Source organism: Stenotrophomonas maltophilia group sp. Smal32, assembly GCF_030237085.1.
GTDB lineage: Bacteria > Pseudomonadota > Gammaproteobacteria > Xanthomonadales > Xanthomonadaceae > Stenotrophomonas > Stenotrophomonas maltophilia_Q.
Genome location: NZ_JASJSI010000002.1, coordinates 1 through 103416 on the forward strand (window position 1 = coordinate 1; position 103416 = coordinate 103416).

General features: G+C 66.8%; 90 protein-coding genes, 1 other RNA gene, 2 pseudogenes and 2 riboswitches. Of the genes and pseudogenes, 64 read left to right on the top strand and 29 right to left on the bottom strand.

What is annotated here, in order from left to right:
• The first annotated feature begins 372 nt into the window (after positions 1-372).
• From QRO91_RS00485 to pncB, 3 genes are all read left to right on the top strand, one after another.
• Positions 373-1224 (top strand): glycosyltransferase family 2 protein, encoded by an 852-nt coding sequence (locus tag QRO91_RS00485; protein ID WP_197619719.1) that lies wholly within the window; start codon positions 373-375, stop codon positions 1222-1224.
• The gene (locus QRO91_RS00490; RefSeq protein WP_049429476.1) at positions 1221-2060 is read left to right on the top strand and encodes a glycosyltransferase family 2 protein; all 840 of its coding nucleotides are present in this window, start codon (positions 1221-1223) and stop codon (positions 2058-2060) included. The genes QRO91_RS00485 and QRO91_RS00490 overlap by 4 nt, the downstream gene beginning before the upstream one ends.
• 176 nt (positions 2061-2236) lie before the next feature.
• Complete coding sequence (gene pncB, locus QRO91_RS00495; RefSeq protein ID WP_049429477.1) at positions 2237-3418, top strand: nicotinate phosphoribosyltransferase; 1182 nt, start codon at positions 2237-2239, stop codon at positions 3416-3418.
• 22 nt (positions 3419-3440) lie between these two features.
• Here the strand turns inward: pncB and QRO91_RS00500 are convergent, their stop codons facing one another.
• Complete coding sequence (locus tag QRO91_RS00500) at positions 3441-3806, bottom strand: hypothetical protein (protein WP_197632459.1); 366 nt, start codon at positions 3804-3806, stop codon at positions 3441-3443.
• A 457-nt stretch (positions 3807-4263) separates the two neighbouring features.
• Between QRO91_RS00500 and QRO91_RS00505 the strand changes: the two genes are divergently transcribed.
• From QRO91_RS00505 to bcsZ, 13 genes are all read left to right on the top strand, one after another.
• Complete coding sequence (locus QRO91_RS00505; protein ID WP_033834853.1) at positions 4264-4803, top strand: fimbrial protein; 540 nt, start codon at positions 4264-4266, stop codon at positions 4801-4803.
• Between the two features lie 85 nt (positions 4804-4888).
• Positions 4889-5617, top strand: a complete 729-nt coding sequence (locus QRO91_RS00510) for a molecular chaperone (RefSeq protein ID WP_049429478.1) — start codon at positions 4889-4891, stop codon at positions 5615-5617.
• A 92-nt stretch (positions 5618-5709) separates the two neighbouring features.
• Positions 5710-8274: a fimbria/pilus outer membrane usher protein gene (locus QRO91_RS00515; RefSeq protein ID WP_197632462.1), complete on the top strand. Its 2565-nt coding sequence runs from the start codon at positions 5710-5712 to the stop codon at positions 8272-8274.
• Entirely contained in the window at positions 8265-9302 is a 1038-nt protein-coding gene (locus tag QRO91_RS00520; RefSeq protein WP_049429480.1) for a fimbrial protein, read from the top strand. Before QRO91_RS00515 ends, QRO91_RS00520 begins: the two co-directional genes overlap by 10 nt.
• Before the next feature lie 213 nt (positions 9303-9515).
• Entirely contained in the window at positions 9516-11054 is a 1539-nt protein-coding gene (locus QRO91_RS00525) for a BcsE family c-di-GMP-binding protein (RefSeq protein WP_049429481.1), read from the top strand.
• Complete coding sequence (bcsF, locus tag QRO91_RS00530) at positions 11051-11230, top strand: cellulose biosynthesis protein BcsF (RefSeq protein ID WP_049429482.1); 180 nt, start codon at positions 11051-11053, stop codon at positions 11228-11230. Before QRO91_RS00525 ends, bcsF begins: the two co-directional genes overlap by 4 nt.
• The gene (bcsG, locus tag QRO91_RS00535) at positions 11227-12858 is read left to right on the top strand and encodes a cellulose biosynthesis protein BcsG (protein WP_285310188.1); all 1632 of its coding nucleotides are present in this window, start codon (positions 11227-11229) and stop codon (positions 12856-12858) included. The genes bcsF and bcsG overlap by 4 nt, the downstream gene beginning before the upstream one ends.
• On the top strand, positions 12858-13037 hold the full coding sequence (gene bcsR / locus QRO91_RS00540; protein WP_049402398.1) for a cellulose biosynthesis protein BcsR: 180 nt from the start codon (positions 12858-12860) through the stop codon (positions 13035-13037). Before bcsG ends, bcsR begins: the two co-directional genes overlap by 1 nt.
• Complete coding sequence (gene bcsQ, locus QRO91_RS00545; RefSeq protein ID WP_197632458.1) at positions 13034-13789, top strand: cellulose biosynthesis protein BcsQ; 756 nt, start codon at positions 13034-13036, stop codon at positions 13787-13789. The genes bcsR and bcsQ overlap by 4 nt, the downstream gene beginning before the upstream one ends.
• Positions 13789-16413 (top strand): UDP-forming cellulose synthase catalytic subunit, encoded by a 2625-nt coding sequence (gene bcsA, locus QRO91_RS00550; protein WP_197619727.1) that lies wholly within the window; start codon positions 13789-13791, stop codon positions 16411-16413. The genes bcsQ and bcsA overlap by 1 nt, the downstream gene beginning before the upstream one ends.
• On the top strand, positions 16410-18773 hold the full coding sequence (gene bcsB / locus QRO91_RS00555; RefSeq protein WP_197650618.1) for a cellulose biosynthesis cyclic di-GMP-binding regulatory protein BcsB: 2364 nt from the start codon (positions 16410-16412) through the stop codon (positions 18771-18773). The genes bcsA and bcsB overlap by 4 nt, the downstream gene beginning before the upstream one ends.
• Positions 18773-22354 (top strand): cellulose synthase complex outer membrane protein BcsC, encoded by a 3582-nt coding sequence (bcsC, locus tag QRO91_RS00560; protein ID WP_197619729.1) that lies wholly within the window; start codon positions 18773-18775, stop codon positions 22352-22354. Before bcsB ends, bcsC begins: the two co-directional genes overlap by 1 nt.
• Positions 22338-23471 (top strand): cellulose synthase complex periplasmic endoglucanase BcsZ, encoded by a 1134-nt coding sequence (bcsZ, locus tag QRO91_RS00565; RefSeq protein WP_049429487.1) that lies wholly within the window; start codon positions 22338-22340, stop codon positions 23469-23471. Before bcsC ends, bcsZ begins: the two co-directional genes overlap by 17 nt.
• A 60-nt stretch (positions 23472-23531) precedes the next feature.
• Here bcsZ and QRO91_RS00570 read toward each other — a convergent pair whose 3' ends face one another.
• The 3 genes from QRO91_RS00570 to ettA form a co-directional block, all read right to left on the bottom strand.
• Positions 23532-24848 carry an NCS2 family permease gene (locus tag QRO91_RS00570; RefSeq protein WP_049429488.1) on the bottom strand — a complete coding sequence of 439 codons (1317 nt, stop codon included), beginning with the start codon at positions 24846-24848 and terminating at the stop codon, positions 23532-23534.
• Positions 24849-24912: 64 nt separating this feature from the next.
• Positions 24913-25602, bottom strand: a complete 690-nt coding sequence (locus QRO91_RS00575; RefSeq protein WP_049429489.1) for an outer membrane protein — start codon at positions 25600-25602, stop codon at positions 24913-24915.
• A 235-nt stretch (positions 25603-25837) separates the two neighbouring features.
• Positions 25838-27502 (bottom strand): energy-dependent translational throttle protein EttA, encoded by a 1665-nt coding sequence (ettA, locus tag QRO91_RS00580; RefSeq protein WP_005408049.1) that lies wholly within the window; start codon positions 27500-27502, stop codon positions 25838-25840.
• 253 nt (positions 27503-27755) lie between these two features.
• On the opposite strand from ettA, the gene QRO91_RS00585 reads away from it, so the two are divergent.
• From QRO91_RS00585 to ribD, 6 genes are all read left to right on the top strand, one after another.
• The gene (locus tag QRO91_RS00585) at positions 27756-28244 is read left to right on the top strand and encodes an RcnB family protein (protein ID WP_049429490.1); all 489 of its coding nucleotides are present in this window, start codon (positions 27756-27758) and stop codon (positions 28242-28244) included.
• A 187-nt stretch (positions 28245-28431) separates the two neighbouring features.
• Complete coding sequence (gene glyA, locus QRO91_RS00590) at positions 28432-29685, top strand: serine hydroxymethyltransferase (protein WP_049429491.1); 1254 nt, start codon at positions 28432-28434, stop codon at positions 29683-29685.
• 189 nt (positions 29686-29874) lie between these two features.
• Positions 29875-30303 carry a hypothetical protein gene (locus QRO91_RS00595; protein ID WP_049429492.1) on the top strand — a complete coding sequence of 143 codons (429 nt, stop codon included), beginning with the start codon at positions 29875-29877 and terminating at the stop codon, positions 30301-30303.
• 110 nt (positions 30304-30413) lie between these two features.
• Positions 30414-30845: a hypothetical protein gene (locus tag QRO91_RS00600; RefSeq protein ID WP_049429493.1), complete on the top strand. Its 432-nt coding sequence runs from the start codon at positions 30414-30416 to the stop codon at positions 30843-30845.
• 158 nt (positions 30846-31003) lie between these two features.
• Positions 31004-31525 (top strand): transcriptional regulator NrdR, encoded by a 522-nt coding sequence (gene nrdR / locus QRO91_RS00605; RefSeq protein WP_004143350.1) that lies wholly within the window; start codon positions 31004-31006, stop codon positions 31523-31525.
• A gap of 118 nt (positions 31526-31643) precedes the next feature.
• Positions 31644-32729 carry a bifunctional diaminohydroxyphosphoribosylaminopyrimidine deaminase/5-amino-6-(5-phosphoribosylamino)uracil reductase RibD gene (gene ribD, locus QRO91_RS00610; RefSeq protein WP_197650619.1) on the top strand — a complete coding sequence of 362 codons (1086 nt, stop codon included), beginning with the start codon at positions 31644-31646 and terminating at the stop codon, positions 32727-32729.
• A gap of 170 nt (positions 32730-32899) precedes the next feature.
• On the opposite strand, the gene QRO91_RS00615 is transcribed toward ribD, so the two are convergent.
• The 4 genes from QRO91_RS00615 to QRO91_RS00630 all read right to left on the bottom strand — a co-directional run bounded on the left by QRO91_RS00615 (position 32900) and on the right by QRO91_RS00630 (position 36671).
• Positions 32900-33808 (bottom strand): hypothetical protein, encoded by a 909-nt coding sequence (locus tag QRO91_RS00615; protein ID WP_049429495.1) that lies wholly within the window; start codon positions 33806-33808, stop codon positions 32900-32902.
• Positions 33809-33816: 8 nt separating this feature from the next.
• Positions 33817-34833 carry a hypothetical protein gene (locus tag QRO91_RS00620; RefSeq protein WP_152906582.1) on the bottom strand — a complete coding sequence of 339 codons (1017 nt, stop codon included), beginning with the start codon at positions 34831-34833 and terminating at the stop codon, positions 33817-33819.
• A 179-nt stretch (positions 34834-35012) separates the two neighbouring features.
• Positions 35013-35897, bottom strand: coding sequence for a hypothetical protein (locus QRO91_RS00625; protein WP_049429497.1), 885 nt, complete (start codon positions 35895-35897; stop codon positions 35013-35015).
• A 153-nt stretch (positions 35898-36050) separates the two neighbouring features.
• A complete protein-coding gene (locus tag QRO91_RS00630) occupies positions 36051-36671 on the bottom strand; it encodes an outer membrane beta-barrel protein (protein WP_049429498.1) in 621 nt (206 codons plus the stop codon).
• A gap of 187 nt (positions 36672-36858) precedes the next feature.
• A riboswitch (FMN riboswitch) is annotated at positions 36859-37004 on the top strand.
• Positions 37005-37078: 74 nt separating this feature from the next.
• Between QRO91_RS00630 and QRO91_RS00635 the strand changes: the two genes are divergently transcribed.
• The 5 genes from QRO91_RS00635 (at position 37079) to thiL (ending at position 41245) form a co-directional block, all read left to right on the top strand.
• Positions 37079-37681, top strand: coding sequence for a riboflavin synthase (locus tag QRO91_RS00635; RefSeq protein ID WP_049429509.1), 603 nt, complete (start codon positions 37079-37081; stop codon positions 37679-37681).
• A complete protein-coding gene (gene ribB / locus QRO91_RS00640; protein ID WP_049429499.1) occupies positions 37678-38778 on the top strand; it encodes a 3,4-dihydroxy-2-butanone-4-phosphate synthase in 1101 nt (366 codons plus the stop codon). The genes QRO91_RS00635 and ribB overlap by 4 nt, the downstream gene beginning before the upstream one ends.
• Before the next feature lie 193 nt (positions 38779-38971).
• Entirely contained in the window at positions 38972-39439 is a 468-nt protein-coding gene (gene ribH / locus QRO91_RS00645) for a 6,7-dimethyl-8-ribityllumazine synthase (protein WP_010481977.1), read from the top strand.
• Complete coding sequence (nusB, locus tag QRO91_RS00650) at positions 39436-39915, top strand: transcription antitermination factor NusB (protein WP_049429500.1); 480 nt, start codon at positions 39436-39438, stop codon at positions 39913-39915. The genes ribH and nusB overlap by 4 nt, the downstream gene beginning before the upstream one ends.
• 367 nt (positions 39916-40282) lie before the next feature.
• On the top strand, positions 40283-41245 hold the full coding sequence (gene thiL / locus QRO91_RS00655) for a thiamine-phosphate kinase (protein ID WP_049429501.1): 963 nt from the start codon (positions 40283-40285) through the stop codon (positions 41243-41245).
• 200 nt (positions 41246-41445) lie between these two features.
• Here thiL and QRO91_RS00660 read toward each other — a convergent pair whose 3' ends face one another.
• The 4 genes from QRO91_RS00660 to QRO91_RS00675 form a co-directional block, all read right to left on the bottom strand.
• Entirely contained in the window at positions 41446-41817 is a 372-nt protein-coding gene (locus QRO91_RS00660; protein WP_049429502.1) for a DUF805 domain-containing protein, read from the bottom strand.
• A gap of 101 nt (positions 41818-41918) precedes the next feature.
• Complete coding sequence (locus tag QRO91_RS00665) at positions 41919-42887, bottom strand: fimbrial protein (protein WP_238378673.1); 969 nt, start codon at positions 42885-42887, stop codon at positions 41919-41921.
• Positions 42884-43606 (bottom strand): molecular chaperone, encoded by a 723-nt coding sequence (locus tag QRO91_RS00670; RefSeq protein ID WP_197619733.1) that lies wholly within the window; start codon positions 43604-43606, stop codon positions 42884-42886. The genes QRO91_RS00665 and QRO91_RS00670 overlap by 4 nt, the downstream gene beginning before the upstream one ends.
• Before the next feature lie 62 nt (positions 43607-43668).
• A complete protein-coding gene (locus QRO91_RS00675; RefSeq protein ID WP_049429503.1) occupies positions 43669-44181 on the bottom strand; it encodes a fimbrial protein in 513 nt (170 codons plus the stop codon).
• A gap of 367 nt (positions 44182-44548) precedes the next feature.
• Here QRO91_RS00675 and QRO91_RS00680 point away from each other — a divergent pair, with 367 nt between their 5' ends.
• The 7 genes and pseudogenes from QRO91_RS00680 (at position 44549) to QRO91_RS00715 (ending at position 52009) form a co-directional block, all read left to right on the top strand.
• The gene (locus QRO91_RS00680; protein ID WP_308306956.1) at positions 44549-47026 is read left to right on the top strand and encodes a fimbria/pilus outer membrane usher protein; all 2478 of its coding nucleotides are present in this window, start codon (positions 44549-44551) and stop codon (positions 47024-47026) included.
• Positions 47027-47067: 41 nt separating this feature from the next.
• Positions 47068-47577: a fimbrial protein gene (locus QRO91_RS00685; RefSeq protein WP_049429504.1), complete on the top strand. Its 510-nt coding sequence runs from the start codon at positions 47068-47070 to the stop codon at positions 47575-47577.
• Positions 47578-47767: 190 nt separating this feature from the next.
• Complete coding sequence (locus tag QRO91_RS00690; protein WP_049429505.1) at positions 47768-48190, top strand: autotransporter outer membrane beta-barrel domain-containing protein; 423 nt, start codon at positions 47768-47770, stop codon at positions 48188-48190.
• Between the two features lie 81 nt (positions 48191-48271).
• Complete coding sequence (locus QRO91_RS00695) at positions 48272-48568, top strand: autotransporter outer membrane beta-barrel domain-containing protein (RefSeq protein ID WP_049429506.1); 297 nt, start codon at positions 48272-48274, stop codon at positions 48566-48568.
• 190 nt (positions 48569-48758) lie between these two features.
• Complete coding sequence (locus tag QRO91_RS00700; protein WP_238378674.1) at positions 48759-49889, top strand: fimbrial protein; 1131 nt, start codon at positions 48759-48761, stop codon at positions 49887-49889.
• A 160-nt stretch (positions 49890-50049) separates the two neighbouring features.
• A pseudogene (locus QRO91_RS22475) lies at positions 50050-51151 on the top strand (acyltransferase family protein).
• Between the two features lie 171 nt (positions 51152-51322).
• Positions 51323-52009, top strand: a complete 687-nt coding sequence (locus tag QRO91_RS00715) for an SGNH hydrolase domain-containing protein (protein ID WP_238378675.1) — start codon at positions 51323-51325, stop codon at positions 52007-52009.
• A gap of 48 nt (positions 52010-52057) precedes the next feature.
• Here QRO91_RS00715 and QRO91_RS00720 read toward each other — a convergent pair whose 3' ends face one another.
• Positions 52058-53074, bottom strand: a complete 1017-nt coding sequence (locus QRO91_RS00720) for an IS30 family transposase (RefSeq protein WP_197650621.1) — start codon at positions 53072-53074, stop codon at positions 52058-52060.
• Between QRO91_RS00720 and QRO91_RS00725 the strand changes: the two genes are divergently transcribed.
• The 3 genes from QRO91_RS00725 to QRO91_RS00735 all read left to right on the top strand — a co-directional run bounded on the left by QRO91_RS00725 (position 53054) and on the right by QRO91_RS00735 (position 55398).
• Positions 53054-53662 carry a fimbria/pilus outer membrane usher protein gene (locus QRO91_RS00725; RefSeq protein ID WP_238378676.1) on the top strand — a complete coding sequence of 203 codons (609 nt, stop codon included), beginning with the start codon at positions 53054-53056 and terminating at the stop codon, positions 53660-53662. The two genes, QRO91_RS00720 and QRO91_RS00725, sit on opposite strands and share 21 nt — an antisense overlap.
• Positions 53663-53747: 85 nt before the next feature.
• Positions 53748-54212, top strand: a complete 465-nt coding sequence (locus QRO91_RS00730) for a fimbrial protein (protein WP_100443766.1) — start codon at positions 53748-53750, stop codon at positions 54210-54212.
• A 250-nt stretch (positions 54213-54462) separates the two neighbouring features.
• On the top strand, positions 54463-55398 hold the full coding sequence (locus tag QRO91_RS00735) for a fimbrial protein (protein WP_197650622.1): 936 nt from the start codon (positions 54463-54465) through the stop codon (positions 55396-55398).
• Between the two features lie 164 nt (positions 55399-55562).
• Here QRO91_RS00735 and QRO91_RS00740 read toward each other — a convergent pair whose 3' ends face one another.
• The 5 genes from QRO91_RS00740 to QRO91_RS00760 form a co-directional block, all read right to left on the bottom strand.
• Complete coding sequence (locus tag QRO91_RS00740; protein WP_049428915.1) at positions 55563-55976, bottom strand: hypothetical protein; 414 nt, start codon at positions 55974-55976, stop codon at positions 55563-55565.
• Positions 55977-56617: 641 nt separating this feature from the next.
• Positions 56618-58003: an FAD-binding oxidoreductase gene (locus QRO91_RS00745; RefSeq protein ID WP_049428914.1), complete on the bottom strand. Its 1386-nt coding sequence runs from the start codon at positions 58001-58003 to the stop codon at positions 56618-56620.
• Positions 58000-58608: a metal-dependent hydrolase gene (locus QRO91_RS00750; protein WP_049428913.1), complete on the bottom strand. Its 609-nt coding sequence runs from the start codon at positions 58606-58608 to the stop codon at positions 58000-58002. Before QRO91_RS00750 ends, QRO91_RS00745 begins: the two co-directional genes overlap by 4 nt.
• 110 nt (positions 58609-58718) lie before the next feature.
• Positions 58719-59087, bottom strand: coding sequence for a YraN family protein (locus tag QRO91_RS00755; RefSeq protein ID WP_180848833.1), 369 nt, complete (start codon positions 59085-59087; stop codon positions 58719-58721).
• Positions 59077-60798 carry a penicillin-binding protein activator gene (locus QRO91_RS00760; RefSeq protein ID WP_197619745.1) on the bottom strand — a complete coding sequence of 574 codons (1722 nt, stop codon included), beginning with the start codon at positions 60796-60798 and terminating at the stop codon, positions 59077-59079. The genes QRO91_RS00755 and QRO91_RS00760 overlap by 11 nt, the downstream gene beginning before the upstream one ends.
• 81 nt (positions 60799-60879) lie before the next feature.
• Between QRO91_RS00760 and rsmI the strand changes: the two genes are divergently transcribed.
• Positions 60880-61698, top strand: a complete 819-nt coding sequence (gene rsmI, locus QRO91_RS00765) for a 16S rRNA (cytidine(1402)-2'-O)-methyltransferase (RefSeq protein WP_005408070.1) — start codon at positions 60880-60882, stop codon at positions 61696-61698.
• A gap of 123 nt (positions 61699-61821) precedes the next feature.
• Here the strand turns inward: rsmI and QRO91_RS00770 are convergent, their stop codons facing one another.
• Positions 61822-62691: a nucleotidyl transferase AbiEii/AbiGii toxin family protein gene (locus QRO91_RS00770; RefSeq protein ID WP_285310190.1), complete on the bottom strand. Its 870-nt coding sequence runs from the start codon at positions 62689-62691 to the stop codon at positions 61822-61824.
• Complete coding sequence (locus QRO91_RS00775; protein WP_049428909.1) at positions 62688-63290, bottom strand: type IV toxin-antitoxin system AbiEi family antitoxin domain-containing protein; 603 nt, start codon at positions 63288-63290, stop codon at positions 62688-62690. The genes QRO91_RS00770 and QRO91_RS00775 overlap by 4 nt, the downstream gene beginning before the upstream one ends.
• On the opposite strand from QRO91_RS00775, the gene QRO91_RS00780 reads away from it, so the two are divergent.
• On the top strand, positions 63289-63447 hold the full coding sequence (locus tag QRO91_RS00780) for a hypothetical protein (protein ID WP_157804763.1): 159 nt from the start codon (positions 63289-63291) through the stop codon (positions 63445-63447). The two genes, QRO91_RS00775 and QRO91_RS00780, sit on opposite strands and share 2 nt — an antisense overlap.
• Before the next feature lie 13 nt (positions 63448-63460).
• Positions 63461-63812, top strand: an RNA gene (gene rnpB, locus QRO91_RS00785) — RNase P RNA component class A.
• 89 nt (positions 63813-63901) lie between these two features.
• Here rnpB and QRO91_RS00790 read toward each other — a convergent pair.
• Together QRO91_RS00790 and QRO91_RS00795 are read right to left on the bottom strand one after the other, a co-directional pair.
• Complete coding sequence (locus tag QRO91_RS00790; RefSeq protein ID WP_197619747.1) at positions 63902-64381, bottom strand: DM13 domain-containing protein; 480 nt, start codon at positions 64379-64381, stop codon at positions 63902-63904.
• Between the two features lie 101 nt (positions 64382-64482).
• Positions 64483-65259, bottom strand: a complete 777-nt coding sequence (locus QRO91_RS00795) for an NRDE family protein (RefSeq protein ID WP_049428922.1) — start codon at positions 65257-65259, stop codon at positions 64483-64485.
• Between the two features lie 323 nt (positions 65260-65582).
• Between QRO91_RS00795 and mraZ the strand changes: the two genes are divergently transcribed.
• The 15 genes and pseudogenes from mraZ (at position 65583) to lpxC (ending at position 82426) form a co-directional block, all read left to right on the top strand.
• The gene (mraZ, locus tag QRO91_RS00800) at positions 65583-66029 is read left to right on the top strand and encodes a division/cell wall cluster transcriptional repressor MraZ (RefSeq protein ID WP_004143635.1); all 447 of its coding nucleotides are present in this window, start codon (positions 65583-65585) and stop codon (positions 66027-66029) included.
• 14 nt (positions 66030-66043) lie between these two features.
• On the top strand, positions 66044-67027 hold the full coding sequence (gene rsmH, locus QRO91_RS00805; RefSeq protein WP_197619749.1) for a 16S rRNA (cytosine(1402)-N(4))-methyltransferase RsmH: 984 nt from the start codon (positions 66044-66046) through the stop codon (positions 67025-67027).
• On the top strand, positions 67024-67287 hold the full coding sequence (gene ftsL / locus QRO91_RS00810) for a cell division protein FtsL (RefSeq protein ID WP_005408074.1): 264 nt from the start codon (positions 67024-67026) through the stop codon (positions 67285-67287). The genes rsmH and ftsL overlap by 4 nt, the downstream gene beginning before the upstream one ends.
• On the top strand, positions 67284-69128 hold the full coding sequence (locus QRO91_RS00815; protein WP_049428907.1) for a penicillin-binding protein 2: 1845 nt from the start codon (positions 67284-67286) through the stop codon (positions 69126-69128). Before ftsL ends, QRO91_RS00815 begins: the two co-directional genes overlap by 4 nt.
• Positions 69125-70633, top strand: coding sequence for a UDP-N-acetylmuramoyl-L-alanyl-D-glutamate--2,6-diaminopimelate ligase (locus QRO91_RS00820; protein WP_049428906.1), 1509 nt, complete (start codon positions 69125-69127; stop codon positions 70631-70633). The genes QRO91_RS00815 and QRO91_RS00820 overlap by 4 nt, the downstream gene beginning before the upstream one ends.
• On the top strand, positions 70630-72024 hold the full coding sequence (gene murF / locus QRO91_RS00825) for a UDP-N-acetylmuramoyl-tripeptide--D-alanyl-D-alanine ligase (RefSeq protein WP_049428905.1): 1395 nt from the start codon (positions 70630-70632) through the stop codon (positions 72022-72024). The genes QRO91_RS00820 and murF overlap by 4 nt, the downstream gene beginning before the upstream one ends.
• Complete coding sequence (gene mraY, locus QRO91_RS00830; RefSeq protein ID WP_049428904.1) at positions 72014-73099, top strand: phospho-N-acetylmuramoyl-pentapeptide-transferase; 1086 nt, start codon at positions 72014-72016, stop codon at positions 73097-73099. The genes murF and mraY overlap by 11 nt, the downstream gene beginning before the upstream one ends.
• Position 73100: 1 nt before the next feature.
• Entirely contained in the window at positions 73101-74420 is a 1320-nt protein-coding gene (gene ftsW / locus QRO91_RS00835) for a putative lipid II flippase FtsW (protein WP_106549217.1), read from the top strand.
• Positions 74417-75502 (top strand): undecaprenyldiphospho-muramoylpentapeptide beta-N-acetylglucosaminyltransferase, encoded by a 1086-nt coding sequence (murG, locus tag QRO91_RS00840; protein ID WP_197650689.1) that lies wholly within the window; start codon positions 74417-74419, stop codon positions 75500-75502. The genes ftsW and murG overlap by 4 nt, the downstream gene beginning before the upstream one ends.
• Before the next feature lie 40 nt (positions 75503-75542).
• Positions 75543-76979, top strand: coding sequence for a UDP-N-acetylmuramate--L-alanine ligase (murC, locus tag QRO91_RS00845; RefSeq protein ID WP_049428901.1), 1437 nt, complete (start codon positions 75543-75545; stop codon positions 76977-76979).
• Positions 76976-77938 (top strand): D-alanine--D-alanine ligase, encoded by a 963-nt coding sequence (locus tag QRO91_RS00850; protein ID WP_049428900.1) that lies wholly within the window; start codon positions 76976-76978, stop codon positions 77936-77938. The genes murC and QRO91_RS00850 overlap by 4 nt, the downstream gene beginning before the upstream one ends.
• Positions 77935-78612 (top strand): annotated as a pseudogene (locus tag QRO91_RS00855) (cell division protein FtsQ/DivIB); the annotation flags it as partial. The gene QRO91_RS00850 and the pseudogene QRO91_RS00855, both read left to right, overlap by 4 nt.
• A 68-nt stretch (positions 78613-78680) precedes the next feature.
• A complete protein-coding gene (gene ftsA, locus QRO91_RS00860; RefSeq protein WP_005408083.1) occupies positions 78681-79916 on the top strand; it encodes a cell division protein FtsA in 1236 nt (411 codons plus the stop codon).
• Between the two features lie 170 nt (positions 79917-80086).
• Positions 80087-81322: a cell division protein FtsZ gene (ftsZ, locus tag QRO91_RS00865; RefSeq protein ID WP_049428898.1), complete on the top strand. Its 1236-nt coding sequence runs from the start codon at positions 80087-80089 to the stop codon at positions 81320-81322.
• Between the two features lie 192 nt (positions 81323-81514).
• Complete coding sequence (lpxC, locus tag QRO91_RS00870) at positions 81515-82426, top strand: UDP-3-O-acyl-N-acetylglucosamine deacetylase (RefSeq protein ID WP_004143722.1); 912 nt, start codon at positions 81515-81517, stop codon at positions 82424-82426.
• 282 nt (positions 82427-82708) lie between these two features.
• Here the strand turns inward: lpxC and QRO91_RS00875 are convergent, their stop codons facing one another.
• The gene (locus QRO91_RS00875) at positions 82709-83158 is read right to left on the bottom strand and encodes a DUF721 domain-containing protein (protein WP_197619757.1); all 450 of its coding nucleotides are present in this window, start codon (positions 83156-83158) and stop codon (positions 82709-82711) included.
• A gap of 12 nt (positions 83159-83170) precedes the next feature.
• On the opposite strand from QRO91_RS00875, the gene QRO91_RS00880 reads away from it, so the two are divergent.
• From QRO91_RS00880 to QRO91_RS00890, 3 genes are all read left to right on the top strand, one after another.
• Positions 83171-84127 (top strand): M23 family metallopeptidase, encoded by a 957-nt coding sequence (locus QRO91_RS00880; RefSeq protein ID WP_049428897.1) that lies wholly within the window; start codon positions 83171-83173, stop codon positions 84125-84127.
• A 250-nt stretch (positions 84128-84377) separates the two neighbouring features.
• Positions 84378-87110: a preprotein translocase subunit SecA gene (gene secA, locus QRO91_RS00885; protein WP_049428896.1), complete on the top strand. Its 2733-nt coding sequence runs from the start codon at positions 84378-84380 to the stop codon at positions 87108-87110.
• Positions 87111-87211: 101 nt separating this feature from the next.
• Positions 87212-88168, top strand: coding sequence for a Nudix family hydrolase (locus QRO91_RS00890; RefSeq protein WP_049428895.1), 957 nt, complete (start codon positions 87212-87214; stop codon positions 88166-88168).
• Positions 88169-88271: 103 nt separating this feature from the next.
• Here the strand turns inward: QRO91_RS00890 and QRO91_RS00895 are convergent, their stop codons facing one another.
• Together QRO91_RS00895 and metF are read right to left on the bottom strand one after the other, a co-directional pair.
• Positions 88272-88856 (bottom strand): DUF4124 domain-containing protein, encoded by a 585-nt coding sequence (locus QRO91_RS00895; protein ID WP_049428894.1) that lies wholly within the window; start codon positions 88854-88856, stop codon positions 88272-88274.
• 40 nt (positions 88857-88896) lie between these two features.
• Entirely contained in the window at positions 88897-89724 is an 828-nt protein-coding gene (gene metF / locus QRO91_RS00900) for a methylenetetrahydrofolate reductase [NAD(P)H] (RefSeq protein WP_049428893.1), read from the bottom strand.
• A 203-nt stretch (positions 89725-89927) separates the two neighbouring features.
• On the opposite strand from metF, the gene QRO91_RS00905 reads away from it, so the two are divergent.
• From QRO91_RS00905 to QRO91_RS00915, 3 genes are read left to right on the top strand one after another with little or no spacing between them, the layout of a single operon-like run.
• Entirely contained in the window at positions 89928-90854 is a 927-nt protein-coding gene (locus QRO91_RS00905; RefSeq protein ID WP_049428892.1) for an alpha/beta fold hydrolase, read from the top strand.
• 24 nt (positions 90855-90878) lie between these two features.
• Entirely contained in the window at positions 90879-91925 is a 1047-nt protein-coding gene (locus QRO91_RS00910; protein ID WP_049428921.1) for a sensor histidine kinase, read from the top strand.
• Positions 91922-92653 (top strand): LytTR family DNA-binding domain-containing protein, encoded by a 732-nt coding sequence (locus tag QRO91_RS00915; RefSeq protein ID WP_049428891.1) that lies wholly within the window; start codon positions 91922-91924, stop codon positions 92651-92653. Before QRO91_RS00910 ends, QRO91_RS00915 begins: the two co-directional genes overlap by 4 nt.
• A gap of 6 nt (positions 92654-92659) precedes the next feature.
• Here the strand turns inward: QRO91_RS00915 and QRO91_RS00920 are convergent, their stop codons facing one another.
• Complete coding sequence (locus QRO91_RS00920; RefSeq protein WP_197619764.1) at positions 92660-94177, bottom strand: amidohydrolase family protein; 1518 nt, start codon at positions 94175-94177, stop codon at positions 92660-92662.
• Positions 94178-94313: 136 nt separating this feature from the next.
• On the opposite strand from QRO91_RS00920, the gene QRO91_RS00925 reads away from it, so the two are divergent.
• Positions 94314-94871 carry a DUF3228 family protein gene (locus QRO91_RS00925; protein WP_100443767.1) on the top strand — a complete coding sequence of 186 codons (558 nt, stop codon included), beginning with the start codon at positions 94314-94316 and terminating at the stop codon, positions 94869-94871.
• Between the two features lie 58 nt (positions 94872-94929).
• On the opposite strand, the gene QRO91_RS00930 is transcribed toward QRO91_RS00925, so the two are convergent.
• From QRO91_RS00930 to ahcY, 3 genes are all read right to left on the bottom strand, one after another.
• On the bottom strand, positions 94930-95421 hold the full coding sequence (locus QRO91_RS00930; RefSeq protein ID WP_197619765.1) for a hypothetical protein: 492 nt from the start codon (positions 95419-95421) through the stop codon (positions 94930-94932).
• Positions 95421-95894, bottom strand: a complete 474-nt coding sequence (gene ybaK / locus QRO91_RS00935) for a Cys-tRNA(Pro) deacylase (RefSeq protein WP_049428887.1) — start codon at positions 95892-95894, stop codon at positions 95421-95423. The genes QRO91_RS00930 and ybaK overlap by 1 nt, the downstream gene beginning before the upstream one ends.
• A 173-nt stretch (positions 95895-96067) precedes the next feature.
• Positions 96068-97513 (bottom strand): adenosylhomocysteinase, encoded by a 1446-nt coding sequence (ahcY, locus tag QRO91_RS00940; RefSeq protein WP_197632428.1) that lies wholly within the window; start codon positions 97511-97513, stop codon positions 96068-96070.
• Positions 97514-97549: 36 nt separating this feature from the next.
• Positions 97550-97633: riboswitch (S-adenosyl-L-homocysteine riboswitch) on the bottom strand.
• A 120-nt stretch (positions 97634-97753) separates the two neighbouring features.
• On the opposite strand from ahcY, the gene QRO91_RS00945 reads away from it, so the two are divergent.
• Complete coding sequence (locus tag QRO91_RS00945; RefSeq protein ID WP_285310191.1) at positions 97754-100270, top strand: prolyl oligopeptidase family serine peptidase; 2517 nt, start codon at positions 97754-97756, stop codon at positions 100268-100270.
• Positions 100271-100507: 237 nt separating this feature from the next.
• Positions 100508-103219 carry a phosphoenolpyruvate carboxylase gene (gene ppc, locus QRO91_RS00950; RefSeq protein WP_197650695.1) on the top strand — a complete coding sequence of 904 codons (2712 nt, stop codon included), beginning with the start codon at positions 100508-100510 and terminating at the stop codon, positions 103217-103219.
• The last annotated feature ends 197 nt before the right edge of the window (positions 103220-103416 follow it).

The following is a 103416-nucleotide window of genomic DNA, read 5'->3' on the forward strand; positions in this document are numbered from 1 at the left end:
ATACTAAGAGGCCGTATTTTGTATTATTTTGATATTTTTAAATAAATAAATTCTGCTCAGAAGACTGATTATAAAAAAAAAAAAACACACCACCCCCCCAGACCACAACCGCGCACCAAAAATTCGGGGGGGGGGGGGGGGGGGGGGGGGGGGGGGCCGGGGGGGGGGGGGGGGGCCCCCCCCCCCCCCCCCGCGGCCCCCCCGCCCCCCCCCCCCCCCCCCCCCCCCCCCCACCCCGCCAACTCCAAGGAACCCAGCTTCTGCTTCGGCTGTTGCTGTTGCTCCGACCCCGGCCTGAAGCGGGTGCCGGGTGCAACCCGGCCGATACCCTCCCAGTGCTAGGCTGTGGCCACCGACAACCACGGAGGCGGGATGGGGGCGATCGTGTTGTTGCCGCTGTGCGTGGACGATGCCGCGCTCGACCGCTGCCTGGCTGCACTGGATGCCGGCACCGCGCCGGGCACCGCGGTCTGGTTGGCCGACGATGCGCAGACCGGTCCGCGTGCGCAGGCGGTGGTGGAACACTGGTTGGCGCATACGCCACTGCAGGCCGAATACACCCGCCGCGCGCGGCCGCTGGGGGAAGTGGCGCATCTGGACGAGATGCTGCGCGCCTGCGATGGCATGGACGTGGTCGTGCTGGCCCCGGACAGTGTGCCGGCACCCGGTTGGCTGCAGCAGCTGCAGGATACCTTTGCCCGCGACGCCGCGATCGCCACTGCAACCCCGTGGTGCAACGCGGGTGAAACTGCGGCCTGGCCGCGCTTGGGCGAGATCAATCCCGAGCCCGATGACGCAGAACTGCTGGCTCACGTCTGTAGCGGGCTGCCGACGCTGCACCCGGAACTGCCATCGGCGGTCACCCATGCGGTGCTGGTGCGTGGCAATGCACGCCGTCGCGCCGGTGGCCTGGATGTGGACAGCTACGCCGGCTGGAACGCGGCCCTGGTCGACCTCAGCCTGCGCATGGCCGGCCTGGGCTGGCGCAACGTGCTGTGCGAGACCGCCTTTGTCAGCCGGGCTGGCGAGGCGGTCAGCCGTGATGGCGACCTTGAGGCGCTGGCTGCGCGTTGGCCCGGCTGGGTGCCGCGCCTGGCCGATTTCCTGATGCACGATCCATTGCACGGGCTGCGCGCCGACCTGCAGCAGCGCATGCGGCAGGCGATAATGCCCAGGGAGCAGGGCGACCTGTTCGTTCCTTCCGCACCGGAGCCCCCCGTTTGAATGCTGCCATCGCCGCCATCGTCGTCACCTACCAGAGTGGCAGCACCATCGATGCCTGCCTCTCGCGCCTGCGCCAGGCGCAGGACGTGGCCGAGATCCGGGTGATCGACAACGGCTCGCTGGATGGCACGCTGGATATCGTGCAACGGCACGCCAGCCACGACCCCCGCGTGCGTTTTGTCGGCAATCCGGACAACCCTGGCTTCGCCGCTGCCAACAACCAGGGGGTGGCCGATTCGCACAGCCCGTGGCTGGCCTTCATCAACCCGGACCTGATGGTGGAGCCCGATACCCTGGCCGAGCTGCGCAGCCGTGCCGAAGGGTTGGGTGATTGCCTGCTGGGTGTCGAGCAGCTGGACGAGCATGGCCATGCCGACGAGGCGGTGCGCCGTCGTGATCCGGATTTTCTGTTGATGCTGCGTTCGCCGGGTAGAGGCTCGAAGCTGGCGGTTCCGCGCGACCCCCAGCAGCCGCTGCAGCGGGTGCCGGCACTGTCCGGTGCGCTGCTGATGATGCCGCGTGCGCTGTTCGACCGCATCGGTGGCTGGGACGCTGGCTACCGCCTGCACGCCGAAGACCTGGACCTGTGCCGGCGCGCACGTGAGGCTGGCGCGGTGGTGGCGATCGCCAACGACCTGCAGGTCACCCATGTGCGTGGTGTCTCCAGCCGCTCACGACCGTTCTTCGTTGAATGGCACAAGCACAAGGGCCTGTGGCGCTATTTCCAGAAGTTCGAAGCGAAGCAGCGTTCGCTGCCGGTGCGGGTGGCGGTGTGGTGCGCGATCTGGGCCCACGCTGTGATGCTGGTGCCGCGCCTGTTGCGCCGGTCCCTGTAGAGCCGAGCCCACGCTCGGCCACACGAGATCCGTCGGTAGATCCACGCCATGCGTGGATGGGGTGCCCGATCGGTAGCGCCGAGCCCGCGCTCGGCTGCATGGATAGGGGCATCCATGCAGGGTGTGGATCCACGGGCGGCGCCCCGGTTCACCCGTCCGGGCGCATAATCCGCCCCATGCCTATCATCCAGTCCCTGCTCGACACCGACCTGTACAAGTTCACCATGATGCAGGCGGTGCTCCACCAGCACCCCGGCGCGCAGGTGCAGTACCGGTTCAAGTGCCGCACCCCCGGCATCGACCTGGCCCGTTACATCGACCAGATCGACGAAGAGATCAACCACCTGTGCAGCCTGCGCTTCAGTGACGCGGAACTGGACTACATGCGTGGCCTGCGCTTCGTGAAGCCGGACTTCGCCGATTTCCTCGGTCTGTTCCACCTGGACCGCAAGTACATCCAGTTGCGTGCCTCGAAAACCGTGCCCGGCGAGATCGAACTGGACATCACCGGCCCGTGGCTGCACACCATCCTGTTCGAAGTGCCGCTGCTGGCGATCATCAACGAAGTCTGGTTCCGCAATACCACCACGGCTGACTTCGCCGAAGGCGAGCGCCGCCTGCAGGCCAAGGCCGCGCTGCTGCGCGATACCCCCGGTTTCGAACAGTGTCGCATCGCCGACTACGGCAGCCGCCGGCGTTACTCGCGCGACTGGCATGCGCGCCTGCTGCCGCTGCTGCGCGATGCGCTGGGCCCGCAGCTGGTGGGCACCAGCAACGTGCACTTCGCCCGCCTCTACGGCATGACCCCGCACGGCACGATGGCGCACGAGTACCTGCAGGCGTTCCAGGCGCTGGGCCCGCGGCTGCGTGATTCGCAGGTGGCGGCACTCGAGTCGTGGGCGCGCGAGTACCGCGGCGACCTGGGGATCGCGCTGTCCGACGTGGTCGGCCTGGACGCGTTCCTGCGCGATTTCGACATGTACTTCTGCAAGCTGTTCGACGGTGTCCGCCATGACTCCGGCGATCCGTTCGACTGGGGCGACCGCATGCTGGCGCACTTCCAGCAGCGCCGGGTCGACCCGCGCAGCAAGGTACTGGTGTTCAGCGATGGGCTCGACATCGCCAAGGTCATGCGCCTGTACGACTACTTCCGTGGTCGCTGCCAGGTCGCGTTCGGCGTCGGCACCCACCTGACCAATGATCTGGGTCCGACGCCGCTCAACATCGTCATCAAGATGGTCCGCTGCAACGGCCAGCCGGTGGCCAAGCTCAGCGATTCGCCGGGCAAGAGCATGTGCGACGACCCGGGTTACCTGGCTTACCTGCGCCAGGTCTTCGAGCTGCCGCAGCCGGCGTAACCGCGCCGGCCTTCAGTGCTGCTTACAGGTAGTCGACAACGACCAGGTAGGCGCCCTGCAGCGGCTGCTGCTTCGAGGCCTGCACGCTGTAGCGCTCTGAGAAGGCGATATCGCCGGCGCGCATCGCGCTGGCCGACACCGACAGCTTCTGCCCCTGGCGCTTGCCATCGCGCAGCGTTGCGGCCTGGCCATCGGCCAGCGCCTTCACAGCCACCGTCGAGCCCTTGGCCGACGGCGGGCAGGCCGCCAGGCTCAGCTCGCCCTGGGACAGGTTGGTCGTGCAGCCCGGTTCGACGATGCGGCCGCTGAAGCGGATGCTGCCGCTGCTGGCCTGGGCCACGGCACTGATGGACATCAGGGCCACGCACAGCAGAAGGGAGGTTCTCATGACACGTTCTCTGGTTCGGTGTGTCCTAGTTAGCGACAGCTTCGATCAGCCTTTAATAGGACGATTCCGAATCTGCTAGGCCCATCACCAAGAAAGAGTGATGCGCATCAAAGAAGCCGATTTCCACCTGAAAAAGGCCTGTTTCCGTGCATGCCGAACGCGCCACCTGAAGCGTCATCCAAGGTCGTTTCCGACCTGATCCGGCGACCGTCAAATCCCCGCACCTTTGAGGTCATCATTTCGCCTAGCACGTCACATTTGCAGCGTCAATGAATTGACGTTCAGAAAAATAATGAGACTTTCATCACACTTGTGCATATACTTGCGTCACGGATTCAGGGGAACGTATGTCCGAATCCGGCCACAGGTGAGACGCAAGGATGGGTCTTGTTCGCCCGGCAGTGCTCCTTGCTTCCTCCTCTACTTCCATCTCTTCAGTAGGGTTAGGTAAAAGCGAATGCACAAGATCAACCTCATCGCCGCTCTGATGCTGGCCGCCGCTCCGCTGGCCGCCAACGCCGCCGACGGCACCATCACCTTCACCGGCAAGGTGACCGACAAGACCTGCACCATCTCGACCCCGGGCGGCAAGGACTTCGCCGTCAACCTGCCGACCGTGTCGAAGAACACGCTGGCCGCCGCCGGCAACGTTGCGGGCCGTACCCCGTTCGCGATCAACCTGACCAAGTGCAGCGCCGGCAACGTCGCTACCTACTTCGAGCCGGGTTCGACCGTTGACTTCAACACCGGCCGCCTGCTGAACCAGGCCTCGGCCAACGCTGCCACCAACGTGCAGCTGCAGCTGCTGGGCTCGAACAACCAGGTCCTGCCGATCAAGGCTGCAGGTGCTGGCCAGGCCCAGACCAACTCGCAGTGGGTCACCGTCGGCACCGACGGCTCGGCCGACCTGAACTACTACGCCGAGTACTACGCCACTGCCGCCGCCACCCCGGGCGACGTCACCAGCAGCGTCAAGTACACGATCATCTACAACTGATCGCAGCCGTACCCGCATTGGCCGGCGTACGCGCCGGCCAGTGCCTCGCGGCCTCTGGCCCCATACCTCGAGCGTAGTACTTCCGATGAAAGCATTCTTTCCCCGGGCGCTGCTGCTGGCAGCGTTCACGCTGCCCTTCTGCCAGGACGCACTGGCCGGCGTGGTGGTCAATGGCACGCGGGTGATCTATCCGGCGCAGGCGCGCGAAGTCACCGTGCAGGTCGACAACGTCGGCGACTCGCCCGCCCTGGTCCAGGCCTGGATCGACAGTGGCGACGCCAACCAGACCGCCGATACCAGCGACGCCCCGTTCGTACTGACGCCGCCGATCGCGCGCGTTGAACCGGGCCGCAGCCAAGCGCTGCGCGTGATCTTCTCCGGCGCGCAGCTGCCGACCGATCGCGAGTCTGTGTTCTGGCTCAACGTGCTGGACGTTCCGCCGTCGCCGGACAACGCCGACAGTGGCGACCAGAACTACCTGCAGGTTGCGTTCCGTTCGCGCCTGAAGCTTTTCTACCGGCCGCAGGGCCTGAAGGGCGTCGCCAACGACGCGCCGGCAGCGCTGCGCTGGACGCTCGCCGGCGATCGCCTGCGGGTGGAAAACCCGAGCCCCTTCCACGTCACCCTGGCTGAAGTGCACGCCGTGACCGGCGGCACCGAAAAGGCCGTCGAGGACAAGGGCGCAATGGTTGCACCGAAGCAGAGCCTGGAGTTTGCCGCACCGGCGGGCACCAGCCAGGTCCGCTTCATCACCATCAACGACTACGGCGGCCGGGTGGAACACACGATCCGCCTCGGCAGCACCGGGGGCTGAACGCGCCGCGCTGGCCCACGGCCCGCGCATCCCGCCACCGCCGCCGTGCGGCGAACTGAAGGAATGTCAGTGTGATCGGAAACAGATTGACATTGTCGATCCATCAGGCGCTTTGCCTGCTGGTTGCTGGCGTGGCCTGCCCAGGATGGGCGCTGGCTGCTCCGGCCAATCTCGGCGAACAGGCGCTGATGGCGCAGAGTGGTGCGGCCAATGCGCGTGCCCCGGAGTCGGCCCAGTTCAACTCCAGCTTCCTGTCTGGCCAGGCCAAGCAGGTCGATCTGGCGGCCTTCAGCAACGGCAACCCGATGGTGGCCGGCAACTACCGTGTCGACGTCTATGTCAACGGAGCCTGGCAGGGCCGCCGCGACCTGCAGTTCAAGGCCGATGCGCAGGGCCGCGTAGACGCCTGCCTGCCGCTGCCGATGCTGGAAGAAATGGGCGTGGACAGCGAGGCTGTGCTGCTGCAGCAGGACCCGTCCGTGCCGACCGACACGACCAGCTGCGTGCCGGTGCAGCAGCGCATGGCCAATGCCTATGGCATCTATGACAGTGGCAACCTGCGCTACGACCTCAGCATCCCGCAGGTGTTCCTGCGCCGCGAGGCGCGCGGCTACGTCAATCCGTCGCTGTGGGACCGCGGCATCAATGCCGGCTTCGTCGGCTACAGCTTCAATGCCATCGACAGCGACAGCCGCGTCGAAGGCGGCCAGCGCAACCGCAGTGCCTACCTGGGCCTCAACGCTGGCCTCAACCTGGGCGGCTGGCAGTTCCGCCACGATTCGAACCTGACCTGGTCCGAGGGCGACGGCCGTCATTGGCAGAGCATCGCGACCTACGCCCAGCGCGGCATCCCGCAGGTGCGCGGCATGCTCACCATCGGTGAGGCCTACACCACCGGCGAGCTGTTCGACTCGATCGGTTACCGCGGTGCCAGCCTGGCCAGCGACGACCGCATGCTGCCCGATTCGCTGCGCGGTTACGCGCCGGTCGTGCGCGGCATCGCCGAGACCAACGCGCGCATCGAAGTACGCCAGAACCAGCAGCTGATCTATTCCTCGACCGTATCGCCGGGCAGCTTTGTCATCGATGACCTGTACCCGACCGGCTACGGCGGCGACCTGGAAGTGAGCGTGATAGAGGCCGATGGCCGTCGCCGCGAGTTCAAGGTGCCGTTCGGTTCGGTGCCGCAGATGCTGCGCGAAGGCGTGTCGCGTTACTCGCTGACCGCCGGCCAGGTGCGCAACAAGCTGCTGGCCGATGAGCCGTGGCTGGTGCAGGGCACCTACCAGCGTGGTATCGGCAACCAGCTGACCCTGTACGGCGGCAGCGCACTGAGTGACGGCTACCTGTCGCTGCTGTACGGCGTTGGCCTGTCCACGCCGGTCGGCGCGTTCGCCGCCGACGTCACCCATGCGCGTACCTCGTTCGATCACTACGGCAACCACACCGGTGCCAGCGTGCGCCTGAGCTACAGCAACATGATCGGCGAGACCGGGACCAACCTGACCCTGGCCGCCTACCGCTATTCGACTGAAGGCTTCTACAGCCTGCAGGACGCACTGTACGGTCGTGATTCGGACAAGCGTGGCATCGATCCGACCACCCGCGGCCGCCAGCGCAGCCAGTTCCAGGTGACGCTGAACCAGCCGCTGGGTCGTCGCGGCGGCGCGCTCTACCTGACCGGTTCGGTGCGCGACTTCTACGATCGCCCCGGCACCTCCAAGCAGTACCAGGTCGGCTACAACAACGCCTGGCGCTCAGTGAACTATGGCTTCTCTGCGCTGCGTACCGAAGAGGGCGTTCTGGGCCGTTCCGATACCCAGTACCTGCTGTCGATGAGCGTGCCGCTGGGCCGTGGTACCCACCCGGTATCGTTCAGCGCCGACCTCGGCGTGCGCGATCGCGGTGGCTACGACAACAGCCGCGTCGGCATCACCGGTTCGGCCGGCGTCGACAACAACTTCAGCTATGGCGCCGCCCTGTCCGACTCGCGCGAGGGTGGCACCACCGCGGTCGGCAACGTCGAGTACCGCAGCCGCTATTCCGCATTGAACGCCACCTACAGCCACTCGCGTGATTTCCGCCAGGCCTCGGTCGGTGCCAACGGCAGCGTGGTCGTGCATCCAGGCGGCTTCACCTTCACCCCGCAGCGTGGCGACACCATGGTGCTGGTGGAAGCGCCGGGCGCACGCGATGCCATCGTCAGCAACGCCCCGGGCCTGCGTGTCGATGGCCGCGGCTACGCGGTGGTCCCGTACGTGTCGCCGTACCGCCTCAACACCGTCACCCTCGACCCGCAGGGCATGGCCCACGACGTCGAACTGGAGAGCACCAGCCAGGCGATCGCACCGTTCGCCGGTGCCATCAGCTACCTGCGCTTTGATACCCGCAAGGGCAACGCGCTGCTGATCCAGGTACGCAACCCCGATGGCCGCAGCATGCCGTTCGGTGCACAGGTCAAGGACGAGCAGGGCCAGCCGGTGGGCATGGTCAGCCAGGGCGGCCGCCTGTACGTGCGCAGTGAAAAGAACCAGGGCCGCCTGCTGGTGGAGTGGGGCGCGGGCGCCGATCAGCGCTGCACCGTCGATTACCAGGTTCCGGCGGACGCCGATGCGTCCAAGACCGGCTTCATCCCGCTGGAGGCAGCATGCCGATGATTTCTTCCCGTGGCCGCAAGGTGCTGGCTGCAATGGCGCTGCTGGGCGGTGTTCTGTTGGCGCAGCAGGCCAGCGCAGCCTGCCGCATCCAGATCAATGGTTTCGTTGCGCAGGACGTGCAGATGGACATGGGGCAGATCGTGATCCTGCCCAGCACCCCGGTGGGTGGCGTGATCAAGGAAATCAGCGTGCCGATCAACCAGCAGAACAGCGTCGCCCGCTGCGACTATTGGTATGGCGGCAGCTCGACCGGCGAGTATGTCAATGCCCCGCAGAAGCGGCCAGTGGCCGGCTTTGCCAACGTCTACGAGACCGGTGTTGCTGGCGTAGGTATTCGACTGTTCCGCGACTCCGGCGCGATCCAGACCTACTACCCGCATTCCATCAACTTCGGTGCCAACTCCACCATCTCGCTGATCGGTGGCCAGTTCCGCATCCAGCTGATCAAGACCGCCACGCAGACCGGTTCGGGGGTGATCGCACCCAATGGCCGCTTCACCACCTATTACTTCGATGGTGATGGTCCCAGCCGCCCGGTACTGACCTCGACCTTCAGGGGCTCGGGCACCACCGTGGTCAGCCCGACCTGCGAAGTGCAGGCCGGCAGCCGCAACATCGCGGTCGATTTCGGCAGCGTGGCCAACACCACCTTCACCGGCGTCGGCTCGCGCGCGGTCGACCGTGACTTCGAGATCCGCCTGAACTGCCAGGGCAGCAACGTGGCCGCATACCAGAGCAAGATCGGCATCCGCCTGGATGCCGATCAGGACAGCTCGAACATGCCCGGCGTGCTGAAGCTGAGCGCAGCCACCAACAGCGCTACCCGCATCGGCATCCAGATGGTCCAGCGCGACGGCAGCAGCGAGCGCGAAGTGCGCTTCGGCCAGACCATCAGTGTCGGCACCACCACCACCGGTACCAGTGTCATGAGCCTGCCGCTGCGGGCCCGCTATGTGCAGACCCAGGCCGGCACCGTCGGTGCCGGCACCGCCAACGGGCAGGCGACGTTCACGATCCAGTACGAGTAGTACGCGCTTTCCATTGCTGAGTTTCGAGCCTCACGTCGCCCGTTCCGCGGGCGGCGTTGACTGCGTCTTGATCCCGCAAACGTGAAGATCAGGGCTATCATTGCCGTACAGAAACATGAATGTGATGTACGTCATGAAAGTGACCTCCTTTTCACCGCAGCGCCTCCACTGCCGGGCTTTCCGCCCGGTTGAGGGGCAATGAAAGGATCCGGCGTGCCTGCGACCCACCTTGCCATTGCCGGATTGCCCGCCGAGTTCGTCGAGATGCGCAGCGGAGGCCTGTACTGGGTGGTGGCCGCCGGCAGCGCGCCGACGGACCTGCTCGGTGCCGGCGTGCTGGCCACGGCCGAGGCACTGGATGAAGCCGTGCTGGTCACGCTGGGGCGGGGGGCCGAATCGATGCTGGCGCTGCTGGCTGCCGACCAGGGGCCGGCCCGCCTGCGGCTGTTCCAGCGTTCGCACCATGGCATGCAGCAGGCGCTGCGCGGGCTGACCGGCGATCTGCCGCGCACCGCCTCGGCGCGCACCCGGCTCAGCCTGGTGCAGTTTCCGGTGGCGGCGCTGGACGGCTGGGATGATGCCCGGCTGGCGCGCTGGTGCCAGCAGCTGCAGGAATGTGCCGTGCAGGCGCAGCAGGTGCTGCTGTTGCTGTGCCACGGCGAAGTGGCGACCCTGGCCCCGCGCCTGTTGGCATTGAACCGGATCTGCGCCGGTGTGGCCCAGCTGCATCCGCATCGTGGTGCCCTGCAGCTGCTGCTGCATTACTGGTCCAACAGCCATGGCGTGGTGGCCCAGCGATCGTTCGGCGTCGAGCAGGAAAGCTGCGGGCTGCGCCACCTGGCCGAGGCCGGTGCCGCCGAGACTGGGATCGATGCGACCAGTGGCAGCGACCGCGATGTCTTCCTGGCCCAGGCCGAAGTGCTGGAAGGTGCGCCGCCGTTGTCGGCGGCCTGGCGCCTGTATGACGGCTGGGCCGGATTGCTGCCGGCCGCGCTGCAGGCGCGCGAGGCCACCGTGGTGCTGGCCATCGACGAGAATGCCAAGGTGGATGCACTGGCCCGCCTGCTGCACCGCCTGCGCCGAGAACGTGGCAATGCGCTGAAGCTGGTGGTGCGCGAGCTGCAGCCCTGCCTGCGCTACGCCGATGAGCGGCTGCTGATGCAGTGCGGTTGCAGCCTGGTGGTGCCGTCAGCGACGCCCTTGCCGCGACTGCTGACCCTGCTGGAAACCGTGCAGCGGCAGCGTTGGCAGGGCCAGCTGGCTGAGGATCCGGAGCCGTTGATCCGTGCGCATCGGCCACCATCGGTGAGTGGCCTGGTCAACGCCGCACGCTTCCGCCAGATCGCAGGTGATCGCATCGACCAGGACGGTAGTGCGGTGGAAAGCGCCGTGCTGGCGCTGCAGCCGGTGGCCGGCCTGCGTGCCGAGCAGACCCTGCAGCAGCTGCGCATCCGCCGCCAGGGCGATCTGGCCTGTGTCTACCGCGGGCAGGTGCGCCTGTTCCTGTTTGGTTGCCGGCGTGATGCGGTCGAGCAGGCCCTGGGCAATCTGTTCCGCCTGCCCTGGCGCGAGCTGTTCGATGGCTACCAGCGCCTGGCCGAATATGACATTGCAGCGATGAATGCCCACGGCAGTGATCCTGAGGCCGAGGTGCTGCCCGAAGCACCTGCGGCCCTGCCGGCTGTGGCCCCGGCGCTCGAGGCGCCTGTTTTCACCGCCCCGAAGCCGCTGCGGCTGGGAGATCGCGCATGACCACCGACCAGCAACTCTGGACCCTGATCGTCGCCTGCGCGCTGGTGATGATTCCCTTCGGAGCCATGCTCGGCACGCTGTGGCGCGGGCTGCGCCGCCGTGCCGCACGCTGGCTGCCACCCCGCCATCTGCGCCGCGCCGGTGTACGCCAGCGTGCGCCGCGGAGGGCTGCATGAGTCCGCAGATGGCACCCGCATCTCCCTTCGCCTGGGCCGACCTGCGTGGCTGGAACCTGTACTTCCTGTCCAAGGTGGTACTGGCCTGGATGGGCGCGCTGGATCTGAAGATCCTGCCCAACCTGCTGTTCCTGGGCGCGCTGCTGATTCCGCTGCGCTGGCGCTGGGCACGCATCGCGCGCACCGTCGTCGCGGTACCGGTGGGCGTCGCGCTGTACTACCAGGACACCTGGTGGCCGCCGTTCCGGCGCCTGCTGGTGCAGCCGGGCGTGCTGGACTTCTCGGCCGACTATTGGCTTGAACTGGCCCAGCGCTTCATCAACTGGCAGATGGTGGCGGTACTGGTGATGCTGGTGCTGGCCTACGTGCTGCTCAAGCCGTGGCTGCGCATCACTACCCTGAGCGTGCTGGGCATGCTTGGCCTGGCCGTGATGGCGATACCGATGCCGGCGGGCTGGAACTGGGGGCAGGGTACCGCCACCGCAGCCACCGCCAGCACCGGAGGCACCTCAGGTGGCGGCCTGCCGCCGGCCAACAACGAGACGCTCAATGCATGGCTGGCCAGCTTCTACCAGCAGCAGGCCAGCCTCAAGACCAGCTTCCCCGCGCCGGGCAGCGGCGCGCCGTTCGACGTCATCATCCTCAACATCTGCTCGCTGGCATGGAGCGATCTGGATGAAGTGGGGCTGCGCCAGAACAACCTGCTCGACCACATGGACGTGGTGTTCGACGACTTCAACTCGGCAACCGCCTACAGCGGCCCAGCAGCGATCCGCCTGCTGCGCGCCAGTTGTGGCCAGACCTCGCACACCGCGCTGTTCGATCCGGTGCCGGCCGAGTGCCAGCTGTTCTCGGACCTGCAGCATCTAGGCTTCCAGAGCGAGCTGGCGATGAACCATGACGGTCACTTCGACGACTTCATCGGTGAACTGCACCAGTACGGTGGGCTGCAGGCGCAGCCGATGGACATCAGCGCGTTTCCTAAAGCGCTGGTGGCGTTCGACAAGTCACCGCTGCGCCGCGATGGTGATGTGCTGATGGCGTGGTGGAAACAGCGGCTGGCCGGGACCAGCCAGCAGGTGGCGCTGTTCTACAACACGATCTCGCTGCACGATGGCAACCGCATCGTCGGCGCCGATGGCCGTTCGAATGCCGCCGACTACAAGGCACGTGCGGAAATGGTGCTGGGTGACATGGCCGGTTTCGTCGATGCGGTGGAGAAGAGTGGCCGCCGCGCGATGATCGTGGTGGTGCCTGAGCATGGCGCGGCCCTGCATGGCGACCGCATGCAGATTCCGGGCATGCGTGAGATTCCCAGTCCATCGATCACCCACGTGCCGGTGGGCGTGAAGCTGATCGGCATGGGCGCGCCGGCGGCCGGCGGCCCACGTCATGTGCCCGAACCGAGCAGCTACCTGGCGGTGTCCGAGCTGGTGTCGCGTGTGTACGCGCTCAATGCCCAGTCGCCGCCGAGCGAGCGCAACTGGGACAGCCTGCTGAAGGGGTTGCCGCAGACACCGTCGGTATCGGAGAACGAAGGCGCCAAGGTCATCGAGTACGCCGGCAAGCCCTGGCTGCAGCTGCAGGGCAGCCAGACCTGGAGCCCCTACCCGGAGGAGGCGCGCTGATGCCTGCCGACATTCTTGCCGTGCCGGTCACACTGTCCGTGGAAGAGGATGACATCGACCTGCTGCGCCGCAGCCTGGACATGCCGGGCTTGCCCTACGTGGACTTCTCGGCCCAGCAGGAACGTGCACGGGCGCTGGCGCGCTGGCCGTTGCTGGCCGAACTGGAGCCGCGCCGATGAGCACCGTGTTGTCGCTGCAGGGCATCCATGGCGGAACCGGCGTCACTACGGTGCTTGCCGCGCTGGGCCAGGGCCTGCACGCCCAGGGGCAGCGTGTGCTGCTGGTCGAATGCAGCCCGGACCAGATGCTCGGCCTGCACCTGGGCCTGCCTGCCGACGTGGACAACGGTTGGGCGCGCGCGCAGCTGGACGGTACGGATTGGCGTGATGCCGCCTACGCCGTCGCAGCAGGACTCGCGGTGCTGCCCTACGGTCGTGTCGACGCCGGGGCCGCGATGCACATCGAACAGCAGCTGCAGCAGGCACCGGCCACCTGGGCCGAACGCATTCCGCTGCTGGAGGCCCAGTTCGACTGGATCCTGTTCGACCTGCCGCAGCGCCTGCCGGCGCACGCTGCGGCCATCAACCAGCACGCGCGCTGCACGCTGCCGCTGCGCCTGGCCTGTGTCGATCCGGTCAGCCATGTGTTCCTGCAACGACAGCCGGATGACACTCGCCTGCTGCTGGCCAACCGCTATGACCCGGTCATTCCGGTGCAGCGCGACCTGATGCAGCTGTGGCTGCACGCGCACGGGGCGCGGCTGGTGCCGCAGCCGCTGCACGAGGATGCGCGGGTGCCGTCCGCATTGGCCAGCAAGCAGCCACTGGGCCGCTATGCGACCGATTCGCTGGCTGCTGCCGATGTGGATGGCTTGGTGCTGTGGTGCCTGGCGGAGGCCGCACGGCGCCAGGCCGCGGCGGGAGGACGCTGATGGGTGCCCGCGTCTATTACCTGGACTGGGGACGCCTGCGTGAGCGGGTGCATGCGTCCTGGCCGACGCGGGCAATGCTGTGGCTGCTGCAATGCGTGGGCTGGGCGTTCCTGCGCCTGGAAGGGCCGGCGTGGCAGGCACAGGCCCCGCGCCTGCGCAACGCCTTCCCGCAGATCCAGGGCGACCGTCGCTGGCGCCCGGGCGATCCGTTGCGGTTACTGATCCAGGCCATGTGGCTGTCGGTGGTGCGGTTGGTACCGCAGCCTTCGCTGAGGCGGCAGCGGTTGGCCCAGGCCCGGCGCGAACGCATTGCCGAACTGCGTGGCGCGGCCGGTCGCGGCCGCCTGCGCTATCTGCGCGCCATGCGCGATGCGCCCAGTGAATTCTGGAACAGCCGCGTGGCGGCCTGGTTCGGCCGGAAGGTGGGCAGCCTGTCGCCACGTTCGCGGCACCTGCTGACCCTGCTGGTCGGGTTGGCCACGCTGGGGCTGGCGGCGCTGTGCATCACCCAGCCGTTCACCTATCTCGCACAGTTCGTGTTCGTTGCACTGCTGTGGGCCATCGCGCTGCTGGTGCGGCGCATGCAGGGGCGCTATGCGACGCTGGTGCTGGTGGTGCTGTCGATCACCGTGTCCTGCCGTTACCTGTGGTGGCGCTACACCGCCACGCTGAACTGGAACAGCACCTTCGACCTGGTCTGTGGCGTGGTGCTGCTGGCGGCGGAAACCTATTCGTGGCTGGTGCTGATGCTGGGCTACGTGCAGGTGGCCTGGCCGCTGCGTCGCCGTCCGGCGCCGTTGCCGGCCGATATCCGCCAGTGGCCGACGGTGGATGTGCTGATTCCCACCTACAACGAAGACCTGGCGCTGGTGAGGCACACCGTGTACGCAGCAATGGGCCTGGACTGGCCGGCCGACAAGCTGCGCATCCATATCCTCGATGATGGCAAGCGCGAAGAATTCCGCGCATTCGCCGAGCGTGCCGGGGTCAACTACATCACCCGCGCCGACAACCGCCATGCCAAGGCCGGCAATCTCAACCATGCGTTGACCCTGATCGATGGTGAGCTGGTGGCCATCTTCGACAGCGATCACCTGCCGGTGCGTTCGTTCCTGCAGATCACCTGCGGTTGGTTCCTGCGCGACCCGAAACTGGCGCTGGTGCAGACCCCGCACCACTTCTTCTCGGCCGATCCGTTCGAACGCAACCTGCAGGTGTTCCGCAGCGACCCCAACGAAGGCGAGCTGTTCTACGGTCTGGTGCAGGACGGCAACGACCTATGGAACGCGGCGTTCTTCTGCGGCTCCTGCGCGGTACTGCGGCGCGAGGCCATCGATGCCATCGGCGGGTTTGCCACCGAGACCGTCACCGAAGATGCGCACACCGCGCTGCGCCTGCATCGCAACGGCTGGAACTCGGCCTACCTGCGCATTCCGCAGGCGGCCGGCCTGGCCACCGACAGCCTCGGCGCGCACGTCAACCAGCGCATCCGCTGGGCACGCGGCATGGTGCAGATCTTCCGCATCGACAACCCGCTGCTGGGCAAGGGCCTGAGCTTGTTCCAGCGCTTCTGCTACGCCAACGCGATGCTGCATTTCCTGGCCGGCATTCCGCGCCTGGTGTTCCTCACCGCGCCGCTGGCGTTCCTGCTGCTGCACGTCTACATCATCTACGCACCGGCACTGGCCATCCTGCTGTTCGTGGTGCCGCACATGGCCCACGCCAGCCTTACCAACGCGCGAATCCAGGGCAAGTACCGGCGACCGTTCTGGGGTGAGGTGTACGAGACCGTGCTGGCCTGGTACATCGCACGGCCCACCACCGTGGCGCTGTTCAGCCCGGGCCGTGGCAAGTTCAACGTCACCGACAAGGGCGGTACCCAGGCCGGTGATCGTTTCGACTGGCGCGTAGCGCAGCCCTACCTGGTGCTGGCGCTGCTGAACGTGCTGGGCCTGTGCTTTGCCGTGTGGCGCTTCATGCATGGGCCGCTCGACGAACGCGGCACGGTGGTCGTCAGTTCGCTGTGGGTGCTGTACAACCTGCTGATCATCGGTGGGGCGCTGGCGGTGGCCGCTGAAGTGCAGCAGGTGCGGCGCACGCATCGCGTCACCACCCACCTGCCGATGGCGCTGCAGGTACCCGATGGCCGCCGCCTGCGCGGCGTGCTTCAGGATTACTCCAACGATGGCGTGGGCGTCGAGCTCGGCGAAGACGCACAACTGGCCGAAGGCCAGCGCGTGCAGGTGCTGCTGGGGCGCGGCCGCCGCGAGTTCGCGTTCCCGGCGCGCGTGCAGCGCACGGTCGGCCAGCGACTGGGCCTGCTGCTGCTGTTCGAGAACGAACGCCAGCGCGTCGAGTTCGCCCAGTGCACCTTCGCCCGCGCCGATGCCTGGCTCGACTGGCACGCCGGTTACCAACCCAAGAGCCTGCCGCGCAGCCTGTGGAGCGTGCTGGTCCTGGGCTGGCGTGGCTATCGGCGGATGGGTGATTTCGCACCGTTCGACCTTGACCGCCCGGCACACTGGAACCGTCGCCTGCTGCGATGGCTGGCCAGTTTTGCTCCGCAACGTCCGCTTCCTTCCCACCCGGCTGACCCAGCCGCTGATCCAGGGCTTCGTCCATGACCCTTCCGTCCTCTCTGCGTTGGCTGCTGCTGCCCCTGCTGGCCCTGCCCGTGGCGTCAGGCAACAGCGCGCCTGCCCCGGCATCGGCCACTCCTCCCACCACGGCGCCTGCCGCGCCACCGATGCCGAGCGTGCCGGCCGCACCCGCCACCACGCCTGCCGCCGGTACCGAGCCCGCGCTGGCGCAGACCTGGGCGGGCAGCGCCTGGCCCTGGCAGCGGCAGAACACCTTCGCGCAGCTGGGGCGTCGCCAGGACACGCTGCTGTCGGGGGTGCGCAATGCCACCACCTTCGAGTTCCAGGTGCGCCGTGACCGCCTGGTCCGCGATGCGGAACTGGATCTGAGCTTCACGCCTTCACCATCGCTGCTCCCGACCCTGTCGCACCTGCGGGTCTACCTCAACGACGCGATGATGGGCGTGGTGCCGATCAGCAACGACCAGCTCGGCCGCCCGGTGCAGGCCAAGCTGCCGCTGGACGCACGCCTGATCGCCGATTTCAACCAGGTCCGCCTGGAGTTCGTCGGTCACTACACCGACATCTGCGAAGAGCCGACGCACAGCTCGCTGTGGGTCAACCTGTCCAGCAACAGCACGCTGCGCCTGGGTGGCCAGCCACTGGCGATGCAGGACGACCTGGCCAACTTCCCGCTGCCGTTCTTCGACCCGCGCGATACCGCACGCCTGGAACTGCCGGTGGTGTTCGCCGCCGCACCGAGCCTGGCGCAGCAGCGCGCGGCGGCGGTGATGTCCTCGTACTTCGGCAGCCTGTCCGGCTGGTGGCGCCAGGCGCGTTTCCCGGTCAGCTTCGGTGCGCTGCCGGACAAGGGCCACGCGGTGGTGCTGGCGGTCAACGGCAGGTTCCCGCCGGTGATCGCCAACCATGCCCCAGTGAAGGGCCCGATGATCGAACTGATGTCGCTGCCGGAGGATCCGCAGCGCAAGCTGCTGCTGGTGCTGGGCCGCAACGATGAGGATCTGCAGAAGGCGGTGGCCGCGATGGCGGCCGGCAACGTGCTGTTCCGCGGCCGTCAGGTCAGCGTCGACGAGATCAAGCCGCTGGCCCCGCGCAAGCCGTACGACGCACCGAACTGGGTGCGTACCGACCGCGCCGTGCGCCTGGCCGAACTACTCGACTATCCGCAGCAGCTGCACGCCAACGGCGTGTCGCCGCAGCCGATCACGGTCAACCTCAACCTGCCGCCGGACCTGTTCATCTGGCGCAACCAGGGCATTCCGCTGAACCTGCGCTACCGCTACACGCCGCCGTTCGGCAGCGATGAGTCGCGGCTGGGCGTTGCAATCAACGACCAGTTCATCTCCAGCTTCCCGCTGGTGCGCCGCAACGGCAAGCAGGGCCTGGAGGAAATCCGCCTGCCGGTGCTGGCCGGCGATGCCGGTGCCGATGACGGGCGCCTGTTGATTCCGGCGCTCAAGCTGGGCGACCGCAACCAGCTGCGCTTTGATTTCAACTTCGCCAGCGTGATGGGAAGTGCACAGCGCGATCATTGCCAGACCGTGCTGCCGCCCAACCTGCAGGCAGCCATCGAGGAAGACTCGACCATCGACTTCTCCGGGTTCCATCACTACATGGGCCTGCCGGACCTGTCCGCGTTCGCACTCAGCGGTTTCCCCTTCACCCGCATGGCCGATCTGTCCGAGACGGTCGTGCTGGTGCCGCCCGGCGCCAGCGAAGCACAGGTCAGCCTGCTGTTGAACCTGATCGGTGGGCTGGGCGTGCAGAGCGGCTACCCGGCCTATGGCCTGCGCCTGTCCGATGACTGGAAGCAGGCCAGCGCGCTGGATGCGGACCTGCTGATGCTGGGCGCCCTGCCTGCCGAATTGCGCGGCAGCCAGCAGCTGTCGCTGCTGATCGACGACCAGCGCGCACGTCTGCTCAACGGCCAGTCGCCGTCGCCGCAGCAGGCGATGGAACAGGCGCGCCGTGGCAGCCGCGATGGCGACCCGGCGGTGACCGAAGTGGCAGTGAGCGCGCAGGCGCCGTTCGCCGCGATCATCGGCATGCAGTCGCCGAGGCATGCGCAGCGCAGCATCGTTTCGCTGGCCGCCAGCAACGCCGCCGACTACGGCCTGCTCGACGATGCACTCAGCGATACCGGCAAGCGCGAAGCCATCGCCGGTTCGGTGGCGATCCTGCGTACCTCGGGCATCCACAGCCAGTTCGTCGGCGATCACTACTACGTCGGCGCGCTGCCGTGGTGGCTGCTGCTGTGGTACCACCTGGCCGACCACCCGGCACTGCTGGCGGTGCTGGCCACGCTGGTGGTGCTGATGGTCGCCTTCCTGTTGTGGCGCACGCTGCGCTGGGTTGCGGCCAAGCGCCTGGACCCGGGGCACTGATGGCACGCACTCGGCATCCGCTGGTCACCGCTTCCGGCCTGGTCCTGTTGGGACTGGCCGGTGCCGGGCCATGCGCGGCGCAGACCTTGTCCGATACACCGGGCGGAACCGTCGCCGAGCAGCGCCAGTGGTTGCTGCAGCAGGTGCGCATCGGTGAGGCCACCGGTCGCCAGAGCCTGATCGAAGACGCGCTGGCGCGGCTGCGCATGCTGGCACCGGATGATCGCGGCACGCTGGTGGCGATCCTGGAAGTGCAGTTGTCGCAGCAGAAGCTGCAGGATGCCGAGGCGACCCTGAAGCGCCTGCGCGAGATCGGCGCGGGTACCCGTGAACTGGCCGCCGGCGAACGCCTCTGGCAGGCCTACCGTGGTGACCTGCAGCAGGACCTGCAGCAGGCGCGTCTGTTCGCTGCCGGTGGTCGCAGCGCCGAAGCGCTGGCGATCTACCGGCGCCTGTTCAACGATGACCCGCCCGGCCTGCAGCTGGGCCTGGAGTACTGGCGCCTGCGCGGCGCCCAGGCGGATGGGCGTACACAGGCGATCCGTGCGCTGAGCGAACTGGACCGCAGCTATCCGGGCAATGTGCCGTTGCTGCAGGCGCTGTCGCAGATGCTGTTCGCGGCCGGCCGCGATGCCGAGGCGCTGGCCGCGCTGCAGCGCATGGGGCGCAATCCGGAAGCGCGCGGCATGGCGGCGGACGCCGAGTGGGCCTACCTGAAGGATCAGCCGGCCGATGACCGCAGCGTACGCAGGCTGCAGGACTTCATCACCCGCAACCCGACGTTCGCCGACATCGCGTTGGTGCGCGAGCGCTACACCGACCAGCACAAGCGGGTCAGCGACCCGGCGTGGCGCGCCGGTCTGCGTGGCCAGCAGTTGCTCGATGCAGGCCGCAATGAAGAGGCCGAGCGCGCCTTCCTGCAGGCCCTGCGCGGTTATCCTCGCGAGCCCGACCTGCTGGGGGGGCTGGGCATGGCGCTGATGCGCCAGGGCCGCCGCGAGCAGGCCATCAACTATTTCCAGCGTGCGGTGCAGGCCACCCCGGCCGGTGACAGCAACGACAAGTGGCGTGACCTGATCGCCAGCACCCGCTACTGGCTGCAGCTGGACCAGGCCGACGCGGCGCTGGCGGCCGGCCGGCTGGACGAAGCCGAGCGCCTGTATGCGCAGGCGCGTCGCCAGCAGCCCCGCGACGTCAATGCTGCACTGGGCCTGGTCGACGTGGCCGTGGCCCGTGGTGATGACGCCGCGGCCGAACGCCAGTTGCAGGTTGCCCGGCGGATGGCCCCCAACGATGCCAACGTGATCCGCAAGCTGGTGCAGCTGTACGGCCGCACCGATCCTCAACGGCTGGAAGCCTTCATCAACGCATTGCCCGCTGCCCAGCGCAGGTTGTATGCCGAAGACCTGCGCCAGCTGCAGATCAGTCGCTTGCGTGAGCGTCGCGAGCAGGCGCTGGCTGCCGGGGATGCAGGCACTGCGATCACGCTGGGACAGCAGCTGCGCGGCGAACTGCCGGGCGATGCATGGCTGGCCTATGCGCTGGGCAACGAGCTGCGCGCCGCCGGCCGGCAGGACGAAGCCGACGCGGTGGTGGCCGACATGGCCACGCACAACGACAGTGCCGAAGCGCGCTACGCGCAGGCGCTCTATCTGTCGGGATCCGATCGGCTGCCGCAGGCGCTGGCGGTGCTCGATGCGCTGCCGCAGGCGCAGTGGGACGATGACATCCGCGCGCTGTCGGCGCGCCTGCAGCGGCAGCAGCTGGTCGATCATCTGTGGGATCTGCGTGCGCAGGGCAGGGAGGCCGAAGCCATCGCGCTGCTGCAGCAGCAACCGCCCAGCACCGACAACGATCTGCTGATGGCCGAATGGGCGCGCCTGCGCGGCGACCACGCGCAGGCGCTGCACTACTACCAGCGCGTGCTTGCTGCACAGCCGGGCAACGTGGATGCGCAGCTGGGCCAGGTACAGGCCTGGATCGGCACCGGCGATCTGGCCAGCGCACGCCGCCAGATGCACGACGCACCGCCAGCAGTGGACGATGCCGAGATCGGCCAGCAGCGCCAGCTCGCCACGATCTGGACCGACCTGCGCGAGGACACGAAGGCGCTGGCGATCCTGCGCGCGCTGCTGGCGCGCAAGACCGGGCCCGACGCACAATCCTGGCGTGATGCGGCACGGCTGGTGCGCCGCGATGATCCACAGCAGGCGCTGGACATGTATGCGCAGGCGATGGCCGACAACGGCCTGTTGGCCCCCAGCCAGGCCGCGCCGCGCGACAACCGCGCGCTGACCCTGGCCAGCCGCGAGACGGCCGGCGATGACTGGTTGCGGCGCAGCCTGCGCAGCGACGTGGAGACCCTGTACCAGCAGGAGAATCCCACCCTGACGGTGATGCAGGACACCGGGCGCCGTAGCGACGGAACCCCGGGTATTTCGCGGCTGTCGCGCGATACCCGCATCGCGCATCTCGACGCGCCGTTCGCCGGTGGCCTGGGCTGGGCGCGCATCGAGCAGGTGAGCTTCGATGCCGGCCGCTTCCAGACCGACGGGAACGGGGCCTACGACGAGGATTTCGGTAGCTGCGACCTGGATCTGCTGCAGGCTGACAACAGCCGCCTGCGCGCACCGGGTTGCACCCGTTTCGTGCACCAGCGGCGCACCTCCGGCGCCGGCTTCGCCGTGGGCTGGCGCACCCTGGATGACCGCTGGAACTTCGATATCGGCCACACCCCGTCCAACTACGTGGTCGGCAACTGGCTTGGCGGTATCACCCTCAATGGTGACCTCGGGCGCTTCGGCTGGGGCGCCACGGTGTCGCGGCGGCCAATGACCAATTCGCTGCTGTCGCAGGCCGGTGCGGTTGATCCGCGCAGTGGCATCAGCTGGGGCGGCGTCACCGCCAACGGCGTGACCTTCAGCCTCGGCTACGACCAGGGTGGCCGCGATGGCGTGTGGTCGAACTGGAGCTGGCATCGGCTGACCGGCCACAACGTGGCCGACAATACCCGTGCACGCGCGATGGTGGGCTGGTACCACAAGCTGATCCAGCGCCCCGACATGCGGCTGGATGTGGGCACCACCGCGATGTACTGGCGCTACCAGAAGGACCTGGGCGGTTACTCGCTGGGCCAGGGCGGCTACTACAGCCCGCAGCGCTATGCGTCGCTGAGCCTGCCGGTCAGCTTCGCCTGGCGCAACGACGTGTGGTCGCTGCGCCTGGATGGCTCGGTAAGTGTGTCCAGTGCGCGTACCTCGTCGATCAGCCGTTTCCCCGACCAGGCATTGATCGAGCGCGTGATTGCACAGCTCGAGCCGCAGTATGGCCCCCTGCAGCTGGACGAGGCCGGCCTGTACACCGGCGACAGCAGCAGCACCGGCACCGGCTACCGCCTGTATGGTGCGGTCGAGCGCCGCCTGGGCGACCACTTCGTGCTGGGTGCCGCCGGCACGCTGCAGCGCAGCCGCGATTTCTCGCCGAATTCGTTCCAGCTCTACCTGCGCTACACCTTCGAACCGTGGCAGGGAAACCTGCCATTGCCCGTATCGCCACTGGTGCCGTATGGCGAATTCCGCTGACCTGCGGCGACGTCGCCTGCTGCAGGCGGCCGCCACGCTGCCGCTGCTTGGCTGGTGCAGTGCGCAGGCCGCGCCCGCACCGCGCTGGCCGGCGTGGCAGGTACTGCTCGACAGCAGCCTGAGCCGCGACGGACGCATGATCGATCGCAGCCAGGACGATCAGCGCAGTACCTCCGAAGGCCAGTCCTATGCCTTGTTCTTCGCCCTGGTCGACAACGACCAGGCGCTGTTCGACCGCATCCTGGGCTGGACCCAGGACAACCTCGCCGAAGGCGACATGGGCAAGCGCCTGCCGGCCTGGCTGTGGGGACGCGATGACGCCGGAGCGTGGCGGGTACTGGATGACAACCCGGCCTCGGACTCCGATCTCTGGCTGGCCTATGCGCTGCTGGAAGGCGCGCGGCTGTGGCGCCGTCCCGCGCTGAACGCCATCGCCGAGGGCATGCTCGCCCAGGTGCGGGCACGCGAGATCGTGGACCTGCCCGGGCTCGGCCCGATGCTGTTGCCGGGCCCACAGGGATTCGTCGAAGGGGACGCCACGCGTGTCAACCCCAGTTATCTGCCACTGCCGCTGCTGCGCCGCTTTGCGGTGGAGGATCGCGGTGGGCCGTGGCAGGCACTGGCGCGCAACAGCGTGCAGCTGTTGCAGCAGAGCAGCCCGCACGGGTTCGCACCGGACTGGGCGGCGTGGAAAGGCGATCGCTTCGTCGTCGATCCGGTGCGCGGTGCGGTCGGCGGCTACGATGCGATCCGCTGCTACACCTGGGCAGGCATGACCGCGCCGCGCGATCCGTTGTTCCGCACGCAGCTGGCGGCCCTGTCCGGGCCGCTGCAGCGCCTGCGCAGTGGTGCGCCGATGTGGGAAAAGATCGACACCCGCAGTGGCCAGGGGCAGGGCGAAGGCAACTACGGATTCCGTGCGGCCCTGCTACCGTATCTGATCGCGCAGGGCGACACGGAGCACGCGCAGTCGCTGCGGGCCAGCCTGCCCAGCGCCGAACAGCAGCGTGCTGATGCACCGGCCTATTACTCGCAGATGCTGGCCCTGTTCGGCTTGGGCTGGGCTGAAGGACGCTGGCGTTTCGCCGCCGACGGCCGCCTGCAGCCGCGCTGGTAGCTGCAGTGCTGCGGGGTCGGATCCCATTGCATCGCAATGGGCTCTGACCCCACTCAACGGTCATTCCAGCGCGTAGCGCAGGGTGAACAGCACCGCCACCAGCCACACCGCCGGATGCACTTCGCGCCAGCGCCCGGTGCCGGCCTTCAGCGCGGCATAGGCGATGAAGCCGAACGCCAGGCCGTTGGCAATCGAGTAGGTGAACGGCATCGCCAGCGCACACAGGGCCGCCGGCACCGATTCGGTCAGGTCGCTCCAGTCCACTTCCACCAGCTCGCGCAGCATCAGGCCGGCGACGAACAGCAGCGCCGGTGCGGTGGCATAGCTGGGCACCATCGCTGCCAGCGGCGAGAACAGCAGTGCCGCCAGGAACAGGGCCGACACCACCAAAGCGGTCAGGCCGGTGCGGCCGCCCACCTGCACGCCAGAGGCGCTTTCAGCGAAGGCGGTGGTGCTGCTGGTGCCAAGCAGCGAGCCTGCAACAATCGCGGTGCTGTCGGCCAGCAGCGCGCGGCCGAAACGCTTCTGCGCGCCCGGCAGCTTCAGCAGGCCGGCACGGCCGACCACGCCATACAGCGTGCCGGTGGCATCGAACACTTCCACCAGCACGAACACCAGCACCACCTGCAGCAGCACGGCGATCGGTGCGCCGCCGTCATGGTGCAGCAGGCCCGGCAGGTCCAGCTGCAGGAAGGTCGGGGCCAGGCTCGGCGGCAGCGAAACCAGGCCCTGGTACTGCACGTCGCCCAGCGCCCAGCCCGCGCCGGTCACGGCCAGGATGCCGATCAGGATCGCACCACGGATGCGCCGTGCTTCCAGTACCGCGATCAGCAGGAAGCCGGCCAGCGCCAGCAGCGGCGGCGCCGTGTTCAACGGACCCAGCGCCACCAGCGTGTCTTCATTGCCGACGATCACGCCGGACTTCTGCAGCGCGATGATCGCCAGGAACAGGCCGATACCGGCCACGATGGCCGAGCGCAGCGATGAGGGAATGCCCGACACCAGCCATGCGCGCACACCGGTCAGCGACAGCACCAGGAACACCAGGCCGGAAATGAACACCGCACCGAGCGCCTGCTGCCAGGGCAGGCCGGCGGCGCCGACCACGGTGAAGGCGAAGAACGCGTTCAGGCCCATGCCCGGCGCCATGCCCACCGGGAAGTTGGCGGCCAGCGCCATTACCGCCGAACCCAGCGCGGCGGCCAGGCAGGTGGCCACGAACACCGCGCCGGCATCCATGCCGGTGGTGCCGAGGATCTCGGGGTTCACGAAGACGATGTAGGACATCGTCAGGAAGGTGGTGACACCGGCCAGCAGTTCGGTGCGCACGGTGGTGCCGTGCTGCTGCAGCTGGAACAGGCGCTCGAACAGGGACATCGCAGATCTCTCATGCCTGCACACCCTGCCGCCCCTGGGGACCTGCGGGTACGTCGCCAGGCGGTTAGAAGTGGTAGTTCAACTTCAGCGTAACGCTGCTGTAGTCGGTATGGAAGCTGCGACGGGCCGCAGCCGGGTAGTTGGGATCTTCCAGGGTCACCGGGCTGGAACCCAGGTGGGTGTAGCGGTACTCGGCACCGGCCGAGAGGCGGTCGTTGAAGCGGTACAGCACGCCTGCCGTGGCGTGGGCGCCGGTGGACACGTGCGAGGCGCGGGTCTCGAATTCGGCCACGCGGCAGCCGTTGGTGGCCTCCACTAGCGACTTGTCGCAGCCCAGTGTGAATTCCTGCCGGGCCACCGTCACGCCGGCACCGACGTAGGGCAGCCAGCGGCCCATCGCGCGGCCCAGCGTCACATCAACGGCGCCTGCGCGGGTCACTGCATCCTTGCCGTGGTACGGGCTGTACTGGTGCTGCTCGCGGTCCTTCCAGTCGCGCGCGACGTTGCCGAAGGACAGCGAACCTTCCAGGCCCACCACGATGTTGTTGTCGAACTGCCAGCGGCGGCCGCCCTGCACGCCGCCGGTGAAGCCGCGGATGCTCTTCTCCGATGCGTTGGCGTTGCTGCGGTCCTTGCTGTGGCCTTCGCCGTGCGACGCCTGCACGCCGAAGTAGTAGCCTTCCCAGTCGGTGGTTGCGGCCGTGGCGGTGCCCGACAGCAGCAGGGCTGCCGTGGTGATGATCAGTGTTTTCATTGCGGTTTCCTGCGTTGGGGGATGAAGCGGGCGCGTAGGAAAACCGATGTGGGCGAGTGAATACATACAACGAATTGCAAAGCGAGACTGCGACAGGGTTTCACGCCTGTTTGGGCTCGGACGTTCATCAGCGGTTGAATTCCGACCGGCGAAAACACCTTGAAAAACTGGCGACAGGAAGGCCTGAAAGACGAAAGGCCGCGCGAGCGCGGCCTTTCGTTTCCTGCGGTGCGGCTTACTTCAGCGCCTTGAAGCGCAGGCGCTTCGGCGCCGCGTCGTCGCCCATGCGGCGGCGCTTGTCTTCTTCGTACTCGCGGTAGTTGCCCTGGAAGAACTCCACGTGCGAGTCGCCTTCGAACGCCAGGATGTGGGTCGCGATGCGATCCAGGAACCAGCGGTCATGCGAAATGACGAAGGTGTTGCCCGGGAACTCCAGCAGCGCATCTTCCAGCGCACGCAGCGTTTCGATGTCCAGGTCGTTGGACGGTTCGTCGAGCAGCAGCACGTTGCCACCCTGCAGCAGGGTCTTGGCCATGTGCAGGCGGCCACGCTCACCACCGGACAGCGAACCGACCATCTTCTGCTGGTCCTGGCCCTTGAAGTTGAAGCGGCCGATGTAGGCGCGCGACTGGATCTCGATGCCGTTGATGTTGAGGATGTCCAGGCCGCCGGCGATTTCCTGGAAGACGTTGTGGTTGCCTTCCAGCGCGTCGCGGCTCTGGTCCACGTAGGACAGCTTCACGGTCGGGCCGACCACGATCTCGCCGGTATCCGGCTTTTCCTGGCCGGTGATCATCTTGAACAGGGTCGACTTACCGGCACCGTTCGGGCCGATGATGCCGACGATGGCGCCGGCCGGCACCAGGAAGCTCAGGTTGTCGAACAGCAGGCGGTCGCCGAACTTCTTGGAGACGTTCTTGAACTCCATCACCGCATTGCCCAGGCGCTCGCCCGGCGGGATGAAGATTTCATTGGTCTCGTTGCGCTTCTGGTAATCGACCGACTGCAGCTCTTCCAGGCGGGCCAGACGGGCCTTGCCCTTGGTGCGGCCGCCCTTGGCGTTCTGGCGCGACCACTCCAGTTCCTTCTGGATCGCCTTCTGGCGAGCCTTTTCCTGGTTGTCTTCCTGCTTCAGGCGCTCGTCCTTCTGGGTCAGCCAGTCGGTGTAGTTGCCCTTCCACGGAATGCCGCGGCCGCGGTCCAGTTCCAGGATCCACTCGGCGGCGTTGTCCAGGAAGTAGCGGTCATGGGTAACGGCCACCACGGTGCCGGTGTAGCGCGCCAGGAACTGCTCCAGCCATTCCACCGACTCGGCGTCGAGGTGGTTGGTCGGTTCGTCCAGCAGCAGCATGTCCGGCTTCTGCAGCAGCAGGCGGCACAGCGCCACGCGGCGCTTCTCACCACCGGACAGCTTGCCGACGATGGCATCCCACGGCGGCAGGCGCAGCGCATCGGCCGCCACGTCCAGCTGGTTTTCCAGGGTGTGCGCATCGCCGGCGGCCAGGATCGCCTCCAGGCGCTCCTGTTCCTTGGCCAGCGCGTCGAAGTCGGCGCCTTCCTCGGCGTAGGCGGCGTACACCGCTTCCAGCGCGGCCTGGGCCTGCAGCACTTCGCCCACGCCTTCCTCCACCGCTTCACGCACGGTCTTGGTCGGGTCCAGCTCCGGTTCCTGCGCCAGGTAGCCGACCTTGATGCCCGGCTGCGGGCGGGCTTCGCCCTCGAAATCGGTGTCCACGCCGGCCATGATCTTCAGCACGGTGGACTTGCCGGCGCCGTTCAGGCCCAGCAGGCCGATCTTCGCGCCCGGGAAGAAGGACAGCGAGATGTCCTTGATGATCTGCCGCTTGGGCGGGACCACCTTGGACACGCGGTTCATGGTGTAGATGTATTGCGAGGACATGCGGTCTCCGTAGGCGCGGCCCTGCGCCCGGTCCGTCACGGGAAGATCCCGTTGCGGCAGTGGGCACAGACTGAAATGGAATACCGCCAATTATAGCCGGAACCGGTTCCGGGCCGCGCCCGGGTGGCGCCGTCGGGCTGGCTATCGCCTGAATACTCCGTCACAGTCCCGCAGCGGGAAGCGTTTCCAGCCGGAAACGGTTCAGATCGGGTGGGCAATATGGGCTCACCACCCACCCGAGCAGAGGTCTGACATGCGCATAAATCGAGTAATGGCCGGCGCCGTGGCCTCTGTGCTGGCGCTGGGCGCCGTGGCCCCGGCCTTCGCCGACAATGACCATCGCGGTCGCGACCATGACCGCCGCGAGTGGCGGGAGGATCGCCGTGAGTGGCGCCAGGACCGCCGTGACTGGGAGCGCGACCGCCGCGAGGCCCGGCGCGACTACCGCCAGGATCGCCGCGAGTGGCACCGCGACCATGACCGCTACTACCGCCCGGCGCCGCCGCGCGTGGTCTATCGTCCGGCACCGCCGCCGCCGCGCTATGGCGGCTACGGCTGGCGGGTCGGTTCCCCCTACCGCGACTACTACCGTGGCCCGGTCTACGTGGTGAACGACTACCCGCGCTACCACCTGCGACGCCCGCCGTACGGGCATCACTGGATCCGCGACGACCGCGGCAACATGCTGCTGGTGGCCATCGCCACCGGCGTGATCGCCCAGTACGTGCTCAGCGGGCGCTGAGGATCGCGGCCGGGGTCGGATCCCTTTCCAACGGAAAGGGCTCTGAGCCCACACCATCAATCGAAACCATACGGGGCCGGATTCCTTCGGGGATGCCGGCCCCGTCTGTTTCGGCCCCAGCAGGCCGGTGCGGGGCTACAATCGAGGGCTGAGTCGTATCCCCTTTCCCTGCCTGCTGGAGTACCCGATGTTCCCGCGTGACGTCCGCATCGAATCCTACGATCCCGAACTGGCCAAGGCCATCGCCGCTGAGACCCAGCGCCAGGAAGACCACGTCGAGCTGATCGCCAGCGAGAACTACACCAGCCCGGCGGTGATGGAAGCGCAGGGCAGCCAGCTGACCAACAAGTACGCTGAAGGCTACCCGGGCAAGCGCTACTACGGCGGCTGCGAATACGTGGACATCGCCGAGCAGCTGGCGATTGACCGCCTCAAGCAGCTGTTCGGCGCCGATTACGCCAACGTGCAGCCGCACAGCGGTTCGCAGGCCAACCAGGCCGTGTACTTCGCGCTGCTGCAGCCGGGTGACACCATCCTCGGCATGAGCCTGGCCCACGGCGGCCACCTCACCCACGGTGCCAAGGTGAATGCCTCGGGCAAGCTGTTCAACGCCGTGCAGTACGGCGTGAACGACCAGGGCCTGATCGACTACGACGAAGTCGAGCGCCTGGCCCTGGAGCACAAGCCGAAGATGGTCGTGGCTGGTTTCTCGGCCTACTCGCAGGTGATCGACTGGGCGCGCTTCCGCGCCATCGCCGACAAGGTCGGTGCCTACCTGTTCGTGGACATGGCGCACGTCGCCGGCCTGGTCGCCGCCGGCGTCTACCCGAGCCCGCTGGAACACGCGCACGTGGTCACCTCGACCACCCACAAGACCCTGCGCGGCCCGCGCGGCGGCATCATCGTCGCCAAGGGCGCCGACGAAGACCTGGTCAAGAAGCTGCAGTCGATCGTGTTCCCGGGCATCCAGGGCGGTCCGCTGATGCACGTCATCGCCGGCAAGGCCGTGGCCTTCAAGGAAGCACTGGAACCGGGCTTCAAGGCCTACCAGCAGCAGGTAGTGAAGAACGCCCAGGCGATGGCCAACACGCTCATCGCGCGCGGCTACAAGATCGTCTCCGGTGGCACCCAGAACCACCTGATGCTGGTCGACATGATCGGCAAGGACGTGTCCGGCAAGGATGCGGAAGCTGCACTGGGCAAGGCGCACATCACCGTCAACAAGAACTCGGTGCCGAACGACCCGCGTTCGCCGTTCGTGACCTCGGGCCTGCGCTTGGGCACCCCGGCGGTGACCACCCGCGGCTACGTGGAACAGGACTGCGTGGACCTGGCCAACTGGATCGCCGATGTGCTCGACGCACCGACCGATGAAGCCGTCATCGCCCGCGTGCGCGACGCCGTCAGCGCGCAGTGCCGCAAGTACCCGGTCTACGGCTGATCGAAGCAGGGGTCAGAGCCCTTTCCATGCGGAAAGGGATCCGACCCCGCAACCCGGATCGACGCAGGGGTCGGATCCCTTCCCGCAGGGAAGGGCTCTGACCCCAGTATCCGATTGATACTTTTTCAGAATAATCGTATGGCTTAGCTGACGGCGGGGTCTCAGGCTCGTGTAATCGCCTCAAGGGTCATGACCATGCGCCATCCACCTGCCAAGCAGTCGATTCTTCTTGCTCTACACTTTTGGCTGTTGTCCGTTCCCCTGGTTCTTTTCAGTTTTTATTTCGCATTCTTGATGACCTGGGGAGCTCTTCTTCGTGGCAGTGTTGTATTTCTGTCAATGATTGCGCTGTGGGCCCTGCTCTCGTTGCTTGCCCTGTCTTTCATTTACAGGCTGATCAATGCGTGGCATGAGCGCGGCACCGCCGGGCTACGGGAAAACTCGGAGCCGCTGAGTGCGATGGGGTTGATATGCGCCATGCAGGCCGGGTGTGCCATGTACATAGTGGTTGGACCGTTTGGCATGCTGTTTCTGCCTGTGTCCATAGCCTTGGGCGCCCCGTGGTTGACCCTTGTCTGCCACCTCCGATGGCTGACAAAGAAGGAGGTGGTGGAGTAAATGGCAGTCTGCGCGGGAACTTGCTCGCAGTCCGCTTCGCAGGCATGGTTGAGGCGTCAGGAGCCACAGCAGCCACGAAGCCCTTGACGTCAGCAAGGAGAGTCGAGCCTATGGATGAGCAGCAGCACAAACGATGGATGGGGATAGCAGGCCTGCTGGTGGGCCTGCCCACTGCGGCGGCAGGAGGCACCGTGGCGGTGCTGGGCCTGATAGCCGTCATGGACGGCAAGTATCTGTCCGGCAACGAGCCCGCGGTGATCGCGCTGTGGTCGTTGGCCGGGCTTCTCGGTCTGTTGTCATGGATGTGGCTGACCGGGCTCTTCCTGTGGCGCGGCCGCGATGGCCTGCGCCAATCCCCGCTTGTCGCATGGATTGGGCTGCTGCTGGGGACCTTCGCCGCGCTGGGCGTGGTCGCCGCCACGCTGTATTTCACCTTCAAGCATGGTGAGATAACGACGCTGGCCTTCTTTGGGCTTGGCCCGCCGTTGCTGGTGATGGCGGGGCACCTGGCGTGGCTGCGCTGGGGACGGTCTGCCCCCTGATGTCGGCAAGGCGGGCTGAGCCTCCCGCCACGCGCGCGCTGGGCGCGCTGCGCAGGCACTTCTGCGCAGACAGCATTTGCTGCTGAACGCCTTCTCAGGTACCTTTGCGACGCTGCCATGACCGTGGCAATTAGGTTGCCCCCTGAGCCAGGCGTTCCATGCATTGCCCCTTCTGCCAACATGCCGATACCCGGGTCATCGACTCGCGCGTCTCTGAAGACGGCGCGACGATCCGCCGTCGGCGTGAATGCGAAGCCTGCGGCGAGCGCTTCAGCACCATGGAAACGGTTGAACTGAAGCTGCCGGCCATCGTCAAGAGCGATGGCACCCGCGAAGCGTTCGACCAGCGCAAGGTGCGGGCGGGTTTCGACCGCGCGCTGCAGAAGCGTGCGGTGGCCGAAGACAAGATCGAAGCGGCGGTACGCGCGGTGGTTCACCAGCTGCGTATCAGCGGCGAGCGCGAAGTGCCTTCGATCAAGGTTGGCGAGTTCGTGATGAATGAACTGCGCAAGCTCGATCACGTGGGCTACGTGCGGTTTGCGTCGGTGTACCGCAGCTTCGAGGACGTAGCTGATTTCCGCGAGGAGATCGAGAAGCTGGAACGTGACCTGCCGTCCAGTACCGAACAGCTGCAGCTGCTGGGCGACGTGATTGCCCTGACCAAGAAGAAGAAGGGCTGACCGCTTCTGCCTTGGTGGGTGCCAACCTTGGTTGGCACAATGGCCTTTGCTCTGGTGGGTGCCAACCTTGGTTGGCACTGATGGCGTGGATCTACACCGTCAGCGTTACCATGGTGGCATGAGCACCTCGTTCTCCGTCCTCGACCACCTGCACATGGCCAACGCACTGCGCCTGGCCGAGCGTGCCGCCTACACCACCCGCCCCAATCCGATGGTCGGCTGCGTGATCGCCCATGGCGAACGCGTGGTCGGGCAGGGCTGGCACCAACGCGCGGGTGGCCCGCACGCCGAAGTGTTCGCGCTGCGCGAGGCCGGCATCGAGGCCCGCGGTGCCACCGCCTACGTCACCCTGGAGCCCTGCGCACACTACGGGCGCACGCCGCCGTGCGCGCTGGCGTTGATCGAGGCCGGCGTGTCGCGCGTGGTTGCGGCGATGCGCGATCCGTTCCCGAAGGTTGATGGCGGTGGCTTCGATCTGCTGCGCAATTCCGGCATCGAGGTCGCCGAAGGGTTGATGTCCGCGCAGGCACGCGAACTCAACAAGGGCTTCCTCTCACGCGTGGAGCGCAACCGCCCGTGGCTGCGGGTGAAGCTGGCCGCCAGCCTGGATGGCCGCACCGCGATGGCCGACGGCAGCTCCAAGTGGATTACCGGCCCGGCCGCGCGCGAGGATGTGCAGCACTGGCGTGCTCGCGCCGGCGCGATCCTGACCGGCGCCGACACCGTGCTGGCCGACGACCCGATGCTGACCGTACGCCTGGCCGATACCGACGTGATGCCGCCGCTGCGCGTGGTGCTGGATTCGCGCCTGCGTTCGCTGGAATGCAGCCGTGTGCGCGAGGGTGGGGCACCGACGTTGTACCTGCATGACGCAGCAGTAAGCGCACCGGATGCGGCCGACGCCGAATTTGCCAGCGTGCCGGGCAGCGGTGGCAGTTTGGACCTTGGTGCGGTGCTGGTCCTGCTGGCCGAGCGTGGCATCAACGAAGTGCATACCGAGGCCGGAGCCACCCTGGCCGGTGCACTGTTGCGCGGCGGCTGGGTGGATGAGTTGTTGCTCTACCAGGCGCCGACGCTGCTGGGCGATACCGGCCGCCCGCTGCTGGCTGGCCTCGGCATCGAGGCGATGGCCCAGCAGCACCGGCTGCGCGTGGTGGATCAACGCCAGGTGGGTGAGGACATGCGTCTGCTGCTGCGGCCGTAACGCAAGCCGATCATGTCGCGTCGTACCCGCCGGATGTGGCATCAAGGTTGGCGGGGCGAATGATCGCTGCGCATGTTGCAAGGCTCACAGGTCTCCAATGGCCTCCCAGGCATTTGCCGTACGCGTAGTTCATCAGCCCTGACCGCACGTGCACCTTGCCGGGCCCTGTTTCATGGGCATGTCAGGCCGCTGTATTCGAAATGAAGATGGGGCGATACCTGGTTGTTGCAGTAGGTCAATAGCTGGTGCTCATCCATGCCTTTCGCCGCATCCAGTATTTCGGCCTGGAGCGCATTGAAATGACCGATGCGATGCGGTGCCTGCTGGCTCACGCAGTTGCGGAGCCGATGCAGCGGCCAGTCACATGCAACCGATCCTGTGAGCCTGGGCGCTTCCTCCTCCAGCATGCGCCGGTCCCAGCCGTGGTAGGGAATGAAGGCGTCGAGCAGCTTCGCTTCCAGGCTGTTGGCACTGCGGCTGAGCCATGCGCCCTGGCCATGTCGGAAGAACTCCAGATCCCCGGAAATGCTGCGCGATCCTGATCCCCTCAGTATCCTGACCTGGCGACGGAAGATGTCGGCCATCTCGGCGGGAGCCGCAGCCCTGGAACCTGCCTTTGTTGCCTCCCGGTACCTGGCGTACAGTGGAGTCAGGTCGGGGACAGAGCAGCGATAGGACAACGTCGCTGTATTGGCGGTGGGGCCGGCGCGGGTGGATAGTGCGGTACAGGTCACGCGGCCCAGCCTGTCCAGCGATGCAGCGCCGATGCCGGGTGATTCAAAGCCAGCAGGCACCAGGAAGCGTTCGGCGGCCTCGTCATCGCCAATGCGCGCTCGCACTTCCTGCAGCCGATCGAGATAGCCTGGGGGCTGGAACGTACCCTTCCACTGCGCGTCGAGGGTGCGGCGGGCAACCGGGTCGGCAGCGAGCAGAAGCGAAAGATAAAGCTGGAAATTGGCGTCAATACCTGCGGTGATCTCGCCCGACGGCAGCGCATCCGCACGCTGCGTGGATGCATCGGGCGAGGCCAGGGCAGAGAGTGGCGCGCAGGTCAGTACGAGCAGTCGCATCATTTTCATGGGTGGACTCATGGTCGGTGGCGTTCCTGGAGTGCACGGCAGTGCGCGCGAGCCTCGTCGGGTCCCATCCCGCTGACCGTCTCTTCCAGGACATTCTGAAAGGTCGCGTCGTCTGATGAGGGATCGACGGAGTCGTGAATCCGTGCGGCTTTCAGTCGTGCGTCAAGCAGCAGGTCACACGCAGGAATGCCCGTACGGGCAGTGATGGACTCTGCCTCGATGCGCTCATTCCATTCCCGGAACGGCAGCATCTTCTGAAGCAGCGCCAGCCCGAGGAACATCATGTCGGTACTGGCCCAGGGACCGCCTTCGCCAGCACGGAAGAACTCGGCCGTGGTGTCGAACGTGCTGTTGGGAGCTTGGGTCAGCACTTGGGCAAATGCCATTTTCGCGGGTTGGATGGACGCGACTGCATCCACGGCCACGAATTGTTCGCGATGCTCGCGATAGGTCGCGAAGAAGCTGGAGACGTCTGGAACCCCGCAGTGGTAGCGGATCGTCACACGATCGGGAGAGCCGCTATCGGCGCGCTCGACCTCTTTGCAATGGATGGAGTGCCACCTGGCTTTGACAGCCATGGCAATGGGGTCATTGCTTCCCAGCGCAGGGCCTTGATGGATATGGAGCGCGTCTACGGTATCCCCGATTCCGGGGAACGCATGTTTACTGGCTGTCTGCAGGCTCTCCCTCAGTGCGGTTCGGGCTCGCTCGTCATCCTGGGTGACTACGCGTACGTACGCGTCAAAGGTCTCTTCCAGCGAGAGTGCGCCCGTGGGCGCGGCGGTCGCCGACAGCGACGTGCCGAGCAATCCGGTGATGATCGGTTTCAGCATGGCATGGCCGCGTCGCGTGGAATGGAACGCGAGGATCCCTGTACGTGGACCCTGGGTCCATGCAAGAAATCCGAAATTCCAGACCCACGGCGCCGGGTTCACGGGGCGCGGACTTTGGCCGTTCGACTCAGCGAGTCGCACTGCCTCCAGAGGACCTTGTTCCTGCGCAGTCGGGATGGCGGTGGACTGCATGCGCGTGCCTTGGTGGCATCGAGGATATCTGGCCGTCCGCGCGCCACCTTCGCCGGCAGGCCCCTCCCAGGCATCGTGAAGGTTGCCCGGACTCTCTGTCACACCATACCGGCACTGCCGCCGAAGGCTGACGGCAGCGGCGTAATGCCGGGCATGGCCCGGCGATATCGCTTACCGCCTCACGCGCATTCGTCAGTCCACATCATCTCGGCGATCGGGCGCAGTGCCTTGCACTCCTGCGTCATCTCCTCGGCCGACTGCACCTGTGCCTTGGCCTTCAGTTCCTCGGCCATCGCATCCACGCCGCTGATCTGGTCCGGCGCGATCTTCGCCACGCAGGCGCGGTGCTGTTGCAGCAGCAGGTCGCAGCCCGGTACGCCGGTTACCTTCGGTGCGCTGGCGGCCTCCACGTCCTGCATCCAGTCCTCGAACGGGGCCAGTGCGCCGGCCACGGTGCCCACCAGGTCATCGAAATTACCGCTGTACCAATAGCCGTTGTCCTTGGCCGGGTACAGGGTGAAGGTGCCGCTGACCGGCACGCGCGCGCCGCTCTGCAGCGCCTGGGTATAGGCATCGGTGAACTGCTTTCGCGAGGCCGGGCTGGCATCGGCGGCCAGGCTGGCAGCAAACAGCGGGCGCACCTTGCCCAGGTCGGGCACCTGGCAGCTGAAGCTGATGCGCGCCAGCTTCTGGTCTTCAACGTATTCGTTGTCTTCGATCACGCTCTTGGTCGCGCGGCACTTCGAATCGCGCAGGGCCTTGGCGTACAGCGCTTCGGTGGCGGCGGCGTCGGTCTTGTCACCGGCGCTGGCCAGCACGGTCTGCCACGGCTCGGCCAGGGCCTTGGCCAGGGCACCCGGGGTCGGGGTCACGGCGTCCTGGCCTTCGAAGGCTGGCTTCAGCGCATCGTTGAGCGTGCGGGTGGCGGCCGCGTCGTCTTCCAGCAGGGTGCGCGCGTACAGGTCGAAGGCCTGTTCGGGCGTCAGCGGGGCCGGGGCGGCACTGGCAAACAGCGGGGCGCACAGCACGGCGCTGGTCAGCAAGCTACGGGTGAGCGTCTTCATGACGGTGGTTTCCTGTTCCAGAGGCGCGCAAGACTAGCGCATCTGCCTGCACTTTCGATGGCGCCACGCGGCCACGTGCCGGTGTGCAGCGGCCAAAAAAAACGGGCCCCTTGCGGGGCCCGTTCGATCGCACGACGAGGAGCGATCGTTGGATCAGAAGCTGGCGCGCACGCCCACCGAGTACTGGGTGACGTCGCGGTAGCCGGAGATCTCGCCCACCAGGCCCCAGGTCTTGGTGAAGTTGATCTGGCCGCCGACGGTACCGACCCAGGTGCCCTTGAAGTTGTTGCCGCCATCCATGTAGCCGGCCTTGGCCCAGGCTTCGGTCATGCGCGACGGCTTGCCGCGGATACCCATGGTGACGCGGCCCAGGTTGGTGTGGTCCTTGCCGTGGTAACGCACGCCGTCATAGCGCAGGGTCGATTCGGCGTTCTGGCGCACCCAGGCGGCATCGGCGGTGAAGTCCACGCGGTCGGACCACGGCATGTGGTAACCAATGCCCAGCTCCGGCTGGTTCAGTTCCAGCTTCAGCGAATCTTCGCCGTAATGGCGGGTCTTGCTGGTACGCGACCAGCCGCCGAAGACGTAGACCTGTTCGGCCAGCGCGACCGAACCACGCAGGTAGCCGCCGTCGACCTTGGGGTCGTCCAGTGCGTTGTCGTCAACCTTGACCTGCGTCCAGCCACCTTCAACGTAGGTGTAGCTCAGGGCGTCGGCCGACGCGGTGAACGGGGCGGCGGCCAGCAGGGCGGCCACAATCAGGATCTTGCGCATGGGAATTCCTGTGAATTTCAGTCCATTGGCGGGCCTGCCCTTGCGGCTGCCCGTGGCGACATCATGTCGTCCGAGGCAGAATTTTAATGAAAGTTTTACAAATTGCGAGCGACGGGCGTCACAGCTGTGGCATCCGACCCCGTTCAGCCCGGGCTGTTACACTGGCTACGCCGGTTCGCCGGTACACAAACGTCTTCAGGGCGGGGTGCAACTCCCCACCGGCGGTAGGTGCGCAAGCACGAGCCCGCGAGCGCCCCGGCCCACGGCCGGGGGTCAGCAGATCCGGTCCAATGCCGGAGCCGACGGTCATAGTCCGGATGAAAGAAGACGGTGCCACAGGGCTCATGCCCTGCGTGCGCCTGTTTGCCTTGCGGCGTTTTTCGCTCACATTCCGCGGAGAACGTTACTTGTTTACTGGAATCATCGAAGGCGTCGGCCGTCTGGCCGCTCGCGAACCCATTGGCGGCGATGTCCGCTTCACTTTCAATGTCGGGACGCTGCCGTTTGACAACGTGCAGATGGGCGAGAGCATTGCCATCAACGGCGTCTGCCTCACCGTCATCGCATTCGACGCCTGCGGCTTCCAGGCTGATGCCTCCACCGAGACCCTGGGCCTGACCACGCTGGGCCAGCTGGGCGAGGGCGCGGTCATCAACCTGGAGCGCGCCATGCGCCCGACCGACCGCCTGGGCGGCCATCTGGTCAGCGGCCACGTCGATGGCTTGGGCCAGGTGCTGTCCATCCACGAAGATGCGCGCGCCCAGCGCTGGCGCTTCGCCGCGCCGGCCTCGCTGCGCCGCTACATTGCCAAGAAGGGCTCGATCTGCGTGGACGGCGTCAGCCTCACCGTCAACGAAGTGGACGATGAAGGCTTCGAAGTCGCCCTCATTCCGCACACCGTGGCCAACACCGCGTTTTCCGCTACCGGCGTGGGCAGCGCGGTGAACCTGGAAATCGATCTGGTCGCTCGGTATGTCGAGCGGTTGTTGGGTGAAGGAGCCCGCGCATGAACTTCGCACCCATCCCCGAAATCCTGGAAGACATCCGCCTGGGCCGCATGGTGGTCATCGTCGATGACGAAGACCGCGAGAACGAAGGCGACCTGATCATGGCCGCCGAGCTGGTGAAGGCCAGCGACATCAATTTCATGGTCACCCACGGCCGTGGCCTGGTGTGCCTGCCGCTCACCCGCACGCGCGCGGCCGATCTGGGCCTGGCGCCGATGGTGCAGGCCAATACCGCGCAGTTCCAGACCAACTTCACCGTCAGCATCGAGGCGGCCGAGGGTGTCACCACCGGCATTTCCGCGCATGACCGTGCGCACACCATCCGCACCGCAGTAAAGCCCAACGCCAAGCCGGCCGACCTGCACCAGCCGGGCCACATCTTCCCGCTGATCGCCCAGCCGGGCGGCGTGCTCACCCGCGCCGGCCACACCGAGGCCGGCGTGGACCTGGCCATGCTGGCCGGGCTGGAACCGGCCGGCGTGCTGGTTGAGATCCTGAACCCCGACGGCAGCATGGCGCGCCGCCCGGAGCTGGAAGTTTTCGCCCGCGAGCACGGCCTGAAGATGGGCTCCATCGCCGACCTGATCGCCTACCGCCTGGCCACCGAAAAGACCGTCGAGCGCGTCGACGAGCGCGACATCGATACCGAATTCGGCCCGTTCAAGCTGGTGACCTACCGCGACCGCATCGCCCACGACCTGCATTTCGCCCTGGTGCGTGGTACCCCGGACGCCGACACCCCCACCCTGGTGCGGGTGCAGGTGGAAAACCCGCTGGCCGACCTGCTGCACTGGCGTCGCGATGATTTCGGCGTGGCCGCCACCGATGCCCTGCGTGCCATCGACGCCGAAGGCAGTGGCGTGATGGTGGTGCTGCAGGCGCCGCGTGATGGCGAGGCCCTGCTGGCCCGCCTGCGCCAGCAGGCGGCGCCGGTAGTGCCGGGCAAGGACAAGGACGTGAGCCAGTGGCGCCGCAACGGTGCCGGCGCGCAGATCCTGTCCGACCTGGGCTTGGGCAAGCTGCGCGTGCTGGGCACCCCGCGCCGCCAGATCGGCCTGGCCGGGTACGGCCTGGAAGTGGTGGAGACGGTGGGCTGCTGAGGCCATTGGGAACCCTTGTAGAGCCGAACCATGCTCGGCTCATGCGCCCAGCGCGGGGTTCTCCGGTCCGGTGCCAGACAGGGCAGCCGAGCATGGCTCGGCTCTACAGCAGGCTCCCTCAAGGTCCCCGCGAGCCACGGCCGGGGCCCATCCACGCTAGAATTACCCCCTTATCGAGTCCCCCAAGCCGCATATGAGCCACTACGAAGGCGATCTTCGCACTCCCGAATCAGCGCGCTTCGCCATCCTGGCCAGCCGCTGGAACGCCCGCATCACCGATACGCTGGTCGCTGGCGCCCGCCAGAGCCTGGCCGGCAACGGCATCACCGAAGCCAACATCGACGTGATCCGCGTGCCGGGTGCCTGGGAACTGCCGCTGGTGGCCGCGCGCCTGGCCGCCGCCCATGAACACGCCGCCATCCTCACCCTGGGCTGCGTGATCCGTGGCGATACCCGCCACTACGAACACGTGGCCGACCGCTGCGCCGAAGGCCTGATGCGCGTGCAGCTGGACTTCGGCGTGCCGGTGCTGAACGGCGTGCTGGCGGTGGAACGCGTTGAAGACGCCGAGGCCCGCGCAGGCGGCAGCCACGGCAACAAGGGCGAGGAAGTCGCACTCGCCGCATTGGAAATGGTCAATCTTCTGGAGCAGCTGCCATGAACAAGAACACCCAGGGCAAGCCCTCCGGTAAACCCGTCCGCCGCGATGGCGTCGATCCGGTGCTGCGCTCGCGCGCCCGCCGCCGTGCCGTGCAGGCCATCTATGCCTGGCAGATCTCCGGCGGCAACGCCCAGTCGCTGATCGCCCAGTTCGCGCATGAGCAGGCCCGTGAAATCGCCGACCTGGCGTACTTCGAAGCGCTGGTGCATGGCGTGCTCGACAACCGTCGTGACATCGACGAAGCCCTGGCCCCGTACCTGGACCGCGGCATCGAGGAAGTGGACGCGATCGAACGCGCGGTGCTGCGCCTGGCCGCCTATGAGCTGCGTTACCGCCTGGACGTGCCGTACCGCGTGGTGATCAACGAAGCCATCGAATCGGCCAAGCGCTTCGGTTCCGAACACGGCCACACCTACGTCAATGGTGTGCTGGATCGTGCCGCCGTGGAATGGCGCAAGGTCGAATCGGGTCACTGACCCGTTTCTGCTTCTGGTGGATGCCAACCTTGGTTGGCATGGGTGAAAACCCGCTCGACCGTTGCACGATGCGGGAACCTGCTTTGATCTTTGAACGGCGCGGGAACCTGCTTTGGACTTCGAACGGCGCGGGAACCTGCTTTGATTTTCGAATGGCGCGGGAACCTGCTTTGGTAGAGTCAACTGTTAGTCGACTGCCTTTCGATCAGCAGTCGGGGTGTCGGACGGGAGAGCAGTCGACTAACAGTCGACTCTACCCCGTCGGATTCCCACCGGTTCCATCCGATCGGTTTCCCATCGGTTGTCCCCCATCGGCACGATCCACCCGCGCCCGCCGCCCATCCATGCAACCCGCCGGAGCGCCCCCATGTCCCTGGCCGAATTCGCCCTCATCGACCGCATCCGCGCCCGCACCCTCGAGCGCGACGACATCCTGCTCGGCATCGGTGATGACGCCGCGCTGCTGCAGCCGCGCCCGAACGAACAGCTGGTGGTCACCGCCGATACGCTCAACAGCGGCGTGCATTTCCCGGCCGAAACCCCGGCGTTCGACATCGGCTGGAAGACGCTGGCCGTCAACCTGTCCGACCTCGCTGCGATGGGCGCGCGCCCGGCGTGGTGCACGCTGGCGCTGTCATTGCCCGATGCGAGCGAGGATTGGATCGAAGCCTTCGCCGACGGTTTCTTCGCCCTCGCCGACCAGCACGACATCGCGCTGATCGGTGGCGACACCACGCGCGGCCCGCTGTCGCTGTCGGTCACTGCGATGGGCCAGGTCGGCCGTGGCCAGGCACTGCGCCGCGACCGTGCACAGGTGGGCGACGATATCTGGGTCAGTGGCACGCTGGGCGATGCCGCCGGTGCGCTGCGCCTGTGGCAGCAGGGTGCGCTGAACGTGGCCACCGCCACGCTGCTGGCCGACTACGAAAGCCTGCGCCTGCGCCTGCTGCGACCGACGCCGCGCGTCACCCTCGGCCTGCGCCTGCGGGCGTTCGCGCATGCAGCGGTGGACGTGTCTGATGGCCTGTTGGCCGACCTGGGCCACATCGCCACGCGCAGCGCGGTGGCCGCGCATGTCGATGCCGATCTGTTGCCGATTTCGAATGCGCTGCGTGAGCTGCTGGGCCGTGAAACCGCCCGCGAATGCGCACTGCGCGGCGGTGACGACTACGAACTGTGCTTCACCGCCGCCGCTGACCAGCGCGATGCGCTGCATTACCTCGCCGAATCGCTGGACCTGCCGCTCACCCGTATCGGCCGCATCGCCGAAGGGCAGGGCGTGCATGTGGATGGCGAAGCCGCCGATGGTGGTTACCAGCACTTCGCCTGAAGCATGGCGGGGTCGGATCCCTTTGCAGCGCAAAGGGCTCTGACCCCAGCTTGGCGTCAGAGCGTTGCCATGGTAGGTGCCAACCTTGGTTGGCACTGATCTGTCAGGCCTCCTTGCCGGCCTCGTGTCGACCAAGGTCGACACCTGCCAGAGCGGGGGCGCGACAAACAAAAACACCAGGCATTGCCCGGCGTAATCGCTTATACGTGCGGAACGGGTTTGCCAAACCGATTGTCAACCGGCGTGCTGGGCAGCAGCATGAACACCAGCACGGCCAAGCCGGCAAACGGCACCAACATCAGCAGCAGCCACCAGCCCGAACGATCGGTGTCGTGCAGCCGGCGAATGGTCACCGCGATCAGTGGCAGTGCCAGTGCCAGCCATACCGCCACTGTCAGCCCGGATGAAACCAACGCCAGCGATGTGGAGTTGATGTGGCCGGCAATGAGGCCCAGTACGTTCAACGGAACCGTAAACATCATCATGAACAGCTGGAACCACCAGTACTCGCTGCGGCTGGCGCGCCCAGTGAACTGGGTATAGCGCTTCAGCGGAACCATCATCTTGTGCATCTACTTTTCTCCTTTGGGGCGGTGAAAACACTGGTCACGATTGGCGGGTTCAGATCCGTCTGCCGACTGGCAGAAGGATCTGAACCCGACCGCCACGGCACTCAGGGGTAATCGGCCATCAGTACGGCTTCGCCGACAATCGCGCCGGCCACCAGCGCGTCGGCGTTGCGGGCATAGCGCGCGCTGAGCGGAATCGGGTTGCTTCCGGTCTGCGCCATGCCGTACGACCAGGGCGTGCCCAGCTGCACCGGCAGGCCATTGCGCAGCAGTTCGATCTGCACGCCTGCGGCATCGCTGCCAGGTGCGGCGGCAAGCATGCTGCCGCTGCCGCCGGGCACATGCGCGTCGGTCAGGGTCAGCTCCACCGGCACGTTGTCGTGGCTGCAGGCCATGTTCACCACGAAGTCCTTGTCGCCCGCCGAACTTCCGGCACCTGCCAGTGCATTGGCGGGTACATCGTCCAGTGTCAGCGTGGCGCCTTGCACCGCGCAGTCGCGTATCACCGAGACATCGAACCCGAGTTCAAGCGTGCCTGTGCCCACCAATGAAGGATTGCTGCGCGGGCGGATGCGCAGTTGCGAGGTACGCGAGATCGCTTCGCTCTGTACGTTGCGACGCCCGGAGACCGACAGTTCGGTCAACAGCTTCGCCCGCGACGAAGCAGGAACGGTCAGCACCAGGCTTTGCCCACTCATGGTGAACGCCACGCCGTTGGCAATGCCGCCGCGCTCCTCGTACACGCCCAGCAGTACCAATGGTGAAGTATCAGACGCCTGGAACTTGCCGAAGGTCAGGCCGCGGTACTCCACCGTGCCCAGCAGCGTCATCGGGGTATCGAACTCCACCTCGAACTCCAGCGGCGCAGTGTTCGGGCAGCCACTGAACTCGACACCGGCCGCGCCAAAGGAGTAGTCGAACGATTCGCGCTCGTTCAACACCACCGGATACATCGTGCTGGCAAAGCCATCGGTCACGGCAGTGCAGGCCCAGGCGGCACCCGCTTCAAACAGGAAGAGCGTCGCGACCAGACACAGCAACGGCGCCCAGTGCCACGGGCGTGCAGGCTTCATCGGCTGACCGCTGCCTGCTGCTCGCGCGGCGCGCCGTAGTCATCCAGCCAGGTAAAGGTCACCGACGCCGGCATCGCCGCACCCTCCGGCAGCGCGAAGCGCGCGCTCTGGCCCGGCGCGATCATGTCCACGTCCACGCTGCGGCCATCGGCCAGTTTCAGCGTGCTCAGCGTCACGTGGTAGGCGCTGGGGTTACTCACCTGTAGCGCACCACCGTCAGCGCGCCATTGCAACTGTGCGGCCGCATCGCGCGCGCTGCCGGGCAGGCCGGCGGGGCGATGGAACAGCTTCACCCGTGTGCGCACGGCGAACTGCAGCAGGTTCTTGTCGGCCGCATTGGCCGGCTTGGGCGGAATGTCCAGCAGATTGAAATAGAACACCGATTCACGGTCGGTCGGCAGCGGTGCCTCCGATGGACGCGGCGCATAGGTGATGCGATAGGCCTGGCCCTGCTTGGACTGCAGCAGGCGCGGCTCGGCCGGCGTCAGCCGGAACGGCGTACGCACATCTTCCGGGCGCGACTGCGCGTTGCCATCGTCAATCCAGACCTGGGTCATGGCCGGCAGCTCGCCCACGTTGCTGGCGCGCACGGTGGTGTCGCGGCCCTTGCCGGCGTCGTACACGATACGCGTACCCTGCAGCGTGACCGCCGCGGTAGCAGGCAGCGCAACGGCCATCGCCAGCGACGCGCACAGCCACGTCGATGCGTGGTGCTTCATGGGAAACCTCTTGATGATGAAGATGGCCGCCTGGCGCATCCGTGCGCCGGGCGGCCAGGGGCTTACTTGTAGACCACCACGAAATCGCCGGAGGCGTTGGCGGTACCCTGTGTCGCGTTCTGGCCCGGCGAGGCATACCACGCGCTGTAGTCCAGCTGGCCAGTGCCGCCGGCGGCGATGGTGACCCACTGGGTCGGGTCATCACCGATCTTCTGGTGGTTGCCGGCGCCGTCATACAGGGCCACGCCCACGTTGGTGGCGCCGGACGCGACGGTCAGTGCAAGGTTGCCGGTGCTGCCGTCCGGGGTGCCGCCGAAGCGCACGCCCACATCCTGCTCGGCACCCGAGCCGGTGCAGTCCAGCGCGATGGTGAAGTTCTTCTGGCCAGCACGGGTGTTGGCGTTCACCGAAGCCAGATCGACCTGGCCCATCGGCACGGTGATGGTGCCGCCAGCGGAGCCGACCGAGCAGGTCGACGGCATCAGCTCACCGGTGATTTCCAGTGATTCGGCGTACGCGGCCGGCGCAGCGGCGGCGAGCAGGGACAGGGACAGCAGGCGCAGTTTCAGGGACATGCGAAGTTCTCAACGGAGGGAAGGATGTGCATTGGCCGCGCAGCAGCCAGCGGTGCGTAGTCTCCGCGCTTGCTGTCGCCGGGTGAATGCAACAACTTGCAAATGCACTTGCATGGCGGAAGACCTCCACGCAGTTGCGTCATCACGCACGCGAGGCGGCTGTTCGTGCCCGTTGTTGGCGGAGCGTGGGTTGTCGCCGACACTGGTGCAGATGCGTCAGGCGAAATGCAACAAGTTGAATGTCATTGGCAAGAGCACACTCCTAGTCTGGCGTCCCCCCACGAAGCCGCCGCGTGCTCACGCGGCCACCCGCCACATGCAGTTTCCGACTTCCGCCGCATCGCGGTGGGCCGGCGCAATGCGCCCGGTGAAACCCGTTCCCCTGGCACGTGCCATCGGTACCGCGCTGCTGGCGGGTCTGCCCGCCCTTGCTGTTGCCGCCTCACCCGCACCCGAGTTCAGCGAAGGCTTCCTGCTTGGCGGCGAGGCCATCGACATGGCGCGCTATGTCAACGGCAATCCGCTGCCTGCAGGCGACTACGCGGTGGATGTACATGTGAACGGCCAGTTCCTGCGTAGCCAGGACATCCGCTTCGCCATCGACCAGGACCCGCACGTGGCGGTGCCGTGTATTCCAGTGTCGCTGGTTCGCCTGCTGCCGCTGAAGCCGGAATACCTGGATGCGCTGCCCGGCAATGCAGCGGCCTGCGTCGATCTGGCAGAGCGTGTGCAAGGCGCACGCGTCGCCTTCGACAGCGGCACCTTGGAACTGTCGATCAGCCTGCCGCAGGCCGCACAGGCCAGTACCGCACGCGGCTTCGTGGCGCCGGAGCTGCGCGACGACGGCATCACGGCCGCGTTCGTGAACTACAGCGGCAATCATTACCGAAGCCAGGGGCGTGAGAGTTCCTACCTGGGCCTGAACGCAGGGTTCAATGCCGGGGCCTGGCGGCTGCGTCATCGATCTTCCTTTACACACAGTACGCGTGGCTCGAACTACAACGTCATCAGCAGCCACGTGCAGCGCGACATTCCGGCCTGGAACAGCCAGCTGCTGCTGGGCCAGGGCAATACCGGTGGCGAGCTGTTCGACAGCGTGGCCTTCACCGGTGTGCGCGTGGCCAGCGATGACCGCATGCTGCCCGATTCGCTGCGCGGCTATGCGCCGAAGGTGCAGGGCATCGCCGAAGGCGCGGCACGTGTCACCATCCGCCAGAACGGCAACATCATCCACGAAAGCAACGTGGCGCCCGGTCCATTCTCCATCGAGGATCTGTACCCCACCAGTTTCGGCGGCGACCTGGAGGTCACGGTCACCGAGGCCGATGGCCGCGAGCAGCGCTTCAACGTGAACTTCTCTGCAGTGCCACAGGCGCTGCGCGCAGGTGCTTCGCGCTTCGCGTTCACCGTGGGCGAGCTGCGCGACACCCAGCGCACCCTGCAGCCGCTGCGCTTTGCCGAAGGCACCTACGCGCGTGGCATCAGCAACGGCCTTACCCTGCTGGGCGGTACGCAGGTCGGCCAGCACTACCAATCGCTGTTGTCGGGCGCGGCCATCAACACCCGTATCGGCGCCTTCGGCGTAGACGTCACCCATTCGCGCGCCAACTTGGCGCCGGGTGAGCGCATGTCCGGCAACAGCTTCCGGGTGAACTACCAGCGCTATGTGCAGGCCACCGGCACCAACTTCGGTCTGGCTGCCTACCGCTACAGCACGCGCGGCTTCCTCAGTCTGAACGACACCGCGCGCGTGCTCGGCGGCGGCGCGGTGGACGAATGGGGTTACGGCTTTCGTGCACGCGAGCGCTACCAGCTGAATTTCTCGCAGAAGCTGGGAGAGCGCACCACGCTGCACCTGAGCGGCGGCCAGGTCGCCTACTGGGACAGCAGCCGCAGCCGCAGCGACCTGCAGCTGAGTGTGCAGACCAGCACGCGGCGGGCGAACTACGGGCTGTCGGCCCTGCGCTACCAGCAGGGCGATGGACGCCAGGACACCCGCTATGCCTTCACCCTGAGCGTGCCGCTGGGCCGCACCCATCATGCGCCGCGCATGAGCACCCAGCTCAGCCATGCCGGCAGTGGCGGGCAGGCCCAAGCCACCCTGACCGGCAACCTGGGTGAATCGCGCGCGCTCAGTTACACGCTGTCCACTACCCAGGGCAGCGGGCAAGGCAGCCACAGTGCCTACGCCGCGTGGCAGGGCGGGCGCGGCCACGTCGATGCCGGCTACAGCCGCGTGGGCGACTACAGCAGCCTGTCGCTGGGCGCCTCGGGCAGCGCGGTGCTGCATGGTGGTGGCATCAACCTGGGCGCACCGGTGGGCGATGGCTTCGCGCTGGTACAGGCACCGGGCGCGCAGGGCGCACGCGTGGGCAGCAGCACGGGCGTGCGCGTGGCCGGCAATGGCTATGCACTGGTGCCGCACATCAGCCCGTACCGCTGGAACACGCTGGATCTGGATCCGTCTGGCCTGCCGATGGAAGTGGAACTGTTGCAGACCTCGCAGCGCGTGGCGCCGACCGCTGGTGGGATCGTACGGGTGCCGTTCGACGTGCGCCGTGAGCGCACGCTGTTCATCGACGCCACCGATGCGCTGGGCCAGCCGCTGCCATTCGCCGCGCAGGTACACAGCGAAGACGGCTTGCCGTTGGGTGCGGTGGGGCAGGGTGGGGTGATCCAGCTGCGTGGCGCGCAGGATGCAGGTGCCTTGATTGTCGACCCCGAAGGCGCGGCGCGTTGCCGCATCGAGTACCGAATGCCCGATGCTCCCGACGCCTATGGGCTGTCGTGGAGCGTGGGCGAGTGTGTTCCGCAGCGTCTGGCGGCGGCCAGCGCTTCGCTATGAGTAAGCCGCCGCGTACTTTCAATCCTCGTCAGGAGAATTCCATGAAAGCTTCACTAGTTGCCTGTATCGTCGCGATCACTGTCGGCATGCTGCTCGCCGTGGCCTCGGCCGACTCCGCCACGCTCACCATCAGCGGTCGCGTGCTGCCGGGTACCTGCACACTGGCGGCGCCACCGATCACACTGGACTCGATCAAGGCCGATGAGCTGGTGGTTGGCAACAATGGGCTGAAAACCAGCGCGCTGAACTTCACCGGCTGCGTAGGTGTAAGCAAGGCGGTCTTGTCGTTCAGCGGCACGGCGGCCGATGGCGATGCGCAGCGCTGGAAGAATACCGCCAGCACCGACCCGGCAGCGGGCGTCAGCGTGGCCCTGCTGGCCGGTGCCAGCGGCAACACCTACCTGAAGAACGGCGACACCGGTATTGAAGTGCCGGTCACCGGCGCCACCGCCAGCTACCCGCTGCGTGCCGGCTACTACGCCACCGCGTTGACTGGCCTGCAGGCCGGCGAAGTGCGCACCGAAATCACCGTTACCGCAGACTACGAATAACGCGCCGCGCGCCGCCCCATCGTAGAGTCGAGCTTGCTCGACTGCCTTCCGCGGTGTCTGCGAAGTCGAGCAAGCTCGACTCTACAGCGCGGCGTGCAACTGCACGTCCACATACTCGGCCAACCCCCGGCATGGCAGCAGCAGCCCTTCGCGCACACCATCTGCGGGCGTTTGCGCTGCTGCACCGGTCATGGCTGGCGATTTGGCCACCGATGCAGTGCAGCTGGGTAGTGCTCGGGCCGCTGTCCTGTTGGCCCTGCGCGCGCATGACCGTCGCGGCACACTCACGCTGGAAGACGGACGCAATGCATGGGTGCGTGTCGCCACGCTGAGCAACAATGCATACGAAAGCGGCGCGGCGGTACAGCTGGGTAGCGATGTGCTGCAATCGAGTCATGTGCTTATGGGCGTGATGGTGGGCAGCAGCCGCAGCGATGGTCACGTGGTTTCCACGGCGTCTGGTCGCGGCGGGAAGGAACGCGTGCAAGGAACTACGGTCGGCGTGTACGGCACTTGGCTGCAACAGGCAGATGGCGCGGCTGGAGCCTATCTCGATGCCAGCCTGCAGGCGGCGCAGTTCCGCAGCCATGTGTACGGCGCGAGCCTGACATAAGCGGCCCGCGACTCGCGGCCATGGCTGGCGTCGCTGGAAGGCGGCTTCACATTCAATTTGCGTAGGGGCGCACGTTGGCCATTGCAGCTGCAGCCGCAGGTGCTGTTGCGGCATGCCGACGGCATGGAGGCCGGTGCGGGGCTGCGGGTTTCCACCTGGCATGAGGGCCAGCGCAGCCTGCTGCAACCCTATGCGGCCGTGTACTGGCTGAGCGGCGACATGCACGATTCTCGGAAGAGCGATCGGCGTGAACTGCAGGCGGGTGTCGATCTGCAGTGGGGCGTGCGCCGGGGCGCCTGGGCGGGCCTGAACGCGGAGCACGGTGGTCGCGGCCAGCGTAGGATCTCGGCGCAGATGGGCCTACGCATGGCCTGGTAACCGCTGTGGCGTTGATCTGGCAGAACCGCAACCAATTGCATGGCACTGGCCAGTAAGGCCCGGCACCATGCGCAGCGACTGTTGGCCATCTACAACTCATCGGCCGCCAGCTTCGCGGCGCATTGTGGGTCGCGACCACCAAACAGTGATTATACCCCGCCCGTTACCGGGATGCAGCAGGAGACAATTCATGCTTACCACCGATCTTTCCCTGCGCAGAAGGAATGCGCGGATTCGACGCTTCGCCGTTCATTGCAAGCAAGCTTTCGGAATGCTGAAGCTGCCTTGCAACGGCCTACTTCGAGTGCTGCGGCAACCGCGCAGTTCCGTGTCTTGCGTCAATCCTTTGAAGGGTGGGCAGCGGGCATCGTTTGCCGCGCTGACAGCCGTGGCTGGACTGGTCGCGTGTACCACCGTGCAGGCCTGCTCCACCGTGTCGAGGGAGATTCCCATTGATGAAGACGTCACGGTGAACTACGTCAGCGAGCCGGATGCCTTCTTGACCAATGTCCACACAGGCCGTAACGGCTTATTCACCGGCTGCAGAGCAGCGACGTATGACGTGAACATCCAGGCGAATCTGCCTGGGCTTACCTATGTCCGGGACGTTGAATTGTTTGGTCTGTCGGTTCCCGCGTACGAGTTGCACCCGGGATCACCGCTGGTGGGCATCGTTGCGATCATTGAGAACAGTGGCTCCCCAACTGGCCGACTCCCGCTTTCGATGGGGCCCAACACAACGCAGTACACCACCAGGTCCGGCTCGTTCGGCCTCGATTTCAGGCTGTACACTAGGCTTTTCGCTAGGGGCGGACCAACCAGTGGCGCTCCCTATGGAAATCTGGGCACGATAGAGATTACCTTGCAGCAGGCACCTGGGCTGTCGGTAACCGTTCCGGTCAGTCTGGGCATACAGATGCGTTCGCCGACGTGTACGATCGGTGACAACTCGGTGGTACTTGACAATGTTTCCGCTGATGCGCTGCCTGCGGTAGGGCGCCCGATCGGCGAGAAGACCTTCAACATGCAGATGAATTGTCTGACGGCAGGTGCCAATGTCACGTTGCAGATTGTGGACGCGCTCGATTCCGGTAACGTGGGCAGCCGGTTGACACCGACGTCGGACTCCGATGCGCGGGGGGTGGACCTGGAGCTGTTGCGGGGTGGTAATGCGGTGAGGTTTGGCGAGACCTGGGATCATGGTCCGTCACGGGTGGGTATGCAGAACATTCCCTTCAGCGCGCGTTACGTGCGCAATGCAGAAGCATTGGAGCCTGGTGAGATCAAGGGGCAGGCAACGCTGAGCCTGGACTACAACTGACCTTCATCTGTTTGACGTACTACCAACTGGTAACGGTCTGTCAGGGCATTGATTCTGGATCTCCCCTGAGTAACTCTCATCGCTGACGTAATCGTCCATTGAGCTCAGGGTTGGGGATAGCAATGCTGGCCCCTCCCTTGTCGCCGATTGCCTTCTCCGTATGTCTGCCTTCATTCGTCCACACGCTCCCGCCATCGATGGCGGGAGCGCATTGGCCGTGCTGGCCGTCATTGTTTTTCATATCGATGCTGCGTGGCTGCCCGGTGGCTTCACCGGCGTGGACATGTTCTTCGTCATTTCCGGCTTCGGGATCAGTCAGGCGCTGGCGTCGCGTGGCTCCCAGCCCACGGCCCGTCTGCTGCTGGATTTCTATCGACGTCGCGCGCTGCGGCTGTTGCCGGTGCTGCTGCTGATGCTGCTGGCCACCTTCGTGCTGTCGGCCCTGTTCATTCCGCGCGCATGGCGCAACGAGCAGTTCGACCAGACCGGCTGGGCCGCGTTGGCCGGGCTCAGCAACATTGTCCTGGCCGGCCAGGACGATGACTATTTCTCCCCCGGCGCAGAACTGAATCCGTTCCTGCATACGTGGACATTGGGTGTGGAAGAGCAGTTCTATCTGGTCTTCCCGCTGGTGTTCATGGTGTGGCTGCGCGGCCGCGGGTACTGGTGGTGGACACCTGCGTTGTTGCCGGTACTCACCGGGCTGTCGGTGCTATGGGCGGGCTGGCAGGCGCAGGTGGCACCGACATCGGCGTTCTACCTGGTTCTGGGAACTGGCGGCCGGCGCGCTGCTGTACCAATGGACGCGGACGCGCGTGGATAGCCGATATGCGCATCTCGTGGCGACTGCAGGTCTGGCGTTGCTGGTGGCCGGCGGATGGATGGCCCGGCATCTGCCCATGCCGATGCCGGGCGTGCTGGCCACCGTGGTCGGCACGCTGCTGCTGTTGGCAGGCGTTTCCCGACAGGCAGATGGTGGTATCGCCCGGGTTCTGGGCTGGTCGCCGCTGGTGTATCTGGGCCGCCTGTCGTACTCGCTGTATCTGTGGCACTGGCCGCTGCTGGTGCTGCTGCGTTGGACTTATGGGCTGCAGGGCGCGGCATTGTGGCTGTACCCAGTGCTGCTGCTGGCGGTGTCGGCTGCGTCTTATCACTTGGTCGAGCAGCCGCTGCGGAACGCCGGGCCATTGCTGCGTTGGGCGCCGATGAAGACGCTGGCATCGGCGGGGCTTCTGGTGGCGCTGTGTGGCGTGGCCACGTAGGCCAGCGTGGAACATCAGGAGCGCATCTCGCTGAGTGTGACCCGTGACAGCCATGCCTGGTAGGCGCGCCGCTACCCGGCCTGGCGGCCGCTGGAGCCGGTCGCGGCACCGAACCTGGACGGACGTCGCCTGTTCGTTGCCGGCGATTCGCACGCCGCTGCATATCGCACCATGACCAGCATGGTGGCGCGCCAGACCGGCATGGAATTGCATCAGAGCGATCAGGGCGGCTGCAGCTTCGTGAACCTGCTGCGGGCCAGCCCGGCCGCCTGCCAGGGCTTTATCGAGCAGGCGCTTTCGCAGATCGAGCGCGAGGCGCGCCCGGGTGACATCGTGCTGCTGGCGGCATTGCGCACGCCCGAACTGCGGGGCATCGATTGGTCGCAGCAGGACGATGAGACGGTCTACCGCACCTTGCTGACCCAGCAGACGCCGGCCGACGCCCAGGCCGCACGCGAGGAAGCCGAGCGCGTGCTGCAGCGGCTGCAGGTGCTGGGCGTGCAGGTGGTGATCGACGCACCGATGCCGCTGTTCAAGGCCGGCGCCTATCGGTGCTCGGACTGGTTCAACCGCATGAACCCGGCGTGTGCCGGTGGATTGCAGATGCGCCGCGCCGACCTGGAGAGGCTGCGTGCACCGCAGATGGCATTGCTGGTCGATCTTGCCGCGCGCTACCCGTCGCTGGCCGTGTGGGACCCGCTGCCGCTGCTGTGCGGGCCCGAGGTTTGCCTGGCAGTGGAAGATGGCCAGCCGCTGTTCTTCGACAACGACCATTTGAGCGGACACGGCAACCGCGTGTTGCTGCCGCACTTCCGTCAGCTGCTGATCGACACCGTAGAGTCGAGCTTGCTCGACTGATCTTCCTGTAGAGCCGAGCCATGCTCGGCTGCTCTTGAAACGGCGGTCTCAACTTGCAAGCGCAACACTTGAATTGAACTTTGCGAATTCCTCTTCCACCGCTTGATTCGGCGTCTTCCAGCCAAGCGTCTGTCGCGGACGTGCGTTCATCAGGTCGGCAACGTTGTTGAGATATTCCTGGCTGGCCTTGGACAGGTCAGCGCCCTTGGGCATGAACTGGCGCAGCAGGCCATTGGTGTTCTCGTTGCTGCCGCGTTGCCACGGCGCATGTGGGTCGGCGAACCAGAGATCGATGTTCAGCCGTCGCATGAGCTCCTTGTAGCAGGTCATCTCGGTGCCGCGGTCGTAGGTCAGACTTCCAAGCAGAAAGTGAGGCAGCTTCTTCATCTGCCGCGTAAAGCCTTCCAGCGCGTCCTCTGCAGTGCAGCCATCCATCCTGCACAGCAGGACGAAGCGCGTCTTGCGCTCCACCAGCGTGCCCACGCAGGAGCGGTTGAACGCGCCCTTTATCAGGTCGCCTTCCCAATGCCCCGGTATCAAACGCTCAGCCACTTCTTCCGGCCTGTGGGCGATGCGAAGCTCCTCAGGCACCCATGTGCGCTTGGCGGCACTGGTGCGACGCAGACCACGCGTTGGCTTGTGCTGGCGCAACGCTTCCACAAGCTCTTTCTTCAAACCACCGCGCGGGTGCGCGTAGATGGCAGCGTAGATCGTCTCGTGGCTCACGCGCTTGCTCGGGTCATCCGGATGCATGACCCGAAGCTTGGCAGCAATCTGCTGAGGCGACCAGCGATAGAAGACCAGATCGTCACGAACACTCTGGAAAAGTGCGCTGCTCTCCACCAGCTTTCGCCTGCGAACGCTGCGCTTTCGGCGCAGCTGGTAACGCTGCCCTGCGAGCCTGGCAACGTATCCCGGGTGCTCCTGCCGGCCCAGTTCCCGCGACAGGGTGGAAGCGCTGCGACTGAGACGCCTGGCAATGGAATGAATGCTGGACCCGTTGCTGACTTCGATCTGCAGCACGGCACGTTCCTCGGAACTCAAATGACTGTAATGCTTTCCCATGCGGGCACCCTACGCGGTTGCGGGGTGTTGCATGGCGGTGGCATCAATCTGGGGGCACCGGTCGGCGATGGCTTCGCGCTGGTACAGGCACCGGGCGCGCAGGGGGCACGCGTGGGCAGCAGCACGGGCGTGCGCGTGGCCGGCAATGGCTATGCACTGGTGCCGCACATCAGCCCGTACCGCTGGAACACGCTGGATCTGGATCCGGCCGGCCTGCCGATGGAGGTTGAACTGCTGCAGACCTCGCAGCGCGTGGCACCGACCGCCGGTGGCATCGTGCGCGTGCCGTTTGAAGTACGCCGCGAGCGCACCCTGTTCATCGATGCCACCGACGCGCTGGGCCAGCCGTTGCCGTTTGCCGCGCAGGTGCATAGCGAAGATGGCCTGCCGCTGGGCGCAGTGGGGCAGGGCGGGGTGATCCAGCTGCGTGGCGCGCAGGATGCAGGTGCCTTGATTATCGATCCCGAAGGCGCGGCGCGCTGCCGCATCGAGTACCGCATGCCTGACGCTCCGGACGCCTATGGTCTGTCGTGGAGCGTGGGAGTGTGCGTTCCACAGCGTCTGGCGGCGGCCAGCGCGTCGTTGTGAGCATCCATTACGGTCGTTCATCCCCAATCAGGAGAATTCCATGAAATCCTCGTTTCTCGTCTGCGCCTTGGTAGCCTGCGCTGGCATGTTTCCTTCCGTCGCCCTGGCCGACACCGCCACCCTCACCATCAGCGGCCGTGTGCTGCCTGGCACCTGCACCCTGGCGGCACCGCCGATCGCCCTTGATCCGATCAAGGCCGATGAACTGGTGGTGGGCGACAACGGATTGAAGGCTGGCGTGCTCAACTTCACCGGTTGCGTAGGCGTGAGCAAGGCGGTGCTGTCCTTCAGCGGCACGGCGGCCACAGGTGATGCCGAGCGCTGGCAGAACACGGCCAGCACCGACCCCGCAGTGGGTGTGAGCGTGGCCTTGCTGGCGGGTGCCACGGGAACGACCTATCTGAAGAACGGGGATACCGGTATCGAGGTGCCGGTGACCGGTGCAACGGCGAGCTTCCCGCTGCGCGCGGGCTACTACGCAACCGCGTTGACCGGCCTGCAGGCAGGTGAAGTGCGCTCGGAAATCACCGTCACTGCCGACTACGAGTAGAGTCGAGCTTGCGCGGCTGCGTTGTTGTAGAGTCGAGCCATGCTCGGCTGAGGCGCGCAGGGGCCGTGATGTCTCGAAGGCTCGCCTCCACAAGCGACGTGAAGCTGCACATCCCTCACCACGCGCGCGTATGCGCGCGACCCGCGAATGCCACGAATCGCCGCTCGCCGTACTTCGCAACAAGTTGCATGGTCCTGCGCCCGTTTGAACTGCACCATGCATTGCTTCGACCTTTCACCCCGGAGCCATCATGTACGTTGTTCCCAACGTCGCGCGCGCACTGACGCTGGCCGGACTGACGTCGTTCGGCTTTGCCGCGCATGCGGCGTGCGTGCCCAATGTTCCAAGCGTCACCTACGCACAGACCGTGCCGGTGCGCTTCGTGCCTGAGCCAGATGTTGTGCTGCATGTGGCGCACAGCTCCGCCATCAACTATCAGTGCGACGCTGAAGAGTCGGCCACCTTGCGCGCAGCGCTGAGTGGATTGACCTACGTGAGAGACATTAACGATGAACCTGCATACGAACTGAGCCCGGACTCTCCGCTGGTTGTCGTGTACTTCAGCAACTCTCCAGACAATGGCGCTGAAGGTGTTGGCGGTGCGATCGATGCATTGCGTGATAATTCCTGGTCATTCGAGGCTGCTGGAAACTACATGGAAGCCGAGCTGTACTTCTATTCCCGCGGTGGCCCAATGCGACCGCAGACACAGCGCCGACTTGGCTCGGTACAGGTGCTCGGCTCCGGCTCGGCCGAGTTCCATTTCGAGTTGGGCTATGAATTCCAGGGCACCACCTGCGCGTTGATGGATGCCAGCCCCGTGCTCGACCCCATCAGCGCCGATGCGCTGGACGCCACTGGTAGCGGTGGCGCGAAGGACTTTACTGTGCAGATGGACTGCGGTGTTCCCGGCCGTCCGGTGTCGTTGGAAATCTACGATGCCACCGATCGCAGCAACATGAGCGACATTCTGGCGCCCGCGGCCGGTTCCAGTGCGCAGGGTGTGGGCCTGCAGGTGCTGCACAACGGTCTGCCGTTGCCGATGGGACGGGTGTGGGCGCATACCGATTCCACCGGCGCCAGTGAACGCATCCCGTTCACTGCGCGCTATATCCGCCTGGCAGGTGAGCCGTTGCTGGCCGGCGAGATCATTGGCCAGGCGGTGCTGGTGGCCAACTATTATTGAGCGGAAGTCGCTTGGTGCCTTCGCACCTGCGCCAGATGCCGATTGACCCCGCGGAAATAGCGCGCTGGTGCAGCCGACGTAGAGCCGAGCCATGCTCGGCTGCGCGCGTAGCGCTGCTTCATCGCGAGACGACAGGCAGGAAAGCAGCCGGGCATGGCTCGGCTCTACAATGCAGCGTGCAGCTGCGCATCCACATATTCGGCCAGCCCACGGCACGCCAGCAGCAATCCCTCGCGCGCGTCATCGCCTACCTGCTGGCTGACCTCACCATCCACGCGCACGCGTTCTGTAGCGTGCAGCAACTCCAACAGAAACGTCAGCCCGGCATTGGCGCGGTCGATGCGCGCCAGTGCCAGCCGCTGCCCCGGCGTGCGGCCTTTGCCAGGCCACGGCTGTCCATCGGCGGCGTCGCCCTGGCGGATGTGCTGCAGGCAGTGCAGCAGCGTGATGGTGCCGGGCTCTTCGCCTTCCTGCAGTGCGGCGAAGGTGCTTTCGAGCGTGCGCGCCAGGTCGTCAGGCAGGCGCGTGGCGGCCTCGCCCAAGGTGGCAAACAGGTGGGGATAGTGGGAAGTGGTCATGGCGGCGTCCTTGTGTGCGAAGCAAGGGGCCACCCCGCTTAACAGCGAGGGTGGCGGACGGTGCGTGGTTCCAATACCGGTGATTAGTGTCGCCAAATGCCGGCGGGCACGAGGCCCCCACGCACCGCCCGCCAAAGATCCGCGGACAGAATGCCTGCCGACGCCACCCAGGCACGAGGGAAGGCGGTGACGCCGGCAGGCAAGCGTAAACGACACTAATCAAACGGGATTGGAAGCCCGTGCCACCCGTCGTCGGTGGCATCTACATCTTGCGCACGTAGGTGCTGCTGTACCAATGAGGAAAGTTTCAAATTCAAAATTGTTGCAATCTGCATGCAGGCGCAGTGTGGTCGCGCATTGTGAGGCGAATGCGTCAGCATTCGCGCAGCGTCCTTGTGGAGCCGAGCCGATGCTCGGCTCACAGCGCGAAGCGCAGCGTTCTTCGTGATCTGACCGGAAAGCAGCCGAGCATGGCTCGGCTCTACAGAAGGCGGAACGTGCAATGGAGGCTGCGCGGAAGCCCCTTGTAGAGCCGAGCCGATGCTCGGCTTACTGCGCGAAGCGCGGGTGCATCGTGATCAGAACGGAGAGCAGCCGAGCATGGGCTCGGCTCTACAGCGCGGTGGGTGCAACTGTTGGCCTCACACCGGCGGCAGCACCTTGCCCGGGTTGAGAATCCCATCCGGGTCCAGCGCGGACTTGATCGCGCGCATCGCCGCCAGCGTGGCCGGGCTGAACGCCTGCGCCATGAAATCGCGCTTGGCCAAGCCAATGCCGTGTTCGCCAGAGAGCGTGCCGCCCAGCGACAGCGTCAGTTCGAAGATCTTCGGCAGCGCGGCATGCGCGCGTGCGTTCTCGTCGGCATCGTTCGGGTGGTAGAGGATGTTGACGTGCAGGTTGCCGTTGCCGGCATGACCGAAGGTGACGATGGTGAGCGTGTAGTCGCGTGCCAATGCCTGCACGCCGGCCACCAGTTCCGGAATGCGCGACACCGGCACCACCACGTCTTCATTGATCTTGCCGGGTGCCACGGTGCGCAGTGCCGGCGACAGCGCCTTGCGTGCGGCCCACAGCTGGTCGCGTGCGCGGCCTTCCATCGCCACGTCCAGCTCGATCATGCCGTCGCCCTCGGCGGCGCTGGCCAGTGCCTGCAGCAGGTAGGGCAGGGTGTCGTGGTCGCCATCGGCTTCCACGAGCAGCATCGCGCCAGCCTCGGGTACTTCGGCACCGTTGAGGCGCAGCAGCTCCAGGCTGCGGGCGTCCATGAATTCCAGTCGCGTGGGCACCACTGGCTGCGACATCAGGCGTGACACCGCGGCGGCGGCCGCATCGGCATCGCGGTACAGCACGCGCAGGCCGGCCTGGCTGACCGGCAGCGGGGTGAGCTTGAGGGTGGCTTCCACGATCAGCGCCAGTGTGCCTTCGCTGCCCACCAGCAGGTGGGTGAGGTCGTAGCCGGTGGAATCCTTGGTGTAGGCGCCGCCGCAGCGGATCACCTCGCCGGTGCCGGTCACTGCCACCAGGCCCAGCACGTTGTCGCGGCTGGTGCCGTACTTCACCGCGCGCGGGCCACCGGCGTTGCAGGCCAGGTTGCCGCCCACGCTGCAGATCTCCGCGCTGGACGGGTCCGGCGCCCAGAACAGGCCGTGCGGCGCCAGTGCCTGCTGCAGGGTTCCGTTCAACGCACCCGGCTGCACCACGGCGCAGCGATCACCGGCACGGATGTCGATGATGCGATCCATGCGAGTGAACGACAGCACGATGCTGCCGGGCAATGGCACCGCAGCACCGGTGGTGCCGGTGCCCGCGCCGCGCGCGATCAGCGCCACGCGATGTGCACGGCAGGCGCGCACCAGTGCCTGTACCTGTTCGATGCTGGCGGGCAGCGCGACGGCAGCGGGGCGCTGGTGGCGCCACGAGTTGTCCTGCGCGTTCGCCTCCAGCGCGTTGTCATCCATGCGCCAGCCCTCCGCGCCCAGCAGGGCAGACAGTTCGGCAACCAGGGCAGCGGGCAGGGCAGTACTCATGACGGATCTCGCGGGACAGCAGGGGCGGGTTGGATCAGTTTCCAGGCAACAACGGCGCCGGCCAGCGGCAGCCACACCCAGCGCAGTTCAGAGAGAAGGGTGGCGATGCCGCGCGCGCTGAAGAACTGCGGGGCGAACGGTGAAACGCGGATCGGCCGCCACGGGGCGAAGAAGCGGTGTTCGCTCCACGGCCAGGCCAGGGCAACGCCAAGGCCGCCGGAGGTCATGGCGTCGAGCAGGGGATGGCTGGCGGCGCAGATGAAGACGAATGCCGCCGCCTGCACGGTGGACGCCACCGTTGGCCGCGCCGTGGTAGGTGCCAACCTTGGTTGGCACGAAACCGCCGACCAAGGTCGGCCGCTACCAAAGAACGCCCACACCGCGGCCAACACCGCCAGAACCCCGGCAAACAACAACGAATGGCTTGCACCGCGATGGCCGAACGCATCGGCATAGGGAATGTGCAGTGCAAAGGCCAGTACATCGGCATCGGGCAGCATCGCGGCGACCACACCGGCAGCCAGCAGCCACGCAGGAATGCGGCCACGATCGGCGGCGCACCACAGCGCCAGCGGCACAGCGGCATGGGTGATGATGGACGGCATCAGTCACGCACCATGGTCGTGCCGGCCAGGTTGCGCGCTGGCAGGTGCCAACCTTGGTTGGCACAGAAGCACCGACCAAGGTTGGCCTCTACCAAAGCGGACGGTACCCATCAGCAATCATCCAACCGGAACGCATCCCGCAGCCAATGCAACTGCGGCGGTTCACCCGTGGCTTCCACCACGTCGAAACGACAGGGCGCATTGGCCAGTGCAGGGTTGTCCTGCAGATACAACAACGCGGCATGGGCCAGGCGTCGACACTTGCGCACGTCCACCGAGGCAGCGCCGCCACCGAAGTCGGATCGCGCGCGGTAACGCACTTCCACGAACACCACGGTGCCGGCATCGTCCATCACCAGGTCCAGTTCACCGCCGCGATAACGCACGTTGCGCGCACGCGGCTGCAGTCCGGCCTGTTGCAGATGCTGCTCGGCGGCGGCTTCCACCGCCGAGCCCCGTTGGCTGCGCTCAGCGACCACCGACGATCGGCATCGGCCGGCCGCCATTGAAGGTGGACCAGGCCGGCTGGCGCAGGATGTTGCCGTTGCTGTCCAGGAACAGGGTGCCGGTGGCGCCGTCCAGGCCGCCTTCGTTGGACAGCTTGTCCAGGTAGGCGGTGATCTTCCAGGCATCGGCGCCGAAGGCGAACAGGCGGCCGGCGGCACCGCGTGCGCTGGGCAGGGTGCTGGCCACCTGGCTGGCCGAGGGCAGGCCGGACACGCTGCGCACGTTCCAGGCTTCGTTCGGGTAGACGATGCCGTCCAGCGCCACGTCTTCTTCCACCTTGCCGCTACCGACGGTCAGCTGCGAGGTGCCGACGCGGGTGGCGCCACCGGCACCTGCCAGCGCCAGCTGCGGCGCCAGCAGGCGGGCCTGCGGGGCGCGCACGGCGAGGAACACGGCATCGACCTGGCCGGCATTGCGCACCTGCGCGCCGACATCGCCAACCGCGTCGCTGACGCCGACGGTGGCCACCACCTGGCCGCCACGCTGGGCGAAGCGCTGGGCGAAGGCCGCAGCGGCACGGCGGCCGGTGTCGTCGGCACTGTTGATCACCAGCGCCTTGCCGCGCTCGCGGCCACGCAGGTACTCGGCAGCGACGATGCCGTCGTCTTCCGGTGCCAGCGAGAAGCCGGCGCTGCCGGCTGGCGGCGCATCCTTGCCACGGTTCAGGGCCAGCACCGGCACCTGCAGCTGCTGGCGGCCGTACACGGCGTCCACTTCGTCGCGGCCCAGCGGGCCGACCACGAAGTCGGCACCGGAGGCGACGGCCTTGTCATACGCGGCCAGCGCACCGGCCGGGGTACCGGCGGTGTCGATGAAGTTGATGTCCGGGCGGCGGCGGGTCTCGCCGTAGTAGGCGGCCAGCAGGCCATCGCGCACCGGCTGCGCGGCGGTGGCCAGGCGGCCGCTGAGCGGCAGCAGCACGGCCAGCTTGGCCGGCGGACGGTAACCGTCGCTCATGGCCGGCGGGCGCTTGCTGGTATCGAACTGGGCGGCGCCGTCGCGGTCGAACGGGCGCGGCAGAGGCAGGCCACGCGCGATCAGCGCGCGGCCGGCGAAGTTGTACAACGGGTCGTTGGCCGGCAGGGCGGCGGCACGGCTGCGCAGGGTGGCATCGTCAAGCGTACCGAGCAGGCCGGCAATGGCGGCCTGGTTCTCGCTGCGTGCGCTGCCGGTCAGGCTGGCGTGGGCGCGTGCGCGCTCGGTGGCGGCACCGAAGGCATCGCCGGTGCCCTGCAGGGCAGTGGCGCGGGCCAGGTGCCAGCGCGTGCGCAGGGCCGGCAGTACGTTGTCGCCACTGTCCTTCAGCAGGGCCAGGGCCTGTGCCGGCTGCTTGTCGGCCAGTGCCAGCTCGGCGCCGGTCAGCTGGTAGCGCTGCAGGCTGGCGCCGGTCAGCTGGCGGGCGGTGAGCTGGCCCAGCAGGCTGCGCGCGCGGGCGCTGTCGCCGGCCAGGTTCCAGGCCCAGGCTGCATCGGCCAGGGCGTTGGCGCGGGCACCGCCGCGCAGGGTGGCGGCCAGGCCTTCCAGCTGCAGTGCGGCGTCGCGCGGCTTGCCCTGTTCGATCAGCGCCAGCGCCTGGCTCTGGGCCGGCGATTCGGGCGCGCTGGTCAGGCTGGTGGTGGCACAGCCGGCCAGCAGCATCAGCGACAACGACAGGGCGGAGATCCGTGCGGCGGGCTTGTTCATGATCGGGTCCATGCGATGAGGGCAGCGGCCTTGGCCGGGTACACGCTACGATTCTACCCTTGCCCCGTGAGTACCGCTGAAATGAGTGTCCCAACCCTGTACGTCGTCGCCACCCCGATCGGCAACCTGGCCGATCTGAGCCCGCGCGCGCAGGAGGTGCTGCGCTCGGTGGCGGCCATCTGTGCCGAGGACACCCGCCGCAGCGGCCAGCTGCTGTCCCATTTCGGCATCCAGCAGCCGCTGGTGGCCCTGCACGAACACAATGAAGAGGCCCTGTCGCAGCGCCTGGTGTCGCGCCTGCAGGCGGGTGAGTCGCTGGCGCTGGTGAGCGATGCGGGCACCCCGCTGGTCAGCGACCCCGGCTTCCGCCTGGTGCGTGCTGCCCGTGCGGCTGGCATCAAGGTCAGCCCGATTCCCGGGGCCTGCGCTGCCATCGCCGCGCTGAGCGTGGCCGGTCTGCCCAGCGATCGCTTCAGCTTCGAAGGCTTCCTGCCGGCCAAGGCCAGCGGCCGCCGCGACCGCCTGCAGGCGCTGGCCGGCGAAGTGCGCACGATGGTGTTCTACGAATCCTCGCACCGCATCGCCGAATCGCTGGCGGACATGGCGGCGATCTTCGGCGGCGAGCGCCCGGCGGTGCTGGCACGCGAGCTGACCAAGCTGTTCGAGACCGTGCTTGATGGCGACCTGGCCGGCCTGCTGGCCAAGGTGGAAGCCGACGAGAACCAGCGCAAGGGCGAGTTCGTGGTGATGGTGCAGGGCGCCGGCGATGATGAGGAAGCGCAACTGGCGCATGGCCGCCGTGTGTACGCCAAGCTGAGCGAGCATCTGCCGCCGTCGACCGCGGCGAAGCTGGCGGCCGAGTTGACCGGTGCGCCGCGCAAGGCGTTGTACGGGAGTTGATGGATCGTGCGGACCAAGGTCCGCACCCACCAAGGCGGAATCGGCGCGGCATCGGTAGATCCACGCCATGCGTGGATGAATGAACCCCACCCGGATCCGCACCCCGGGGTGCGCCGTCCGGCCTCAGCCCGGTGCGATGCCGTCCAGGGCACGCAGATAATCGGCAATCTCGGCAACCACGGAGGAAAGCTCAGGGGCACGCAGGCGATTCCTGCGCAGGAACGCGCGCCACTGAGCCCGCTTCTGGGCATCCCTGGCGAACGCCTGGGTCAGCCCGTACGGCAGCGGCGTCGGTGCAGGGGTGCCGCGTCGGTCAAAGGTCGCAGCAATGGCGGCTGCAAGGCCGGGGCGATCCATGGCGTCCTCGCGCGCCAGTGCCAGCAGGTCGAAGAAGTCTTTCATCCTGCTGTTGGCAATGCCGAGGGCGGCAATGGCCTCCAGCTTTTCGGCGAACACCGTCTCGCGTGGGTAGACGCGCAGGCAAGGTGGCGGAAAGCCATCCAGCATCACCGGATAGGCAATTTCCGGAGGTGGGGCGGTGACCGCGTCGCCAAACCCCACATCCCACTGCACATGGCAGCGCGCGCGGCCCAAATAGGCGATCAGGCGCAGGCGCAGCCCCTCATATGCAGCGTCTTCGCGGGTAGCTTCGATGGTGATGCTGGCTGGATCGAAACGCAGGCCGTCGTCGCTTGCCATTGCACAGAGCGCGCGTGCGATGTCCAGAAGATGGTCGGGCTCAGCACTGCCGAATCTGAGGAAATCGGCATCCCGTGTGGGCCGGTGTGGTGCATCGAACCAGGCCACGAACAGCAGGGCGCCCTTCAGCAGGAACTGGTCGCGGAAGGATGAGGTCGAGAGCCGGTAGAGCAGGCGTTCAACGGCGAATCTGTCCAGCACGAACTGGAAGTCTTCGTTGCGGCTGCGTGCGAGATCGAGCAGCCGTTGCCGGATGGAAGCAACGCGCTGGGGGAGCGGCAGGGAGTGGGTCACGCCAGGGCATCGAGGTACGGTCTCATCAGTCTGGCAACGCGGCAGATCCGCGCATACTCCATCAGTGCGTTTGGGGTCGTGGCGCGGCTGCGAAGCGCGTCACGCAACGCCTCGATAGCGACATCGAGGCCAACGAGATTGCGGTACTTGAAGCAGTCGGCGACGGTTTTGGCAACGTTGCTGACGTAGATGCAGCGCGTGCCCACGCGGCGTTCTTCCAGTCCTGCATTGAGTGTCGTTGGCGACATGCGGACCACCCGGAGCGGCGGCCAGTCGATGCGGGGCGCGCGGTCACTGTTGCCAATGGCTGCCCAGATCTCGAACGGCGCCTGGGTGGTCAGCCCATGTAGGCGCAGCGCACTCAACAGACACAGACGGGGGTGCGGCAGGCGTTCGGCAATGATCCGCAGTCCATCGTCGGTGTCGCCGCGGGCTTTTCCTGGCAATGCGTAGACGCCGCGGGACATCCGGATGAGTGCGCCGGCGTCGACCAGGCGCGCCAGTTGCGCACGGGCGATTCCGGCAGCCACCAGTTCGCGCGCGCGCAGCGTGCCTGCGCGCTGCAGTAGCTTTCGTGCCCTGGCCTCAGCATTTCCCATGGCGGCATTGTTCCATAATGCAGGTTGTTTTCAATATCAACCGGCAAAATGGAACATCTGGTGCCGGGCCATTTCCGGCGAGGTAGATCCACGCCACGCGTGGATGGATGAACGACGCGCCGCGATCAACGCGGCAGGAACCACCCGCGTGCGCTAGAATGCGCGCTGGCGGAGCCGGCCAGACAGTCGCGTCATCCCTTCGGGGGTGCCGAGGAAAGTCCGGGCTCCATAGGGCAAGGTGCCAGGTAACGCCTGGGCGGCGCAAGCCGACGGAAAGTGCAACAGAAAGATACCGCCTACGTCTTCTTCGGAAGGCCGGTAAGGGTGAAATGGTGCGGTAAGAGCGCACCGCGAGTCTGGCAACAGACCGGCACGGCAAACCCCACCTGGAGCAAGACCAAATAGGGATCCTTTGGCGCGGCCCGCGTTGGATCCGGGTAGGTTGCTTGAGCGTTGCGGTGACGTAACGCCTAGAGGAATGACTGTCCACGACAGAACCCGGCTTATCGGCCGGCTCCGCCTCTTTCTTACGGTAAGCCGAGCATGGCTCGGCTCTACAGTAGAGCCGAGCCATGCTCGGCTGCTCTCCGCCCAGATGCTTGGGATGTTGTTCAACCCGGCGTGCGGTACTGCCCTGCGGAAATGAACTGCTCGAACCTTTCGCACCACACAACCACGGTGGTGTAGTCGTCCACGTTGACGCTCTCAGGCACCTCCACCAGGAACCGGTTGAAGGTCTTCACCTCGCCGATGCGCTGGGCCTGCGCCTTGATCTTCAGGAAGTCGGCCTTGTTGTCGACGAAGTCGCGCACCAGGTAGACCTTGTAGTCCGGCCCCGGGCCCATCTTGCCGTCGAACGCGACCTGGCGCGCGCTGACACTGACCTTGCCGTCGGCCCAGTGCACGGCGTCGCTGCCCTTGAGGTCGCGACGGAAGGTGGTGTGGTAACGGGCGTCGTCCATCGCCGCCTGCACCTGCGCGACCGGCGGGTCGTCGGGGGCGATCAGGATCGGCAGCAGGTAGATGCCCAGGCCGAAGCCCAGGCCGAGGGCGAGCAGGTGGGTGACGGCAAGTACGAGGACACGGCGCATCGATGACTCCCTGTGGATCGGTGGGGCGCGCGGCAGGATCGCGCCGGGTCATCGTGTGGCGTGCGTGCAGACATTTATAGACACAGAAAACAGGTACAGGGTCAGAAATCGACCTGGCTCTGGCCGAGGGCGACACCCTGCGGGCCGAAGCGGCGCTCGTGGATCTGGCCGTGGCCATGGGCGTCGATCAACAGCACCGTGCTGGCGCGGGTGCCGTAGTCGTCGCCACGGATGAAGGCCGGGCTCAGCCAGCGCTCGCGCTCCAGGCCGATGCCGGTGTCGGGCAGGTCGCTGTCGGCCGGGCGGTGTTCATCGGCCAGAGCATTCCAGAGCGGGGTCAGATCCCTTTCCTCTTGGGAAAGGGATCTGACCCCGTCTTCCTTCAGCCAGGCGGAAAGCGCAGCCATCAGCCGGCGGGTCTTCGGCCACGGCGCGTCCAGTGCGCCGTTGGACATGCCGTGCACGCCGGGGCCCAGGCGCTGGCGTTCGGCCGGGTGGTTGCCCAGGTACTCCAGGCTGTCGCCATCGGCCAGCAGCAGGTTGAAGGGCGCATATGCGCCCGCCACGATGGCCAGCCGGTCGATATGCACGGCGGCCGGGTCGCGGCCGCGCAGGAAGTCGGCCACCAGCGCCCCCCGGGACGGGCCGGTCTGTGCGGCCAGCGGATCGCGGACATTGGTGACCACGGCCATGCGGCCGCCGGCACCAACGCCGGCCCAGCCACCGCCGGAGCGCAGGTCGCGCCCCCCGATGACGGAGGTCTCATCCTGCCAGGGGGCCAGCGCGGCGGTCGGGCGGGCGTGGAACTCATCACGGTTGCCGGTCATCACCAGCCGCCAGCGCGGGTGGTGCATCCAGCCAAGAGCGAGCAGGCACATGGCCTCATTGTGCATCGTTTGCGCAGTCCGGCGGCGTTTCCGCCCGGTTCCGGATGAATGCGCGGGAGATGTTTCACGCCCTGTCCACAGCCCTGAACTTCCGTTCAATCTCAAAAATTGAGACGGATCAGCAACTTGTGGATAAGCCTTGAACAATTCTCTAAAGGTTGTTGCAAGCCATTGATGCGGCTGGCGATTTCCCTGCTGAAAAGTTGTTGACAACCCTTCGGCCGCTGCTAAGGTGGGCATCAGAGGGAAATCCGGGTGTTTTGTGGGTTTTCGTGGTTCAATGTTTCACCGGGCGAAGGATAGGTGCACGCGTCGTGTTCCAGGGCGAGACGGCCATCACAGTTGACGATAAAGGGCGCATGGCGGTTCCCACCGCTTACCGCGACCTCGTCGCGCGCGCCAGCAACAACCGTCTCGTGCTGACCTACAACCCGTTCGAAGCCGGCTGCCTGTGGCTGTATGCAGAGTCGGAATGGGAGCGGGTCCGCGACGACGTCATGTCCAAGCCCAACACCCAGCGCGTCGTGCGCCTGTTGCAGCAGAAGCTGGTCGGCTCGGCCGCCCATCTGGAGCTGGACGGCAACGGTCGCATCAGCATCCCCGCCAGCCACCGCGGTGCGGTGGGCATTGAGAAGAAGGCGGTATTGCTCGGTATGGGCGACAAGTTCGAATTGTGGAGCGAGCAGGCGCATCGGGCCCTGATCCAGCAGACGTTGTCTGACGAGGATCTGGGTGATGGGTTGCTCGACCTGAAGTTGTGAGCCGGGGTGCCCGGATGCGCCCAGAAGCGCAGGCCGGTCACCTTCCGGTGTCGCAGTCGCCGGCGGTGCACCTGCCGGTCCTGTACACCCAGGTCATCGAAGGCCTGAGGGTGATCGAAAACGGACGTTATCTGGATGGCACGTTCGGTCGTGGCGGTCATGCACGTGGCGTGCTCACCCAGCTCGGTCCCGAGGGGCGCCTGCTGGTCATGGACAAGGATCCGGAAGCCATCGCCGTTGCCGAGCGCGATTTCGCGCCGGACCCGCGCGTGTCCATCTTCCGTGGCAGCTTCGCCCAGCTGCTGCAGTGGGATGCGACGGCCGAAGGCCTGGACGGCGTGCTGTTCGATCTGGGTGTGTCGTCGCCGCAGCTGGACGTGGCCGAGCGGGGTTTCAGCTTCGGCAAGGACGGCCCGCTGGACATGCGCATGGACCCGGACAGCGGTGAAAGCGCCGCGCAGTGGATCAATCGCGTGGAAGACCGCGAGATTGCCGACGTGCTGTGGACCTATGGCGAAGAACGCCAGAGCCGCCGCATCGCCCGCGCCATCGTGGCGCGCCGCGAGAAGCAGCCGTTCACCCGCACTGCCGAGCTGGCCGAGCTGATCGCCTCGGTGATGCCACGTGGCAAGTCGGGATCCGATAAGAGCCGGATCCACCCGGCCACGCGCAGCTTCCAGGCCATCCGCATCCACATCAACCGCGAGCTGGCCGATCTGGAAGCCGGCCTCGATGCGGCGGTGGAGCGGCTCAAGCCCGGTGGCCGCCTGGCGGTGATCAGCTTCCATTCGCTGGAAGACCGCATCGTCAAGCAGTACATGAACCGCCTGGCCAAGGCGCCGCCGGCCAACCGCCGCCTGCCCGAGGCGGTCGCGTTCGTGCCGACGCTGGACCTGATCGGCGGTGCCATCAAGGCCACCGACGAGGAACTGGCCGCCAACCCGCGCGCCCGCAGCGCCGTGCTGCGCGTGGCCCAGAAGCGGGAGGCCGACGCATGAGCCGGCTGCTGCTGATCATCCTGTTGGCCTCGACCGTGGCCTCGGCGATCGGCGTCGTGTTCGTGCGTCACCGTCATCGGCAGACGTTCATCGAGCTGTCGCGCGCCGAACGCAAGCGCGATGACATCAACCTGGAATTCGGCCGCCTGCAGCTGGAACAGGCCACGCTGGCTGAAGCCAACCGTGTCGATCGCATCGCCCGCGAAAAGCTCGGCATGAAGTTCCCCGAAGCCGGGGACATCGTGGTGGTGCGGCCATGAGCAAGACCGGCCGCAACCGCCCGCGCAACGCCTTCAACCTGCGCCAGCGCCTGCGCTGGGTCGCGCTTGCGCTCGGCCTGTGCTCGGTGTCGCTGGTCGGTCGTGCCGCCTACGTGCAGATCATCAACAGCGACTTCTACCAGCGCCAGGGCGAAGCCCGCTACCTGCGCGAGCTGCCGATCAAGACCTCGCGCGGCATGATCACCGACCGCAACGGCGAGCCGCTGGCGGTATCCACCCCGGTCGCCTCGATCTGGGTCAATCCGCAGGACCTGCTGCGTTCGCCCGAGCGCATTCCGGAGCTGGCCCAGGCGGTCGGCATGTCGGTGGACGAGCTGAGCAGCCGCCTGTCGCAGAAGTCGGACAAGGAATTCATGTACCTGCGTCGCCGGATCAATCCGGACGAGGCAGAGAAGGTGGTCGCGCTGAAGATTCCGGGCGTGGCCGCGCAGCGCGAGTTCCGCCGCTTCTACCCACAGGGTGAGGCGATGGCGCACGTGCTGGGCTTCACCAACATCGACGACCGCGGCCAGGAAGGCCTTGAGCTGGCGTTCGACGAATGGCTGCGCGGCAAGGCCGGCGCCAAGCGGGTCATCCGCAATCGCAAGGGCGAGACCGTCGAAAGCGATCTGCTGCGCGCTGCTGAACCGGGCAAGGACCTGACCCTCAGCATCGACCGCCGCATCCAGTACCTGGCGTTCAAGGAACTGCGCAACGCGCTGGTGGCCAACAAGGCGGCCGGCGGTTCGATGGTGATCATGGACGTGACCACCGGCGAGATCCTGGCCATGGTCAACCTGCCGACCTACAACCCGAATTCGCTGACCGGCGCGCTGCCCGATGCGCGCCGCAACCGTGCGGTGACCGACCTGGTCGAGCCGGGTTCGACGATGAAGCCGCTGACCATCGCCACCGCGCTGCAGGCCGGTGCGGTGACCAAGGACACCATCATCGATACCAACCCGGGTTACATGCAGGTAGCCCGCTTCACCATCCGCGACGTGCCACGCAACAACGGCGTGCTGAACGTGACCGGCGTGATCACCCGCAGTTCCAACATCGGCGCGGCCAAGGTTGCGGCGAAGATGCCGGACCAGGTGTTCTACGACGGCGTGCGCCGCTTCGGCTACGGCTCGGTGCCGCACAGCGGCTTCCCGGGTGAATCCGGTGGCGTGGTGCGGCGCCCGGCCAACTGGGACGGTGCCACCAAGACCACCATGTCCTACGGCTACGGCCTGAACGTGACGCCGCTGCAGATCGCCACCGCCTACTCGGCGCTGGCCAATGGCGGCAAGTTGATCGCGCCGACCTTTGTCAAGGGCCAGCGCAACGAAGCGCATCAGATCATCGACGAGAACGTCGCCAGGCAGGTGGTGGCGATGATGGAAACGGTGGTTACCCAGGGTGGCGCCAAGCAGGCAGCGGTGCTGGGTTACCGTGTGGCCGGCAAGACCGGTACCGCGCGCAAGACCGGCCCCGGCGGCTACGAGCGCGGCCACTACAACGCGCTGTTTGCCGGCGTGGTGCCGGCCACCAACCCGCGCTTCGCCACCGTCATCGTCATCAACGACCCGCAGGCCGGCAAGTTCTACGGCGGCCTGGTGTCGGCGCCGGTCTACCACAACGTGATGGAAGGCACCCTGCGCCTGATGGACGTGCCGCTGGACGACCTGCAGTCGTGGCTGGCCGCGCAGCAGTCCGGCAAGGTCGGCCACTCGGCCTCGATCCTGCCTGCGCCGCCGGCCGAAGCCGCGTTGCCGGTGGATGCCGCCGCTGAATTCGATGCTGCGCTGCCCAGCGCGCATGCCCAGACGCCGCCCGCTACGGGAGGCACGCAATGAGTCCTTCGATGTTGCTTTCGCAGTTGCTTCCGGACGTGGCCCTGGCGGGCCATGATCCCGTTCTGACCGGCCTGGTGCTGGACAGCCGCGCCGTGCGCCCCGGCAATGCCTTCGTCGCCATCGCCGGTTTCGGCGCACATGGCCTGGGCTTTGTCGAGCAGGCCCGCGCGGCGGGCGCTGGCGTCATCCTGTTCGAACCGCCGGCACCTGCCGAGCTGCCGGCCCCGGCCGATGCGATTGCGGTGCCGGGCCTGCGCGCGCGCATGGGCGCAATGGCCGACCAGTTCCATGGCGCACCGTCGCGGGCGATGGCGATGGTCGGCGTGACCGGCACCAACGGCAAGACCTCCACCGTGCAGCTGCTGGCCCAGGCCTGGCACCTGCTCGGTACGCCCAGTGGCAGTATCGGCACGCTGGGCGCCGGACTTTATGGTGCGGTTGAACCGACCGGCTTCACCACGCCACTGGTGCTGCAGATGCATGCGCTGCTGGCGCAGCTGCGCGACGCCGGTGCGCGCGCGGTGGCGATGGAAGTCAGCTCGCACGCGCTGGACCAGGGCCGCGTCGATGCCGTGCACTACGACGTGGCGGTGTTCACCAACCTCACCCGCGACCATCTGGACTACCACGGCGACATGGCCAGCTATGGCGCGGCCAAGGCGCGGCTGTTCCATCGCCCGGGCCTGAAGGCGGCGGTGATCAACCTGGACGACGCCTTCGGCCGCCAGCTGTTCGCCGGCCTGCCGGCGGGCGTGCAGCCGATCGGCCTGAGCTCGCGTGGTGCCGGCGAGGCCAGCGTGCGCGCCGAGGCGCTGCAGCTGGATGGCCGTGGCATTGCGTTCGAACTGGTCATCGACGGCCAGCGTGCGGCGGTGCAGTCGCCGCTGCTGGGCCGCTTCAACGTGGACAACCTGCTGGCGGTGGCCGGTACCCTGCATGCGCAGGGCCAGCCGCTGCCGCGCATCGCCGAGGTGCTGTCGGCGCTGCAGCCGATCCGTGGCCGCATGAACCGCCTCGGCGGCGAAGACGGCCTTCCGACCGTGGTGGTCGATTACGCACATACCCCGGACGCGCTGGAACAGGCGCTGGACAGCCTGCACGGCCATCTGCAGGGTACGCTGTTCTGCGTGTTCGGCTGCGGTGGCGAGCGTGATACCGGCAAGCGTCCGCAGATGGCTGCGATCGCCGAGCGCCTGGCCAACCAGGTCATCGTCACCGACGACAACCCGCGTGGCGAGGATGGCGACGTGATCGTGGCCGACATCCTGGCCGGCTTCCAGAACGCCGAGGCGGTGACCGTGCAGCGCAGCCGCGCGCGTGCGATCGGCCTGGCGGTGAAGCGCGCCGGTGCCGGCGACATCATCCTGATTGCCGGCAAGGGCCACGAGCCGTACCAGGAGGTCAATGGCGTGCGCCATGACTTCGACGACACCGAAGTGGCGGCCGCTGCGTTGGCTGCCAAGGCCGGTGTTCTGAGCTCGCAGGCCGGGGAGGGCGCCGCATGAAGCGCACCCTGCTTTCGCTGATCGCACATTGGGCCGGCGGCGAGATCCACGGCGACGACGTGGCCATCGATGCGGTCAGCCATGACACCCGCAGCCTTGGCCCGGGCAGCCTGTACGTGGCGCTGCGCGGCGAACGTTTCGATGGCCATGATTTCGCTGCCGACGCGCTGGCCCGTGGTGCCAGCGCGCTGCTGGTCGAGCGCCTGCTGCCCATCGAACTGCCGCAGGTGCTGGTGGCTGACAGCGAACTGGCGCTGGCGAAGATCGCCACCGGCATGCAGCGTGACCGCGGCACCGAGGTGTTCGCGATCACCGGCAGCAACGGCAAGACCAGCGTGAAGAGCCTGCTGCTGTCGATCCTGCAGCAGGTGGCACAGCACGCGCACAAGGTGGTCTACGCCAACCCGGGCAACCGCAACAACGAGATCGGCCTGCCGCTGGCGGTGATCGATGCGCCGGAAGATGCCGACTACGCCGTCTACGAGATGGGCGCCGGCAAGCCGGGCGACATCGCCTACCTCACCGACATCGCCCGCCCGCGCTATGCGCTGGTCAACAACATCGCCCCGGCACACCTGGAACGCATGGGCAGCCTGCTCGGCGTGGCAGTGACCAAGGGGGCAATCTATGCCGCACTGCCGGCTGATGGCGTGGCGGTGATCAATGTCGACGATGCCTACGGCCGCTGGTTCGAACAGCATTTCGTCGGCACCCCGCCGCGTTGCCGCGTGCTGCGCTACGGCCTGGAACATACCGCCGACGTGACCGCGCGCGACATTCGCGCCGGCGCGCAGGGCAGCCAGTTCACCCTGGTTTCGCCAGCCGGCGAAGCCCGCGTGGTGCTCGGCCTGCCGGGTCGCCACAACGTCAGCAACGCGCTGGCCGCGGCCAGCCTGGCGCTGGCCGCGGGCGTCGACCTGGCGCTGATTGCCGCCGGCCTGGCCGAAGCGCAGCCGGTGCCGGGCCGCCAGATCGCCCATCAGCTGCGCAACGGCGCGGTGCTGGTGGATGACAGCTACAACGCCAATCCCGGCTCGCTGGCTGCGGCCATCGATGCCCTGGCCGCCGCCCCGGAAGAGGGCTGGCTGGTGCTGGGCGACATGCGCGAGCTGGGCCCGGATGCCGAGGCGCTGCATGCGCAGGCGGGCATCCGCGCACGCGCTGCCGGGTTGAAGCGGCTGTATGCGCTGGGTCCGCTCAGTGCCGCCGCTGCGGCCGCCTTCGGTGAAGGTGGTCGCCATTTCGCTACCCATGGTGCGCTGTCACAGGCGCTGCAGGATGAGTTGCACGCTGGTGTGCGCTGCTTGGTCAAGGGTTCCCGTGGCAGTGCCATGGACCTGATCGTCAAAGCGCTGCTGGCGCAAGGAGAGGAATCCCCGCATGTTGTATGAACTGGCTCGATGGTTGCAGCAGTTGGAGAGCCTGTTCGGGCTGTTCAACTACCAGACGTTCCGCGCCATCCTTGCCGCGTTGACGGCGCTGTTCCTGTCGCTGTGGCTCGGCCCGGCGATGATCCGCAAGCTTGCCCAGTTCAAGGGCGGCCAGCCGATCCGCAAGGACGGTCCGCAGACCCATTTCTCCAAGGCCGGTACGCCGACCATGGGCGGTTCGCTGATCCTGCTCACCATCACCCTGTCGGTGCTGATGTGGGCCGACCTGCGCAACCGCTACGTGTGGCTGGTGCTGGCGGTGATGCTGTGCTTCGGTGCCATCGGCTGGTATGACGACTGGATCAAGATCGTCCGTCGCGATCCGAACGGCCTGAAGTCGCGCTGGAAGTACCTGCTGCAGTCGATCTTCGGCCTGGCCGCGGGCCTGTTCCTGTTCTACACGGCAGATGTACCGGCAGCGCTGACCTTCTACATCCCGATGTTCAAGTCGATCGCGCTGCCGCTGGCCGGCATCGGCTTCGTGGCTATCGCCTACTTCTGGATCGTCGGCTTCTCCAACGCGGTGAACCTGACCGACGGCCTGGACGGCCTGGCGATCATGCCCACCGTGCTGGTGGCCTGCGCGCTGGGCGTGTTCGCCTATGCCTCGGGCAACGCGGTGTTCGCCAACTACCTGCAGATCCCGCAGATTCCGGGTGCCGGCGAGCTGGTCATCATCTGCGCGGCCATTGCCGGCGCCGGCCTCGGCTTCCTGTGGTTCAACACCTATCCGGCCATGGTGTTCATGGGCGACATCGGCGCGCTGGCGCTGGGTGCGGTGCTGGGCACGATCGCGGTGATCACCCGCCAGGAACTGGTGCTGGTGATCATGGGCGGCGTGTTCGTCATCGAAACGCTGTCGGTGATGATCCAGGTCGCCTCGTTCAAGCTGACCGGCAAGCGTGTGTTCCGCATGGCGCCGATCCACCACCATTTCGAACTGAAGGGCTGGCCGGAGCCGCGCGTGATCGTGCGCTTCTGGATCATCTCCGTCGTGCTCGTGCTGATCGGTCTGGCCACGTTGAAGGTGCGCTGAGATGAACGACCTGTCCCGCCAGGCAACACGCCTTGAAGCCATCGAAGGCAGCTACGACAAGTGGCTGCTGGGCGCGATCATCGCGCTCACCGGCGTGGGCGTGGTGATGGTGGCGTCCAGCTCGATCGCACTGATGAGCAGTCCGTTCTACTACCTCAACCGCCACCTGATCTTCCTGGCGGTCGGTATCGTGCTGGCGGTCATCGCCGCCCGCACCGAGCTGAAGTCCATCGAGCAGTACAACCAGATGCTGCTGCTGGGCTGCTTCGTGCTGCTGCTGGCAGTGTTCACGCCAGGTCTGGGCAGTACGGTCAACGGTGCGCGCCGCTGGATCAACCTGGGCATCTCCAAGTTCCAGACGGTTGAAGCGGTGAAGGTGCTCTACATCGTGTGGCTGTCCAGCTACCTGGTGCGTTTCCGCGACGAGGTCAATGCGACCTGGCCGGCAATGCTCAAGCCGCTGGGCGTGGCCGGTGCGCTGGTGGTGCTGTTGCTGCTGCAGCCGGACTTCGGTTCGTCCACCCTGCTGCTGGCGATCACCGCCGGCATGCTGGTGCTGGGCGGCGTGAACATGCCGCGAATGTCGATGCCGGTGATCATCGGCCTGGTCGGCATGAGCGCGCTGGCGATCATCGAGCCGTACCGCATGCGCCGCATCACTTCCTTCCTGGACCCGTGGGCCGACCAGCAGGGCGACGGCTACCAGCTGTCCAACGCACTGATGGCCGTGGGCCGTGGCGAGTGGACCGGCGTCGGCCTCGGCAATTCGGTGCAGAAGCTGTACTACCTGCCCGAAGCGCACACCGACTTCATCTTCTCGGTCACCGCCGAGGAATTCGGCTTCCTGGGTACCTGCGTGATCGTGGCCCTGTACGCGCTGCTGGTCGGCCGCACCTTCTGGCTGGGCATGCGCTGCGTGGAAATGAAGCGCCACTTCTCCGGCTACATCGCCTTCGGCATCGGCCTGTGGATCAGCATGCAGACCTTCGTCTCGATCGGCGTGAACCTGGGCATCCTGCCGACCAAGGGCCTGACCCTGCCGCTGATCTCCTCCGGCGGTTCGTCGGTGCTGATGACCTGCGTGGCGATGGGCCTGCTGCTGCGCGTGTCCTATGAACTCAAGCGCGCCGAGCGCCGCCAGGCCGTGCGCATCGGTGGCGCCGAAGACGTTGCTGCCGAGCCGAGCGACGAGCCGGCCGCGCCGGTGGCCGCCAGCGTACCGATGAGCGCCGAGCCGGTGGCTGCCGCTGCGCCGAACGCTGCGCGTGGCACCAGCCGCCTGCAGTCGCGCATCGAACCGACCTTCGGGAGGCTGTCATGAGCAGCGCTTCCAACGCCCGCCCGGTGATGATCCTGGCCGGTGGTACCGGCGGTCACATCTTCCCCGGCCTGGCCGTGGCCCGCGTGCTGCGCGAGCGTGGCGTGCCGGTTACCTGGATGGGCGCCGAAGGCGCGATGGAAACCCGCCTGGTGCCGCAGCACGACATCGCGATCGACACGCTGGCCATCACCGGCCTGCGCGGCAAGGGCAAGCTGGCGTTGCTGGCTGCGCCGTGGCGGCTGATGCGTGCGCTGCGTGCGGCCGGCATGATCATCCGCAAGCGCCAGCCGCGTGCAGTGGTGGCCTTCGGTGGCTTTGCCTCCGGCCCCGGTGGCATGGCCACGCGCCTGCATGGCCTGCCGTTGATCGTGCATGAGCAGAACCGCGCACCGGGCCTGACCAATCGCATCCTGTCGCGCTATGCGCGCCGCCTGCTGACCGGTTTCCCGGGCACCTTCGCCGCGCGCGAGGAGTTCGTCGGCAATCCGGTGCGTGCGGAAATCGCCGCCATCGCACCGCCGGAACAACGCTTCGCCCACCGCCACGGCCCGCTGCGCGTGCTGGTGGTGGGTGGCAGCCAGGGTGCACGTGCACTCAATGCCGGCGTGCCGCAGGCGATTGCCGCGCTGGGCGCCGGCGTGCCGGTGCAGGTGCGCCATCAGAGCGGCGAGAAGATGCATGCCGAGGCGGTCGAGGCGTATGCCAAGGCCGGCGTGCAGGCTGAAATCACGCCGTTCATCGCTGACATGGCCGAGGCCTTCGCCTGGGCCGACCTGGTCGTATGCCGCTCCGGCGCGTCCACGCTGGCCGAGCTGTGCGCGGTCGGTGTCGGCAGCGTGCTGGTGCCATTCCCCGCTGCCGTCGACGATCACCAGACCCGCAATGCGGAGTACCTGGTCGAGCGCGGTGCGGCGGTATTGCTGAAGCAGGACGGAACGCTGGCCGACGGCATTGCCGCACTGCTGCGCGATCTGTCCGAAAATCCCGCCCGCCGCATGCAGATGGCGCAAGCCGCGCGTGCCCTGGCCAAGGTCGATGCCGCCGAGCGCATCGCCGATATCATTCTTGAGGAAGCTGTATGAAGAAGGCATGCCACCGCGCCTGCCCTGCGCGAGGCCGCGCATGATCCGCCGCCTGCACGACACCAACGACCTGGTGCGCGCATTCCCGCGCGTGCATTTCGTCGGCATCGGCGGCACCGGCATGAGCGGTATCGCCGAAGTGATGCTGACGCTGGGCTATGAAGTGTCCGGCTCGGACAACGCCGACAACGTGGCGACCCGCCGCCTGGCCAGCCTGGGTGCGCGCATCATGCGCGGCCACTCGGCGGCCAACGTGCTGGGCACCGACTGCGTGGTGGTCTCCAGCGCCATCCGCGAAGACAACCCGGAACTGATGGAAGCGCGCAGCCAGCGCATTCCGATCATGCCGCGCGCAGCGATGCTGGCCGAGCTGATGCGTTTCCGCCGTGGCATCGCCGTGGCCGGTACCCATGGCAAGACCACCACCACCAGCCTGACCGCTGCGGTGCTGAGCGAAGGGGGCCTGGACCCGACCTTCGTGATCGGTGGCCAGTTGCTGGCCGCCGGTGCCAACGCCAAGCTGGGCGGTGGGCAGTGGCTGGTGGCCGAGGCCGACGAAAGCGATGGCAGCTTCCTGCGCCTGAACCCGCTGATGTCGATCATCACCAACATCGATGCGGATCATCTGGAGAACTACGGCAACGACTTCGCCCGCGTGCAGGCCGCGTTCGCCGAGTTCCTGCAGCGCCTGCCGTTCTACGGCCTGGCGGTGCTGTGCATCGACGACCCGGAAGTGGCCGCACTGGCCGCCAAGACCCCGCGCCACGTGATGAGCTACGGCATGAGCCCGCAGGCGGATGTGCGCGCGGAGAACGTGGTGCAGGAAGGCTCGCGCATGCGCTTCACCCTGCGCCTGCCGCAGGGCACCAGCCAGGAAGTGGTGCTGGCGCTGCCGGGCAGGCACAACGTGCTGAACGCACTGGCCGCCGCCGCAGTGGGCTGGCAGCTGGGCGTGGCCCCGGATGCCATCGCACGCGCGCTGGAAGCATTTGCCGGTGTCGGCCGTCGCTTCAACGATCTGGGCGAAGTAACCACCGCCAGCGGTGCCAAGGTCCGCATCATCGATGACTACGGTCATCACCCGAGCGAGCTGGAAGCGGTGTTCGCCGCCGCCCGTGGAGGCTGGGCCGACAAGCGCCTGGTGGTGGCCTTCCAGCCGCACCGCTACAGCCGTACCCGCGACCAGTTCGACAAGTTCGCCGCCGTGCTGTCCAGCGTCGATGCACTGGTGCTGAGCGAGGTCTACCCGGCCGGTGAGGAACCGATTGCCGGTGCCGATTCGCACGCGCTGGCCCGTGCCATCCGCGCGCGCGGCCGCAGCGAGCCGGTGGTGGTGGGCAAGGCTGCCGAACTGGCCAGCGTGCTGCCGGACGTGCTGCAGGACGGTGACCTGCTGCTGATGATGGGGGCGGGCGATATTGGTGCCGTCGCGAGCCATATCGCCGTGGAAGGTTTCAAGGCGGAGGGTGAAGCGTGAGCACGCTGACCTTCCCGCCGCTGCGCGTGACCGACCCGGCCGTGTTCGGCCGCGTCGCCGTGCTGCTGGGCGGCAGTTCCAGCGAGCGCGAAGTGTCGTTGGACTCCGGCCGCAACGTGTTGGAAGCGCTGCAGTCGCGCGGCATCGATGCGTTCGCCGTGGACGGCATCCCGGCGCTGGCCAAGGCGCTGGCCGCTGGCGGCATCGACCGCGTGTTCAACATCCTGCACGGCCACAACGGTGGCGGTGAGGACGGCATCGTGCAGGGCCTGATGGACGCCTTCGGCGTGCCGTACACCGGTTCGGACGTGCTGGGCTCGGCGCTGAGCATGGACAAGATCCGCACCAAGCAGGTGTGGCTGTCGCTGGGCCTGCCGACCCCGCAGTACCGGAAGGTCGACGCGTCCAACGTGCATCGGCTGGCGGCCGAACTGGGCCTGCCGGTGGTGGTGAAGCCGGCCAACGAAGGTTCAAGCGTAGGCATCAGCCGGGTGACCGATGATGCCGGTCTGGATGAGGCCGTGGCGCTGGCCGCGCGCTACGACGGCCAGTTGCTGATGGAGCAGATGGTGGTCGGCGACGAACTGACCGTTGCCATCCTCGGCGACGTCGCGCTGCCGTCGATCCGCATCGTGCCCAAGGGCCAGTGGTACGACTACAACGCCAAGTACATCGCCGAGGACACCCAGTACCTGTGCCCGGGCCTGGACGGTGAGGACGAAGAAGAAATCCGGCGCATCGCGCTGGCCGCGTTCCGCGCTGCCGGTTGCCGTGGCTGGGGCCGCGTGGATGTCATGCGTGATCGCAGCAGCGGCCGCTTCTTCCTGCTGGAAGTGAACACCGCGCCGGGCATGACCAGCCATTCGCTGGTACCCAAGGCGGCCGGCCAGGCCGGCATCAGCTTCGAAGAGCTGGTGTGGCGCGTGCTGGAACAGACCCTGGAGGCCTCGCACGCATGAACGCGGTGCTGCGCATCTTCGTCTGGCTGTTGGCGCTGTCGGTGGTTGCACTGCCGGTGGTGGCCGTGGTCAATGGCTGGGTCGGCGCCGAGCGCTGGCCGCTGGCGAAGCTGCGCGTGCATGGTGAGTTCAAGCGTGTACCGGCCGAGCAGCTGCAGCAGGTACTGCTGCCGTATGCGCGCGCCGGGTTCTTCGCGGTCAAGCTGCAGGATGCCCAGGACGCACTGGAAAAGCTGCCGTGGGTGGAAAGCGCGCGGGTACGCAAGCAGTGGCCGGATGTGCTGGAAGTGACCCTGGTCGAGCACAAGCCATTCGCGCGCTGGGGCAGCGATCGCCTGGTCTCCGAGCAGGGCAAGCTGTTCCCCACGCCGAAGAAGCTGGCCGACCTGGCGCTGCCGGAACTGGACGGTCCGGACAGCCAGACCGAAGAAGTGATGAAGCTGTACAGCGACTCGCGTGCATTGTTCGCACCCGCCGGCGTCGATGTGCGCCGGGTGACGATGGATGCACGCGGCAGCTGGTCGCTGGTGCTGAGCAACGGCACCGAAGTGGTGGTGGGCCGTGACGACGCGCGCTCGCGCATGCAGCGCTTCGTCAAGGTGCTGCCGCAGCTGAACCGCCAGGACGCGCCGATCGAGCGCGCCGACCTCCGTTACACCAATGGTTTCACGCTGAGCTGGGGTACCCCGGCCACGCCGGCGAAAACGCCGGCGACCCCGGCCAGCAGGACGCAGGAAAGGACATGAATCGCAAGGGTGACAAATCGCTGATCGTTGGCCTGGACATCGGCACCTCCAAGGTGGTGGCGCTGGTGGGTGAGTATTCGCCGGGCAACCCGATCGAAGTGATCGGCATCGGCTCGCACGAGTCGCGCGGTTTGAAGCGCGGCGTGGTGGTGGACATCGAATCGACCGTGCAGTCGATCCAGCGCGCGGTGGAAGAAGCCGAGCTGATGGCCGGCTGCGAGATCCGCTCGGTGTACGCCTCGATCTCCGGCAACCACGTGCAGTGCAAGAACTCGCCGGGCATCGTGCCGATCCGCGACGGGGAAGTGACCTGGGGCGACCTGGATCGCGTGCTCGATGCGGCCAAGGCGGTGGCGATCCCGGCCGACCAGAAGATCCTGCATGCGATCCCGCGCGAGTACGTGCTGGACGACTCGCAGGAAGGCATCCGCAACCCGGTCGGCATGACCGGCGTGCGCCTGGAGGTGCATGCGCACCTGGTGGTGTGCGCACAGTCGGCCGCGGCGAACATCAGCAAGTGCGTGCAGCGCTGCGGCCTGCAGGTGGACGACCTGGTGCTGTCCTCGCTGGCCTCAAGCGTGGCGGTGCTGACCGCCGACGAGCGCGAGCTGGGCGTGGTGCTGGTCGACATGGGCGCCGGCACCACCGATATCGCCGTGTTCGTGCAGGGCGCGATCTGCCACACCGCCTCGCTGCCGATCGCTGGCGACCACGTGACCAACGACATCGCGCACATGCTGCGCACGCCGACCCCGGAAGCCGAGCAGATCAAGGTGCGCTACGCCTGCGCCCTGGCCCAGCTGGCTACCGCCGAGGAAAGCATCCAGGTGCCGTCGGTGGGCGACCGCCCGCCGCGCCGCATGCCGCGCCATTCGCTGGCGCAGGCGGTGCAGGGCCGTTACGAGGAAATCTTCGAGATGGTGCAGGCCGAACTGCGCCGCTCCGGCTTCGAGGAACTGGTGCGTGCCGGCATGGTGCTGACCGGTGGCGCTTCGAAGATGGAAGGCGTGGTCGAGCTGGCCGAGGAAATGCTGCAGATGCCGGTGCGCGTGGGCATCCCGCAGCACGTCACCGGGCTGGGCGAAGTGGTGGGCAACCCGGTGCATGCCACCGGCGTGGGCCTGCTGTTGATGGGCAGCCAGATCGAGCACCCGCGGCGGCCGTCGCTGCCGACCGGGCGCGCCGGAAGCATGTTCAAGAAACTCAAGACCTGGTTCCGCGGCGAGTTCTGACGCCGAACCCGTAAACCCGGGCCTGGCCCGGTCGCAGTACCCGCAGTACCCGCATCACAACGCAACACCGGCAACACACAACCCACACAGCCGCAACGTCGGCATGCAGCAGGACGGCAGGACGCCCGAATGCCCATGCCAGCCAAAGCGGATACAACGAGGACACGGACATGGCGCATTTTGAACTGATCGAAAAGATGGCACCCAATGCGGTGATCAAGGTGGTTGGCGTGGGCGGCGGCGGCGGCAATGCCGTGGCGCACATGGTCAACTCGGCAGTGGATGGCGTGGAATTCATCACCGCCAACACCGACTCGCAGGCCATCAAGAATTGCGGTGCCAAGCTGCAGCTGCAGCTGGGTACCAACGTGACCAAGGGCCTGGGCGCAGGCGCGAACCCGGAAGTCGGCCGCCAGGCCGCGCTGGAAGACCGTGAGCGCATCATGGACGCCCTGCAGGGTGCGGACATGGTGTTCATCACCGCCGGCATGGGCGGCGGCACCGGCACCGGTGCTGCACCGGTGGTGGCGCAGCTGGCCAAGGAAATGGGCATCCTGACCGTGGCCGTGGTCACCAAGCCGTTCCCGTTCGAAGGCCGTCGCCGCATGCAGGTGGCGCTGAAGGGCATCGAGGAACTGAGCCAGCACTGCGACTCGCTGATCACCATCCCGAACGAGAAGCTGATCACCGTGCTGGGCCGCAACGCGACCATGATCCAGGCCTTCCGTGCCGCCAACGACGTGCTGCAGGGCGCCGTGCAGGGCATCGCCGACCTGATCGTGCGTCCGGGCCTGATCAACGTCGACTTCGCCGACGTGCGCACCGTCATGTCCGAAATGGGCCTGGCGATGATGGGTACCGGCACCGCCCGTGGCGATGACCGCGCCCAGGCCGCGGCCGAATCGGCCATCCAGAACCCGCTGCTGGACGATGTGAACCTGGCCGGTGCCAACGGCATCCTGGTCAACATCACCGCTGGCGCCGACTTCACCATGGCCGAGTTCGACGAGATCGGCCGCACCATCGACGGCTTTGCTTCGGAAGACGCCACCGTCGTGGTCGGCACCGTGCTCGACCCGGACATGCAGGACGAAGTGCGCGTGACCGTGGTTGCCACCGGCCTGAACCGCGTGTCGGCCAGCAAGACCCAGCGTCCGGGCGAACGTGCGCCGATCAAGCTGGTGCGCAACGCCACCACCGGCCAGCCGGAATTCGGCGACTTCGACAACGGCGGCGACGCCGTGTCCAAGGCCGTGGGCGGCATGGGCCTGGGCCTGCGTCGTGCCAGCAGCGACACCGCTTCCGCTTCTGCGCCGTCGGCTCCGGCCGCTTCGGCTCCGGCGGCCGCTGAACTGCCCAACGATTACCTGGACATCCCGGCGTTCCTGCGCCGCCAGGCGGACTAAGCGGGGCGGCCCGGGGTTGTCCTCCCCGGGTTGCGCCACCATGTCCTGAAAACGCGGGCGCCGGGCCAGGATGGGCCCGGCCGCCACGCTTCATGTGCGTCCCATTGGCGCGCCGGTGTGTCCTGCCTGCCTTTCAGCCGGGGTAGGGGACCGTGCGTGTTAATCTAATGTGTCACTTCCGGTCCATCCCCCATGATCCAGCAACGCACCCTCAAGAACACGATCCGCGCCACTGGCGTTGGCCTGCACAGCGGTGACAAGGTCTACATGACCCTGCGCCCGGCACCGGTCAACCATGGCATCGTGTTCCGCCGCGTGGACCTGGACCCGGTCGTGGAAGTGCCGGCCAAGGCCGAGCTGGTCACCGAAGTGACCCTGTGCACCGGCCTGACCTGCAACGACGCCAAGATCCAGACCGTCGAACACCTGATGTCGGCACTGGCCGGCCTGGGTGTGGACAACATCATCGTCGAACTGTCTTCGGCCGAGCTGCCGATCATGGACGGTTCGGCCGGCCCGTTCGTGTTCCTGCTGCAGTCGGCGGGCATCGTGGAACAGGATGCGCCCAAGCGCTTCATTCGCGTGCTGAAGACCGTGGAAGTGACCGAGGGTGACAAGGTGGCCCGCTTCACCCCCTATGAGGGCTACAAGCTGGGCTTCACCATCCAGTTCGACCACCCGATGATCCCGGCCAAGCAGTCGCGCCAGGAAATCGAGTTCTCGACGCTGGCCTATACCAAGGAAATCTCCCGCGCGCGCACCTTCGGCTTCATGCGCGACCTGGAATACATGCGTGAGCGCAACCTGGGCCTGGGCGGTTCGATGGACAACGCCATCGTGCTGGACGAGTTCCGCGTGCTCAACGAAGACGGCCTGCGCTACGCCGACGAATTCGTGCGCCACAAGATCCTCGACGCGATCGGCGACCTCTATCTGGCCGGTGGCCAGGTGCTGGGCGCCTACGAGGGCTTCAAGTCCGGCCATGCGCTCAACAACAAGCTGGTGCGGGCACTGATGGCCGACGCCACCGCCTGGGAATGGGTCAGCTTCGACTCGCCGGCCACGCCGGATCCGGTCGAGTACGCCACGCCGGCCTACGCCTGATTCCTGCAGGCTGTTGAATTTAAAGACAAAAGCGCCGCCCGGAAGGGCGGCGTTGTCGTTTCCGCAACCCACATCGCATTCAGCATGCTTGACGGCCATCAAGGCCGGTTCGAGGTCACGGTTTTGTGAACCTGTTGGATCGGAAGCCTGAATTTAACGCGGTTTTAACAACAATCTAACGACAGGCCCCCGGATGGCAGCTAGGATGCGACCCGGCCCCCGAAATGTTTCACGCCGTGGTGACACGCGCGACGGGGAGCGGAGCCGGATGCTCCGTTGTCGTCAGGACCGCTTCTTCGGCTTCGAAGGAACGTCCTGCAGGCAAGCCAAGGCGTCGCGTAGCCCTTTGTGCGTGGCGGCTGAAACTGCGTGGGGGCCATTCCGGTTGTCGATCGCTGGGGAGCGTGAGGGAGTGGTGGACGCAGTCTTGATGGTCACCCTGGTGGCCTTCAGCCCGATGGAACGGGCCGCGTCGAGCAACTGGGCTTCGGCAAGCCGCAACTTGGCATGCCAGACCGGGGACTCGACGAGAAAAACGAGGTGTTCCCCGTCCACATTGGCCAGCCGGCAACGGCTGCGCAGAGCTGGCGGCAACTGGGGGCGCAACTGACGGTCCAGCGCGTCGAGCCACAAGGCACGCCGCAGCGGGTTCCCGCTTTTGTCCGCCATCACCGCATCCAGCGCCGGCTTCGGCACTGACGCGGGGCGAACGCTGGATTTCGGCTCAGACATGAAAACTCACTGATGGCATTCAAAAAGATCGTAATCAAAACGCGTGAAGGACAGGCCAAGTCGTCGCCGATCGCGCGTTTGCGGTTCTATTTCGAGGACCGCCCCCGTGCCCTGCTGGGCAGCGTGCTCGGGGTAGGCTGCATTATCGGCCTTGCTGGCGGCATTGGCGCCAGCGCGCTGAATGATTCCCGGCTGCAGGCCAAGGTCGAGCGCCAGGATGCGGAACTGGCCAAGGTCAAGCGCGATGCGCAGACCCAGGTCAACGCACTGGCGGCCCGCCTCGGCGAGCTGCAGGCGCAGGCCACCCGCCTGAACGCCCTGGGCGAACGGCTGACCCAGATGGGCAAGCTGGAAGACGGCGAATTCGACTTCAACGAGACCCCCGGCCTCGGTGATGGCGATGCCGGCGGCCCGACCAGCGACATCCCGGTCAAGGACGTCAACGCCGACTTACAGGTGCTGGAGCAGCGCTTCGCTGCTTCAGGCCGCCAGTTGTCGGTGATGGAATCGCTGATGTTCGACCACCAGCTGCAGCAGAACGCCGTGCCCTCGCGCATGCCGATCCGCAACAGCTACGTGACCTCCGGCTTCGGCACCCGCGCCGACCCGTTCGGCCGCGGTGCCGCCACCCACAAGGGCATGGACTTCCACGCCAGGGTCGGTGACCCGGTGATGGCCGTGGCCGAGGGCGTGGTCAGCTTCGCCGGTGTGAAGGGCGGCTACGGCAACGTGGTCGACGTCGACCACGGTAATGGCTACGTCACCCGCTACGCGCACAATTCGCGCCTGGTGGTGAAGGCCGGTGACCTGGTCCGTGCGGGCCAGGAAGTGGCCAAGGCCGGTTCCACCGGCCGTTCGACCGGCGCCCACGTGCACTTCGAGGTGTGGGAGAACGGCAACGTGGTCAACCCGCGCAAGTTCCTCGGCGACGGCGGCAACACGCCGGTCGGGCGCATCAGCCGCGGTTGATCCCAGGCCTGGGGTCAGAGCCCATTCGCCATGGCGAATGGGATCCGACCCCGATCCCGCACGGGGTCGGATCCCTTCCGCAGCGCGGAAGGGCCCTGACCCCATCGCCAAAGGGTTGAAACCTCAGCCGCCCGTCCCAAGCTACAATGGGTGTTGCCATCGACAGGGCGCCAGGCGCCCTGTTTCGTTTGCGGCGGACGGATCCCAAGGGGGAGGCCGGGCGTCGTGTCCATCCAACCCGGTTCCTTCAATGATCAACAGCCTGCTTACCCGCGTATTTGGCAGTCGTAACGAACGACAGCTGCGCCAGCTCAACCGCATCGTCGCCAAGATCAATGCGCTGGAGCCGGAGATCGAGAAGCTTTCCGACGAGCAGCTTCAGGCCAAGACGCCGGAGTTCAAGCAGCGCATCGCCGACGGTGAAGCCCTGGACAAGGTGCTGCCGGAAGCCTTCGCGGTCTGCCGCGAAGCCGGCCGCCGCGTGCTGGGCATGCGCCACTACGACGTGCAGCTGATCGGCGGCATGGTGCTTCACCTGGGCAAGATCGCAGAAATGCGCACCGGTGAAGGCAAGACCCTGGTGGCGACCCTGCCGGTGTACCTCAACGCGCTGGAAGGCAAGGGCGTGCACGTGGTCACCGTGAACGACTACCTGGCCCGCCGCGACGCCGCGCAGATGGGCAAGCTGTACAACTGGCTGGGCCTGAGCGTGGGCGTGGTCTACCCGGGCATGCCGCACAGCGACAAGCGCGAAGCCTATGCCGCCGACATCACCTACGGCACCAACAACGAATTCGGTTTCGACTACCTGCGCGACAACATGGCGCTGTCCAAGGCCGACCGCTACCAGCGCGGCCTGCACTACGCCATCGTCGACGAAGTCGACTCCATCCTGATCGACGAAGCGCGTACCCCGCTGATCATCTCCGGCCCGGCCGATGACTCCCCGGAGCTGTACATCCGCGTCAACCGCGTCGTGCCGAACCTGGTCAAGCAGGAAGCGGAAGACGGCGAAGGCGACTTCTGGGTCGACGAGAAGGGCAAGCAGGTGCACCTGTCCGAAGCGGGCATGGAGCACGCCGAGCAGCTGCTGGTCGAAGCCGGCATCCTCGATGGCGAGACTGAAGGCCTGTACGCGGCGCAGAACCTGACCGTCGTGCACCACCTCAATGCCGCGCTGCGCGCGCACGCCATCTACCAGCGTGACGTGGACTACATCGTGCGCGACGGCGAAGTGGTCATCGTCGACGAATTCACCGGCCGTACCCTGGCCGGCCGCCGCTGGTCCGACGGCCTGCACCAGGCGGTGGAGGCGAAGGAAGGCGTGCCGGTCCAGCGCGAGAACCAGACGCTGGCCAGCATCACCTTCCAGAACCTGTTCCGCATGTACAAGAAGCTGTCCGGCATGACCGGTACGGCCGATACCGAAGCGTTCGAATTCCAGAGCATCTACGGCCTGGAAGTGGTGGTGATCCCGACCAACCGCCCGACCATCCGCAAGGACAGCCCGGACCAGGTCTTCCTCAACCGCAAGGGCAAGTTCAACGCGGTGCTGGCCGACATCGAAGAGTGCGCCAAGCGCGGCCAGCCGGTGCTGGTGGGTACCACCTCGATCGAAACCTCGGAAATGCTGTCCGAGCACCTGAGCAAGGCCGGCGTGAAGCACGAGGTGCTCAACGCCAAGCAGCACGACCGCGAAGCGACCATTGTCGCCAATGCCGGTCGTCCGGCCGCCGTGACCATCGCCACCAACATGGCCGGTCGTGGTACCGACATCGTGCTGGGTGGTTCGCTGGAAGCCGAGATCCACGCCCTGGGCGAGGACGCGACCGACGAGCAGAAGGCCGCGGTCAAGGCCGAATGGCAGAAGCGCCACGATGCGGTGAAGGCTGCTGGCGGCCTGCACATCGTCGGTACCGAGCGCCACGAGTCGCGCCGTATCGACAACCAGCTGCGTGGCCGTTCGGGCCGCCAGGGTGACCCGGGTTCGTCGCGCTTCTACCTGTCGCTGGAAGACAACCTGATGCGCATCTTCGCCTCCGACTGGGTGCAGAAGGCCATGCGCATGATGGGCATGAAGGAAGACGACGTCATCGAGGACCGCCTGGTCAGCCGCCAGATCGAAAAGGCGCAGCGCAAGGTCGAGGCCCACAACTTCGACATCCGCAAGAACCTGCTGGACTTCGACGACGTCAACAATGACCAGCGCAAGGTGATCTACGCCCAGCGCGACGAGCTGCTGGATGCCGAGTCGGTGAAGGCCAACGTCGACGGCATCCGCGATGACGTGATCTTCGATGTGGTCGCCCGCTTCGTGCCGCCGAACTCGATCGACGAGCAGTGGGACCTGCGCGGCCTGGAAGCGACCCTAGAGTCGGACTTCGGCCTGCAGATGTCGCTGACCGGCCTGGTCAAGGAACACGAGGAACTGGACGCCGAAGCCATCGCCGCCAAGGTGCAGGAACGCGTGAACCAGCACTTCGCCGAGAAGGAAGCCGGCGTGGGCGAAGAGACCATGCGTGCGCTGGAGAAGCACGTGATGCTGACCGTGCTGGACCAGAGCTGGAAGGAGCACCTGGCCCGCATGGATTACCTGCGCCAGGGTATCTACCTGCGTGGTTATGCGCAGAAGCAGCCGAAGCAGGAATACAAGAAGGAAGCCTTCGAGCTGTTCTCGGACATGCTGGAAAACGTCAAGCGCGAAGTGGTGACCCTGCTGTCGCGCGTGCGCATCCGCAGCGACGAGGAAGTGCAGGCGCTGGAAGCGGCCGAGCGCCAGCAGGTGGAAGCCCGCCTGCGCCAGTCGCAGTTCCAGCACCAGGACATGGGTGGCTACAGCGCCGACGAGGAAGCCGCGCAGGTACAGGCCGCCCAGCAGGGCGTGGCGCAGCTGCAGCGCGACGAGCCGAAGATCGGCCGCAATGATCCGTGCCCGTGCGGCAGTGGCAAGAAGTACAAGCACTGCCACGGCCAGCTGAGCTGATCCCGAAGAGCCCCGCGAAAGCGGGGCTTTTCTTTTGCGGCGCATGATCCTGGCCAGATCCGAGATTGCGCGGGCCGCCCTGTTCTGGGCATGCTTCCCCCATGCCTTCCCCCACCCGATCGATCCATGTCGTGGCCGCCGTCATCACCGACGCGCGTGGCCGCGTGCTGCTCAACCGCCGAACCGAGAACCGCGACATGGCCGGCCTGTGGGAGTTCCCGGGCGGCAAGCGCGAATCCGGGGAGACCTCCGAACAGGCGCTGGTGCGCGAGCTGCGCGAAGAACTGGGCATCGAGGCCGATGTCGGCGAGTGGCTGATGGACGTGCCGCAGCGCTACCCGGACAAGCACCTGACCCTGGAAGTGCGCCATGTGCGCAGCTGGAAGGGCACGCCACGCGGGCGCGAGGGCCAGGCGATCACCTGGGTGGCACCGGACAAGCTGGGCCGCTATTCGATGCCGCCGGCTGATCTGCCGGTGGTGGCCGCCCTGCGCCAGCCCGACCGCTACCTGATCACCCCGGCGCCTGCCGACAATGATGGCGGCGTGCAGCACTGGCATGAGCAGCTGCAGCGTGCGGTAGCGGGTGGCCAGCAGCGCATCCAGCTGCGCCTGCCGCCGGCGCATCCGCAGCGGCAGGCGATGGTCGAGCAGGCTGTGCGTGTGCATCGCCGCAGCGGCGTGCAGTGGCTGCTCAACCGCGATATCGAACTGGCGCGTGCGTTGGGCGTGGGCGTACACCTGGGCAGCGAACAGCTGCTGGAACTGTCGCAGCGTCCACTCCCCGGTGGCCAGCTGGTGGCCGCATCCTGCCACGACCTGCAGCAGCTGCAGGCCGCACAGCAGCTGGGCTGCGACTTCGCGGTGCTTGGCCCGGTGCAGGCCACCGCCAGCCATCCCGATGCCTCGCCGCTGGGTTGGGATGCCTTTGCCGAACTGCGCGCGCAGGTATCGCTGCCGATCTACGCCCTGGGCGGCATGGGCAGCGGCCACATCACCGAAGCACGTCGCCACGGCGCGCAGGGCATCGCCGCCATTCGTGGGTTGTGGCCGGCGTGAACCGGCACGCGGGGTCGGATCCCTGCGCAGCAGGGCTCTGACCCCATCGCGGCAATCCGGGGTCAGAGCCCTTTCCACTGGAAAGGGATCCGACCCCTCCCGATCACAACGTGATCCAGAAACACCCGTACTGCCGCCGCAATCCCAGCACCGTCGAGGCGCGCGCAACGCTGCCCGGCAACGTCTGCTCCAGGCGCAGGCCGACCGGATGCCGCGCGGCCGGCGGCTCAGGGTCGGACCCCTGCGCAGCAGGGCTCTGACCCTCCTCCGGCACTGCGATCTGGTCCTGCCGCGGATACACCGGCACCACGTCCACCAGCGGCCGCCGTGCCAGCGATTCCAGTTGGCCGAGAATGCGCTGCGCCCCCGCGTCGGACACCGCACCCCACAGGTACAGCGAAGAGAGCCGGTTCACATCGTTGCTGAGGATGCCGTTGCGCAATGCGTCCACGAGCTCGCTCAGCCGGCGTGGGCAGCGCGCACCCAATGTGTCGCGCGGTGCGGTGTTGCCGGTGGGGGCGGGCGGCGGCAGCCGTGACCGTGCGCCCACGCTGTCACAGGGGCGGTCGGTGTAGACGCTCTGGCCCTGCACATCGGTGCAGCGGTTCAGGCGCGGGGACTGCGCATGGGCAACAGGGGCCATCGCGCACAGCGGCAACAGCACCAGCAGGAGGGAAAGGCGGATCATCCAGAAAGGGTAGCGCTGATCAGGTCCGCATGGCGTGCTTTCAGCCCCGCAGCAGTTTCAGCACTGAAGTGGTCGGCTTGGCCAAGTTCAAGGTGTAGAAATGCAGGCCGGGTGCGCCGCCTTCGATCAGGCGCTGGCACAGCCGGGCCACCACTTCGGTGCCGAATGCACGCACCGATTCGGCGTCATCGCCGTAGGCCTGCATCTTGCGGCTGATCCAGCGCGGAATTTCCGCGCCGCACTGTTCGGAGAAGCGGCGCAGCTGGCTGAAGTTGGCGATCGGCATGATGCCCGGCGTGATCGGCACCTGCACGCCGAGCCGGCGCACTTCATCGACGAAGTGGAAGTAGGCATCCGGGTTGAAGAAGTACTGGGTGATCGCCGCATCGGCACCGGCATCGATCTTGGCTTTGAAGTGCTTCAGGTCGGCCAGCGCATCGCTCGCCTGCGGGTGCGTCTCCGGATACGCGCCCACTTCGATGTGGAACGCATCGCCGTGCTCGGCGCGGATGAAGGCGATCAGCTCGGCGGCATAACGCATGTCGCCGGGGAAGCCCATGCCCGAGGGCAGGTCACCGCGCAGCGCGACCAGGCGGCGGCAGCCGATGGCACGGTACAGCTTGAGCAGCTCGCGGATTTCCTGGCGGGTGCCGCCGACACAGGACAGGTGCGGCGCGGCATCGAAGCCGTGATGCTGGTTGAGGTGGCGCACGGTCTCGGAGGTATAGCTCAGGGTTGAGCCACCGGCGCCGAAGGTACACGACACGTATTGGGGATCGTAGTCCTTCAGCTTGGCCGCGGCACGGTCCAGCTGGCTGCGCTGTTCGTCGGTCTTGGGCGGATAGAACTCGAAGCTGATGGCGGTCATGGCGCGGGCGGCGGCGGTTGGTGTGGAGCAGTATATCTCTCCATCAAGATGGATGTTTGATGGTCGCGTGAGGGCCCGCCAGCCTCAGCCTGCGACCGTTCGCCCCGCCGTTCGGCCGCTGCTCCGAAATCGCAACCGGTATGTGTCGGCCGGGCCCACGCTGTTCCCATCCCGGCAACACCCACCCGATGAAGGAGCAGACGATGAAGATCTTCCTGGCACTCTGGTACGCAATGAAGGCGCTGGCCCGGTTGGCGATGATCGGCATGGCGATGGCCGTGCTTGGCTCCGGTTCGGCCCATGCGGCGGCCGCCACAGGCACCGGCAAGGTGCAGGTCGAGGTGGTCGGCAAGGGCCGTCCGCTGCTGATGATTCCCGGTCTCAACAGCAGCGCCGAGGTCTGGCGCGAGACCTGCCTGGCGCTGAAGGACGTGCAGTGCCATCTGGCGCAGCTGCCGGGCTTTGCCGGCGCCACGCCCGCCGACCCGCGCCCGGCCGACTTCCTGCCGGCGATGCGTGGGCAGCTGCTGGCCTACCTGCATGACCGGCAGCTGGGCCCGGTGGTGGTGGTCGGGCACAGCCTGGGCGGCCTGCTGGGCCTGCAGATGGCGCAGGCCCAGCCGAAGGCGGTCAGCGCCCTGGTGGTGGTTGATGCATTGCCGTTCCTACCGGCGGCGCGCGACCCGAACGCCACCGCGAACAGCGTGCGGCCGATGGCCGACCAGCTGCGCAAGGGCATGCTCGCCGCCGACGCCGCGCAATGGCAGGCACAGTTGAAGGCGGGCCTGCCGGGCATGACCCGCGATCCGCAGCGGCAGGCCGAGCTGGGCGGCTGGGGCGAGAGCAGTGATCGCCAGACCACCGCCGACGCCATGCACGCGGTGATGACCACCGACCTGCGTGACAGCATCGCCTCGATCAGCGCGCCGACGCTGGTGCTGGGCAGCTGGGCCGGCTACCAGCCGATGGGGGGTACCGAGGAAAGCACCCGCGCCGTATTCCAGGCCCAGTACGCGAAACTGCAGGGCGTGCAGGTCGCGATGAGCGCGCAGGGGTTCCACTTCCTGATGTGGGATGATCCGCGCTGGCTGCAGGAGCAGGTGCAGGCCTTCCTCGACCGCCACCCCTGAGTTTCAACACGTCTCGGAATGGACATGCGGGATTCCTCTTCGTCGGTACGCTTCTGGCTGCTCAATGCACTGGTGTGGGCGCTCTACGGCGCTGCGGGCCTTGGCTTGCGGCATGCCTATCTCGCCGACGCCGGAAGTGCCGGTGTACTGATCACGGTCGGCCTGGCGGTGACCCTGTTCGGGTGCAGCGGCGGCATCCGCGCCTTGGCCCTGCGCGCCGGCTGGTGGTCGCGCGGTACCGTCGGGTTGCTGCTGCGACTGGCGCTGTCAGTGGCCGTGGGGGCCGCGCTGGCGCAGGCGTTGGTGAACATCGCGCTGCACGCAGCGCTGGCTTGGGGATGGGTAGGCATCGGGCGCCAGGTGGCCGACTTCAGCCCCAAGGCGCTGCTGCTCTACTGGTACACCACGGCGGTGATGCTGGCACTGTGGACCGCACTCTGGGCGAGCCTGCACAGCCTTCGCCGCATTCGCGGTGCCGAACTGGCGCGCCTGCGTGCCGAAGCCGAACGCAGTGCGCTGGAACGTGATGCGCTGCGTGCGCGGCTCAATCCGCACTTCATGTTCAATGCGCTGAACAATCTGCGCGCGCTGATCCTGGAGGATCCCGAACGCGCGCGCGACATGGTCACGCGGTTGTCGCGGACGCTGCGCCAGGCGCTGGCGCACAATCGCAGCGAGCAGGTCACGCTGGCCGAAGAACTGGCGGTGGTGGATGACTATCTGGCGATCGAGGGCATCCACTTCGAGCAGCGCCTGCAGGTAGCTCGGCACATCGATGCCGACGCCCTGCAGGCGCAGTTGCCGGCGATGGCGCTGCAGTTGCTGGTGGAAAATGCGATCAAGCACGGCATCGCCAGTCGTCCCGGCGGTGGCGGGATAGAGATCCGGGCCACGTTGGACGACGACGTGTTGCGCCTTCAGGTGGACAACCCGCTGGGCAACGCCAGCGAGCCCACCCACGGGCATGGTGTGGGTCTGGCCTATCTGCGTGCGCAGCTCGGTTCGCGTGGCCGTTTCACCCTGCAGCCGGTCGGCGACCGCATGCAGGCCCTGCTGGAGATTCCGCAATGAGTCGCGTACTGCGCGTGTTGATCGTCGATGATGCACGGTTGGCGCGGCAGGAGCTTCGCACGCTGTTGTCGGCGTTGCCCTGGGTGCAGTGCGTGGGCGAAGCCGACGATGTGCCCGCCGCGCGCGAGGCGATCGCCACGCTGGCGCCGGACCTGGTGCTGCTGGACGTGCAGATGCCCTCCGGCAGCGGTTTCGATGTGCTGGACGGTCTGGAAACGGTGCCGGCGGTGGTGTTCGTCACCGCCTACGACACCTATGCCGTGCGCGCGTTCCAGGCCAACGCGCTGGACTACCTGGTGAAGCCGGTGGAGGCGCCGCGGTTGCTCGAGGCGCTGGAGCGGGCACGTCAGCGCGAAGTGGCTTCAGCCGAGGCGCCAGAGTCGCGCGGCACGCTGGGCGCGCAGGACCAGGTGTTCGTGCGCGAGGGCGAACGCTGCTGGTTCGTCGCGGTCTCTGAGATCCGCCGGCTGGTGGTGGATGGCAACTACACGCGGCTGTGGTTCCGTGACCAGAACGCCTTGCTGACCCGCAGCCTGAGCGCGCTGGAAGCACGCCTGCCGCAGGATCTGTTCTTCCGTGCCAACCGCAACACCCTGGTCAACCTGCGCCGCATCCGTGGCGTGACGCCAAGCATTGCCGATGGCTACGACCTGACGCTGGACGACGGTAGTGAAGTGGACGTGTCGCGGCGGCAGGCGCGGGAACTGCGCGAGCGGATGGCGTTGTAGCGGTCGCTACAGCTCGGCGCTGACCGGGCTGGTGAGGAAGCCCCACAGCAGGCGTGCCATCATTGCTGGAGAACGCGCCTGCGAACGCGCATACACCAGCAACGCATCCAGCCGCGGGCGGTCGTAGAGATGGCCGGCCAGCAGCACCGCGTGGATGCGACGGGTGTTTGCGCTGTCCTGCAGCGGGTCGCCATCGAGGAGGACCAGATCGGCGGCCTTGCCGACCTCGACGCTGCCATGTGATGCCTGCAGCTGCAGATGGCGCGCGGCCTGCAGCGTGGCGGCACGCAGTACGTCGGCCCGGCTCATGCCGGCATGCCGCAGCCACTGCAGTTCATCGTGGTAGCGGAAGCCGCCCAGTCCGGTATCGGTGCCGACCAGCACGGTGACGCCGGCACGATGCGCGGCGCCGGTGAGCGCCAAGCCATGCGCGAAGTAGGCCTTCAGCGCGTCTTCGCCGCGCAACCCGGGGTAGCGACTTGCGGTTGCCTCCAGGTCGTCACGCCAGGCCCAGCGTGACAGTGGATCCAGGTAGGCCAGGCGTGGATCGTTGATGAAGGCGGGATCGCGTGCGCGCGCATCCTCCTCCCGGGTGACATGGGTCGGCACGAATGCTGCGCCGCTGGCCTGCATCAGGCCGAACGCTTCGTCGCAGAGCGCGGGCTGATGACCACTGACCATCCGTTCGGCCAGAGCGGTCGGGTCGTCGCCGTCGAGGGTGCCACCACGCCAGGCGGCTGCATGGTCGAAGCAATGCCGCACGAACAGATGGGCATGTTCGAAGCTGCGCTGGCCTGCCTGTACCGCGTCTTCCAGAGGCACCGCCCTTGGCAGGTGACCAACCAGTGGACGGTGAAGCTGCCGTGCTTCGGTGGCCAGCCGCTGGTAGGTATCCGCACGCAGCCGGTTGTAGACCTTCAGCGCGTGGACACCACGCGCGCTGTACGTGCGTGCCCGCAACGCGGCAGCCTCCGGCGAGAGCGACGGGTCCTCGAAATAGAAGCTGGCGACCTGTACGAAGCGTGGTGCGGCCTGTTGCCCTGCGATGGCCTGCCCGGTCCAGCGGCGCTTGTCGGCCACGCAGGCGATCAGCGGGTCGGTAGCCTGCGGGCAGTCCATCATGTCGCGGGTGCCGGTAATGCCATTGGCCAGCATCAGCGGGAACTGCAGTTGCGGTGACAGCTGCAGTGCATGGGTATGCATGTCCCAGAAGCCCGGCACCAGCCAGCGGCCGCCGGCATCGAGGATAGGCAGCGTCGTGTCGTGTGCATCATTGCCGATGGCGGTGATGATGCCGTTGCGCAGGGTGACGCTGGTCGGCTCGCCGGCAATGCCGTTGTGCACGTCCACCACCCGTACGTTGACGATCACGCGGCTGTTGCCGGGTTCGGGTAGCGGCGGTGCCGACAGTGGCCAGAGCAGGGCAGAGGCGAACAGCAATGGCGGCGCCAGCAGGAGGATGGCCAGTACGATCGGCCACCGCCGACGGCGGGCGGAACGGGGCAACGCGCGTGCTGCATCCATGAGCCGGCGATCCTTGTAATGGGTCGTCCGCAGGGTGCTGCAAGCTGGACGCGGGCGCCAGTGACCATCGGCATCCGGCCCGGCCTTCCTCCGTGGCGGTTACCCTGTGCGGTGGAACCCCTGATCACGCCCTGCCATGTCCATCGTCCTCACCGACTTCGCCCGTCCCCGCCTGTTCCCGCGCGTGCCGCGCGGCAACACCATCCAGGACTGCACTGCCGAGCAGTTCGAAGCCCACCTCAACGCGCATGCGCCGCTGAAGGTGCTCGATGGCTACGCACCCTTCTGCAAGCTGTTCGTCTACGAGAACTGGACCAGCACGCGCTGCCTGACGGTGCCGATCACCGAGGCCAACCGCCACCAGCTGCGCAGTGGCTACGAGGCGCGCAATCGTGACGAGCTGCCGGTGCTGGTGCGCTGGTTCGAAGGCGTGGAGTCCCCGCGTGCAAACTATCTGGTGGTGATCCTGTACAGCGCCGAGCAGCTGGCGAAGGAAGGTTCACCGATCGAAGCCGACTGGGGCATTGTCGGCTGCATCTACACCGCGGAACCGGAAGAAGTGCCGATGGCGCCGATCACGATGATGCGCAATGCGCTGGGGGTGGAGGAGGGCGGATCCGGCGTGCCGCTGGACCGCGAGGCCTACCGGCGCTCGGTCGCGTTCTGGGAGAGCAACGCCAACTGGCGGCCGTGATTGCGGGGGATGCACATCCACGCGGAGGGTCAGTAGAGCCACGCCATGCGTGGCTGCTTCACCGGCCGCTGGTCTTCCACTCCCACCACGGGTAGTGATACTCGCGGTCGATGGCCTGCCAGTGCTGGCCGCACTGGGTGCAGGCAACGGTATGGCAATCGCCCCAACCATCCTCGGCCTCCTGCAACGAGATCAGCTGCACCTGCCCTTGTTCGATCAGGCGACGCGGATCGAAGAACGGGTAGCCGGGATTGAGCACACACAGGCAGCCCTCGCGTGCCTGCCAGTAGCGCAATCGTTGCAGTGCGGCCTTGAGGTGGGCCTGGTTGCTGATCAGCATGCCGCCGAGCGCGATGCCTTGGCAGTGCTGTTCGATCAGGTCCGTATGCGCGGCCAATGCATCCAGCGAGGACGCGGTGAACAGCCGTGAGACCGTACGGGCGGCATCGGTGATGCGCTTGCCGTCGCGCGACAGCAGGTCCTGCAGCAACACGTCAGCCTGGGCATCCTCAAGCCGGAGCGACGGCGTTGCGGACCACGGCCAGCGCATCAACGCACCTTTCCGATTGCCGCGTAGTGGCCGGCGGTCAGCCGCAGCAGATCGGTGGGTGCCAGTTCGACTTCCAGCCCACGGCGTCCGGCGCTGACATGCAGTGCGGGCAGCGCTTCGGCACTGGCATCCAGGAACGTGCGCAGGCGCTTCTTCTGCCCGAGTGGGCTGATGCCACCGACCAGGTAACCGGTCGCGCGCTGTGCGGCATCGGCGGCGGCCATCTCGCACTTCTTGCAGCCGGCCGCTTCGGCCAATGCCTTCAGGTCCAGCTGACCGGCTACCGGCACGATCGCCACCAGCAGTTCGTGCGCCTCGGTGCTGGCCAGCAGGGTCTTGAACACCTGGGCCGGGTCGAGGCCGAGCTTGTCGACGGCTTCGCCGCCATACGATTCGGCGTGGGCGTCGTGCACATAGCTGCGCACGGTGTGGGCGATCTTCTCGCGCTTGAGGAGGTTGATGGCCGGGGTCATGGGGGCATCGTAGCGCGTGCGGAACGTGGTGCCTTGACCGAGGCTACTGGGTGGATGGGTGATATGCGGTGGCACGCCAACGCAGAACGGGCGCCCGAAGGCGCCCGTTCCGTGTGCATCCGTTGCTGGGGTCAGAGCCCTTTCCTGCTGAAAGGGATCCGACCCCGGCACGATCAGTAGCGGTAGTGGTCCGGCTTGAACGGGCCTTCCACCGGCACGCCGATGTAGTCGGCCTGTTCCTGGCTCAGGGTGGTCAGCTTCACGCCGATCTTTTCCAGGTGCAGGCGGGCCACTTCTTCGTCCAGCTTCTTCGGCAGCAGGTAGACCTTCTTCTCGTAGCTGTCCTTGTTCGCCCACAGGTCGATCTGTGCCAGGGTCTGGTTGGCGAAGCTGTTGGACATCACGAAGCTCGGGTGGCCGGTGGCGCAGCCCAGGTTCACCAGGCGGCCTTCGGCCAGCAGGAAGATCGCGTTGCCGTTCGGGAAGATGTACTTGTCCACCTGCGGCTTGATGTTGACGTGCTTGATGCCGGTGAACGACACCAGCGCATCGACCTGGATCTCGTTGTCGAAGTGGCCGATGTTGCAGACGATGGCCTGGTCCTTCATCGCGCTGAGGTGCTCGATGCGGATGATGTCCTTGTTGCCGGTGGTGGTGACGTACAGGTCGGCACGGCCCAGGGTCGATTCGATGGTGTTGACTTCATAGCCTTCCATCGCCGCCTGCAGGGCGCAGATCGGGTCGATCTCGGTGACGATCACGCGCGCGCCATAGGCACGCAGCGAGGCGGCGCAGCCCTTGCCCACGTCACCGTAGCCGCAGACCACGGCCACCTTGCCGGCCAGCATCACGTCCATCGCGCGCTTCAGGCCGTCGGCCAGCGACTCGCGGCAGCCGTACAGGTTGTCGAACTTGCTCTTGGTGACCGAGTCGTTGACGTTGATCGCCGGGATCAGCAGGGTGCCGGCCTGGGCCAGCTGGTACAGGCGGTGCACGCCGGTGGTGGTCTCTTCGGAGACGCCCTTCCAGTCCTTGACCACGCGGCCCCAGTAACCCGGGCGCTCCTTGGCGACGCGCTTGAGCAGGTTCTTGATGACCTGTTCTTCGTGCGAGGACGAGGCGGTGTTGACCCAGTCGCTGCCGTTTTCCAGCTCGTAGCCCTTGTGGATCAGCAGGGTCACGTCACCGCCGTCGTCGACCACCAGCTCCGGGCCGGTCAGGGTGCCGTCGGCCAGGGTGAAGGTCAGCGCGTCCAGGGTGCAGTCCCAGTACTCTTCCAGGGTCTCGCCCTTCCAGGCGAAAACCGGCGTGCCGGTGGCGGCGATGGCCGCGGCAGCGTGGTCCTGGGTCGAGAAGATGTTGCACGAGGCCCAGCGCACGTCGGCGCCGATGTCCTTCAGGGTCTCGATCAGCACGGCGGTCTGGATGGTCATGTGCAGCGAGCCGGTCACGCGCACGCCCTTCAGCGGCAGGCTGGCGGCGTGCTTGCGACGGATCGACATCAGGCCCGGCATTTCGTGCTCGGCGATGTCCAGTTCCTTGCGGCCCCAGTCGGCCAGCGTGATATCGCGGATCTTGTAATCACCTTCGGTGGAGAAGGTCTTGGCAACAGCGTTCATTCGTGTGCTCCGGTTGTGGACGAGCGGGTGCTCGCATCTAGCCGGGCGCCGTTGTTACAAAGCCACCTTACCGAGCCTGGCCGGGCCTCGTGGGATCCGGTCGCAGCGCCCCTCGGCAGGGGAGAACCCCCATTATATCGCGGCCCCGGCATGACATCGGGATGACCCAACCATCGGCAGATGGGATCGCGTGCACAGGCTGTTAAGGTCGGTGTTTTCACGCATCACACAGGTGGAACGATGAGCATGCACGCGCGCCGCACTCGGCGCTGGACCGGCCTGGTCCTGTCGATGGGACTGCTGGCGGTGGCCCCGCTGGCCTGGGCGGCGGCCCCGCAGCCTGCGGCGGCACAGTCCCAGGGCGTCAACGGCTACGAGCTGCCTTCGGCCGCGCTGCAGGCGGTGGTCGATGCTCCGCGCGCGCCCTCGCTGTTCCTGTCACCGCGCCGCGACGTGGCCGCGCTGATGCAGATGCCGTCGCTGCCGTCGATCCAGGTGGTGGCGCAGCCGGAGCTGAAGCTGGCCGGCCTGCGCATCAACCCGCGCACGTTCTCCGACAGCCGCTTCAGCTTCGGCGAGAAGCTGTGGCTGATGAACGTGGCCGACGGCAAGGAACGGCCGATCAGCGGCCTGCCGGCCAAGCTGTCGATCGCCAGCGTGATGTGGTCGCCGGACCAGAAGTGGCTGGCCTTCAACCACGTCGACGCCGCCAGCGGCGCCAATGAACTGTGGCTGGTGGATGTGGCCGGTAGCAGTGCCCGCCGCCTGGTCGCCGGCCTGAATACGGTGATCGGTAGCGGCTACCAGTGGCTGCCGGACAGCCGCGGACTGGTGGTGTTCACCCGCCCGGCCAACCTGGGTGCGGCGCCGGCCGCAGACGGCATCCCGACCGGCCCGGCCGTGCAGCAGACCAGCCAGGGCGGCGGCGTCGTGTCGATCCGTACCTACCAGGACCTGCTGAAGAACGAGGCCGATGCGCGCCAGTTCGATCACTACGCCACCACCCAGCCGGTGGAAGTCAGCCTGGATGGCAGCAGCCGCGCGATCGGCGCAGCCGGCATCTTCATGGGCTTTGCGGTGTCGCCGGATGGCCGCTTCGTGCTGCGCCAGCCGGTGCAGCGCCCGTACTCCTACGTGGTGCCGGTGGACAGCTTCCCGCGCCGCATCGAAGTGATCGACCGTGCCAGCGGCAAGCTGGTGCACACCGTGGCCGTGCGCCCGCTGGTGGAAGGCCTGCCAACCGGCAACGATGCCGAAGTAACCGGCGTGCGTGACATCCGCTGGCGCGGCGATGCCGATGCCACCCTGGTCTGGGCTGAAGCGCAGGACGGCGGCGACCCGAACAAGGAGGCCAAGGTGCGCGATGCGGTGCTGATGCAGGCCGCGCCGTTCGACAAGCCGCCGGTGACCCTGGCCCAGCTCGGCAGCCGCCTGGCCAGCATCAGCTGGGGTCGTGGCGACCTGGCCCTGCTGACCGAATCGTGGTGGAAGACCCGCAAGACCAGGACCTGGCTGATCGCCCCGGACAACGCCAGCGCCGAACCGCGCCTGCTGTGGGACCGCGATGCGCAGGACCGCTATGCCGATCCGGGCCGTCCGCTGTTGTCCAGCGACGAGCGCGGGCGCTCGCTGCTGCAGACCAGCCCGGATGGCAGCAGCCTGTACCTTGCCGGTGCCGGTGCTTCGCCGGAGGGTGACCGCCCGTTCGTGGACCGCTTCGACATTGCCAGTGGCAAGGCCACCCGCCTGTTCCACTCGCAGGCGCCGAGCTACTCGCTGCCGGTGGCGCTGCTGGACGATCAGGGCAGCTCGCTGCTGCTGAGCCGTGAGAGCCCGGACGAGCCGGCCAATTTCTACGTGCAGTCGCTGGCCGATGCCAGCACCGCGCCGCGCGCACTGACCCATTTCGCCCATCCGCTGCCGCAGCTGAAGGGCGTGCAGAAGGAGCAGATCCGCTACAAGCGCAAGGACGGCGTCGACCTGACCGCGACCCTGCTGCTGCCGCCGGGTTACGACCCGAAGCGCGACGGCCCGCGGCCGCTGCTGATGTGGGCCTACCCGGGTGAGTTCAAGAGCGCGGCTGCCGCCAGCCAGGTGACCGATTCGCCGTACCGCTTCAACGCGGTCAGCTACTGGGGCCCGCAGGCGTTCCTGGCCAAGGGCTACGTGGTGCTGGCCAGCCCGTCGATGCCGATCATCGGCGAGGGCGACAAGGAACCGAACGACACCTACATCGAACAGCTGGTGGCCAATGCACAGGCGGCGGTGGATGAAGTGGTGCGCCGTGGCGTGACCGATCGCGAGCACATCGCCATCGGTGGCCATTCCTACGGTGCGTTCATGACCGCCAACCTGCTGGCGCACACGCGCCTGTTCAAGGCCGGCATCGCGCGCAGTGGCGCCTACAACCGCACGCTCACTCCGTTCGGTTTCCAGGCCGAGGAACGCAACTACTGGCAGGCGCAGGATGTCTACCAGAAGATGGCCCCGTTCAACTACGCCGACAAGATCAAGGATCCGATCCTTTTCATCCACGGCGTGGACGACAACAACTCCGGCACCTTCCCGATCCAGAGCGAGCGCATGTTTGCCGCGGTGAAGGGCCTGGGTGGCACCGCGCGGCTGGTGATGCTGCCCAACGAATCGCACGCCTACCGCGCACGCGAATCGATCATGACGATGCTGGCCGAAAGCGAGCGCTGGCTGGAGCAGACCATCGGCCCGGCCGAGCAGGGCACGGCTAAGAAGAAGCGCTGATACCTGCATGAGGGCGGCCCCTGCAACGGGGGCCGCCTGTGCGGCTGCGCCGCCGCACGAGCATGGGCTCGGGCGCTACACGGGGTCACGCGCCATGATGGTTGTAGAGCCGAGCCCATGCTCGGCTGCGTCTGCCGTGGATACGTGCAGATGAAACCATTTTTGCATCGCAGCACGAGGCCCGATCTGGGATAGGCTTGGGGTCAGGATCCGTTGACCGAGGCCCGTGCGTCGCCGATGAACGAGTACCGCAGCAGCATCGAATTCGCTTCCCCCGATCTTCCCCTTCGCGATGACGTGCGCCGGCTTGGCGCGCTGGTCGGTGACCTGTTGGTCGAACAGGTGTCGGCCGCGTTTCTTGATGACGTCGAGGACGTGCGCACCCGCGCCATCGCCCGCCGCGAGAACCAGGCGCCGCTGTCCGAACTGGCGGAAGGCCTGGCCGGGCGCACTCCTCAGCAGGCCGAGACCATGGTGCGTGCATTCAGCACCTACTTCCAGGTGGTCAACATCGCCGAGCGCGTGCATCGCATCCGCCGCCGCCGCGACTACCAGCGTGCCGGTACCGCAGGGGCACAGCCCGATGGCCTGCAGGATGCGCTGCAGCACCTGAAGGCGCAGGGCGTGGGACTGGACGAGCTGGCGCAATGGTTGCCGCGCATCGACATCGAACCGGTGTTCACCGCGCACCCGACCGAAGCGGTGCGCCGCGCGCTGCTGGAGAAAGAGCAGTTGATGGTGGCCAGCCTGGTCGACAACCTCGACGGCCAGCGCACGCCGGGTGAGGCCGCCGCCGATGCCGCGCGCTTCCGCATGGCGCTGACCGCCTCGTGGCAGACCACTGATTCCTCGCCGGTGCGGCCCACCGTCGACGACGAACGCGAGCACGTCGGGTTCTATCTGGTGCAGGTGCTGTACCGGGTGATCCCGGTGCTGTACGAATCGCTGCAGCAGGCGCTGCGCGATACCTATGGGGAAGAACTGCCGTTGCCGCGCCTGCTGCGTTTCGGTACGTGGGTGGGCGGCGACATGGACGGCAATCCGAATGTGGATGCCCACACCATCCGCAACACGCTGGATGCGCAGCGGCAGGCCGTGCTGGGGCGCTACCAGAAGGAACTGCTGCAGCTGGCCAGCCTGCTCAGCCAGTCCACCGAGCGGGTGGGTGTCAGTGATGCGCTGCAGGCACGCGTGACGCATTACCAGCAGCTGCTGCCGCAGGTGCAGTCGCGGCCACGCCATGCCGACATGCCGTACCGCCTGCTCAACGACCGCATGCGCGCGCGCCTTCAGGCCACGCTGGATGATGGCGAAGGCAACTACGCTGGCCCGGACGAGCTGATCGAGGATCTGCAGCTGATCCTCGACAGCTTGCGTGCGAACCGTGGCGAACATGCTGGCGGCTTCGCCGTGCAGCGCCTGCTGTGGCGGGTGAAGACCTTCGGCTTCCATCTGGCGCGGCTGGATGTGCGCCAGGAGTCGAGCGTGCATGCGCGCGCGCTGGCCGCCGTGCTGGGCGGCGAGGAGGCCTGGCAGGCGCTGGATGCGGTGGGCCGTGCGCGGCTGCTGGGCCCGCATGCCAGCGGTGAAACGGCATTGCCCAACGGCGACGACGAGGGCAACCAGCGGCTGGATGCGGTATTCGCCGCACTGGCCGATGCCCGTGCGCGGCATGGTGGGGACGCACTGGGCAGCTACATCATCTCGATGGCACACGACCGCAGCGATGTATTGGCCGTGCTTGCGCTGGCACGCCGTGGCGGCCTGGTGGAAGAGAGTGGGGCGGTGCCGTTGGACATCGCCCCACTGTTCGAGACCGTGGATGACCTCAAGCGCGGCACCGCGACCCTGCGTGACCTGCTGGCCGACCCGATCTATCGCGCGCACCTGCAAGCACGCGACGACGTGCAGATGGTGATGCTGGGCTATTCGGACAGCAGCAAGGATGGTGGCATTGCCGCTTCGCGCTGGGGCCTGCAGCGTGCGCAGGTGGAACTGCTGGAGGTGGCGGCCGAGGCGGGCATCCGATTGACCTTCTTCCATGGCCGTGGCGGCTCGATCAGCCGTGGTGGTGGCAAGACCACGCACGCTGTCGATGCATCGCCGCGCGGCAGCATCGATGGTCGCCTGCGGGTGACCGAACAGGGCGAGGTGATCCACCGCAAGTACGGTATCCGTGCGCTGGCCCTGCGCTCGCTGGAACAGGCCACCGGTGCAGTGCTGCGCGCCAGCCTGCGCCCGCGTGCCGCCGAGCCGCGCGAGGATGAGTGGCGACCGGTGATGGACGTGGTGGCTGCGGCCAGCAGCGAGGTCTACCGTGGCTTCGTCGGCCAGGCCGGCTTCATGGACTACTTCCGCACCGCCACGCCGATTGATGTGATCGAGCGGATGACACTGGGCTCGCGGCCGTCGCGCCGGCTCGGCCAGGACGCGGCGCTGGGCAACCTGCGCGCGATTCCCTGGGTATTTGCCTGGAGCCAGGCGCGCGCGGTCATCCCCGGCTGGTACGGCGTGGGCGGTGGCCTGCAGGCGGCGGTTGATGCCGGCCACGAACAGACCCTGCGCGATATGGCGCGTGACTGGCCGTTCTTCCGCACGTTCCTGGACGACATCGCGATGGTGCTGTCCAAGGGTGATATCACCATTGCCGAGCAGTTCTCGCTGTTGTCGGGTGAACTGCACGGGCGCTTCTTCCCGCAGGTGCAGCGCGAACTGGAACTCACCCGGCACTGGCTGCTGGCGTTGATGGACCAGAAGACGCTGCTGGACCACGATGCGCGATTGGCGCTGTCGATCCGCCTGCGCAATCCCTACGTCGATCCGATCAGCGTGCTGCAGGTGGACCTGCTGCAACGTTGGCGGGCCAGCGGGCGCGAAGACGAGGACCTGCTGCGCGCGCTGGTGGCGTGCGTGAACGGCGTTTCGCAGGGCGTGCAGAACACGGGGTGACCTGACGTTGGTAGTGCCGGGGGCCGGGGGGCCCCCCCCATCATTTTTGGCCCCCCCCCGGGGGTGTGCGGCCGCCCGCCGGCCCCACAAAAAATATCGCCCCCCCCGGGGGGGTGCCCCCCCACTTCCAAAATCGCGGGTTTACATTTTTTGGGGCGTGGGGGGCGGTGTTGGGCCGGGGGCGCGGGCCGCGGATT

Coding starts and splice junctions, on each gene's coding strand:
- bcsR (WP_049402398.1), top strand. CDS start 12,858: ATGCCTGCCGACATTCTTGCCGTGCCGGTCACACTGTCCGTGGAAGAG.
- QRO91_RS00670 (WP_197619733.1), bottom strand. CDS start 43,606: ATGAAGCACCACGCATCGACGTGGCTGTGCGCGTCGCTGGCGATGGCC.
- QRO91_RS00925 (WP_100443767.1), top strand. CDS start 94,314: ATGTCCATCGTCCTCACCGACTTCGCCCGTCCCCGCCTGTTCCCGCGC.
- QRO91_RS00485 (WP_197619719.1), top strand. CDS start 373: ATGGGGGCGATCGTGTTGTTGCCGCTGTGCGTGGACGATGCCGCGCTC.
- bcsA (WP_197619727.1), top strand. CDS start 13,789: ATGGGTGCCCGCGTCTATTACCTGGACTGGGGACGCCTGCGTGAGCGG.
- QRO91_RS00910 (WP_049428921.1), top strand. CDS start 90,879: ATGCGGGATTCCTCTTCGTCGGTACGCTTCTGGCTGCTCAATGCACTG.
- bcsF (WP_049429482.1), top strand. CDS start 11,051: ATGACCACCGACCAGCAACTCTGGACCCTGATCGTCGCCTGCGCGCTG.
- thiL (WP_049429501.1), top strand. CDS start 40,283: ATGTCCCTGGCCGAATTCGCCCTCATCGACCGCATCCGCGCCCGCACC.
- bcsQ (WP_197632458.1), top strand. CDS start 13,034: ATGAGCACCGTGTTGTCGCTGCAGGGCATCCATGGCGGAACCGGCGTC.
- QRO91_RS00740 (WP_049428915.1), bottom strand. CDS start 55,976: ATGACCACTTCCCACTATCCCCACCTGTTTGCCACCTTGGGCGAGGCC.
- QRO91_RS00890 (WP_049428895.1), top strand. CDS start 87,212: ATGCCTTCCCCCACCCGATCGATCCATGTCGTGGCCGCCGTCATCACC.
- ribH (WP_010481977.1), top strand. CDS start 38,972: ATGAGCCACTACGAAGGCGATCTTCGCACTCCCGAATCAGCGCGCTTC.
- secA (WP_049428896.1), top strand. CDS start 84,378: ATGATCAACAGCCTGCTTACCCGCGTATTTGGCAGTCGTAACGAACGA.
- QRO91_RS00510 (WP_049429478.1), top strand. CDS start 4,889: ATGAAAGCATTCTTTCCCCGGGCGCTGCTGCTGGCAGCGTTCACGCTG.
- QRO91_RS00875 (WP_197619757.1), bottom strand. CDS start 83,158: ATGTCTGAGCCGAAATCCAGCGTTCGCCCCGCGTCAGTGCCGAAGCCG.
- ftsZ (WP_049428898.1), top strand. CDS start 80,087: ATGGCGCATTTTGAACTGATCGAAAAGATGGCACCCAATGCGGTGATC.
- QRO91_RS00880 (WP_049428897.1), top strand. CDS start 83,171: ATGGCATTCAAAAAGATCGTAATCAAAACGCGTGAAGGACAGGCCAAG.
- metF (WP_049428893.1), bottom strand. CDS start 89,724: ATGACCGCCATCAGCTTCGAGTTCTATCCGCCCAAGACCGACGAACAG.
- bcsB (WP_197650618.1), top strand. CDS start 16,410: ATGACCCTTCCGTCCTCTCTGCGTTGGCTGCTGCTGCCCCTGCTGGCC.
- glyA (WP_049429491.1), top strand. CDS start 28,432: ATGTTCCCGCGTGACGTCCGCATCGAATCCTACGATCCCGAACTGGCC.
- QRO91_RS00715 (WP_238378675.1), top strand. CDS start 51,323: ATGACCAGCATGGTGGCGCGCCAGACCGGCATGGAATTGCATCAGAGC.
- QRO91_RS00905 (WP_049428892.1), top strand. CDS start 89,928: ATGAAGATCTTCCTGGCACTCTGGTACGCAATGAAGGCGCTGGCCCGG.
- QRO91_RS00735 (WP_197650622.1), top strand. CDS start 54,463: ATGTACGTTGTTCCCAACGTCGCGCGCGCACTGACGCTGGCCGGACTG.
- ftsA (WP_005408083.1), top strand. CDS start 78,681: ATGAATCGCAAGGGTGACAAATCGCTGATCGTTGGCCTGGACATCGGC.
- QRO91_RS00685 (WP_049429504.1), top strand. CDS start 47,068: ATGAAAGCTTCACTAGTTGCCTGTATCGTCGCGATCACTGTCGGCATG.
- ftsW (WP_106549217.1), top strand. CDS start 73,101: ATGAACGACCTGTCCCGCCAGGCAACACGCCTTGAAGCCATCGAAGGC.
- murF (WP_049428905.1), top strand. CDS start 70,630: ATGAAGCGCACCCTGCTTTCGCTGATCGCACATTGGGCCGGCGGCGAG.
- bcsC (WP_197619729.1), top strand. CDS start 18,773: ATGGCACGCACTCGGCATCCGCTGGTCACCGCTTCCGGCCTGGTCCTG.
- lpxC (WP_004143722.1), top strand. CDS start 81,515: ATGATCCAGCAACGCACCCTCAAGAACACGATCCGCGCCACTGGCGTT.
- QRO91_RS00815 (WP_049428907.1), top strand. CDS start 67,284: ATGAGCAAGACCGGCCGCAACCGCCCGCGCAACGCCTTCAACCTGCGC.
- QRO91_RS00600 (WP_049429493.1), top strand. CDS start 30,414: ATGGATGAGCAGCAGCACAAACGATGGATGGGGATAGCAGGCCTGCTG.
- QRO91_RS00795 (WP_049428922.1), bottom strand. CDS start 65,259: ATGTGCCTGCTCGCTCTTGGCTGGATGCACCACCCGCGCTGGCGGCTG.
- bcsZ (WP_049429487.1), top strand. CDS start 22,338: ATGGCGAATTCCGCTGACCTGCGGCGACGTCGCCTGCTGCAGGCGGCC.
- rsmI (WP_005408070.1), top strand. CDS start 60,880: ATGAGTGTCCCAACCCTGTACGTCGTCGCCACCCCGATCGGCAACCTG.
- ribD (WP_197650619.1), top strand. CDS start 31,644: ATGAGCACCTCGTTCTCCGTCCTCGACCACCTGCACATGGCCAACGCA.
- QRO91_RS00725 (WP_238378676.1), top strand. CDS start 53,054: ATGACTGTAATGCTTTCCCATGCGGGCACCCTACGCGGTTGCGGGGTG.
- nrdR (WP_004143350.1), top strand. CDS start 31,004: ATGCATTGCCCCTTCTGCCAACATGCCGATACCCGGGTCATCGACTCG.
- ybaK (WP_049428887.1), bottom strand. CDS start 95,894: ATGACCCCGGCCATCAACCTCCTCAAGCGCGAGAAGATCGCCCACACC.
- QRO91_RS00660 (WP_049429502.1), bottom strand. CDS start 41,817: ATGCACAAGATGATGGTTCCGCTGAAGCGCTATACCCAGTTCACTGGG.
- rsmH (WP_197619749.1), top strand. CDS start 66,044: ATGCGCCCAGAAGCGCAGGCCGGTCACCTTCCGGTGTCGCAGTCGCCG.
- QRO91_RS00700 (WP_238378674.1), top strand. CDS start 48,759: ATGCTTACCACCGATCTTTCCCTGCGCAGAAGGAATGCGCGGATTCGA.
- QRO91_RS00750 (WP_049428913.1), bottom strand. CDS start 58,608: ATGCCGTCCATCATCACCCATGCCGCTGTGCCGCTGGCGCTGTGGTGC.
- QRO91_RS00790 (WP_197619747.1), bottom strand. CDS start 64,381: ATGCGCCGTGTCCTCGTACTTGCCGTCACCCACCTGCTCGCCCTCGGC.
- ahcY (WP_197632428.1), bottom strand. CDS start 97,513: ATGAACGCTGTTGCCAAGACCTTCTCCACCGAAGGTGATTACAAGATC.
- murC (WP_049428901.1), top strand. CDS start 75,543: ATGATCCGCCGCCTGCACGACACCAACGACCTGGTGCGCGCATTCCCG.
- QRO91_RS00690 (WP_049429505.1), top strand. CDS start 47,768: ATGGCTGGCGATTTGGCCACCGATGCAGTGCAGCTGGGTAGTGCTCGG.
- QRO91_RS00615 (WP_049429495.1), bottom strand. CDS start 33,808: ATGAAAATGATGCGACTGCTCGTACTGACCTGCGCGCCACTCTCTGCC.
- QRO91_RS00595 (WP_049429492.1), top strand. CDS start 29,875: ATGACCATGCGCCATCCACCTGCCAAGCAGTCGATTCTTCTTGCTCTA.
- pncB (WP_049429477.1), top strand. CDS start 2,237: ATGCCTATCATCCAGTCCCTGCTCGACACCGACCTGTACAAGTTCACC.
- QRO91_RS00625 (WP_049429497.1), bottom strand. CDS start 35,897: ATGAAGACGCTCACCCGTAGCTTGCTGACCAGCGCCGTGCTGTGCGCC.
- QRO91_RS00665 (WP_238378673.1), bottom strand. CDS start 42,887: ATGAAGCCTGCACGCCCGTGGCACTGGGCGCCGTTGCTGTGTCTGGTC.
- QRO91_RS00915 (WP_049428891.1), top strand. CDS start 91,922: ATGAGTCGCGTACTGCGCGTGTTGATCGTCGATGATGCACGGTTGGCG.
- QRO91_RS00620 (WP_152906582.1), bottom strand. CDS start 34,833: ATGCAGTCCACCGCCATCCCGACTGCGCAGGAACAAGGTCCTCTGGAG.
- QRO91_RS00570 (WP_049429488.1), bottom strand. CDS start 24,848: ATGTCCCTGTTCGAGCGCCTGTTCCAGCTGCAGCAGCACGGCACCACC.
- QRO91_RS00745 (WP_049428914.1), bottom strand. CDS start 58,003: ATGAGTACTGCCCTGCCCGCTGCCCTGGTTGCCGAACTGTCTGCCCTG.
- QRO91_RS00920 (WP_197619764.1), bottom strand. CDS start 94,177: ATGGATGCAGCACGCGCGTTGCCCCGTTCCGCCCGCCGTCGGCGGTGG.
- QRO91_RS00945 (WP_285310191.1), top strand. CDS start 97,754: ATGAGCATGCACGCGCGCCGCACTCGGCGCTGGACCGGCCTGGTCCTG.
- QRO91_RS00575 (WP_049429489.1), bottom strand. CDS start 25,602: ATGAAAACACTGATCATCACCACGGCAGCCCTGCTGCTGTCGGGCACC.
- QRO91_RS00520 (WP_049429480.1), top strand. CDS start 8,265: ATGCCGATGATTTCTTCCCGTGGCCGCAAGGTGCTGGCTGCAATGGCG.
- mraY (WP_049428904.1), top strand. CDS start 72,014: ATGTTGTATGAACTGGCTCGATGGTTGCAGCAGTTGGAGAGCCTGTTC.
- QRO91_RS00895 (WP_049428894.1), bottom strand. CDS start 88,856: ATGATCCGCCTTTCCCTCCTGCTGGTGCTGTTGCCGCTGTGCGCGATG.
- QRO91_RS00730 (WP_100443766.1), top strand. CDS start 53,748: ATGTTTCCTTCCGTCGCCCTGGCCGACACCGCCACCCTCACCATCAGC.
- QRO91_RS00720 (WP_197650621.1), bottom strand. CDS start 53,074: ATGGGAAAGCATTACAGTCATTTGAGTTCCGAGGAACGTGCCGTGCTG.
- QRO91_RS00820 (WP_049428906.1), top strand. CDS start 69,125: ATGAGTCCTTCGATGTTGCTTTCGCAGTTGCTTCCGGACGTGGCCCTG.
- ftsL (WP_005408074.1), top strand. CDS start 67,024: ATGAGCCGGCTGCTGCTGATCATCCTGTTGGCCTCGACCGTGGCCTCG.
- QRO91_RS00505 (WP_033834853.1), top strand. CDS start 4,264: ATGCACAAGATCAACCTCATCGCCGCTCTGATGCTGGCCGCCGCTCCG.
- QRO91_RS00675 (WP_049429503.1), bottom strand. CDS start 44,181: ATGTCCCTGAAACTGCGCCTGCTGTCCCTGTCCCTGCTCGCCGCCGCT.
- ppc (WP_197650695.1), top strand. CDS start 100,508: ATGAACGAGTACCGCAGCAGCATCGAATTCGCTTCCCCCGATCTTCCC.
- ettA (WP_005408049.1), bottom strand. CDS start 27,502: ATGTCCTCGCAATACATCTACACCATGAACCGCGTGTCCAAGGTGGTC.
- nusB (WP_049429500.1), top strand. CDS start 39,436: ATGAACAAGAACACCCAGGGCAAGCCCTCCGGTAAACCCGTCCGCCGC.
- QRO91_RS00930 (WP_197619765.1), bottom strand. CDS start 95,421: ATGCGCTGGCCGTGGTCCGCAACGCCGTCGCTCCGGCTTGAGGATGCC.
- QRO91_RS00775 (WP_049428909.1), bottom strand. CDS start 63,290: ATGGGAAATGCTGAGGCCAGGGCACGAAAGCTACTGCAGCGCGCAGGC.
- ribB (WP_049429499.1), top strand. CDS start 37,678: ATGAACTTCGCACCCATCCCCGAAATCCTGGAAGACATCCGCCTGGGC.
- QRO91_RS00760 (WP_197619745.1), bottom strand. CDS start 60,798: ATGAACAAGCCCGCCGCACGGATCTCCGCCCTGTCGTTGTCGCTGATG.
- QRO91_RS00780 (WP_157804763.1), top strand. CDS start 63,289: ATGGCGGCATTGTTCCATAATGCAGGTTGTTTTCAATATCAACCGGCA.
- QRO91_RS00630 (WP_049429498.1), bottom strand. CDS start 36,671: ATGCGCAAGATCCTGATTGTGGCCGCCCTGCTGGCCGCCGCCCCGTTC.
- QRO91_RS00500 (WP_197632459.1), bottom strand. CDS start 3,806: ATGAGAACCTCCCTTCTGCTGTGCGTGGCCCTGATGTCCATCAGTGCC.
- bcsG (WP_285310188.1), top strand. CDS start 11,227: ATGAGTCCGCAGATGGCACCCGCATCTCCCTTCGCCTGGGCCGACCTG.
- QRO91_RS00585 (WP_049429490.1), top strand. CDS start 27,756: ATGCGCATAAATCGAGTAATGGCCGGCGCCGTGGCCTCTGTGCTGGCG.
- murG (WP_197650689.1), top strand. CDS start 74,417: ATGAGCAGCGCTTCCAACGCCCGCCCGGTGATGATCCTGGCCGGTGGT.